The organism is Deltaproteobacteria bacterium (assembly GCA_016183235.1).
Taxonomy (GTDB): Bacteria; UBA10199; UBA10199; order DSSB01; family JACPFA01; genus JACPFA01.
Map to the genome: position 1 here is coordinate 1 of JACPFA010000034.1, position 94,908 is coordinate 94,908.

Annotated in this window: 85 protein-coding genes, 1 tRNA gene and 1 pseudogene; 24 read left to right on the forward strand and 63 right to left on the reverse strand. The window is 42.8% G+C overall.

Annotated features, from left to right (window positions below):
* Nucleotides 1-117: 117 nt before the first annotated feature.
* The 6 genes from HYU97_08640 to HYU97_08665 all read right to left on the reverse strand — a co-directional run bounded on the left by HYU97_08640 (nucleotide 118) and on the right by HYU97_08665 (nucleotide 11,447).
* Nucleotides 118-372, reverse strand: a complete 255-nt coding sequence (locus HYU97_08640) for a hypothetical protein (protein ID MBI2336809.1) — start codon at nucleotides 370-372, stop codon at nucleotides 118-120.
* 43 nt (nucleotides 373-415) lie between these two features.
* Entirely contained in the window at nucleotides 416-7,672 is a 7,257-nt protein-coding gene (locus tag HYU97_08645; protein MBI2336810.1) for an FHA domain-containing protein, read from the reverse strand.
* 180 nt (nucleotides 7,673-7,852) lie between these two features.
* On the reverse strand, nucleotides 7,853-8,884 hold the full coding sequence (locus tag HYU97_08650; GenBank protein MBI2336811.1) for a putative metal-binding motif-containing protein: 1,032 nt from the start codon (nucleotides 8,882-8,884) through the stop codon (nucleotides 7,853-7,855).
* 116 nt (nucleotides 8,885-9,000) lie between these two features.
* A complete protein-coding gene (locus tag HYU97_08655) occupies nucleotides 9,001-9,579 on the reverse strand; it encodes a hypothetical protein (protein ID MBI2336812.1) in 579 nt (192 codons plus the stop codon).
* A 10-nt stretch (nucleotides 9,580-9,589) separates the two neighbouring features.
* Nucleotides 9,590-10,414: a TIGR02147 family protein gene (locus HYU97_08660; GenBank protein ID MBI2336813.1), complete on the reverse strand. Its 825-nt coding sequence runs from the start codon at nucleotides 10,412-10,414 to the stop codon at nucleotides 9,590-9,592.
* Nucleotides 10,415-10,460: 46 nt separating this feature from the next.
* Nucleotides 10,461-11,447: a hypothetical protein gene (locus tag HYU97_08665; GenBank protein MBI2336814.1), complete on the reverse strand. Its 987-nt coding sequence runs from the start codon at nucleotides 11,445-11,447 to the stop codon at nucleotides 10,461-10,463.
* 66 nt (nucleotides 11,448-11,513) lie between these two features.
* Between HYU97_08665 and HYU97_08670 the strand changes: the two genes are divergently transcribed.
* The 4 genes from HYU97_08670 (at nucleotide 11,514) to gshA (ending at nucleotide 19,336) form a co-directional block, all read left to right on the forward strand.
* Complete coding sequence (locus HYU97_08670) at nucleotides 11,514-12,359, forward strand: glycosyltransferase family 2 protein (GenBank protein MBI2336815.1); 846 nt, start codon at nucleotides 11,514-11,516, stop codon at nucleotides 12,357-12,359.
* 43 nt (nucleotides 12,360-12,402) lie between these two features.
* Nucleotides 12,403-14,994, forward strand: coding sequence for a PD-(D/E)XK nuclease family protein (locus tag HYU97_08675; GenBank protein ID MBI2336816.1), 2,592 nt, complete (start codon nucleotides 12,403-12,405; stop codon nucleotides 14,992-14,994).
* On the forward strand, nucleotides 14,994-17,963 hold the full coding sequence (locus HYU97_08680) for a UvrD-helicase domain-containing protein (protein ID MBI2336817.1): 2,970 nt from the start codon (nucleotides 14,994-14,996) through the stop codon (nucleotides 17,961-17,963). The genes HYU97_08675 and HYU97_08680 overlap by 1 nt, the downstream gene beginning before the upstream one ends.
* Before the next feature lie 134 nt (nucleotides 17,964-18,097).
* Nucleotides 18,098-19,336, forward strand: coding sequence for a glutamate--cysteine ligase (gene gshA, locus HYU97_08685; GenBank protein ID MBI2336818.1), 1,239 nt, complete (start codon nucleotides 18,098-18,100; stop codon nucleotides 19,334-19,336).
* Here gshA and dksA read toward each other — a convergent pair.
* Nucleotides 19,324-19,689 carry an RNA polymerase-binding protein DksA gene (gene dksA / locus HYU97_08690; GenBank protein ID MBI2336819.1) on the reverse strand — a complete coding sequence of 122 codons (366 nt, stop codon included), beginning with the start codon at nucleotides 19,687-19,689 and terminating at the stop codon, nucleotides 19,324-19,326. The genes gshA and dksA overlap by 13 nt on opposite strands.
* Nucleotides 19,690-19,822: 133 nt before the next feature.
* On the opposite strand from dksA, the gene HYU97_08695 reads away from it, so the two are divergent.
* A complete protein-coding gene (locus HYU97_08695) occupies nucleotides 19,823-20,125 on the forward strand; it encodes a DUF721 domain-containing protein (protein ID MBI2336820.1) in 303 nt (100 codons plus the stop codon).
* Here the strand turns inward: HYU97_08695 and HYU97_08700 are convergent.
* From HYU97_08700 to alr, 10 genes are all read right to left on the reverse strand, one after another.
* The gene (locus HYU97_08700; GenBank protein ID MBI2336821.1) at nucleotides 20,113-20,706 is read right to left on the reverse strand and encodes a threonylcarbamoyl-AMP synthase; all 594 of its coding nucleotides are present in this window, start codon (nucleotides 20,704-20,706) and stop codon (nucleotides 20,113-20,115) included. The genes HYU97_08695 and HYU97_08700 overlap by 13 nt on opposite strands.
* Entirely contained in the window at nucleotides 20,703-20,999 is a 297-nt protein-coding gene (locus tag HYU97_08705) for an STAS-like domain-containing protein (protein MBI2336822.1), read from the reverse strand. Before HYU97_08705 ends, HYU97_08700 begins: the two co-directional genes overlap by 4 nt.
* A complete protein-coding gene (locus HYU97_08710) occupies nucleotides 20,996-21,796 on the reverse strand; it encodes a hypothetical protein (GenBank protein MBI2336823.1) in 801 nt (266 codons plus the stop codon). The genes HYU97_08705 and HYU97_08710 overlap by 4 nt, the downstream gene beginning before the upstream one ends.
* A 140-nt stretch (nucleotides 21,797-21,936) precedes the next feature.
* On the reverse strand, nucleotides 21,937-22,428 hold the full coding sequence (gene purE, locus HYU97_08715) for a 5-(carboxyamino)imidazole ribonucleotide mutase (protein MBI2336824.1): 492 nt from the start codon (nucleotides 22,426-22,428) through the stop codon (nucleotides 21,937-21,939).
* A 52-nt stretch (nucleotides 22,429-22,480) separates the two neighbouring features.
* The gene (gene purD, locus HYU97_08720) at nucleotides 22,481-23,752 is read right to left on the reverse strand and encodes a phosphoribosylamine--glycine ligase (protein ID MBI2336825.1); all 1,272 of its coding nucleotides are present in this window, start codon (nucleotides 23,750-23,752) and stop codon (nucleotides 22,481-22,483) included.
* Nucleotides 23,753-23,760: 8 nt separating this feature from the next.
* A complete protein-coding gene (gene purH / locus HYU97_08725; protein MBI2336826.1) occupies nucleotides 23,761-25,326 on the reverse strand; it encodes a bifunctional phosphoribosylaminoimidazolecarboxamide formyltransferase/IMP cyclohydrolase in 1,566 nt (521 codons plus the stop codon).
* Between the two features lie 227 nt (nucleotides 25,327-25,553).
* Entirely contained in the window at nucleotides 25,554-26,909 is a 1,356-nt protein-coding gene (locus HYU97_08730) for an MCE family protein (GenBank protein MBI2336827.1), read from the reverse strand.
* A 78-nt stretch (nucleotides 26,910-26,987) separates the two neighbouring features.
* Complete coding sequence (locus tag HYU97_08735) at nucleotides 26,988-27,731, reverse strand: ABC transporter ATP-binding protein (protein ID MBI2336828.1); 744 nt, start codon at nucleotides 27,729-27,731, stop codon at nucleotides 26,988-26,990.
* A 54-nt stretch (nucleotides 27,732-27,785) separates the two neighbouring features.
* On the reverse strand, nucleotides 27,786-28,565 hold the full coding sequence (locus tag HYU97_08740) for an ABC transporter permease (GenBank protein ID MBI2336829.1): 780 nt from the start codon (nucleotides 28,563-28,565) through the stop codon (nucleotides 27,786-27,788).
* Entirely contained in the window at nucleotides 28,558-29,679 is a 1,122-nt protein-coding gene (alr, locus tag HYU97_08745) for an alanine racemase (protein MBI2336830.1), read from the reverse strand. The genes HYU97_08740 and alr overlap by 8 nt, the downstream gene beginning before the upstream one ends.
* Before the next feature lie 71 nt (nucleotides 29,680-29,750).
* Between alr and HYU97_08750 the strand changes: the two genes are divergently transcribed.
* From HYU97_08750 to HYU97_08770, 5 genes are all read left to right on the forward strand, one after another.
* Nucleotides 29,751-30,473, forward strand: a complete 723-nt coding sequence (locus HYU97_08750) for an MBL fold metallo-hydrolase (protein MBI2336831.1) — start codon at nucleotides 29,751-29,753, stop codon at nucleotides 30,471-30,473.
* Between the two features lie 12 nt (nucleotides 30,474-30,485).
* Nucleotides 30,486-30,938 (forward strand): nucleotidyltransferase domain-containing protein, encoded by a 453-nt coding sequence (locus HYU97_08755; protein ID MBI2336832.1) that lies wholly within the window; start codon nucleotides 30,486-30,488, stop codon nucleotides 30,936-30,938.
* A 2-nt stretch (nucleotides 30,939-30,940) separates the two neighbouring features.
* Nucleotides 30,941-31,375: a DUF86 domain-containing protein gene (locus HYU97_08760; GenBank protein ID MBI2336833.1), complete on the forward strand. Its 435-nt coding sequence runs from the start codon at nucleotides 30,941-30,943 to the stop codon at nucleotides 31,373-31,375.
* 349 nt (nucleotides 31,376-31,724) lie between these two features.
* Nucleotides 31,725-32,165, forward strand: coding sequence for a type II toxin-antitoxin system HicB family antitoxin (locus HYU97_08765; GenBank protein ID MBI2336834.1), 441 nt, complete (start codon nucleotides 31,725-31,727; stop codon nucleotides 32,163-32,165).
* Nucleotides 32,166-32,315: 150 nt separating this feature from the next.
* Complete coding sequence (locus tag HYU97_08770) at nucleotides 32,316-34,394, forward strand: hypothetical protein (protein MBI2336835.1); 2,079 nt, start codon at nucleotides 32,316-32,318, stop codon at nucleotides 34,392-34,394.
* Between the two features lie 268 nt (nucleotides 34,395-34,662).
* Here HYU97_08770 and HYU97_08775 read toward each other — a convergent pair whose 3' ends face one another.
* The 3 genes from HYU97_08775 to HYU97_08785 form a co-directional block, all read right to left on the reverse strand.
* On the reverse strand, nucleotides 34,663-34,968 hold the full coding sequence (locus HYU97_08775) for a hypothetical protein (protein MBI2336836.1): 306 nt from the start codon (nucleotides 34,966-34,968) through the stop codon (nucleotides 34,663-34,665).
* 125 nt (nucleotides 34,969-35,093) lie between these two features.
* Nucleotides 35,094-35,618 (reverse strand): hypothetical protein, encoded by a 525-nt coding sequence (locus tag HYU97_08780; protein MBI2336837.1) that lies wholly within the window; start codon nucleotides 35,616-35,618, stop codon nucleotides 35,094-35,096.
* Nucleotides 35,615-36,076, reverse strand: coding sequence for a hypothetical protein (locus tag HYU97_08785; protein ID MBI2336838.1), 462 nt, complete (start codon nucleotides 36,074-36,076; stop codon nucleotides 35,615-35,617). Before HYU97_08785 ends, HYU97_08780 begins: the two co-directional genes overlap by 4 nt.
* A gap of 65 nt (nucleotides 36,077-36,141) precedes the next feature.
* On the opposite strand from HYU97_08785, the gene HYU97_08790 reads away from it, so the two are divergent.
* Nucleotides 36,142-36,474 (forward strand): type II toxin-antitoxin system RelE/ParE family toxin, encoded by a 333-nt coding sequence (locus tag HYU97_08790; protein ID MBI2336839.1) that lies wholly within the window; start codon nucleotides 36,142-36,144, stop codon nucleotides 36,472-36,474.
* Nucleotides 36,475-36,490: 16 nt separating this feature from the next.
* On the forward strand, nucleotides 36,491-36,757 hold the full coding sequence (locus HYU97_08795) for a helix-turn-helix transcriptional regulator (protein MBI2336840.1): 267 nt from the start codon (nucleotides 36,491-36,493) through the stop codon (nucleotides 36,755-36,757).
* An 18-nt stretch (nucleotides 36,758-36,775) separates the two neighbouring features.
* On the opposite strand, the pseudogene HYU97_08800 reads toward HYU97_08795, so the two are convergent.
* A pseudogene (locus tag HYU97_08800) lies at nucleotides 36,776-36,934 on the reverse strand (YHYH domain-containing protein).
* A 64-nt stretch (nucleotides 36,935-36,998) separates the two neighbouring features.
* The gene (locus HYU97_08805; GenBank protein ID MBI2336841.1) at nucleotides 36,999-37,238 is read right to left on the reverse strand and encodes a hypothetical protein; all 240 of its coding nucleotides are present in this window, start codon (nucleotides 37,236-37,238) and stop codon (nucleotides 36,999-37,001) included.
* Nucleotides 37,239-37,357: 119 nt separating this feature from the next.
* Here HYU97_08805 and HYU97_08810 point away from each other — a divergent pair, with 119 nt between their 5' ends.
* Together HYU97_08810 and HYU97_08815 are read left to right on the forward strand one after the other, a co-directional pair.
* The gene (locus HYU97_08810; protein MBI2336842.1) at nucleotides 37,358-37,969 is read left to right on the forward strand and encodes a sigma-70 family RNA polymerase sigma factor; all 612 of its coding nucleotides are present in this window, start codon (nucleotides 37,358-37,360) and stop codon (nucleotides 37,967-37,969) included.
* Nucleotides 37,962-40,016, forward strand: coding sequence for a serine/threonine protein kinase (locus HYU97_08815; GenBank protein ID MBI2336843.1), 2,055 nt, complete (start codon nucleotides 37,962-37,964; stop codon nucleotides 40,014-40,016). The genes HYU97_08810 and HYU97_08815 overlap by 8 nt, the downstream gene beginning before the upstream one ends.
* A 27-nt stretch (nucleotides 40,017-40,043) precedes the next feature.
* Here the strand turns inward: HYU97_08815 and HYU97_08820 are convergent, their stop codons facing one another.
* The 5 genes from HYU97_08820 to HYU97_08840 form a co-directional block, all read right to left on the reverse strand.
* Nucleotides 40,044-40,784: a hypothetical protein gene (locus tag HYU97_08820; GenBank protein ID MBI2336844.1), complete on the reverse strand. Its 741-nt coding sequence runs from the start codon at nucleotides 40,782-40,784 to the stop codon at nucleotides 40,044-40,046.
* 3 nt (nucleotides 40,785-40,787) lie between these two features.
* Entirely contained in the window at nucleotides 40,788-41,921 is a 1,134-nt protein-coding gene (locus tag HYU97_08825) for a DUF1016 domain-containing protein (protein ID MBI2336845.1), read from the reverse strand.
* Between the two features lie 381 nt (nucleotides 41,922-42,302).
* Nucleotides 42,303-43,004: a hypothetical protein gene (locus tag HYU97_08830; protein MBI2336846.1), complete on the reverse strand. Its 702-nt coding sequence runs from the start codon at nucleotides 43,002-43,004 to the stop codon at nucleotides 42,303-42,305.
* A 176-nt stretch (nucleotides 43,005-43,180) separates the two neighbouring features.
* Nucleotides 43,181-43,516, reverse strand: coding sequence for a DUF86 domain-containing protein (locus tag HYU97_08835; GenBank protein MBI2336847.1), 336 nt, complete (start codon nucleotides 43,514-43,516; stop codon nucleotides 43,181-43,183).
* Nucleotides 43,509-43,799, reverse strand: a complete 291-nt coding sequence (locus HYU97_08840) for a nucleotidyltransferase family protein (GenBank protein MBI2336848.1) — start codon at nucleotides 43,797-43,799, stop codon at nucleotides 43,509-43,511. Before HYU97_08840 ends, HYU97_08835 begins: the two co-directional genes overlap by 8 nt.
* A gap of 169 nt (nucleotides 43,800-43,968) precedes the next feature.
* Here HYU97_08840 and thiS point away from each other — a divergent pair, with 169 nt between their 5' ends.
* The 6 genes from thiS to HYU97_08870 all read left to right on the forward strand — a co-directional run bounded on the left by thiS (nucleotide 43,969) and on the right by HYU97_08870 (nucleotide 48,713).
* Nucleotides 43,969-44,178: a sulfur carrier protein ThiS gene (gene thiS, locus HYU97_08845; protein ID MBI2336849.1), complete on the forward strand. Its 210-nt coding sequence runs from the start codon at nucleotides 43,969-43,971 to the stop codon at nucleotides 44,176-44,178.
* A complete protein-coding gene (thiO, locus tag HYU97_08850; GenBank protein MBI2336850.1) occupies nucleotides 44,179-45,249 on the forward strand; it encodes a glycine oxidase ThiO in 1,071 nt (356 codons plus the stop codon).
* A complete protein-coding gene (locus HYU97_08855; GenBank protein ID MBI2336851.1) occupies nucleotides 45,246-46,031 on the forward strand; it encodes a thiazole synthase in 786 nt (261 codons plus the stop codon). Before thiO ends, HYU97_08855 begins: the two co-directional genes overlap by 4 nt.
* 2 nt (nucleotides 46,032-46,033) lie before the next feature.
* Nucleotides 46,034-47,653 carry a phosphomethylpyrimidine synthase ThiC gene (gene thiC / locus HYU97_08860; GenBank protein ID MBI2336852.1) on the forward strand — a complete coding sequence of 540 codons (1,620 nt, stop codon included), beginning with the start codon at nucleotides 46,034-46,036 and terminating at the stop codon, nucleotides 47,651-47,653.
* A gap of 390 nt (nucleotides 47,654-48,043) precedes the next feature.
* A complete protein-coding gene (locus HYU97_08865) occupies nucleotides 48,044-48,424 on the forward strand; it encodes a type II toxin-antitoxin system RelE/ParE family toxin (protein ID MBI2336853.1) in 381 nt (126 codons plus the stop codon).
* On the forward strand, nucleotides 48,399-48,713 hold the full coding sequence (locus tag HYU97_08870; protein ID MBI2336854.1) for a helix-turn-helix domain-containing protein: 315 nt from the start codon (nucleotides 48,399-48,401) through the stop codon (nucleotides 48,711-48,713). The genes HYU97_08865 and HYU97_08870 overlap by 26 nt, the downstream gene beginning before the upstream one ends.
* Before the next feature lie 282 nt (nucleotides 48,714-48,995).
* Here HYU97_08870 and HYU97_08875 read toward each other — a convergent pair whose 3' ends face one another.
* Nucleotides 48,996-49,820 carry a DUF547 domain-containing protein gene (locus tag HYU97_08875; protein MBI2336855.1) on the reverse strand — a complete coding sequence of 275 codons (825 nt, stop codon included), beginning with the start codon at nucleotides 49,818-49,820 and terminating at the stop codon, nucleotides 48,996-48,998.
* 16 nt (nucleotides 49,821-49,836) lie between these two features.
* Between HYU97_08875 and HYU97_08880 the strand changes: the two genes are divergently transcribed.
* A complete protein-coding gene (locus tag HYU97_08880; GenBank protein ID MBI2336856.1) occupies nucleotides 49,837-50,034 on the forward strand; it encodes a DUF4911 domain-containing protein in 198 nt (65 codons plus the stop codon).
* On the opposite strand, the gene rlmN is transcribed toward HYU97_08880, so the two are convergent.
* The 27 genes from rlmN to HYU97_09015 all read right to left on the reverse strand — a co-directional run bounded on the left by rlmN (nucleotide 49,952) and on the right by HYU97_09015 (nucleotide 85,284).
* Nucleotides 49,952-51,052, reverse strand: a complete 1,101-nt coding sequence (gene rlmN, locus HYU97_08885) for a 23S rRNA (adenine(2503)-C(2))-methyltransferase RlmN (GenBank protein ID MBI2336857.1) — start codon at nucleotides 51,050-51,052, stop codon at nucleotides 49,952-49,954. The two genes, HYU97_08880 and rlmN, sit on opposite strands and share 83 nt — an antisense overlap.
* A 592-nt stretch (nucleotides 51,053-51,644) precedes the next feature.
* Nucleotides 51,645-52,604, reverse strand: a complete 960-nt coding sequence (gspN, locus tag HYU97_08890; protein MBI2336858.1) for a type II secretion system protein GspN — start codon at nucleotides 52,602-52,604, stop codon at nucleotides 51,645-51,647.
* 6 nt (nucleotides 52,605-52,610) lie between these two features.
* Nucleotides 52,611-53,192 (reverse strand): hypothetical protein, encoded by a 582-nt coding sequence (locus tag HYU97_08895; GenBank protein ID MBI2336859.1) that lies wholly within the window; start codon nucleotides 53,190-53,192, stop codon nucleotides 52,611-52,613.
* Between the two features lie 57 nt (nucleotides 53,193-53,249).
* Nucleotides 53,250-54,845, reverse strand: a complete 1,596-nt coding sequence (pilM, locus tag HYU97_08900; protein ID MBI2336860.1) for a pilus assembly protein PilM — start codon at nucleotides 54,843-54,845, stop codon at nucleotides 53,250-53,252.
* Nucleotides 54,845-56,083, reverse strand: a complete 1,239-nt coding sequence (locus tag HYU97_08905; protein MBI2336861.1) for a general secretion pathway protein GspK — start codon at nucleotides 56,081-56,083, stop codon at nucleotides 54,845-54,847. Before HYU97_08905 ends, pilM begins: the two co-directional genes overlap by 1 nt.
* A 299-nt stretch (nucleotides 56,084-56,382) precedes the next feature.
* Nucleotides 56,383-57,078: a prepilin-type N-terminal cleavage/methylation domain-containing protein gene (locus HYU97_08910; protein MBI2336862.1), complete on the reverse strand. Its 696-nt coding sequence runs from the start codon at nucleotides 57,076-57,078 to the stop codon at nucleotides 56,383-56,385.
* A complete protein-coding gene (locus HYU97_08915; GenBank protein MBI2336863.1) occupies nucleotides 57,059-57,499 on the reverse strand; it encodes a hypothetical protein in 441 nt (146 codons plus the stop codon). The genes HYU97_08910 and HYU97_08915 overlap by 20 nt, the downstream gene beginning before the upstream one ends.
* Before the next feature lie 25 nt (nucleotides 57,500-57,524).
* Nucleotides 57,525-58,190, reverse strand: a complete 666-nt coding sequence (locus tag HYU97_08920) for a prepilin-type N-terminal cleavage/methylation domain-containing protein (protein MBI2336864.1) — start codon at nucleotides 58,188-58,190, stop codon at nucleotides 57,525-57,527.
* Nucleotides 58,141-58,599: a type II secretion system major pseudopilin GspG gene (gene gspG / locus HYU97_08925; GenBank protein MBI2336865.1), complete on the reverse strand. Its 459-nt coding sequence runs from the start codon at nucleotides 58,597-58,599 to the stop codon at nucleotides 58,141-58,143. The genes HYU97_08920 and gspG overlap by 50 nt, the downstream gene beginning before the upstream one ends.
* Nucleotides 58,600-58,638: 39 nt before the next feature.
* Entirely contained in the window at nucleotides 58,639-59,862 is a 1,224-nt protein-coding gene (gspF, locus tag HYU97_08930; GenBank protein MBI2336866.1) for a type II secretion system inner membrane protein GspF, read from the reverse strand.
* Nucleotides 59,862-61,583 (reverse strand): type II secretion system ATPase GspE, encoded by a 1,722-nt coding sequence (gspE, locus tag HYU97_08935; protein MBI2336867.1) that lies wholly within the window; start codon nucleotides 61,581-61,583, stop codon nucleotides 59,862-59,864. Before gspE ends, gspF begins: the two co-directional genes overlap by 1 nt.
* Before the next feature lie 61 nt (nucleotides 61,584-61,644).
* The gene (gene gspD / locus HYU97_08940; protein MBI2336868.1) at nucleotides 61,645-63,969 is read right to left on the reverse strand and encodes a type II secretion system secretin GspD; all 2,325 of its coding nucleotides are present in this window, start codon (nucleotides 63,967-63,969) and stop codon (nucleotides 61,645-61,647) included.
* 289 nt (nucleotides 63,970-64,258) lie between these two features.
* Nucleotides 64,259-65,233: a hypothetical protein gene (locus HYU97_08945; GenBank protein ID MBI2336869.1), complete on the reverse strand. Its 975-nt coding sequence runs from the start codon at nucleotides 65,231-65,233 to the stop codon at nucleotides 64,259-64,261.
* Nucleotides 65,234-65,443: 210 nt separating this feature from the next.
* Complete coding sequence (carB, locus tag HYU97_08950; protein MBI2336870.1) at nucleotides 65,444-68,725, reverse strand: carbamoyl-phosphate synthase large subunit; 3,282 nt, start codon at nucleotides 68,723-68,725, stop codon at nucleotides 65,444-65,446.
* A 223-nt stretch (nucleotides 68,726-68,948) separates the two neighbouring features.
* Nucleotides 68,949-70,094: a glutamine-hydrolyzing carbamoyl-phosphate synthase small subunit gene (gene carA / locus HYU97_08955; GenBank protein ID MBI2336871.1), complete on the reverse strand. Its 1,146-nt coding sequence runs from the start codon at nucleotides 70,092-70,094 to the stop codon at nucleotides 68,949-68,951.
* The gene (locus HYU97_08960) at nucleotides 70,087-71,355 is read right to left on the reverse strand and encodes a dihydroorotase (GenBank protein MBI2336872.1); all 1,269 of its coding nucleotides are present in this window, start codon (nucleotides 71,353-71,355) and stop codon (nucleotides 70,087-70,089) included. Before HYU97_08960 ends, carA begins: the two co-directional genes overlap by 8 nt.
* Nucleotides 71,352-72,263 carry an aspartate carbamoyltransferase catalytic subunit gene (locus HYU97_08965; GenBank protein ID MBI2336873.1) on the reverse strand — a complete coding sequence of 304 codons (912 nt, stop codon included), beginning with the start codon at nucleotides 72,261-72,263 and terminating at the stop codon, nucleotides 71,352-71,354. Before HYU97_08965 ends, HYU97_08960 begins: the two co-directional genes overlap by 4 nt.
* A 419-nt stretch (nucleotides 72,264-72,682) precedes the next feature.
* Nucleotides 72,683-74,575 (reverse strand): beta-propeller domain-containing protein, encoded by a 1,893-nt coding sequence (locus HYU97_08970; protein MBI2336874.1) that lies wholly within the window; start codon nucleotides 74,573-74,575, stop codon nucleotides 72,683-72,685.
* Nucleotides 74,576-74,636: 61 nt separating this feature from the next.
* Nucleotides 74,637-75,404 carry a signal peptidase I gene (lepB, locus tag HYU97_08975; GenBank protein MBI2336875.1) on the reverse strand — a complete coding sequence of 256 codons (768 nt, stop codon included), beginning with the start codon at nucleotides 75,402-75,404 and terminating at the stop codon, nucleotides 74,637-74,639.
* Nucleotides 75,401-76,117, reverse strand: a complete 717-nt coding sequence (gene lepB, locus HYU97_08980; protein MBI2336876.1) for a signal peptidase I — start codon at nucleotides 76,115-76,117, stop codon at nucleotides 75,401-75,403. Before lepB (HYU97_08980) ends, lepB (HYU97_08975) begins: the two co-directional genes overlap by 4 nt.
* Nucleotides 76,118-76,367: 250 nt before the next feature.
* On the reverse strand, nucleotides 76,368-78,164 hold the full coding sequence (gene lepA, locus HYU97_08985) for an elongation factor 4 (GenBank protein ID MBI2336877.1): 1,797 nt from the start codon (nucleotides 78,162-78,164) through the stop codon (nucleotides 76,368-76,370).
* A 9-nt stretch (nucleotides 78,165-78,173) separates the two neighbouring features.
* Entirely contained in the window at nucleotides 78,174-78,365 is a 192-nt protein-coding gene (locus HYU97_08990) for a ribbon-helix-helix domain-containing protein (GenBank protein MBI2336878.1), read from the reverse strand.
* Nucleotides 78,366-78,406: 41 nt separating this feature from the next.
* A complete protein-coding gene (locus tag HYU97_08995; protein MBI2336879.1) occupies nucleotides 78,407-79,009 on the reverse strand; it encodes an SPOR domain-containing protein in 603 nt (200 codons plus the stop codon).
* Nucleotides 79,010-79,014: 5 nt separating this feature from the next.
* Entirely contained in the window at nucleotides 79,015-80,658 is a 1,644-nt protein-coding gene (locus HYU97_09000) for an arginine--tRNA ligase (protein ID MBI2336880.1), read from the reverse strand.
* Nucleotides 80,655-82,025 carry an insulinase family protein gene (locus HYU97_09005; protein MBI2336881.1) on the reverse strand — a complete coding sequence of 457 codons (1,371 nt, stop codon included), beginning with the start codon at nucleotides 82,023-82,025 and terminating at the stop codon, nucleotides 80,655-80,657. The genes HYU97_09000 and HYU97_09005 overlap by 4 nt, the downstream gene beginning before the upstream one ends.
* A gap of 233 nt (nucleotides 82,026-82,258) precedes the next feature.
* A complete protein-coding gene (locus HYU97_09010; protein ID MBI2336882.1) occupies nucleotides 82,259-83,743 on the reverse strand; it encodes an insulinase family protein in 1,485 nt (494 codons plus the stop codon).
* Nucleotides 83,734-85,284, reverse strand: a complete 1,551-nt coding sequence (locus HYU97_09015; GenBank protein ID MBI2336883.1) for a serine/threonine protein kinase — start codon at nucleotides 85,282-85,284, stop codon at nucleotides 83,734-83,736. Before HYU97_09015 ends, HYU97_09010 begins: the two co-directional genes overlap by 10 nt.
* Before the next feature lie 220 nt (nucleotides 85,285-85,504).
* Here HYU97_09015 and HYU97_09020 point away from each other — a divergent pair, with 220 nt between their 5' ends.
* Nucleotides 85,505-85,696, forward strand: a complete 192-nt coding sequence (locus HYU97_09020; GenBank protein ID MBI2336884.1) for a hypothetical protein — start codon at nucleotides 85,505-85,507, stop codon at nucleotides 85,694-85,696.
* A gap of 520 nt (nucleotides 85,697-86,216) precedes the next feature.
* Nucleotides 86,217-86,290 (forward strand) — tRNA-Met (locus HYU97_09025).
* 239 nt (nucleotides 86,291-86,529) lie between these two features.
* Here HYU97_09025 and HYU97_09030 read toward each other — a convergent pair.
* The 6 genes from HYU97_09030 to xerD form a co-directional block, all read right to left on the reverse strand.
* The gene (locus HYU97_09030) at nucleotides 86,530-87,237 is read right to left on the reverse strand and encodes an rRNA pseudouridine synthase (GenBank protein MBI2336885.1); all 708 of its coding nucleotides are present in this window, start codon (nucleotides 87,235-87,237) and stop codon (nucleotides 86,530-86,532) included.
* A 2-nt stretch (nucleotides 87,238-87,239) separates the two neighbouring features.
* Nucleotides 87,240-88,067: an SMC-Scp complex subunit ScpB gene (scpB, locus tag HYU97_09035; GenBank protein ID MBI2336886.1), complete on the reverse strand. Its 828-nt coding sequence runs from the start codon at nucleotides 88,065-88,067 to the stop codon at nucleotides 87,240-87,242.
* Between the two features lie 217 nt (nucleotides 88,068-88,284).
* Nucleotides 88,285-89,034 (reverse strand): segregation/condensation protein A, encoded by a 750-nt coding sequence (locus tag HYU97_09040; protein MBI2336887.1) that lies wholly within the window; start codon nucleotides 89,032-89,034, stop codon nucleotides 88,285-88,287.
* 10 nt (nucleotides 89,035-89,044) lie between these two features.
* Nucleotides 89,045-90,007, reverse strand: a complete 963-nt coding sequence (trpS, locus tag HYU97_09045; protein MBI2336888.1) for a tryptophan--tRNA ligase — start codon at nucleotides 90,005-90,007, stop codon at nucleotides 89,045-89,047.
* Between the two features lie 51 nt (nucleotides 90,008-90,058).
* On the reverse strand, nucleotides 90,059-90,736 hold the full coding sequence (locus HYU97_09050) for a site-2 protease family protein (GenBank protein ID MBI2336889.1): 678 nt from the start codon (nucleotides 90,734-90,736) through the stop codon (nucleotides 90,059-90,061).
* Between the two features lie 523 nt (nucleotides 90,737-91,259).
* Complete coding sequence (gene xerD / locus HYU97_09055) at nucleotides 91,260-92,171, reverse strand: site-specific tyrosine recombinase XerD (protein MBI2336890.1); 912 nt, start codon at nucleotides 92,169-92,171, stop codon at nucleotides 91,260-91,262.
* Nucleotides 92,172-92,202: 31 nt separating this feature from the next.
* On the opposite strand from xerD, the gene trmB reads away from it, so the two are divergent.
* Nucleotides 92,203-92,799, forward strand: coding sequence for a tRNA (guanosine(46)-N7)-methyltransferase TrmB (gene trmB / locus HYU97_09060; GenBank protein MBI2336891.1), 597 nt, complete (start codon nucleotides 92,203-92,205; stop codon nucleotides 92,797-92,799).
* 141 nt (nucleotides 92,800-92,940) lie between these two features.
* Here trmB and mqnE read toward each other — a convergent pair whose 3' ends face one another.
* Together mqnE and folE are read right to left on the reverse strand one after the other, a co-directional pair.
* A complete protein-coding gene (mqnE, locus tag HYU97_09065; GenBank protein ID MBI2336892.1) occupies nucleotides 92,941-94,065 on the reverse strand; it encodes an aminofutalosine synthase MqnE in 1,125 nt (374 codons plus the stop codon).
* A gap of 105 nt (nucleotides 94,066-94,170) precedes the next feature.
* The gene (folE, locus tag HYU97_09070; GenBank protein MBI2336893.1) at nucleotides 94,171-94,710 is read right to left on the reverse strand and encodes a GTP cyclohydrolase I FolE; all 540 of its coding nucleotides are present in this window, start codon (nucleotides 94,708-94,710) and stop codon (nucleotides 94,171-94,173) included.
* Nucleotides 94,711-94,908: the final 198 nt, after the last annotated feature.

Sequence of the window (94,908 nt, forward strand, 5' to 3'; positions counted from 1 at the left end):
ACACAATTCTACAGATTTTAAGTATCAACGTTTTTGAGAAAACCCACATCCTGCAATTGTTTGCGGGCGATGATTACAAATTGTCAGAGAACAATATTTCTAACCAACTGAATTTATTCAGTTAACGTTGGGACAGTAGTGGGTATCAATGGGTCTTGATTGTGAATCTGAATTCACTCTTGGATAATTTCGACTTCTTACAACAGCCCGTACTGCAACAACCACCGCTGTCAGCAAACCCACGCCCACCGCAATCATCACCCCCACAACATCATTTTTATGGTGGCTAATTTCACCGGTTGTTTTTTTGACTTCACCCACAAAGGCTTTAACGCCTGCCTTTAAGCGTTCAAACCCACCCAAGAGGGCCATAAAATCGTTCGTGCCACGAAGGCTACGGTCATCACCTGCCCTATCATCTATAGGGGCCTTTGAAAGTGAGGCCCTGCTTAGCGGCCCTCACAACGGTGTCGGCGGTCTCACGAACTTCACCTGCTAAAACTTTGATCCCTTCTGCCATTGCATCAAAGCCTGCAGCGATGGCCAAGAAGCCATCGGTACCTGCTAAGCCTGCCAAGGCTTGGGGCCTTGAAGTGTCGCCCTCAGTAGGCCCTGCCCAGGTGCGACCTGCTCTGGCATTAGCATCAACAAAATCAAAAAAACCAAACTGATCGGGGTACGCCAATCCTAAATAAGTTCGTTCATAGAATTCCCGCCACACAGCGAAATATTCACTAAAGTTGATGATTCCATAGTCGGCTGTCTTACCCGAGAGATCAGTAATCAGCTCTAATAACTTTCGAATGTAAGGATTGCCACGCTCTCGCCCATGCCCGCTCACCTCATGAATGAGTGTTGATTCAAAAACCTGTGCCAACCAGTCGGCTTGGGTTTCAGCCTTAGCCCCTGAAACCACCATTCTATCGTCGGCATAACAGTAGCTCCCCAATGCCCTTGTCGCTTCACCCATGTGGGCGGGCATCAAAATAATTCTCTTCACAACGGAGACATCATGAGGAGGGACACTTGCGCGTAATTTACGATGAAAGGCTTCAATATCATTGACTGTGGGAATATAATAACCTGCAGCTACTGCGACCTGCACCACCGGGTCATCCGCAGCCGGGACAGCATAAACCCAAGCGATTTTTTTGCCATCGATCTCCTCGGTAACTTTGTATTCCACTATCTTAAGAGGCTTATCTGAAACCAAGTTAGTTCCATTTGCTTTGGCAATAAATAAAGGGCGATGATTGGAAAATACAACAGAGGCTTGGACAAGAGCGACTTCTAAAGGACCTAGCGGGGCCTCTTGTAAACTTGGCAAAGCTGGAGTTGCTACTTTGAGCCTTGCTAATGCATCACGCATCTCTTGGGTCGTTGCTGGGCGCAACCCATCTCCATCTCTTACGAAGGTCATTAAATTTTGCGATTCCATGGTTTGAGGATCGCAACCAATACACCGAGCCATAAACCATTGTTCAACTGAGGCCATTTGTGATTTTATTTGCTCAAAATCCCAAATGCGCCCTTGCTGAACCCAAAGATCCAAATTCATACCCAACTGGCCTTGACCCTGAACATGGCCATTTTGTACGCGCTCGTAAAATCCACTATCATCGTTGTACTTAAATAAGGCGATTTCAGCCAGAGCACCATCGGCGTAAGGGCTTGCCACATTGAATGTCTGACCACCCCATTTTAGTTGCTGATGAACGGCCCATCGTTGCCCTTGATAAATAAAACTAGTACGTGGTTCAATCCCATGCTCCGTAAATACAACCTGATAGCCCATCAGCCGAATATTAGGCACATCTCCGAAAGGAGATTGCAAATAGTCACGCATTACGTAATGTAGATCAAAGGATGAAGCGTGAGCATTGAGATTGACAATTTTTCCCAATCCTTGAGGTGCTAGTTGAGTGGGGGTTAATTTCCATTGTTGGCTGTGGGGACTCAATACCTTTTGAACAAAATAAATTTTGTTCCCTATCAACACATACTTGATGGCTTCTTCGGCCTGGAGAAGTTTTTGTAGATTAACCTCAACAAAAGTCCCATCGGGTAAATGGGCTGCGCGATGATACACCTCGTCTTTTGTATCAATCAAATAGGTTCCCGTAGGATCCGTTAAAAGGGGACTACCCCGATCAATCACAACAGCTTGAGTTTTCACAAGAGGTTGGGGCCCTTCCAAAAGCGATTCTTGGCCTTTATCAAGGTGTCTTGGGTTTTCATAGCTATCCACAAATACGCCTGCCACATCCCCATGTTTCTTTAAAAAATATCCTGATTCGTTACCCAGTTTGGCAGGGCTAATTTCATTGGACGGGCTACTAAAAAATCTCCCCTGAAAGTAAGCATAGATGTCACCTGAAGGCTTTCGAACCAAATGTAAATCTGCTGGTCCACGAAATTCATAAAGTCTTAAACTTGCACCTTCACCTAGCAATTGATACACAGCATTTCGTTCATCAACAGCCAGTTGCATGACACCATGATTACCTAAAGCGTGATAACGCTTACCACCAAAATAGATGTCGATTTCATAATCTCCCATGGGAGGCAATCGATTAAAATCCCCTAAGGTCTTGGCTAAAACAGCCCATTCCCCTGGGCTAGAAGTGCCTTGTGGTTTAAAAATAAAACCACCACCGTCCTGCTCTTCCAACTTCCCTATTTTTCCATCCATCGAAACCGTTCCATCATCGAAGATATAAAAATCATAAATTTCTGAGGCTGCGATAGCATTTGCAAAGTTGGTAACAAGTTCTAAGACTTTACTATATTCATCAACATGTTCTGTTCGAAGTGCTTCATTGCCTTCGAATTCGGCAAAACGATGCAGTACTTTAGGAAAAACTTCTGAAACAATGCGTCCTCTTTGAAAGGCATTATTCTCTGGGCTCTCTAAATTACTCCCTCGGCTGGCCAAAGGCCTAAATTGAGAATCACCTTTTCGCTCAGAGGAGTCTGCACTTTCGGGTGAAGTTTTGATCAACTGTGCTTCGGGGCCTTTTGCCCTAATGCCCCTCACCACTCCCTCGATGGCAAATCGAAATTCCGTTTCACCCAAGGTAATCCTGTCACCATTGCGCAAGACCATCACCTCATCGTTTGCCAGCAACACATCGTTAATCCGTAATGGGGTGTCGGGGTCAACATTTTTAATCACCCATTTTCCATTTACAAAATAAATGTCGGCTTGTATCTCCGGCAGGGAGGGATCGTCTAGTTGAATCTTCGCTTCTAAACGCCGGCCGATTTCATAGGCAGCATATTCCGGATCAAGCCGATAAATCGTTGCGTCGCCTTGCACCTCAGGCACGACCAGACTTGCCTCAGGTTTGTCAAAATCAGGCCCTTCAATAGCGGCATAGGCCATTTTATAACCCACCCATGCTGTAATAATGGAACGCGGGTCGCGCCATCCCGTAAAAGAATCCGCAGACAATGTAACAGGAACAATGCGTCGCTCTCGCAATCGCGCTTCGTAATTTTCAAACTGCCTTCGGATAATACCGCGAACGGCCTGGTTAATCCCCAATTCAGTCAGTTGAGATAAATCATCGATGAAGGCAACAATATCAGATAAATTGCCCACCATGGCGTAGCTTTCTAAATACTCTAAAAAGCGAACCAAATCTTCTTGCCCGTGGGCAGTCAGTACCTTCTCACTCCTTAACCAAACTGGTTGCTGCAATTGCCGACGCAAAATATTGGCCACCTGTTCAAAACTTTCGGCCTTAAGCATGGCCTCACGAACTTCGGCAATATTTCTTTGCGAACGATCAAACTCTAACAATAAATTGGCTCGCTCTTGGAAAGGAAGCACCTTCAACTTACGCACAAACCATTGACAATCGGGCCCTAAACTTCTTTCTAAGGTTTCGATGGCTCTTAAAATATCAGCTGCGTCTGTTAAAGTTCGAGGGGCCTCTCGGCCTAAACTTGGCGCCACTCTACTAGCCTCGGCCATCAGCGCTTGCCCCTCTGCAACTTCTAACTTCGCTGAATTCAGTAATTCATACGGATTAATATCCCGCCATTTTCCGGAAAGGACACTGCCCGCACGAGTCACCATGAGCTTGCCAGCATCGAAAAGTTTACCAAAAATATTACCAAACGGCATGTTGGTTCTGGAACTATCAGCAATTTCATTAGCCCCTTCAGCTAATTTGCGCCCGATATTTTGGAAAAGAAGTTTAACCCCATGAAACAAAATTTGGACTTGCCTGAGTGCTTCTGGCCCTAATTTTTCAGGTTCCGCCTGGGTAACATAGGCCCTTTGCCCATCAATTTTCACCGACCTTAGATTTTTGCCAGCTTCACCCCCTGGCAATTCATGCGCCACCAAGCTCATGGGATCCACCGCAAACCGCAGTTCAGGGCCCACGGGCACCCCATCGGCGCCGGTGCATTGAAAATAGATGATTCCACCCCGTTGTTTGGCAACCCGACCCACCCCTCTCAAATAAGTCATCAAGGCACGGTGATCTTCTTTTTGATAAACTAGGCTTTGGGTCTCGGGATCATAATGAATCCCAAATCCTTTTTGGGCATCAAACAACGTTTCAAAAACTTTTAGCTCTTTGGGTAAATTCGCATAATCTTTTAGGGCTGCATCTAACAATACCGACCTCGCTTGAAGTTCAGAGGACGATAATCCAACGGCTGCTAAATCTCCCAACAAGGTCTTTTCTTCAACGATCAGCCGGGCCAATTCTTGATTTAGATTCTCAAGATCTAATGCCTTGGTAAGCGGTAACGTCTCCCGATCAAGTCGAGAGTTTGCTTCCTCTGCTGTACCTTCATAAAGACCTTTTAATTTATCAACCGCCTCGACTCGCCTGCTATTTAAACTTTGAATCCTCCCTGCAAACTCTCGCTGCACACTCGCAGCCACACCTTTGTAAAGCGGGCTCAATAAGGGCTGGCTGACAATCCCACCTAATTTTAGCCCACACAAAAAGGCCGCGCGGTGAGCCATGGCCTTGGCTGAAAATACCGAGGTTTGTAGATTTTCCCAATCAAGTTGATTTTCTTTAGCCAGTAAATAAACCTGACTTATAAAATCCCAGGCCGTAAACGCCACATATTCTGTCCCCAAACGACCTGCGGTATAAAGGATCTTCCCAAGCAAGGGCAGATTTTTAAGACTCAATCCCGCTTTAAATAAAAGTTTTAATATCACCTGCTCATAAAGAGCCATGGCCTTGTGAATAAAGCCTAAGGTGCCAGCGGTTAGAATCAACTTCTCCCAACCCCAATGCCCAGCAAAATCTTCGTTGCCAGTTGCCTCATGCAGTAGTTCCATCAAAACATATTCACTAGCGGCAAAACTCAACACCTCACTGGTAAACACGGTGCCACGCAATACCTGGCTATTGCCCAAGATTTTAAAAGCAAGCCCGCCAAAATTAACCAACCATCGGGCATTGCGCATCCCACCGATAAATGCCAAGGCTAGCCCCGCTGATCTTGCCCGCAATAACAACAGGCCAACCCCCATCTTTGCCAAATTGGCAATGGCCCCCGCGCCAAGCGTAACGACGGTTATTCCAATTTCATTGCCTAAATTTTTATGCTGCTCCACGTCCCCATGCAAATTCAGGCTTCGTTCCATAAGTGGGCTGGCACTTAAATGCGAAAGCCTTTCTTGCAGTAACCAAAATTTTGCCTTTTGCTCAGCCTCGGGAAGATTTTTAGCGAGCTCAATTTCACGGGCTAATTGACCGTAGCCCTCTAACAAGCGATCAAAGGATGTGGTGGAGACATAATAATCTCCAAAGAAAAGATTGAATTCCCCACTGTGGCCTGCCTTGCCAATATAATCGCGCTTGTTTCTGATGTCGGTTTGATGCTCGGCTACTTGAGTACTTAATCGATCCCAATCCCCTGCTTTTAATTCGAACGATTTTTTTTCTTCTGCCAAAATTTGTTTAAAATCTAAAGCGAGGCTGACAGGATTTCCATCTTCTCCTCGATCGGTCAGCAATTGAAAAACCCTTTGCACTTGCTCAAACCTAGCCTCATCGATCATCCCATCTTTTTTCGCTTGACCTACTTGAATGGCCATCTTGGCGCGAGTAATAAACCCTCCGGCCACTTTGAGATGTGTTAAAGCTTCGGTGAATTTGCCTTCAGCAATAAGTCTTTTTGCTTCTAAAAGTACCCCCGCTTCTTGTCCTGCTGCACGGATGGTTACTTTGCGAGGCATAAAGTCTGCTTCGCTAAGGCTTTCTTCCATCCCATCGCAATCGTCATCCAACCCACCACAATTGGCCGGCAATACCTTTTTAATTGCTAAAATCTCACCCCCATCCAAATATTTCACTCGCAAATTATCTAAACCGGTTACCAAATCGCTGCTATCGGCATGCATCCACGCAAACTGATTCCATTGCCCTTCCAATAATAACCGCGCTACCTTTAAGTCTCTTAATCGCTCATCTCCCCATATCACTTCCATTTCTCCCCGCACGCGGGCTAATTCTTCATTCAATGTTTGGGTTATCTGCGCTTGATCAGCTTGTGGATCCGACAATAATTTTAAAACCTGTTGATACTCTAACTCACGAGCCACAAAATCGGTTAAGGGCCTAGTTTGTGTCTCCATCCAATCAGCCAAAAAACCCTGCAACCACTGTAAACCTAGTTGTGCTGCCTCGAGCTCATTTTTAAATTCGTGGCCAGCCGCCAATAATCTTTGAAAAGATTCTGGATCAAAGGCTCGGTAAAATACCCACTCTTCACGGGTTTGACTCAAACCATCAATCAAACTCCCCAAAACTATCGCCCCCTCAGGGCTTATTTTCTCATAAGCCTCCAGCGCCTTCACCAATATGGCTCCGTTCAGGAGATCTTCATTGATATCATCGCTAAAATAACTCTTTTCCCGGTCGTAATGTGACCGCAGCAACACCCTACCCTCTTGCACCGCGACCGATGACAAACCTAGCATCATCTCTCGCAAATGATTCCGCAAACCCGCCACTTCACAAAATTCCCCCAGCTCTTTTAATCGCTCGGTAAAATATTCAAAATCAACAAAACCATCCTCGCTTAAACTCGCTACTAATTCCTCGTAAAATTGTGTATCTAAGCCCACACTCTCATCGACCCTATGAATATAAATCTCCTGTTTTGTCTTAGGGTCGCGATAGGTATGTAAAAATTCAAAATCTAAATTTGAAAATACAATTAAAAGGCCAACCCCTTCTTGCAATTGCGCATACTCATATTCGAGCCTCGCGATATTAATACTGGGATCCTCTAAGGCCTTAACAAAATTTTTTCCCAACTTTCTAACCCGCTCCCTTAAACCCAACTCATAATCCCCAATCGCATACTGCAAAGGCACTTGCGGTGTGCGCTTGCCTAAGACCGCCTCGAGTTGTCCCAACATTACCGCAGTTTTATCCAAATAATTAAAAATCCGGGCCCCGCGCGGATTCGCAGGCAGGTCATCATTTGTTTCTTTAAAAATGGCTGGGATTTGAAAACTCATCAAACTCCCAAACACATCCGCCACCATCTCATTAAAAGAAAATGCGTCTGGATTTGAAACCAAAGGGTCGGAAATGGTGGGTTTGCCCGGATCATTCACCGGGCCACCCGTCACCAGGGTAGAACCCAGCAACGACATGCCGATATTGGTTGGAAAGATCATCTAACCCCCATAAGGTACACTTGTTCCCTTAAGAAGGGCTTGCACTTACCGTGCCAAACATAACTCTATAACTAATTGATTTCATTTAACTTATTTTTAACAGGGCGGGTAAATTGTTCAAAATTGAGGACAAAATACCCCATTTGGCGAGTCTACACACCGGACAGGTTTAGGTGGGCTTTATTCCGCTAATTCATAAGTAAAGCTCGAAACCGAATACCTTTTACCATCTTGATAAACGGCTAATATACTCACTTGGTCATTACTATTGTAGGTATAGCGTTGTTGTTCGACTTGTGTCGAACCATCTTCCATGATTTTTTTATTGGTCACCATTTGAAGGAGACCCCCAACCCGATATTCGTAGACACTTGTTCCCAACAATGTCCCATCTTCTGAGGTCGCAATTTTCGAATCTAATAAGCCATCTTTGTAGCTATATTGGATAATCCAATCAATCTCACCTGTTAACATGTTGGTTCTGATTTCTCGGCGCAAAGTCCCATCGGGATTATATTGATACTTAATAGTGGTTTCTAGTTTGTTTGTTTCTCCATTCGTGAGACGAGAAACAGTTTTCTTACCTTCGGCATTATTTTCGATTTCTTCCGTTAATATGATCGCCTGTTTATTAAAATAAACCTTTTTGATTAAATAACCTTGGTCGTCATAAAAATATTCGACCGTGTATAAAATTTTGCCCTTATCTTTATAGTATATCTCTTCCCGAATCAAATCCGCCTCTCCATAGACAGTTTCGTGATACAAGGCATCGCCTAAATTTGGGTCTTCCGGAGAAAAGAATTCTCGCCTTTCAGTTACTTTGGCTAAATAATTATCGGCCCCACTGCAATTTTGATCAATCCCATCGCCAGGGATATCCTCAGCCCTAGGATGAATACTTGCATCATTATCATTACAATCTCGGGTCACGTTACTACCATCTTGGTCTGCATCAATTTCGGAAACTTCAGGTGTAGGGGTAGGTGTTGCGATTGTTGGCACCGAGGTTGGGGTTGGAACAACCGTAGCCACCGGCGTAGGTGATGGGCTCGGTGTTACCGTAGAACCAAGATCAACAGGCTCTGTAGGGGTTTTAACAATTGTCTTTCCTGCTGGATCTTCAAATTTAGCATCACTACCACCACAGGCGGTAACGACCATTAAAATTAAGGTTATAATAAAAGACCGAGCTGATTTTTTTGCCAACATGGTTCCCCCCAAAATTGGGTTAAGGTTTGGCGGATCTCCTCGACCATGTTTAGAAAAAGTTACGTAAAAAAATCATTTATTTTTTAGGTGTGTACTATCGCCTGTACAAGAGGCCCTTATTCGATGATTTGACCGGCTTTAAAGAGTATATAACACGCCTCATTCACCTCCCCGGTAATATCACAAGCCATAAAGAGAAACCTCTCCTTTTTTTCATGGGGTAGTTCTAGCTCGATCCTTTGAAATTTACACTCTGCTTGGATGGTTTCAAAACTCTTTTTAAATGGGATGACTTCTTGCCTCAAGTACTCATCTTTCTTATCGTATAAAGAGATCGCCTTAAAATAATTACCGTAATTTAAGAAATTCGACAAAACGAGGTCGTTTTCTTCTTCTCCCCGACGATCGAAATTACCTGCAATGACTTGAGTGGGAATAGAATCATCGTGCGAACACACTTTGCCAAAATAGGGTTCGTATTCCTGAACTAATTCTTTGATGGCAAGCGTCAAAGGGCTAAACTCCAGCTCTTCAATGATCTTGCCCGGTTTAGGTAATTCGGTATTACCGGCAAAGGTGGCCTTGTTGCCCTGAAAATCACTATCGGTAGAGGTTTGGTCGGGAGTCGAACTTAAGCAAGAGGTTAACAAGAAAACTCCAAACAGTAACATCGCCATTTTTTTAAACGTTCGCATACACTTCCCCCTATCTGGTCAACTTAAATTGCTGAAAATTAATCTGACAGATTAACTCGGCAGTACTCTTATTTTCTTCTAAATAATCGTTAATTTGCACAAAAAATTGATTGATCATCTTTTTAACTTCTTCAAATTGCTCCAGGCTAACCGCTGCGGTCATACCTGAAATGTTACGCTCAATATTGGGCTTATACAAGGCTTGATGGGCCCTTACGATCATTTCCCGATGAAAGTTCCATAAAGGAACACTTTGCTCCTCCGTTGAAGTTGCCAAGGTTAACTCTTGTTGTTCAAATTTCCCATGCGCATTTTTAGTCAAAAAACCCAAACTCACCAAGGTGTCCAGAGCCGTTTCGGCTTCTTTAGGGCTGATGGGTGGGTCTAAATGCTTGGCAATCCATTGGGCGTCGGGCTTAAACCCCTTTAACAAAACCATTTCGCGAATTACGGGAATATACCATTTTGAAAAGTAACCATGTTGTTCGAGGGTAATATTTTGCGCCAACTTAAATTTTTTGAAGCGTTTTAATTTATTATAATAAAATTCCTTTTCTGACTCATTGTGGCTTTTGCAAAAAAACACCAGGGCTTCAAAAAAACTCAGCTCATTTTTGTTAAGGCTAAGCGCCCGCCCAAATTTCTGAATGGTTTTGGCAGAAAGCTCCCGCTCACCATCCATGACTAATTTCAAATAATTAGGAGATCCCATTTGGGCCTTTTTGGCAAAGGCCCGAAACGAAAATGTTCCCTTTGAACTGATTTTCAAATACTGATAAATATCCCTTAAATAATCACGATAATCAGCATATTCAAATAAATCAGGCTTCTCCATATTTTGATTATCGTATAAAAGGGTTGAGAAGTATACTAGCTGTATACTATTTTAGATCTTCTTGGGTTTCGGGCTCTAAACCATGGGTATATTTATATTTTTTAACATACCGCGCCAAATAACGAGCCTTTTGGGGAATTAGCTCCCCTCCCTTAGTATATTGAATTTTAGCCAGCGGCGGTTTATCAAAGCCGGCCAGATATTCTGAAATGTCGATGTTATAAATGTTACCCCCGCGGTCTTCCACCACAAGCGATGCCAGCTCCACCACCATATCTTGGTTATACCAATCTTCTAACAAATTTCTTAATGCCCGCTTACAAACAAATCTGCCTTGAGTTGCATAGCGCCGACATGGCACCTCAATTAAATCAACGACCTGCCCCTTGAGCTTAATCTGAAAAAAGGCGCGCAGACTGCCTTTAAACAACCCACTCACTTGATCTTCTAATTGCACATAAAATCGAGGTTTTAACACAATCGTTTCACGAGTGGCTTTTTTGTAAAATTGAGTGGGGGGGCCAAAGATCCCTAAGCCCATGAGTTTAGGCGGATCGGCATCTGGGCTTGACGATTCAATGTTTAATTCATCAACCTGTTTTAAAGAAAAAAGATATTCGCGCAGGGAATAAAAAGAATTATCATCGAGCACGGCATAGAAATCAGCCACTTGATAAAGACCTGGCACCTGATGACTGGGCACGAAAAATTCGCCTCTAAAACAGCCTCGTGTATCGGGCTTCATTTTGGCATGGCGGTGGCCGGTTACTAAAGCCAATCGCCGCGGCGGGTCTTGTTGATCTTCCATAACAACCTTAAAACCAACAATTCTATCTCTGATTTTTACGAGAAAGGGGTGCTCGGCATCTGAAAAACTAACACAAAATGGAATACGATCCTCAGCCTTAACTGAAAAAGATTCGTTACTGGGCCGGCTTTCGGTGTCGGGGAAAAAGACAATCCCGCTATAGGCCTTTGCTTGAACAGTTACGAATAAAAATAATGTAATGAAACAGTATTTTAATAAAAACATCGCTTGATATTATGATTAAAAGATCGCTTGTGGTTAGTCAATGATACATTTATCATATGATTTCTTATGACCCGCTGTACCATTATCATTCCCGCTTACAACGAAGCCTCCGTTATTGAAGCGGTGGTTAACAAACTCCGCGCTGCCCGTCCCCACGATGAAATTTTAGTAATCGACGACGGCTCAAGCGATGCAACGGCTCCCCTTGCACAAAAAGCGGGGGCTAGGGTTATTCACCATAAATATAATATGGGTTATGGAGCATCACTTAAAACGGGGATGCGTCATGCCGCTTCTGACACCTTAGTTTTTTTTGATGGCGATGGCCAACACAACCCACAAGACATTCAAAAACTTATTGATCAACTCGAATCCAACGACATGGTCGTAGGGGCTAGGCCAAAGGGTTCTGGTGCCATTAGTCGTCGTTCGGGGAAGTGGTTTTTATACCGCATCGCAGAATATCTGGTGGGAAGAAGGATTCCCGATTTAAACTCAGGGCTAAGAACCTTACGTCGCAATCTCGCCTTAGAATTGATTCACCTATTACCGAACGGCTTTTCTCTCACCACCACCATCACACTCGCTATGATGAGCTTGGGCTACCAAGTGGAATATGTCCCCATTCAAATTCAAGAACGCTCAGGCAAAAGCACCGTTTCAATAAGAGATTTTTTTCGTACCATTATGCTCATTATGCGAATGATCACGCTCTTTGCACCTCTCAAAATTTTTATCCCCACGGCTATTACCTTAGCTTTGATCGCCATCCCCTCCCTTACCTATGACTTACTCCACACCAATATCTCCGATACCACAGTGGTGTTGTGGCTCTTTTGCCTCATTATCTTCCTTTTTGGCCTACTAGCCGATTCCATTTCGGTAGCCAACCGCAAAGGCACAAAGCAATAATTTATACTTGTCATTCTGACACTCTCTACCATACCTTACAGCCATGAGCTTACGGTTAATCTTTGCTCCATCCCCCAACTCTTACTTAGAAGATATCTTAAATGAGATAATCGACCAACACATTGGCCACCACCTCACCGACGATTTTAAGATTATTGTTCCCGATTCAGCTTCGCTCGAAGACCTAGAGCATCTATTGATTCGCAAATCTAAACTAGAAGGGGTGCTCATTGGGAAAAGCATTTTAACTCAAACTCAATTTTTATCGACTTTACTGGCTGAACGAAACACTCCTTTATTACCCAGCAACCCCTACTTCGAAAGAAGAATTCTCAAAGACTTTTACCAAAGCTCGCCTAATTCTTTTATGGGTGTGTTGAAGAATGTCATTCCCGCGAAGCATGCCCTCGACCCCGATCGGGGGGTGGGAATCCAGAACCGCCCAAAATCACTGGATCCCTGCCTCCGCAGGGATGACAAAAGTGCGTTTTTCGACAACCCCCTTATTGAAACCCTTGGCTTAGAAAAATTCCGTTGTGATTTAAATCGCTTTCGTAAAATTGCGAGCCTTTATCGGCTGCCCCCCTCCCATGAGATATTATGCATTAATACTTATTTTGAAAAATCTCTTTTAGAGTTTGGCTATTACGACTCAAAACTTGCCATCGACCTTTTAAAACAAAACCCCCAGCTGGGTTCGCATTATTTAAAACCCGTTCAACACCTCTATTGGTTAGGTTATTATGATTTAACCGTTGAATTAACTGAAATGATCCAATGGGTGCAAAATCATTTTCCACATATTCAAATGACTTTAACCTTGCCTCCCCTTGAACGCTTGATGGACCCAGAAGAGATCCGTGCTCAACTCTTGGCCAAATTGACCCATCACCCTCAAATTATATCCGAATGTCGTGAATCGCTGCTATCATCCCAAGTTATTTTATCTCAAAGCTCGGTTCATGCCGTGAGTTTGCTGCTACGCAGGATTTATCAAGATTTACAACAATCCAAGGAAGTCTTTTGCCTCTTCCCTGCTGCCTTTGATGGAAAAACCCTTTTAACTAAAAAATTAAATGAATCAGGCTGGATCACTCACCCCCCTTTTGAATTTTCCCTTCATCAAACGCCATTTTGGGGAAAAATCCAACCCTTGGAACTCACAAATTTTAAGCCCCAAGATTCGATGGAAGCCATCCATTACCAAGCTTTCATCAAATTTCTTCATGACCTTGAAAACTCCGGCGCAAAACTCTCAGAAGATCTTTTGCAAGAAGAAATTCAATACCACCACCATGCCCCCCAGTTATATTGCGCCTATCCTTTATTTTTGCGTGACTTTAACGAACCTGGCTTGCGCCCCCGCGAATCGGCGTTCATGATTGGTTTAAGCCATTTGACCCCTCGCAAAACTTATCTTTTCAATTTAGAAGAATTACCCGATGGTTTTCACTTGCATCAACAAAAACTTTTATTTCAACATGCCTTAAGCCTAGCTAAGACCGAAACGATTCTTTTTGAGAGCGAATTAGATATTCAAGGTAGAGCCCTCCGGGGCATTTCCCCCTATTTTTTAACGGAGTCTTCGATTCAAACCCCAAGCGATGAGCCGCTTTTACCCTTGGCCAAATTTTCTCCCTTCTTCAATGAACAGCTCACCACTGCTACCGTTGCAGGCGACATGGTCGCGCCCTTTCTCAAAGAAAAGATTAAGCAAGAACTTATGTCGCGCCCTTTAACCCCCACCAAGTTAGATTATTATTCTGAATGCCATTGGAAATTTTTTGCAGCTCACCTCTTAGGGCTCAAGCGCTTAAGAACCGACGATCTAGAGGCTGATCCCCTGACAATTGGAAATTACACTCATCAATTTTTAGAATTTATTTTTAAGAAAATTAAAAACAAAAAGTTTTTTAAAAAAGATTGGGAAAGTTTGGCAACTTGGCTAGAATCTCAATTTAGTGATTTTGTCGCACAAAACCCCCTTACCCAAACCCCATTAAAAGAATCGGCTAAACCATTTTTTCTCAAACGTTGTTTAACCTTGGCCAGGGGTTTTTTGCTCGGCGAATGGCAATATCAAAACACGATTGAGGCAAAATATTTCCCCCACCTTTTGGAGTTGCAATTTGGGTACAAAGGGCAACCGGCCGTAACCCTTGAATCAAAAAACGGCAAAAGGTTTTCTTTTCGTGGGCGCATCGATCGGATTGACGTTGATGAAACAACAAAATCTTATCTTATTCTCGACTATAAAACGGGTGATGTTCAAGCCACCATGGAGCTGTTGCGAGATAACCGATCGTTCCAATTGTTTTTATATCTTCAAGCAGCAAAGCAATCTTTAGAAAACTGGGCCCCGGCAGGCGCTCTCTATTTTGAAGGTAAACAATTTACCCGCAAACAAGGTTTGTTTCGAGCAAGCTTCAAAGCACCATTGGGCTTGCCCCAGAGCCGGAGTGGTTTAAATGATGCGGATTGGGAAAATCGTTTAAAGCAACTGACGAATTCTGCTCAAAGCTTACTAGAAGAATTGTCGCTTAGCGAATTTCAGCTAGAGCCTTATCGCTGCAAGGCATCTTGTGATTTTTGGGAAATCTGTCGTTATGAAAACAGAGAAAAAAGGATAAGATAGTGGCACTCACTCAACATACCCTCGTGGCTGCTTCAGCCGGCACTGGCAAAACCACTCTCATGGTGCAAACTTTTTTAGAATTATTAGACGATGGCGTTTCACCGCAAGAAATTTTAACCCTCACGTTTACCGAAAAAGCCGCTGCCGAATTACAAGAACGTATTTTAAAAAAATTAATTGACCCCAGCTTTGCTGAAAAATTCAGCCCCGAATATCAACAATTGATCTTAACCCAAATACAAGAAGCCTATTTGGGGACCTTTCATCAATTTTGTTTTCGCATGATCAAACACCATCAACTTTTAGCCCGTTCTGATGAATTATGGATCTTGTCCGATTTAGCCTTGGCTCATTTAAGGCAAACCAGTATTCGCAAGATTTTAAACCAACATTTAGAAACCCAAAACCCTGCCACGACTTTACTCGTTGATACCCTGGGTTTTTCTAGCCTTCTCAATGCTTTAGCAGAAGGATTAGAACAAAGCCGAAGCTTGCTCACTGCCTCACCTGATTCCGAACTAGAAGTGGCGTTTCATCAATTAGTTCAAAGCATCGCTCAAGATTATAAAATGCTGTGTCGAGAACTCCAGGCTATCGATTTTAACCAAATGGAAGAACAGGTATTAGCCTTTTTAGAAAATAATCCCAAAGCGGCTGAGCATTTTTGCAAACGGTTTCGTTATATTTTGGTGGATGAATTCCAAGACACCAGCCCCACGCAACTCAAAATGCTAGAAATGATTCAAGACTACAGCCAACAAGCCAAGGGGCATTGTTGGTTTTTTGTGGTGGGTGATGCCAAACAATCGATTTACGCCTTTCGCCAAGTTGAACAAAGCTTGATTGCGACGTTTAATCAGAAATTATTAGCCAAAGGTGGCACGACTCAAAATCTAACCACCAACTATCGTTCTCGCCCCGAATTGGTCGAAATCGCAAATCTCTATTGCCAAACTTATTTTTCCGATACACCTCCCATTCATACTCCACTTGAACCTGAACTTGGTTTCAAACCTCTCAACCTAATCCAAATACCCACTGAAAAAACAAATCTGAAGGCTAAAGACCGGCGCTACCTTGAGGCCACGATTCTCGCTGAAAAGATCCTGCATTACCGCCAATTGAATGAACGGCCAGAAGACATGGCCATCCTCTATCGCGCGAATACCGGGTCAGAAATACTCATGGAGGTTTTACAAAATTATCAGATTTCTTTTCATATCAAAGGCGGCCAAAACTTATTGGCTCAACAAATTTTTCTTGATCTAAAACATCTCTTCGAGTGGACGGCTAACCCTCAAGATAGTCTTGCCTTAGCGGGAGTGTTGCGTTCCCCGCTCTTTGCCCTCAGCGATGCCATCCTTTATATTTTAGCTGAAAAAAAGGGGCTTGCGCGAGATAGCTTGGTTAATCTTAATATTGACCTTTTCAAAAAATCAGATCTTTTGAGAGAAATCCCTAAAATTAATCGGGCTCATAAAATTTTAAGCACCCTACTTGAAATTAAATCGACCCACACCTTGTCGGCTTACCTTGACCGCATGGAAGAGCTTGTCGAACTCGACGCACTGTTAAGCATGCTAGGCACGTCACATGGCATGGCGCTCAATTATCAGCAATTTCGAGAATTATTATTGGCGTTGGCTAAAACTTTAAAAACTTATACCTTTGAACAATGGGCTCACCATTTAAACCGCTTATGGGACAAAATCAAAGGCCTTACTCCGGTGAGTGATCTCATCAATCCCAAAAATTCTGTCACCCTCCTCACCATCCACGCTGCAAAAGGTTTAGAATTTAAACATCTCTTGCTTTATGATCTCAACAAATCCCCCACTAAAAAATATCCCGCTATTCTCATGGCTAACGGGAAAATCGCTGCCAAAATAAAAAATGCCCAAGGTAAACTCGAAGCGCCGGAGCGTTATCAATCGATCCTTGAAACCCTCCAAGCCGAAAATGCCCATGAAGAACGCCGTATCTTTTACGTGGCCCTTACCCGAGCAAAACAATCGATTACTTTGGTTACTTTTCAAGGAGAAGAACCCAAAAAGGGATCTCTGTTAGGAATTTTAGGCAATGTTATTTCTCTTGAAGATCCTCAACATACCGAAACTTGGAATATCAATCTTGTTATAGAAAAAAAATCTGCTCAGAAAAAGCTCCCCGAACTTTTTCCCATCCCACCTGCCCGACCCTTTACCGAAAAAAGTGTTTCTGAGTTAGAAACTCATTCCCAATGCCCACAATTGCACTATTATCAATATATCTTAAAATTAAGCACCGATTTAAAATTATCGCAGTCACAAAAGATTAGCCAGCCGCAAGCAGGCACACTATTACACCAGGCTTTAAGCCAAATCACTAAACTCAACCGCGAAGCCCCTCTAGAACTTTTAAAAAAAGCCTCTATTTTGCAACAACTCCCCTTAGATGCTCCAACTCTCTATCAATTAAATTTGGTGCTCACAAATTATATCAAAAGTGAAGCCTATCAAAAGATTTTGACTGCCCAAGAGGATTTTTGCGAAATCCCCTTTGCCCTATTGATTAACGATTTTTTTGTTCGCGGGCAAATGGACCGATTAATTAAACGAGATCATCAATATATCGTGATTGATTTTAAATATACAGAAGGCGCTGACGAGGCCATGCAATCTTACCTCTTTCAGCTTAAAACCTACGCGCTGGCTGCAAGCAAAATGACCAACCAATTTGTTGGCCAAACCGAAATTCATTTATTAAAAACCCGGGGAATTATCCCTATTACCTTTAGCCAAGACGATTTATTAAACCACGAAAAAACTTTAAGCAAAATTTTAAGCGACATGCACCAGACTGACCTCAGCCAAGTAGAGAAAAAAGATTTTTGTTTCCAATGCCCCTTTCATACGCAGTTAAAGTTGTGCCCCATTCCAACCAAAGGTCCTGCCTGCGATGGACAAATATCATTGAACATGTCATCCTGAACTAGTGCCAGCCAGAGGCTGGTCCGCCTCCGGCGGAATGGATGCCGGATCAGGTCCGGCATGACGGTGTTGCGTCATCCCGGGCTAGACCCGGGATCCATACATGACAATAATATAGCTCAGAATAATAGAGTATGATTCAAGAAATTTTAGATAAAATTAAAACCCACCAAACTGAAGTAGAACGTTTTTTTAAAAAATACGAATCCACCCTTAAACCCCCTATCTTCTTGGGCTGTGACATACGTAACTCTAACGACAAAATTGCAGTGGTCGACACCAACATCTTTCCTGCTGGTTTTAATAATCTTTGTAATTCTTTTACTAAAACAACGGTTGCACACTTTAAAGATTATCTGACCCAATATTTCCCCCATAAAAAACGTATTGCCCTTTTGATCGAAGAACATACTCGCAATCGTTTTTATTTGGAAAATGTCGTCCGTTTGTCCTCTATTATTGGCCAAGCTGGCTTTGAAGTAAGGGTCACTTATCCCGGCACCGCCCTAAGTGAAAACTCCATCGAACTACCCATTTTGGGGCAAACCCTCTATCTTTACAAATTGCAGCGAAATGCTGAAAAAATCTATGCTGGGGATTTTGTGCCTGATCTGATCATCTCAAACAATGATTTTTCTAACGGGATTCCACCCGTACTAGAAAAAAGCCCTATCCCTATTATTCCTTCCCCTGAATTAGGATGGTGGAAACGAAAAAAGTCGAGCCACTTTGAAATTCTTAATAATATTGCCGAAGAATTTTCAGCAATCGTGAATATTGACCCTCGCAAAATCACCACGGCCTTTACCGTACACAATAATACCGATCTCAATGACCCCAACAATTTGGAAGCGCTTCGTAAAAAGGTTGATGCCGTACTTGTGCAAACCCAAAAATATTATGACGTCGCCAAAATTGATCAATCCCCTTACGCCTTTATTAAAAATGATGCGGGAACCTATGGCATGGGAGTGATGAATATAAGTTCAGGAGAAGAAATTTTTCAGATCAACCGACGGATACGCAACAAACTTCTCTCCAGCAAGGGTGGCTCTGGAGTACAAGCCTTTCTAATTCAAGAAGGCATTCCCACGGTTGATACTTACAGCGATTACCCCATTGAACCCGTTATTTATATGGTGGGGTTCAAACCCGTAGGAGGATTTTTCCGTATCAACTCCGAACGTGATTCTTACAGTAGTCTTAATACCCGTGGCATGAGTTTTTCTTGCCTGTGTTTGCACAAGCTTGACGAACCTCACGAAGCACAGTTTTTACGCTGTCATGAAAAACAAAGTGTTGTGGAAATGGCTTTTGTATTAGCCAAACTGGCAAGTATCGCTGTGGCTATTGAAGGCAGTTATTCGGCGTAGGCCTTTTCAACCTGCTCTTGTTCTTCTTTACATTTAATACAAAGATCGGTCACCGGGCGGGCTTCTAGGCGTTTTTTACCAATCTCTTCACCACACATTTCACAAAGACCGTATTCGCCTCGGTCAATCTTTTGTAGAGCCTTTTCGATTTTTTTGAGTAAAACTCTTTCGCGGTCACGTAACCTTAAATTCATCGATTGATCGGCCTCTGAACTTGCCAAGTCAACTTCATCGGGTAAATCTTCTTGTTCAAAAGCAACGCCTCGCTCGCGAATATCTTCGACATGAACCATTAACTCTTTTTTGCGTTCTAATAAAATCTCTTTAAATTTTTCTAGTTCTTTCTTATTCACGATCGCCTCGTCATTTAAAGGTTTAAATCAGCCTATGACAAGTCATTATTGTTGATAAAAAGGCTCAAATTTGTCAATCTACAATTCTTAACTTTTAAGCTTTTTTTGTTTGTTTTTAATAGGGCTTTCGACTATGGGCAGCCGATTTTCACCCCCACATCCTTTGGCAAAAGTTCTGGGTCTTCATTTAAAAAAACTCAACCTCGACAAAAAAATCAAAAATTACAGCGTAGTAGAATGTTGGGAAAATATTGTTGGCCCCTCGATCGCTCAACACAGTGCGGCAAAACGCATTAGTGACGGCTGTCTCTACCTTGAGGTTGAGCACCCCACTTGGTTCACCGAACTCAAAATGTTGGAGCCTCAACTCTTAGAAAAGATCAAAGCCTTTGACCCCTCCACACCGATTCGCAAGATTCGTTTTCAATTAAAATGATGAAGGGTCAGATCACCTTGCCGGCGTATTTTAATTTCACCCGCTACCACTTCAACAAGAGTAGAACCCTTTGAAGATTTTAATACTCCTCCATCAAGGTAAGATAGATTGGATGAACTAAAATATCTTGCTAAATCTTGTGGACTTAAAGCCGAAGGTTCTTCGGACAAATTAGCACTGGTACTAACCAGCGGCCTGCCTAACTCTTTCACCAATTGAGTCGCCATGGGGTGACTCGAAATCCGTGCCGCAATTTTACCCGTTCCCGCATCAATATCTTTTGGCAAAACACCCTTTGATTGAAAGAGAATCGTCAAAGGCCCTGGCCAATAACGTTCAATTAGTTTTGTTTCGATAGCATTAGGTTCAGCCACATATTTTTTTAACATCGCCAAAGAATCCACTAAAATAGGCAAGGGTTTTCCTTGATCACGCTGTTTGATTTCAAATATTTTCTGAATAGCCTGAAGGTTAGTGGCATCGCATCCCATCCCATACACTGTTTCGGTGGGGTAAAGCAGAAGTTCACCTTTGATTAATAGAGAAGTTGCATTGGCATTATCAATTTTGTTCAAATTCATAAAAAGATCTTAAAATTTCTCTTTTTACACAAGCTTAGTAAAAGTTCATGATCCCGGCGATGTAGATTTTTAATTTTTAGCAATTTAGCTTTTTCATTAATATCATTGAACTCAAGCGCTAATTTGGCAATCCCTTCATCAAAAAAAGAAGTGCTGGCAACCATACAATCTGCAAAATCTAATTCTACGATGTTGTTCTGTTCCAACTGGTGGGCAACCTTTTGTCGCAATTTTTCACCTGCCTCACGGCTAATATAATCAGGGTAAAATTCTTTTTTAATTTCAATTTTCATAATGGAATCCTCGCACAACACCATGTCCCAGGAAGCCGATATTTCAAAAAACTTTTTTGAGATTTACGAGTTTGAAAATAATAGCGCACTTGGGCACGGCCACTGATGATGGTCAGCTTTCCGGCATTGTTCTTCAACACATCCTTAAAGTGGGTTAACCCTAGCCCCCCCACTCTCCGACGTCGTGTCGTGATACCTTCTTTCATAGCAAGTAAAATATATTCCAAATCATCTGTGCAGATGTATTTTTGTTGTAGTTTGGTTGGAATGCCAACCCCCATATCCAAAATTCCCAAATGTATTTCCTTATTCCATAAACCTGCGTAAGCATAATAACGTTCGCCACCCGCATGGGAAATTGTATTTTGCATCAGTTCTTGCAAAATGAGTTTACAATCAAATTGTAAATCTTCACCTGAAGGAAATTTTTCGATACACCGTTCGATAAAACCAAAATTAAATGCCGTTTCCCCAACGCTCAACAGCTGATGCTTATCTTCATAATCATAACTCTGCACTGACGGCATGAATTGTTTCACCCATTTAATTTCACTCAATTGTTGCAAATAAGGACATTGTCTTTTTAAGGATTGAGGAATATTCCAATCAATCCGTATTCCTAATTCACAGGCCTTATCGAATAAACAGGCCAAGATGGCAAAACCTGCGGGACTTATTTTAGTTTTAGTCGAAAAACGCAAGCACACTTGTTTTGTTGTAAGAAAACTTTCAAGGATGAACAGATAAGAATCAATGCGACTATCTCCAATTTCTTTAGGAAAATCAATTGTTAACATGGTGATACTATATATTTAGTCGCAAAATATGTCAATAATGCTTATTTATAGCAAAAATTTATAAAAAAATTCATAACTAATTGATATTAATATTGTTTAATGCGACTAAAAATTAAGACGCTTTATTGGGAAACAGCGTCCTATTTCAATTGGCTTTTTAAGATAGTTTTGGCCTGTTTTTGGCGATCGGCTTTTAATTTTTTAGCAAGTTTGGGATCGGAAAGACTTAAGATTTGGATAGCTAGATAAGCGGCATTTTTAGCACCCGCATTGCCAATGGCTACCGTTGCCACAGGCACCCCTGCTGGCATTTGCACGGTTGAAAGCAAGGCATCTAATCCGTCTAAACTCGAGGCCGACAAAGGAACCCCAATCACGGGTTTAACGGTATGAGCTGCAACCACCCCTGCCAAATGAGCTGCCATACCCGCAGCCGCAATAAACAGTTGTACACCCCGCTTTTCACAATCGGCCAGCCAAGTTTTTAAGGCATCGGGCGTACGATGGGCGGATAATACGCGAGTTTCGTAAGCTATGCCAAATGTGCTTAAAATTGTTTCGGCATTTTTGAGAGTCTCTTGATCACTCGCCGAACCCATGACAATGGCGACTTGAATATTTAATTTATTCATCACGCACCCTCTCCCTAACCCTCTCCCATCAAGGGAGAGGGGAAAATAGTGTTTATTTCTTTAAAGCACGTTTAGCAATATCTTTTCGATATTGCATGCCGCGAAATTGAATAGAGCCAATGGCCTGATAAGAACCACTCGCCGCCGCCTGAAAGTCTTTGCCTAAGCTCGTCACCACTAAAACTCTTCCCCCAGCAGTTTGCCATTGGCCATCTTTAAAAACGGTCCCCGCATGGAAAATTTTTACGTCTTTTGAAAAATTTGAGCCTAATCCCTTAATGACATCCCCTTTTTTTGGACTTTGAGGATACCCTTCGGCGGCTAACACCACACCTACACAAGGCTCATTTTTCCACTGTAAATTAAACTTTTCTAATTTGCCTTCCAAGGTCGCTACCATCAATGCCAGCAAGTCGCTTTCCATGCGTGGAAAAATCACTTCGGTTTCGGGATCTCCCATCCGAACATTAAATTCCAACACATAAGGTGTACCTTTCACGATCATCAAACCAGCATAAAGAAAGCCCTGAAAAGTCCGCCCCTCCTGCTTCATGCCCTTTAAAGTGGGTTGAATAATTTTTTGCATAATCTCTTCATGAAGGGCTGATGTAACAATGGGCGCAGGAGAATAGGCACCCATGCCACCCGTATTGGGCCCCCCATCGTTATCTAACAGCCGTTTGTGGTCTTGGCTGGTAGCAAGCGGCAGGGCCAATGAACCATCACATACCGCCATAAACGATACTTCAACTCCTGCTAAAAATTCTTCAATAACAATTTCTTGGCCGCTCTCTCCAAATTCACGATCGATCATGATGCGCCGAATAGCCGTAAAAGCCTCTTCATAATTTTGTGTGATGATGACGCCCTTGCCCGCAGCTAGCCCATCGGCCTTGATCACCCAAGGTTTCACCGATTTAGAACGAATAAATTCAAAGGCTAAATCAGCATTGGTAAAAGTTGCATATTCAGCCGTGGGGATATGATATTTTTTTAAAAATTGTTTGGTGTAAACTTTGGAGGCTTCTAAAATGGCCGCGAGGTTTGTTGGCCCAAAAATTTTTAAACCGACCTTTTGAAATACATCGACAATGCCTTCAACTAACGGAGCCTCTGGCCCCACTACTGTTAAATCAATTTCTTCTGTCAAAGCCCAATCGCGCAATTTTTCAATCTCGTGCACTCCAATGAGAACCAGCTCGGCAATATCCGCCATCCCTGGATTTCCTGGGGCCACATATAACTTTGATAACAACGGACTTGCTTTGATTTTAGCCGCAAAAGCATGTTCGCGGCCACCGGACCCAATGATAAGGATTTTCATAGTCGTGTTTAATGTTTAAAATGCCGTTCGCCCGTGAGGATCATCGCAATGTTATGCTCATCAGCCGCTTGAATAACCTCTGCATCACGGATCGAACCGCCAGGTTGAATGATCGCCGCAATTCCATATTCCTTGGCAAGATCGATGCTATCACGGAAAGGGAAAAACGCATCGGAGGCCATCACTGCGCCGCTTAAAGATTCCCTTGCCTTCATGGCACCAAACTTGACTGAATCAACGCGACTCATTTGGCCGGCCCCAATGCCTAAGGTCTTGCCATTTTTTGCATACACAATGGCATTGCTCTTCACGTGTTTGCATACCTTCCAGGCAAAATCGAGATCGTTTAATTCAAGCACCGTAGGAGCCCTTTTAGTAGCCACTTTGCCGTCTTTAGCAAAAGTGAGGGCCGTATCACGGTCTTGCACTAATAACCCACCCACAACTTTTTTTGCATCAAACCCTTCAATCTCATAACGGCGAGTTGGCAAGGTATAAAGCACTCGCAAATCTTTTTTCTTTAAAAAAGCCTGCTTGGCTTCGTAGGGATAATCGGGAGCTACCACACATTCATAAAAAGTTTTTACAATTTCGTTTGCTAATTTTTCATCGACTTCGCGATTAAAGCCTAAAATCCCACCAAAGGCACTCAAAGGGTCACAACTTAAGGCCTTGGCATAAGCCTCAAAGACATCTTTGCCTACAGCTACCCCACAAGGGTTGTTGTGTTTAACAATCACACAAGCCGCTTCATCAAATTCTTTCACGATTTCCAAAGCAGCATTTAAATCAAGTAGATTATTAAAAGATAATTGTTTGCCCTGCACCATGCGTGCATTGCCCACACAAGGTTCATCGTGCCACCCTTCTGAATAATAGGCTGCCTGCTGATGAGGATTTTCGCCGTAGCGCAAACTCAACACTCGTTTATATTGTAAATTCAAAATTCCAGGATATTTTTGGGGCTTTAGATTTTCATCAAGAGAAGTAAGATAATTAGAAATGGCACCATCGTAGGCTGCGGTATGAGTAAAGGCCTTTTTGGCTAAATAAAAACGAGTATCAGCGGTAAGACAACCTTGATTATTTTCCATTTCGCTCATCACTCGATCATAATCTTCAACCTCCACCACAATAGCAACATCTTGGTAATTTTTGGCCGCGGCCCGCACCATGCTGGGGCCACCAATATCGATGTTTTCAATGGCATGTTCTAATTTGCAATTGGGATCGGCCACGGTGTTCACAAACGGGTAAAGATTCACCACCACCAAATCAATCGGGGCAATCTCATTTTGCTGCATACTTTTTTGATGTTCAGGGTTGGAACGCATCCCTAAAATGCCACCCAAAATTTTAGGATGCAAGGTCTTCAACCGCCCATCCATCATCTCTGGAAAACCGGTATGGACAGAAACACTTTTAACTTTAACGTGAGCCTCTTTTAGGGCCTTTTCAGTCCCCCCCGTTGATAAAATTTCAACCCCGCGCCCCACCAAATATTTCGCAAACTCCACCACATTAGTCTTGTCAGAAACACTGATAATCGCACGTTTGATAGGTTTATTTTTCATGACGAGGTTTCGATAACATTCTCGATAAGAAATGCAAGTTTAAGTAAAAATATTTGTGCGAAGTCTTTTCGAAGCCGGAAGAGGCTACTCGAAACCCCAATGCTTAAGGGTTGAGAGAGCCTCTGCCGGCTTCGAAAAGACGTGACTTAATTTGCAGATGAATTGGAAGATTCTTTCACCCTGCTGGGTTCAGAATGACATTAGAGGTGGTTTCGCTGACAGAAATATTATTTGCTGATGGTTAGCATCCCTAAGACCGATTTGATATCTTCATCATCGAATTGAATGCCCGCCCCCACAAACCAATCCGGCCCATGTTGTTTAGAAATAAAATCATCTACCCCACCTAAGATATACAAATTATCTGTCACATGGACATTTGCTAAAGCCTTTAAGTGCGGCCTACGTTCGGAGGTATTGCGAAAATCAAAGGCCGAAAACTGAACATCGATCGGGCCTTTGGTATAATCAACCCCTACCCCACCGGTTGATTCGATCAATCCACCCCGCACCGTAAAGTCACGTATTTTTTTGCCAATCTGGGCAGAAAATAAAATCTTGTCGCGATCGACTAGATCTTCTTTTGTGGTCACGGTGGTCGTTGAACCACCGGCTGTCACTTGAGTGGTCTTAATTTGAGTTGTCGCACTTGGGTCACTATCGGATACAGCTTCGAATAAAAAGAATTTGTCGGGCTTGGGCGCAAGATTCAACGAAACATAATTTTTAAAATCGCTGGTATTGCCTAAATACTCCACGTGCCAACCTACTTTAGCCTTCATGCGGGAAATACCACCGAGGGTAGAATTTAAATTGTCCGCCACTTCGTTGAGTTTCTTCACAGTAGAATCATCATTAATGAGTTTCCCCACTGTGCCCTCACCTTGATCAATTTTTCGCGTGATATTCGCAATATGATCTAAACTTTGGTCAACGGCATATTGGTTACTGCGCACCATATAACGTAGATCAGAAGTAATGGAGCGAAGATTGGATAAGACTAAATTAATATTTTCAGAATTGTTAGTGGTAAGCACAGCAATATTGCGAGTTAAGACCTCCATGTTTTGCAATATTTTAGGAATCAATGCATCTTGGGTGGCGGTGTAACCCTTTAACGATTGAGTGATGGCCTTAACATCCACGGCGATCTCATGAAAATCTTTGACCACGTCATCCATATCCACTGCACCTTGCACATCGGTTACAATGCCACCTTCTGGGAATTCGTCCTGGCCCTTGGATTTGAGTTCAATATAAGTATCACCCAAAACCCCACGGGAACGCACGGCTGCTTTGACCTGCCCCCTTAATTTTACCCCTCTTTGGATTTTGGCTCTTACTAGGGCCTGATTATTGTCGGCTAAATCAATCGAGTCTACATAACCCACCACAATACCCGAAAGCTGCACCGGTGTTTTATGAGTAACACCATTGGCAGAATCCATTTGAATGAATAGGTCATAATAGCCCCGCCACTTAAAACCAAAATCGGATGTGACTAAAGAAAGGAAAAATATTCCTGCTAGGGTGGCTAAAATAAAGAATCCTACTTTAGCTTCGGTGGTAAATTTATTTTTCATATGAGATTGCTTCGGTCGCTCCGCTCCCTCGCAATGACAAGACAAATGTCATTGCGAGCACCAGCGAACCAATCTTCTTTACCCTATAAACGATGGATCTGCCTTGCCACTCAAAAACTTTTGCACCACGGGGTTTTTACTCTCACGAAATTCTTCGGGCCCACCTTCTTCAATCATTTTACCATCGTGCAGCATGGCAATCTTATCAGCTATTTTAAAAGTGCTCTTAATATCATGGCTAATGACCACTGAGGTTACCTTAAATTTCTTTTGGGTATCAAGGATTAAGTGATCAATCGAATCGGTTAAAACAGGGTCGAGGCCCGTGGTGGGTTCATCATATAAAATAATGGAGGGATTTAAAGCCAAAGCCCGGGCTAAACCCACCCGTTTTCGCATCCCACCCGATAATTCGTTGGGTAATTTATGCCCTACATTTTTAAGCCCTACTTGCTCTAATTTTTGTTTCACAATGTTTTTAATGTCGGTTTCGCTAAATTGGGTATGCTCTCTTAAAGGAAAGGCCACGTTATCTTCCACATTAAAAGAATCAAATAACGCCGCGCTCTGAAAAAGCATGCCGAACTTTTTGCGCACATCATTGAGCTGCCTTTCACTTAGTGCGGTTATTTCTTGGTCATCCACCCATATTTGACCTGCATCGGGTTTGATGAGCCCAATGACATGTTTTAATAAAACACTCTTACCCTCCCCCGAACGACCTAAAATGACGGTGAGCTTTTCTCTGGGAATTTCGAAATCGACTCCATCTAGGACGACTTGAGTGCCAAAGGATTTTTTCAAATTTTTGATCTTAATCATAAGCGGTTTTACAACTCATCCATCATGGATCCCGGCTCAAGGCCGGGATGACAATTAGAACTGGGGGAACCATTCTAAAATCCAATAAGAAAGGAAATAATCTAAAACCAAAACGGTCACCGAAGAATAAACAACCGCTTGAGTCGTTGATTTACCCACACCCTCAGCCCCTCCTTCGGTTTGATAACCTTTAAAACAACTAATCAACGCTAAAACGACCCCAAAAACGGCTGCTTTAATCAAGCCCTGAAAGATATCGTCTAAATCAACATAAAGTTTAAGCCGATAGAGAAAGGGCCCTTCGGGAATTCCCAAAAAATGAACCCCCACCACATAAGAACCTAAAATTCCCACCAAATCAAAGACCCCGGTTAAAAGCGGAACCATGATGAAAGACGCCAACACCCGCGGCACCACTAAATATTGAATAGGATTTACACCCATGCTTTGCAAAGCCAAGACCTGTTCGGTTACTTGCATGGTGCCAATTTGGGCAGCCATTGAACTGCCCGCGCGAGCGATGATCATCAAGGCGGTAAACACCGGCGCCAACTCGCGCGTGACCGCAATGCCCACGGTTGAACCCACCAAACTCTCGGCGCTAAAGGTGCGAAAGGCGTAACCGGTTTGCAAACCAAAGACCATGCCCGCAAAGGTGCCCACCAAAACAATAATCGAAAGCGAATCGACTCCAATGGTTTCGAGCCGCTTCAGAAAAACCTGCATGCGGAAAGGTTGCCGAAACATCCAATAAAAGCAGTCGCGCACAAATTGCACAAATTCACCCATGCTGGTTAATTTATGAAGAATGATTTGTTGAATATTTTTATACATAGATTCGCGGCACTCGAGCGCTCACGGCGCAAAATAATTCATAGGCAATGGTATCGATTTTATCGGCCAATTCTTCTGCACAAAGAGTTTCGCCCCATAAAGTTACTTCATCTCCCATCGCAACTTGTTTCAAATCGGTGACATCAATCATGGTGTGATCCATACAAACCCTGCCAATCACGGGGCAACGCTGGCCACGAATCACCACCTCTCCACAGTTCGAGAAGGACCGTAAATAACCATCAGCATAGCCCGCTGCCATCACCGCCACCTGGGTGAGCCGCTTGGTCACAAACGTGCCACCATAACTAATGGGAACACCCGCGGCCACTTTTTTAAGGCTCATGATTGAGGTTTTAAAATGCATCACAGGTTTTAGCTGGGCCTTAGTTTTGAACCGTGCATGAGGATAGGCACCATAGAGCATAAGGCCAGGCCTCGCCCATTGATAATGAGCCATGTTCCCTGACAAAATGGCTGAGCTATTCGCTAAATGAATAACTTCTGCTTGGGGAAAGGTTTTTTGAAACTTCTCTGCCGCTTGTTGAAAACGTTCGTATTGCAATTGAGTTGGCCCATCTTCTTGAAGATCGGCACAGGCTAAATGGGTTAACAAACCTTGCACCTCGATATGCGGACATTGTTGTAAACGTGGCAAAAAACGATCGACTTCCTCCGGTAAAATCCCTAAGCGCCCCATGCCTGTATCAACTTTTAAATGAACTTTTAGCTTACGGGTGGTTCCGCTTAAATCTTTTTCAATCCTTTCCAACTGTGCCTCGTGAAAAAGGGTGAGCACTACTTTTTGTTCATCAAATAATGAAAGTGGAGCTTTAAAAATACCCCCCAAGCATAACAAGGGGCTTTGAATATTGGAGTTACGTAATTCTAAGGCTTCTTCTGGGCTGGCCACCCCAAAACCATCGACGCCTAAATTTTCTAAGGTTTTAGCAACAACACTCGCCCCGTGCCCATAGGCATTGGCCTTGACAATGGGAATAAGCTTGACTTGCCCACCCACGAGTCGTCTTATTTCTTTAAAGTTGTGGGCCAAGTTTGCTAAATGAATTTCAGCATGAATTCCCCGATAGGAATGATTTTCCTTTTTTTCCATTGTTAGTCGATATAGAAAGTTTTAGTCGCTAACACAACGGAATTCGTAAGTGATCTGTAAGGGAGCTTTGATTGGAAATTCAATATTTAGGCCATTATTGTTTTACCATAAAAGGGGCATCTCAAACCTTACTCATCGACCCTGCGATAAGCCAAGAAACCTTTGCTAAAATCCCAGCGCCTGATTTCGTTCTGCTGACGAGTAGTTTGTATGGGCATTTTAATATCCCGGCTTTTAAGTTTATCCCTACTACTACCACCGTCATCATCCCTAAAGGCTTACGGCGATTTGTTAAAAAATTTATCCCCAACCCCTTATTTGAACTAAGCCCACAAGAAAGTGTGACTGCCCAAGGGCTTACAATCACAGCCGTACCCATTCACCTGTGGGGTTACCGGCTCTGCCCCTTCATCCTTCGGCCTAGCACGGGTTATCTTATCAAAACTGAAACTGCAAATTTATTTTACCCTGGCAACACAGGCTATGGCCCCAATTTTAAAAAGTTGGGACAAGAAGTGAAACTCGATACCGTTATTTTGCCTTACCGAGATTTGCCCATCAGACAACTGCTGCACCACCGCACCCTTCATCCCAAAAATTTTGTTGCGGTCTGTCAAGACCTTGGCCCTAAAACCGTTTTGGCCCTCCCCGAATGGTTCCCCACCCACAATGGTGGAAACGCACATTATTTAGAACGGTTGCAAGAAGCCTTACTGAGAGTTTTTCCAAAAGATTCCCTCACCCAGCTTAAATTCGTCGACCCCGAATGGTTTTCTGCTATAGGTATAAGGTAAAATAAGTACATTATGAGATTTATTCCTACGGTACAAAAAGCAACTCCCCTCCATCTCAAGCAAGTTTTACAAAAAAAATCCTTGCTTAAAAGACTCCTTCAAAAACAACTCATTGAAATCATTTTTATCCACGGATCCTTGGCCAAAGATCAACTCAAACCTTTAAGCGACGTTGATGTGGCCATTCTGTTTAAAGAAAATGCCTCTAGTTATGAAAACTTACATCAAGCTTATGATACCCTCTGCAAATTTTTTAAAAGAGAAGATATCGACATTGGCGTTCTCAACCATGCCTCTCCTTTATTTGCCATGCAAGTACTTAAGAATGGTATCCCTCTTTATTGCAGAAAAGAAACCTATTTAAAGCGATTTCGCTTGCAAGCAATTCAACGTTATTTAGCAACTAAACATTTACGCCGAATGTTTAATGACTATGTAGAACAGTCTGTTTTAAGGAGAACTTAACCATGTCACCTTTGGACAAAGAATCCATTCGGTCAAAGCTTGCCCGCATCTTAAAAAACCTCAGGCAACTTAGCGAACTAGGAAAACTTTCTTATAAAAAATATATTCAAGACATCAAAAATACTTCAACAGCCGAACGCCTGTTGCATGTTTCAATTGAAGCAATGCTAGACGTCGGTTCCCATATCGTCGCAGAAGAAAAACTAGGAGAACCCCTTGAATATAAAGATGTCTTTATTTTACTTGTTCAAGCCAAAATTCTCCCCAAATCACACGAGCAAGCATTTATTAAATTGGCGGGGTTGAGAAATAGAATTGTTCATTTATACGACGAAATTGACCATCGTTTACTCCACAAGGCCCTGAAAAAAGAATTGGGTGACTTTGAATTATTTGTCCGTTCGATTATTCGCTACCTTCGTTCAATGAAACGCTAGTCTGGGCGAGGGGGCAAGCGAGGGGGCAAGTCTTGACATGAGACAGGTTTGAGTTAAGCCTTACGTATTACGTATAACCTAATGAATCGTAGTAATAAAATTAGTGTATTTGGCTTGATATGGTACATAGATATATGTACTATCAATAAGTGAAAAAGCGTGATCTTGAAAGGGCTCTTATTAGATGCGGATAGTGGTTATTTAGGCAAGGCGGCAATCGTGAAGTTTAGACTAATGGTGAGCACAAAGTGCCAGTGCCACGTCATAAAGAAATTAATGAACTCACGGCGCAAAATATTCTTAAAAAGGCTGAAAAGAATCCTGTTAAGAAATAAACGAAAGGTGTTTTATGTGTGTTAAATTTGAAGGGAAATTGTGGAAAATAGGGCGATATTGGGCGATAGTTGTTCCTGCTTTGGACGTTGCAAGTCAGGGCAAATCAAAAAAGAATGCGCTCAATATGATTCAAGAGGCTGTGGAATTGATGGTTGATAGAAGGGGATTTGCAGTTAAGGCTGCCTTGCTGCCAAAGAATCAATTTGTCTTGCAAGCCCAACGAGCTAAGGATGATCGTTATCTACTTGCTCTGATGCTAAAAAATCAACGGGCAAAACACGGGTTAAGCCTTCGTGAGATTGCCGACCGTTTAGGTATTTCGAAAAATGCCTACGCACAATATGAACAAGCGCGTGCTGTACCTAGCATTACTAAAGTGGAAGAATTTATCCATGTCATGAGCAAGCAAGTACATGTAGTTCTAGATATCATTGATGAAGCCTTAGTTGCCTGAGCAAAATAAAAGTATGACGTTCCTTCGTCATTAACTGCTTTTTTTAAATTTGTTGATCTAATTGGAATTGAATAAGTTTAAACAACTCTAACCCCTGAATGGCCGATAATATCAGTGTCAGAGGGTCGTGGGCTTCTATGGGGAATTAACATGGGGTCTCTGGCTATTCAGGATATTCATACCCTACAGGACATCGGTGATCCGAACCTTCAGTTTATCGAAGTTGAAGGGGGGCAATATGAGGTTTGGCTGACAAATCCAGAAACGGGAGATCCACTTTATCATTATTCCGGTAAAGAAATTCAAGCCTTGGCCCAAGCTTGGCGGGACTCGCAAAACAAGGCTTTTTCTCAATCAACTCGTTTTTTTGTAGATGATAGCAAAAATTATCTCAAAAACACCTACCCTGCTAACCACCGCTGCTATGGAAAACCCATCGTGGCTTTTCCAACAAACGATCAGCCACTTTGTGAATCTGCAAAAAATACGAGTCGGGTATTAGTGGGCGAAGCTTGTTATCCCGCCATCAACATTGAAGCTCTTCCTAAACAAAAAGTTCTCAATATTAAAACCATGTGCCAACTCCTAAATGAAGTACCTAAGGAATTTGATGAAATCGCCATGATTTATGATCCGCGTAGCAAAATGATCTTTATTGAAACAAGCGACAAAACTTTTATGGCGGGTCGTATCAATTTGGCCGGAGAAGGCCCGCTTGCACGCTTAATAGAAAAAGCCGAGAAAAACCCCACTCAACTAGTGAGTTTCACCATGAAAACAGAGGTCTTTGGTAAGGCACGGTTTGAAGAACCCGCCTGTCTTACAAAAGATGGTCCACATTCTCAAGATGGAGGTGGATGCGTCGATCTTTATCTAGAAGGAGACATTCGAATCTCTGTATTGTTTGAAACGGGCCAATATAAGTTTCAAAATCAAGCTGCCTCTTTTGAAAACCAACAACATTTCTGGGAGCTGGTTAATTCCATGGGGCCCATCAACAAGGCAGAACCCAACATTCACAAAGCCAACCCCTTCTACGAATCCGAACCTGCCATTGTTCGCAAAAAATCTTTCGTGGTCCGTACTGGCCGTAAAATTCCAAATGGACAGAAAGCTCATCCAGAATCGTCTGGCCACTCCCGAAATATCATATTCGGATTTATAAAACAGGCTGTGAGAGGAAATAGTTCCTACATCGCGGCCAGACGATTTGAGACAAATAAAACTGCGCTTGCAAGTATTCATCACCAAGGATCCATTGACTCGGTACAAGCTCTGCCGGGTCGCATCATCAGCCGTTTTAAAATAAGTGATGGTATTGAGGCCATTCAATTTGAATCTCCCGATACTTTTACCAGAAAACCAACCTATCATGATGCCTCGGGCCATGTCGGCAATTACGAATTTGTGGTAAGGGGAAAAGGTGGCCTTAATCGTGAAGCCACACGCCAAGAACTTGAAAGGGCCTTTGACAGTCAAGTCGGTAGAACAGAGCCCTTTGTTTTAGGCCAATATCATGCCCAAGTAAAATTAACAAAAGGCGATGGAATCGCCGCTAACGGTGAAGTGATGCAGCTTTACCATTATCAAGATGGCCCAACGAAAAGAGACCTAACCATTTACCAGCCCGAACAACCCATAGGAGGTCCACATATCCTCTTATCAGTTTTTGAAAATGTAATCACAAATCTTCCTATTCATGTGCTTAAGAATATTCGAAGCATCCGCTTTACCAACAAACTTCGTAATACAAATGAAAGTTGGGTAGGAAGTGCAGAAGGGGTATTCTTTGATGACAAAGTAAAGATCAACGGTAAAACCTTTCACGTGAAATCAGATGGTACGATTTATGATCTTACAATTTATCTTTCTGCACCCGGAATACAAACGCATGGCGCTGCAAACACATTATCCCATGAAATAGGGCATAGCTTAGAAAAGATGGACCCTTCTATTCGAAATAAAATCTTGTTAGCAGCTAAACTTGATGGCAACCTCTTAGAACATACTTATAGTCTATCTCATTGGCAGGAACACATAGCCGAGGCTATCCGGGAATATTTGATGACAAGGCCCGAAGATTATCGTGCTAAATATCCCCACCGAGCACGGGTCGTTGAAAATTTGTTATGGGGTAAAATCAAAGCAATCTCTCCAAGAAAACAGGATACGCGGGACGATCTTAGGGTTGCTGCAAGATGGCCACTCCCCTTCAAATACCCAAAGTAAGCAAGGCTAAGAATCACCACCACTAAAAGCCCAGAACCCATCCCTATCCAAGCTCCTTGTCCACTTGGCTTTGAAAGCAATAATTTTCTTTTTTGAACCCACAAAATCCAAGCCAATGGCAAAGAAAATTGGATGAATTTAGATGCACCATACAAAATTTGAACCCAATGGCTCTGAGCCAGCACTTCAAAATAAAACCACGTGGCAAAGGTAGGAAAAATGAAGGCAAATCCCAAAACTAAATAAGTTTGTGTTCTGTTGTTTTTTATCATTGTTTTTTTCTAAATTTCATAATCAGTGCTGCCCCTATATAATAAATTATTCCTAAAAAATTAATGAGGATATAGAGTCCGTATGCCCAATACCATTCTGAATAACCTTGCCTGTAACACCAAAAAATAAAAAAATAAGCTCCAGTGTATGAAACTATCTGTAATATAAACCCAATCAAATAAGGTTTAAATAATTTACCTTTTCCCCTTACTAACAAAAGATAAACCACGGGGATCAACAAGCTCCCAAAGTTACCCATCAATCCATAAATATAACTCGGTATTTCATCTATACTAACCATATTTAAGTTACCTCTTTTTCAAAAACTCATCTCTTCGCTTGTGGGTTAAAGTCATAAAAGACTTAAAATCAATATAAAAAAAGCCTTATATGACTTTAAAATATTGGGTATTGCAGAAGGCAATCTTATAGAGCAAAATCGTAACTGATTATCAAAGCGCTGGGTTCCTTGATTTCTAAGGCGCAAATAGCATCGCCACAGGGGAGTGATAGAATTTTATTTTCAATTTTGTGGTCGCTCGTTTGAGCACGTATGAGGGCTCGTTCAAGGATATTCTTATTAGGGGCATTGGATCCTTTAAGAATAGGGGTTTTTTGCAGTAACCCCAGCGCCTTTTCTAAAACAGTTTTCTTATTCGTTGGAAATAAGCCTTTTATATTTTCATAGGTAAAACTGAAGGAATAATGAGCGCAGCCTCCAACTTCATAAATAATCTTGGTGCCATCTTTCATCAAAAGAGATTCGGTTAATCTTTTACCTTCAAGATATTTTTTAGGGGGAAAGACTTCCTTTACCTCAAGGCTCTTCGCATCGAGCAAGGGGATAACGGCAGTTTCTTTGGGCAAGATGCAGCCAGAGTCTTCTGCCCTCACAGGCGAAGTTAAAAGATAAAAGCACAGTAATGCCACAACCATTATATTTAGTTTCATATCTTATTAGAAAACTCCGAAATCAGAACCTGGTTTGCTTTTTTCTGTAATTTGACAATGACTTCCTGTGGCCAACTGGGGTCGATCACAACTTTGCATATTATTTGATCACGTTGGTGCTTGAGAAGGATTGCCTTCAAATGATTTTTCCAATTGGGAGAGTAGTCTTGCCCTTGCACGATGGGGTCATAGCCTTCATGAGTCATGACATACCAAGCCTTTTTCAAACCTTCTGGAGTCATGTATTTTGAAAATTTACTTTTAAATGTTCGCTGTTTCAAATTCGAAACGGTATCGTGGTAGGATAAATATTCATTATAAAAATCTATCAACATTTCGCAAGAATCGCTTGCCAAGATTTCCCGCCCTGAAAAAGATATGACAATGAAGGCAACGAGAGAAATAAAACTAAGTTTCTTTAAGTTAAGCATAATAAAATTTTTGGTTGCCTTGAACATCTCTAATCTTATTTAATTTATATTAGCCTTGACTAATAATTAGTTTAAGCTTATATTTATTTCTAGTGAAGGTAAAGTTTTATTTGCTAAGTTCTGGCAGAAGCCCAGTTGAGGAATTCCTTCAAAATCAATCCGACGGAATTCGCGCAGACTTTTTAGATGCCATCATGCTCTTAGCTTCTGGCCATAATCTTACGATGCCGATAAGTCGCAATCTTTCTAGTGTTTACCCAGGGCTCCATGAAATTCGCCTAAAAGACAGAAATGGGCAAGTACGTATCTTCTATTTTACTAAAAAGGGAGATGCAATCTATTTACTTCACGCTATGCGCAAGAAAACCCAGGAAATTCCCAAACGGGAAATTGAACTGATCCTCAAAAGGATTAAGGAGGTATAAAATGGCTTGGAAAGAAATGAATATTGAAGAAATTGCTGATTCTTTTGGCATTAATATTGAGGAAGTGCGTGCCAAGCAAAACCTTATCCAATTAATTATCAAAGAACGAAAGAATAAAGGTCTTTCCCAAAAATCTTTGGCTAAAAAACTAGGTGTTACGCAAGGAAGGATTGCACAAATTGAATCTGGAATTGGCACTGCCCAAATTACTTTCGATGTACTTTTGCATATCCTTTCAGAACTTGGCTATACTTTTAAAATTATCACCAAGAAAGCAGCGTAAAATGAATTATATTTATCAATGACAATGATATTCCCCATACACTAATCCCCACCGTTCACAATTTGTCCAGCAATGGTGGCAGCCTGCCCTGTCAGTTCCACCAGGATGAGCCTCTACTTGGTTAAAATTAAGACTTCCTATTAAGATCAAACCTACTATGAATATTAGGTATTTCATAACTTGGCTCCTTAAAAAAAATCAAGAGCCGGATCTTTTCAAAACCGGCCCTTTCTTTATTAAATTACACTTTGCTAACAGCCATTCCAATATTTGGATTGAATGGACTGCTGTTAAGTGGGGATTGGTTCATGTTAAACGAGCTTAAGTTGTTGTAAGGATTTCCATCGGGATAGCTACGAATATGGGGTGACACATAAGTCCCATTGCTTTTAAAGTACCCGTTAACGTTAACATAAGCCCAAGAAGGCGAGCTAATTGCTGTGATTAAGATTGCTAAGGTAGTGATAATAAATGTTTTCATGGTTTTTCTCCTTTTTAAAAGTTTGTTTTAATTAACTGTTCTACTTCTAAAAGCGGCACCATTATTAAAACCGAACAAAACAATTGATGAATTTATAAGTATATGAAATATAAAAGAAAATGAGTGATCTTCAAACCACTATTCATTTGGTCAACCGAGCCAAGGCAGGGGAAAATGGAGCGTTAAATCTTTTAATGGAACGCTACCTACAAAGAATTCTGCGAATTGTTCGCGCCCGGCTTGGCCCACAACTAAGAACAAAGGTTGAATCTATGGATGTAGTTCAAGAAGTGATGATTCGTGCAGTTAAAGCTTTTGATAATTTTGAACCCAAAGACGAAGCGGCTTTTCTACATTGGATTAGCAAACTTGTTCAAAATGAAATCTGTGATCTAGCTGATTATCATGGCGCGCAAAAACGAAACCTCCATCAAGAAATTCAATCAAAACAAGATTCTGAAAAAGATCGTTCGATTTTATCAAATATTCCCGCTGATAGTCTTTATAGGCCTAGTTTTCAGTTACGGCTTAAAGAAGATGTCTTAGCCCTTGAAGCCGCTATGGACAACTTATCACAAGTCCAAAAGGAAATTGTAATCATGCGGCAATATGAAGGGCTTTCTTTTAAAGAAATTGGAACTGAATTAAATTTAAGTGAGGATGCTGCACGAATGCAATTTGCCCGAGCTATAAATAAATTGACTGACTTTATGACACAAACAAATGAATGAACAAATCAATACGATTTTTCAGTCTTTTATAGAAAAGCATGCTGATGATGAGTTGCCCATCGATTTTACGCCTCTTTTGAAGCAATACACTCAATTTAAAGACCCTCTCGAGAAAAAGATCAAAGCATATCAAAAAATAATGGGTGTTTTTTCGGACAAAGATTCTTCATCTAAAGAAAAACTACCCCAACAACTAGGGAGGGTTATAGGCGGTTGTACCCTTTTAAAAATACTGGGGCAAGGAGGCATGGGAGTCGTTTACCTAGCTCGACAAGAAAAACTCAATCGAGATGTAGTTGTAAAAGTTTTACGCCCATTTGCGGTTGATAATCAAGCTCTCAAAGAACGGTTCTTAAGGGAAAGCCGAACCATCGGCCGGTTGAATCATAAAAATATTGTTCCGGTATACGATATAGGGGAAGAAGAAAGTTCTTTTTATATCATCATGAAATATGTGCCAGGTATTCCTCTGAACAAATTGATTTCTTCTCTTGCAGGCAAAGACCGTTCAATCCTTAAAATAAAAGATTTAACTGAAGCCATTGCAAATAATATTGAACCTTCTCTGGCTAAATCCATATCTATTAATGGCAAAAGCCCCACTGAATTTTTTTGTAATTTGATCACCAAAGTAGCTGATGCTGTTCAGTATGCTCATGACAATGGAGTAATCCATCGAGATATCAAGCCATCCAATATTATTGTTGAACCCAATGGGAACCCTGTACTTTTAGATTTTGGACTGAGCCATGATGAGGTTGAAGAAAACTTAACAGTTACTGGAGAATTTTTAGGAACACCCATTTACTCGGCTCCAGAAACGTTCTTAAAAAATGAATCCCATGACAACAGGCAACTCGATGTCTACTCATTAGGGGTCACTTTATATGAAGCTTTAACCGGAAACTTGCCCTACGAAGGAAATAGCATTTATGAAATTTATGCTAATATTAAAAATAAAGAACCTGTTAGACCTAAGAGTCGTTGGAAAAACATCCCAAATGATTTAGAAACAATAATTTCAACTTCAATTTCAAAAAATATCGAATACCGATATAAGACTATTTTTGATTTAAAAAATGATTTAATCAATTTTTTGGATTATTTGCCTATTCAGGCAAAACCACCTTCTTATTCCTATAAAACAAAAATATGGCTAAAACGACGCCGCAAAAGCATTTCGTTAATTACATTGCTTCTTGCCATAAGCCTAGGTTCTTACCTCTATTTTCAAAAAGAGATCACCCAAAGCAAAAAGGATTTAAAACAGATCCAGATCACACAACAATTGCGTGAAGCTTTACACGGTCTGATCGAACATGACGTTCAAACTACTTACTCAAAAGTTGAAAAACTTTATAACGAAAACCCAGACAATGTTATGTTAAATGTTTGGTATTTTGGATTAAAAGCAAAGCTAGAAAATAATATTAATATTATCGCCGAAAAAGTACGCATACTTCATGAAAAAGATCCTGAAGATTTATTTGTTAAACTTGCGGAAGTGGTCGTTTATCACGAATTGAAAAACTTCGAAAAAAAAGATGCAGCGAAAAAAATAATATTCCAAAAATTTTCTGACGAAAAAACAATCAAGGTGTTTCCAATATATTTAAACGCATTAGGAGCTGATGACCAGTTGGTACTTGAATTTACTAAATTTGGATTATCAAAATACCCTTACGAACCAGATCTGAATTTCTTTATGAGTGTATTTTGCAAGATTGAAGATAAAGATAATAATTGTGGCATCAAATATTTGGAAATAGCTGCAGAATACTCCAACCGTTATTTAAATAGTTTAAGTTCAGCCTACGTCAATATGCCAGCAAACCAAAAACTACTTCATAAAATGATCAACAATTTAGAAAAATTGAGTCACCGCCCTTTAGCAAATTTAACGGCTGATTATTTTTTTGATCTTGGTAAATTATATCTGCGGCTAGGAGATTGTAAAAAATTCTTACAGTATCTTAATACCGCAATAAATTTGGAACCTACTAATACTAAATTGCTTGATTTTAGAAAAATCAAGCATGGATGTTAGCTAAAGAACAATTTTTCTTAATGCAATCTACTTAAAAACTCCAATTTCTTTGAGTTCGGGACAGCCTTTATTTAACCAAGCGCTAAAACCATATTCAACTTTAACAATAGGTTTCCTCAAAAATAGCTTGAATTTTTCAACTATGGTTTCTAATACGTTTCCGCATGGATTCACAATTACTAAATCACATTCTCCTAGCTGCATTGGTTGATAATATTCAAATATCTTTTCAAAAAATTTATCCGTTTCATTTTGTAAAGACATACCAACAATCGCAACTACTCCCTTATTACCCACCATTTTACTAATAAAAGAATTCAATTCGACAGATTTTTTTCTTTCATTAATAGAGTCATTTGGCAAACTAATATCAGATCTTATCTTTAATTTTTTATTTTCTATAAAATCCCCAGTATCGCCATTTTCAGAGTTCCCATTCAAATGATATACAAAGGAGCTACCTAGCCAATACGGAACCATTTGCCAATTTTTCTCATTGATTGCTTGTTCAAATAAAGTATCCCAGTTTAGAGTAGAAAAAACATGCTTAACGCCAGACACTGTATGTTTCTCACAGATTTGCAAAAGCTCTCGATACGGTAGCAGATTAATTTTACTTGAGTGTTGTATCTGAATGAGTTTTTTTTGGATTAGGTTTTTCTGTTCGGATTGACTTAGACTTTTGTCATTTAATATATCCTTGGCATCCCAATTCAACCCACATTCAATTGAAACACCCCTTCCCATAATCCAAAATATATTTTTCATCTGTTACCCCCCCAACAACCGCTTCTCACGTTCGATTAGCTCGCGTTCGTGTTCGAGTTCTTTTTTTAGTTCTGCTTCGGTGGGAAGGTGTAATTTATATTTTGAAGCAAAGAGACGCTTGGAACCTTTGAGCATCGAATATTTTACAATGGTTTCGTTCTTTTCGGAGCAAAGCACGATACCAATGGTTGGATTATCGCCCTTGCCTCGCATTTTATCTTCGAAATAACGAACATAAAAATCCATTTGACCAACGTCTTGGTGAGTTAGTCGGCCTATTTTAAGATCGATCAAAATAAAACACTTAAGAACATAGTTATAAAAAACCAGATCGATATAAAAATGCTCTGTGTCTGCTGAAATTCGGTGCTGTCGTCCAACGAACGAAAAGCCTCGCCCTAATTCCAAAAGGAAATCTTGCAACTTGCCAATCAAGAGACTTTCTAAGTCTTTTTCTTGAAGCACGGCATCTCGTTTCACATTTAAAAATTCCAAAACTAATGGATCCTTAATTAAATCTTCAGGGCAAGCTGGAATTTCTAGTTTATTGGTTTCTTCTTTTAGCAAGGTTCTATTTTTACTGGAAAGTAACCGTTCATAATAAAAGGAGTTAATCTGGCGCTCCAGCTGGCGGGTACTCCAATTGCTGGCTATCGCTTCTTCTAGGTAATATTTACGAGCTTCTTCTTTTTCGACTTTAAGCAGAAGGCGATAATGAGTCCAACTTAGTTCTGGCCTTAAAAAAGGCATCTTCAATTGGTCACTCACTGCGTGACCTTTTTGTTTAATTGAATCCTGGTCACTCAGTGAGTGACCAATTGGAAATGCTAAGTAAAATTGACGGAAATACTTAAGGTTTGTTAATGAATATCCCTCTCCAAACTCCTGGGTAAGTTTTTCAGCCAAAGACATAAGTAGATGCTCACCATAACCTGCCCTGGTTTCTCCTTTTTGCTCTTCCTCGACAATCAACCGCCCTACATTCCAATATGCCTCCACCATAATAAAGTTGACCGCACGATAAGCTTTGCCCCTGGCCTGTTCAATGACTTCTCGAATTTGGGAATAAAATTCCTGTTGGAGCGAAGGCGGCTGTTGTTTAAGGGTTAATGCTTTTGTCTTTTTGGGGCTTTTCATAGGATTTTCGTTGGCAATCTATGACGAGAGGATAAAAAAGGCAAACTGAAGATTTTTTTGAATATTGACACATCATCATGACAGCACTAGCCTAAAAATTGCATGACGAACGAAAGAAATAAAACTGAGTTTTTTTAAGTTGAGCATAATAAAATTTTTGGTTGCTTTGAATTTTGGGATTGGCACTTCCCAAATTACTTTCAATGTACTTTTGCATATCCTTTCAGAACTTGGTTATACTTTTAAAATTACCGCCAAGAAAGCAAACCTAAGAGGGCCTAAAGACTAGCATCGAAGCCATAGCGGCATGACAATCAAGAAAACACTTCAAGATCTCTGCTTGGTTTATTCTGACTTATCTTCAAGGTTCAAAAAAACTCCTCATTGAAATTTTTTCAACAAAATTTTCAAAATGGGGACATTGCTTTCGCGTACTTTATTAAGTTCTGAGGGTGAATTTACCCTAACCATTTTCCCTTCAATTTCAGACTTCGTTATCAATTCAACAATATGTTGTTCAACCAATGAAGATGAAAAAAAATCAAAGTGAAGTTTTGAATGGGAAAATTCATTGTGAATTAGTTGCAATCTTGGATTAATTTCCTTACGTTCAAGCCATCCTAAATAACTTATTGTAGTATTTTTATTTGGAAGAAGTGCTTTATTCCGATTAAATATATATTCCCCTGTATCAATTTTTACTTCAGGATCTCCAAAGAGAGCTGCCGCTAGATCTTTAAAATTCCCCGTTACAATGCCAGACCCACAGGTAATAAATCCTAATGGAATCTTTAAAGATTGGTATTTTTTTAATTGTTTTCCTGCTTTTCCAATATTATCTCGAATTCTTTGTTTTTCATTTAATGAACCTCCTATTTTAGACAGACCTTTGTTTACTTGCTTTTGAATTTTTTCTGCATTTTTCATCTCCTTCAATTCAATAATCGAACATTTATGATATTTGTGAATGAGTTTATAATCGGCATGAATATCTTGTTGATTTAGCTTACCTTTATCCAAGGATTTCCATTTAAGATTAGGAATCAAATTTAATAACTCTTCTAATAATTTTACTGAATACATATAAATTATGAATTTCGAATTCTTGGTTAAATTCTAATTTTCTAACAATCGCTTCCCACGTTCGACTAGCTCACGTTCGTGTTCGAGTTCTTTTTTTAGTTCTGCTTCGGTGGGAAGATGCAATTTATATAAAGTGCGGTTTCGGAAAAGCTATCCCATTGCTATGATTGCTGGATTTAGGACTCAATTTGACCGATTTGAGTTCTCAAACTAGGCAAATCGTTTTCCAAAATATGCCAAATAATCCCTAAATCAATACCAAAATATTCATGAATGATTCTATGCCTGAGTCCAATTATTTTTTCCCATTCGATGGCACTATGCTTAGTTTTAAAGTCAGTTGGCAAACGGTTGGCTGCTTCACCGATAATTTCTAAGTTTCTTACGACGGCATCGATAGTTTTATGATCGTTATGAAAAGCTTCTTCTGAAAGACCTGACTTATAATCAAAAATTTTATCAAGTGCCTCTTTGATGTCAGCAATAAGCAAGCCCGAACTACGTTTAGACATCAATTAACTCCGCTTCAACAATTTTAAGATAATGAGGTTTAATAGCTTTAAATGAAACAACATCGGTAGGTACCCCAATTGTTTTTTCAATTTGGTTGGCTAAAGTGACAAATTCCAACCCGATAGAGGGTTTTACCTCTACCAACACATCTACATCACTATTCTCGTTTTGGTCTCCTCTTGCATACGAACCAAACAACGCAAGACGTGTAAGGGGATACTTCTTCTGAAGAGACCCTTTTATGCCTGATAATGCTGCAATTATTTCTTCACGCGTTTTCATGAGCCAAAGCCAAGTATCTATAAAAACAATTTTAAAATCAACAGATTATTGATTATAGCAAATCAGTAGGAAGGTATAATTTATACAAGGAAGATTCCGCGCCTTGCTCGGAATGACATAAGAAACATCGATATTGACTTCTCCAGCCATACGACACTAATAAAAAAGTATGTCGGAACCCATTACAATCACCCTGAATGGCAAACTTTTTCCCCTGCAAAGTGCTATGGAATTGCAAAACTTAGTGGCTCAATTGGGGGTGAAGGGGGCCTTTGCGGTGGCGGTGAATGATGAGGTGGTTGCGAAATCAGATTTGACGAAGGTCGTGTTGAAACAAGGCGATGTGGTAGAAATTATTCACCCGGTGGCAGGAGGTTAAATGACGGCAAAGGCAAATATTGCGATTATTGGGGGTGGTATTGCGGGTTTGTCGGCGGCATGGGCTTTACAAAATAAGGGGGCACGCGTCACGCTCTTTGAAGCAGGTGAAGTGGGGCAAGGTTGCAGCTATAAGGCAGCCGGGATGATCACGCCCATTAGTGAAACTCATTTCGGAGAAGAAAAACTTCTAAAACTTTTTTTAAATAGCCTCGCACTTTACCCTGAATTTGTAAAAAATATTGAAAAGGCATCGGGCTTGGAAGTTGATTTTCATCAAACCGGTTCGTTACTCGTGGCGATTGATCCGGATGATGAAAAAGAATTACAGAGGCTCTATGATTATCAAAAAGAATTAGACCTGCCCACCACTTGGCTCACCAAAGAAGAAGTTTTAACTCAGGTTCCTTTTTTAAGCCCAAATATTCAGGCAGGGATTCGTGCCCACAAAGAATTATTTTTGAGTAATCGAAAATTAATCCGCGCTTTAAAGCAGGCCTTGCAAAATAACGGTGCGACCATTTTAGAAAATCAAAAGGTGGAAGATCTGTGGATTGAAAATCAACAATGTAAAGGGGTTGTGTGCGCTGACCAAAAACAAACCTTTGAGCAAGTCGTGATATGCAGCGGCTTGCAGAATCAATTTCCATCGCTACCTCATGACGTATTGCCTGCTTTGCATCCGGTAAAAGGCCAGGCCCTCTGTTTAAAAACAAAAGGGCCCTATCAATTTGATATGGCCGTGCGCAGTATTCATCGCTATCCGGTGTATTTAGTACCTCGTTCTGATGGGCATTTAGTGGTAGGCGCTACAATGGAAGACATGGGTTATGATGAAACGGTTACCGCGGGGGCCATGATGGATCTACTTTATGGGACGTGGCGGATTTTTCCGGCCAGTTACGAATTTCCGGTGGTAGAAACCTGGGCGGGTTTGCGCCCTGCCACCAATGATCACAAGCCCGTGATCGGCCCCACTCGCATTAAAGCTTTAAGTTGTGCCTTAGGGTTGTATCGGCACGGATTCTTGCTTGCGCCCATGGTGGGAAAATTGATAGCCGAGGTTTTATGAGTTGGTCATTAGCTGGGAAAATTTATCAGTCGAGACTTTTACTGGGTACGGCTGGGTTTCCGGATTTAGAAAAATTATCCCAGGCCATCACACTGTCGGGCTGCGAGATTTGCACGGTTGCGGTGCGGCGAGTAAATTTAGAAACTCACTCTGAATCAGGGCTGCTTCCTCTATTAAAAAGTCATGGCTTAACGATTTTACCCAATACTGCTGGCTGTTATACGGCCAAAGAAGCTGAACTAACCACCGAACTGGCAAGTAGTGCCCTTCAAACCAAGCTGGTGAAATTAGAAGTGATTCAAGACCCCTACAATCTTTTACCCAACGGCCCTGAATTATTAAAGGCCGCTAAAACACTTGTGGCTAAAGGATTTGCTGTCATGGCCTATGCCCTTGATGACCCTCTGCTTTGCCAAGAACTTTTTGAGATTGGTTGTGTGGCGGTTATGCCCATGGGTTCACCCATTGGTTCAGGCCAGGGCATACTGCATCCAAAAACCATTGAAGAAATTCGCAAAAGAGTTAAAGTTCCTTTGATTATCGATGCTGGGATTGGTACAGCCAGTGATGTGGCTAAAAGTATGGAGCTAGGCTGCGATGCGGTTTTGACCAATACCGCTATTGCCAAGGCTAAAGATCCGGCCAAAATGGCCCAAAGCATGAAACTAGCCATTGAAGCTGGTCAATTGGCCTATGCTGCTGGAAGGATCCCTGAGAAAAATTATGCCACGCCTTCTTCCCCAATGGAGGGAAGGATAGCTTTTGGGGAACGAGGAAAGTAATTATGAAAAAATTAACCTTTAATCCTTCGTATGCACCCTTTGCTAATTCTAAAAAGATTTATCTGCCGGGAAATCTCTACCCCAAGCTTCGCGTACCTGTACGCCAAATTAGTTTAACTCCTCCCAACGAACCCTTCAATGTTTATGATACGTCGGGAGCTTACACCGATCCCAATGTCTCCATCGACATTCGCGAGGGTTTGCCAACCCATCGAAAATCGTGGGTCACGGAGCGTCGTGGCAATGTTACGCAAATGCATTATGCCAAACAGGGCATCATCACCCCCGAGATGGAATATGTGGCGATTCGTGAAGGGTTTGCCCCTGAATATGTGCGTGATGAAATCGCTCGCGGCCGCGCCATCATCCCTGCCAATATTCGGCATGTTGAATTAGAACCCATGATCATTGGTCGAAATTTTAAAGTTAAGATTAACGCCAACATTGGTAACTCGGCCTTAGGCTCATCGATTGCCGAAGAAGTTGAAAAAATGATTTGGGCAACGAAGTGGGGTGCCGATACGGTGATGGATTTATCGACTGGTAAAAATATTCATGAAACTCGGGAATGGATTTTACGCAACAGCCCTGTGCCCATCGGCACCGTGCCCATTTATCAAGCCCTTGAAAAAGTCGATGGCAAAGCAGAGGCCCTCACCTGGGAAATTTTCCGCACTACGCTCATTGAACAAGCAGAACAAGGCGTGGATTATTTTACCATCCATGCGGGAGTTTTATTGCGTTATATTCCATTGACCGCTAAGCGAGTCACAGGGATTGTCAGCCGTGGGGGTTCGATCATGGCCAAATGGTGCCTCGCCCATCACCAAGAAAATTTTCTTTACACTCATTTCGAAGAAATTTGCGAAATCATGCAGGCCTATGATGTAAGTTTTAGTTTAGGCGATGGTTTAAGGCCAGGCAGCATTGCCGATGCCAACGATGCGGCACAATTTTCAGAACTCCAAACCTTGGGCGAACTCACTCAAGTTGCCTGGAAGCACGATGTGCAAGTGATGATTGAAGGCCCGGGCCATATCCCCATGCATCTCATTAAAGAAAACATGGATCGTGAGCTGGCCGATTGTTTTGAAGCACCCTTCTACACCTTGGGCCCTTTAACCACCGACATTGCACCCGGTTATGATCACATCACTTCGGCGATCGGGGCAGCGCAAATTGGTTGGTATGGTTGTGCCCTGCTCTGTTATGTAACCCCCAAAGAACATCTGGGATTGCCGAATCGCGATGATGTGCGAGAAGGAGTCATCGCCTATAAAATTGCCGCGCATGCCGCCGACCTTGCTAAACTTCATCCCCACGCCAAAGAGCGAGACGATGCCTTGTCTAAGGCACGTTTTGAATTTCGTTGGGAAGATCAATTTAATTTATCTTTAGACCCCGAACGGGCACGGAGCTACCACGACCAAACCTTACCGGCAGCCCCAGCTAAAACTGCTCACTTTTGCAGCATGTGCGGGCCTAATTTTTGCTCGATGAAAATCACCCAAGACGTGCGCGAATACGCTCGCATCCACCACTTAAGCCCCGAGTCCGCCTTAGAAAAAGGCTTAGAAGAAAAAGCCGAAGAATTCCGCAAAACTGGTAGTCTGTACCGGTAGAATAAACAAAACTTGAGTTGGCAGCGTGAGTAGGGTTGCTTCAACCCGTGCTCCGCTCCTCGTATTCGCACCAAAAAAGTGTTGGTTTACGATGAAGTTGGAGTATTCCCTCTGGTCATCCTCCAGCTTCAGTAAACCAACACTTTTTTGGTGCTCATGACTCGTCGCTCTCGCACAAAGGGTTTCAGCAACCCTACTCACGCTGCCAACTCAAGTTTTGTTTATTCTATATCTATACCAAATAAGATAATAATCTTAAAAAAATTTCTCCCCTGTAGGCTCCACCTAATAACTGGTACATTCTTTGCTTTCTAAAGCATAGGAACATTAACGAATTTATTCGAACGTGAAAAACAGACTTGTTAATTATCACAATATTGATATAATCATATGCCAATAGTTGAAGTTATCTTTTTTAAAGATGAAAAGAGACAATGCCCGGTTTTAGAGTGGTTAAATACCTTACCACAAAAAATCGAAGCTAAAGCTAGGGCTCGTATTGAAGAGCTTGCAAAACTAGGGCATGAATTACGAAGGCCTTTGGCAGATTATTTACGAGATAACATTTACGAGCTAAGATGGAGGTATCATTCAGTTAATTATCGAATCCTTTATTTCTTTTATCAAAGGACAACGGTTGTTCTCTCTCATGGATTTACTAAAGAACATATTGTCCCTCCTAAGGAAATCGAAGTAGCAATAAAAAATAAAAAACTGTTTGAAAGTAACCCGGAGAAGTACAGTTATGAGACAGCATCGTACGAAAACTAGAAACGCCCTTGAAATTCTCAAGAGACGGGCCGAAAAAGATCCAAAACTACAAAAACACTACCAAGAAGAAAAACTCAACTTACGTATTGCTATTTTAATCCGTGAGGCCCGAGAAGCAGCTGGGTTTACCCAAACTCAGCTAGCTAAATTGATCGGTACCCAGCAATCAGTCATTTCTCGCCTAGAAGATGCCGACTACGAAGGTCACTCGCTTACCATACTCCAAAAAATCGCCCGTGCCCTCAACAAAACCCTCATACTTAATTTTCAAAAAACCCGAGCTGCGTAATAAAAACGTCCGCAAAACCGGCGGCTTGTACCGGTAGAATAAATAAGACTTAAAGGGGCAGCGTGAGTAGGGTTGCTGAAACCCTTTGTGCGAGAGCGACGAGTCATGAGCATCAAAAAAGTGTTGGTTTACTGAAGTTGGAGGATGACCAGAGGGAATACTCCAACTTCATCGTAAACCAACACTTTTTTGATGCGAATACGAGGAGTCCTTCGCCAAGCCTCAGGATAAATTCCGCACGGGTTGAAGCAACCCTACTCACGCTGCCCCTTTAAGTCTTATTTATTCTAACGCTCGGTCGTTGAGGGTCCAATTAAAGGGGCCGTAAACAATCGAAATCTTCTCGGGTAGGCCTTTTTGATAAGAACGAATGAGCATTTCAATATTTCCTAACTCTTCACGATGCCAATCTAAATACCCCGTTACAAACAAACGTTTCTTTTTAGGGTCCCAAACTACATTGTAGGGTTCTTTTAAAAATCGAACGGCGGCTTCATCGAGCTGTTCTTCAATTTTATCACCACTATAGGCAAAGGGTGGTAAGCGCGCACCTCCTTGGGTGGCCAAAACCCTCGCCATGACCATCCGCGGGTCACGAATTTTTTTCTTAAAAATTTCTTGTTCGAAATCTAACAACGAATATTTTTTGCTGCCTATCTTCCATCTTTGTTCACTGAAAAAATTAGGGGCCTTTAAAGGCGAGGTTAGTGGATATTTTTCTAAAACTTGCCAAAGCACGATGGCATTATGGAGATTTAACCAGGCGGTGTTAATTTCGGTAGGATGGCCCAAGAGGTCAGGATTAATTTCACAAAGATCATCAATATAACTTTTGAGCAAAGCTAAATCTTCTTTATCGCGTTTGAGCGATTTGTAATCAACCAGGCCCTTCTTATCGACATATTTTCGTAAAATGCGATCTAATACTTCATGATTGATACGAATAATATCTTCGGGTGGGGGGGAGGCTTTGGGGATGGATTCAGGCTGCTCTTGTGGAACTTGGCCAAACGCGGTAGGAGAAAAGAGAAGAATAATAAGGAAGATCGCCGCGCTAACGCTCGCGATGACATGAATGGAAGATGAAGTTCGTTTACGATATTTCAAAATAGACCCTAAAGATGTGGTTTTTCTTAAAGCCATTTTAGAAAGCTATGAGGGCATGGCCATTTTACGCACCACCGATGAAGAACATAAAATCATCGAGGTTTGGATTAACCCCTATTTTTCAAAAGAAATCAATGCGGTGTTGCAGGAGCTTCAGTCAACCGTTCCAATGCATGAAGTTGCTTTTGAACAAAAGTTGCCTTGGGTTCCATAGCCGCCTTCAATTGGCCACAGGCACCTAAAATATCCCGGCCCCGACTTTGCCGCACATTAGTTTGAATGTCATGCTGATAAAGCACATTTTGAAAGCGATACGTTTGTTCGTCTGAAGTTCGCTCAAATCCACTTTCGGCAAAGGCATTAAAGGGAATAAGATTAACTTTAGCCAGCACACCTTTTAATAATTTAACCAGCCGTTCGGCATCTGCCAAAAAATCGTTAACCCCAGCTAATAACGTATATTCAAAGGTTACTGGGTAACCCGATATTTGACTATATTTTTTGCAAGCTTGCATAAGTCTTTTGAGATTGTACTTTCGATTCATAGGGATGAGTTGATCACGCATGACATCGGTAGTCCCCGTGAGCGAAACCGCAAGTTTTACATCGGAATCATGGGCAAATTGCTCGATCTGCGGCACCAGCCCACAGGTTGAAACCGTGACTCGGCGCTTGCCTATGCTCAAAGCATTTCGATCGATAATAATTTTTAAGGCATTAATCACGGTAGCATAATTATGAAAAGGTTCCCCCATCCCCATAAATACAAGGTTGGTGATCTTTTGTTCAGGTGATAATTGGCGAACACTAGCCATGATCTGTTCAATAATTTCAAATAAAGTGAGATTACGCATTAAACCTAAAGTGCTGGTTAAACAAAAAGCACAACCCATGGCACAACCTACTTGGGTGGAAATGCACAGAGTCATCCGATCAGCTTTAGGAATCAACACGCTCTCAAGGGTTTGCCCATCCGACAATTCATATAAAAATTTTCGAGTTCCATCGCTGCTCTCTTGAACTATTTTGGGAACCCAACGCTCAATGGTAAACATTGCGATGAGTCGCTCCCGCAATGCCTTAGAAAGATTGGTCATGGCATTGAAATCAGCCACATCAAATTGATAAAGCCATTTGACAATTTGAGTATACCGATACCCTTCAATACCCCACCCCGCTAAGGTTGTTTGCAACTGCTCTAAACTCAAATTCTTAATATTCGCTAATTCCATAAGAGACCCCCCTACCAAGATTTTTTTCGAAAAAAAATACGAGAATTCAGTGCTGGGAAAATACTAATTACCTAAAAAGTTTTTTTGAAGTCGGCAGAGGCTTCCAGGGGTCCGTGTCGCCTGGGGGTTACGGCCCCCAGGCGCACTCAAAGTCTCAGCTTTCACGACTATATAGCCATAGTGGTGAAAGCTGGAGTTTACCCTGAGCGAAGCGACAGGGACAAACCCCTTCCAGCCTCAGCCAACTTCAAAAAAACTTTTCATGTCTCTTCAAATATTTGAGAAGAAGTCTTTTCGAGGTAGGGAGGGGCCAAGGGAGAGCCTTTTAGCGCAGGAGGTCGGACGTAGGAGGGCTCAAAAATTTTATTGTTTTTTTGAATTAGAGGACGACAGAGGAGTACTCTAATTCAATTAAAAACAAAAAATTTTTTAGCCCGAGTAGGCCGACCGGGCGCGGGCTCTCCATTGGCCTCTCCCTGCCTCGAAAAGACGTGACTTTATTTGCAGATGAATTGAAGAATGAAATGGAAGATTCTGTCGCCATCATGGGTCCCTGCCTTCGCAGGGATGACATTGCTCAGAATGACAATCACTACATTGGCAAGGGAATAGGCAGATCGGCGATTTTGATTTGGGGGCGACGGGTGGTGCCGGTAATGGCAAGGGGCAAAAAACCTTGGGGGTTGCGCTTTTCGTTTAATTGAGTTTTGAAAAGGCCAATGTCAAAACTTTCGCCTAACATGCCACCCACCCATGAAAAAATGCGATCTTCTAGGGCTGACGCTAGTTTCATGTCGCCGGTTAAATTTAATTTGGTCTGCCCGGCTAAGGCACTCAATTGAACATCACCTTTGAGGTTGAGTTCTAAATCGCCCCCTTGCAAGACAAATTCACTTAATACCAATTTGCCTTGGTTGATCTTACCAACCACCTTAGAACCCTTTTTGCCACTTAATTGAATGGCAGGGAGCTGCATTTCACTCGCAATCGCATTAAATTTAAAGGGGTCGATCACTAAATTAACTAAATCAAGTTCAATGCTACCTTCACTTTTTTGAAAATTTTTGCCATCGCCTTTAAATTCTAAACTTCCTTCTAAGCTGCCTTTATAAGTAAAATCTTTGTCTTTCCATAATTGAAGATTGGCTAAACTCATTTCGTCAAATTCTAATTCGAGGGTTAGCTCATTACCACTTTGTTGAAACAATCCGCCCACTGATCCCTTATCCTGCTTAAGATCGAACTGCAGTTGAGTATTACCCAAGAGTAGGGGTAAAAAAGCTAAATTAATCTTCACTTTCGGGGATTGAAAAACCAAAACATCTTTTTCTTGGCCGCGTTTTAATACCTGCACTTTGAGAAAATAAAGATTCCCAAACATACTCACATCCATATCCCCGACTCTCAGTGCATAATCATTACCAATTTGCTTCTCAACTTCGGCTAGGATCTTAGATTTTAGGGCATCGTAGGGAAAAACAAAAAAGAGGAAAAAGATGTATAAAACAAAGGCGGTTAACGCAAAAAGTACGATTTGAATTTTTTTGTTCATATTTTTTTAAGATTCTTTGGTGGCTGTAACCATGGTTACAATATGAAACTTGGCATTGAGCAATTTGCGATCTTCCCAAGCCGGTGTGATCTTTAATGTGGTCACCTTCATTTTTACTTCGCGATAATTTTCGATACTATAAAATAATTCTACCAATTGGCTTAAAGTAACCTTGGACACTTGAACATCGACATATTGTTCTTTGAAGTTACCATCGGCAGGCCCAGTCTTTTCGCTTTGTGAATCAATCGTCACCCCCGTTTTAGAAGAAAGATTATCCATGATGGCGGTGAGTTTGACACTACCCTCGGGTTTGATGCCCTCGTTTAGCCGATTCACCTTTTTTTCTAACACTTGATATTCTTGAATTTTTTCGATGATTTTAGCCACGTCTCCTTCGTGATTGCGAATTTGCTTTTCTAATTTTGACAATTTGGAACTGGCACAAGAAAGAGGCAGAACAATAATGAGCAGAAAGGCCACCACCACCCCCGCAATGGCCATGGCCCGTTCTTGGCTATTAAACCCCAGAAAGCGGCTGTAGATTTCGTCGATATTTAATTTTTCTTTTAGAGAGAATTTAGGCATAATAATTTTGCTATCATGTGGATCCCGGGTCAAGCCCGGAATGACGTGAAAATATAATCAATTCGTAGCTGCGAGATCAAAAGAGATTGTAAAATTAATCTCGTCGTTGATTCCTTTCTTTTGGTCACCGGTGGTTACGTTTTGAAAACCAGGTTGTTTTTGTAAGTTGGCCTGAATCTTGGCCACCGCATCATAAGAAGTGGTTTTTCCCTTAAAGCTAACTCGATTGCTGGCAATATTGAGTTCGCCCACGTCGATGGTTACTTCTTCTCGATTGGGTGTTGCATCAGAAATTTTCTTTAACACCTCTAAGGCGCTCATTGATTGTTCATTTTCCATCTTGGCTAATTTATCTTTTAGCGTCTTGGTTTTATTGGTTAACTCGGTGAGGGCTTTTGATGCGGTTAAAATTTTGCTACTTCCTTTGGGCGTTGCCACGTCACCCAAAGAATTGCGCACCATTTTATCGACGTTTTTATTTAATTTTTCTACCCGGCCTGACAAAATCCAATAACTTGAAATGAAATGCACCAACGCCAAAAAGGCTACGGTGGCCGCTAAAACCCCTATCTTTTTAAAACTGCCTTCGAGTTGTTCAATGTCACGTTTATAAGCAAAATCTCCTTGCCTAAAATTGAGCGCCACTACCTTGCCGGGAAATATCGCACGGAGAGCTGCCCCAAAGGCGGTGGGAATAATAGGGCGCACGGTTTCACGGTCGCTTAAGTGAGTATAATGATCATCTAAAACATCTAAGGGGCTCACATTGACCCGCAAACAATTACTAAAAAATTGGTCGATGCCGGCTAGGCGCGAACCACCCCCGCATAAATAAAGGGCGTCAATCGGGGCCTCACCCCGTTCATAATAAGCAAATAAAGTTTGCTTCACTTCATGAAATAATCTCATGGCTACTTGCTTTAAAGCTACACTGCCTGCATCGGTGGTATCAGAAATTTGGCCTTGGCTATGCTTATGTTCTTCTGCTTCGGCATAAGGTATTTGCAACGCTTCTTGTAAACTTTGAGTAAAATGCAACCCGCCCACATTCAGGGTACGAACGGCCCTTAAACGATTCCCGCGCATAAAAACTAAATTGGTTTTACTATGACCCACGTCTAACAAGACATAAGTCCCTTGCGTGGGCAAACAATTGGTTTGACTCAAGTGGCTCAAGTCAATCGAATCAACCCCTATATAACGAGGGTCTAAACCGCCGGCTTGCAGCGTTGCTAAATTTTTCTTAAAGGTTTCTACCTTTAAATAAGCCACCAATACCCGGCTCAAACCGCCCAATCGTTCAATGACATGATAATCCATGGTGAGTTGATCACTTTCAAACGGCACGTATTCTTCTAATTCTAAGCCAATGACTGAGTCGATTTTTTGCTTTTTAGTAAAAGGAAGTTCTAAATAACGAACGGCAACAAGATTGCCCGGTAAAGACATAACCGCATAATCGTATTTTAAGGGATGATCTTGGAAAAACTTGGTAAGCGCTGCGCTACCGGCCTGTTCATGATTTAACAGCTCAGCTGCCACCAGCGGTAATTCAAAAAAATTGACGATCTTAAATTCGCTTAAGCCACGTTCAACATGAATAATTTTAACGGAGTAAGAACCAATATCGACTCCTAATAGGGACTGCGGCATTATTCCACCCTCCAATAAAGCAATTTCCAATGGGCGGGGATTTTTTCGGTGGTGTCAAGCACCACTCGGATATTAACCTTGGTTTGACGATCTAAATCTTCACCCAACGCACCCGTTCCGATCACGGTATAAACAAAACCGTCTGTTTTAATCATGCTGCCAAAGGCTGCACTAGCGGTGGTTGGAGGAGTTGTTGCACCGGTAGCCGGAGGCGGCTTGGGGCCGGTGGGGGTGGTCGTTGCTGAAACAATCCCCAAGGCCGTATCGACGTTAGTGGTCATGGCCGTTACATCGGGGCAAGCCGTTTGAGCTGCCATAACGGCCTTATCTAATAATTCTTTATTATCCATGGAGATTCCTTGCACCCTAGGGTCACCTTCCACATAGGCTAAAATCATAGCCTTTATAATAGATTCATTTGCCCGACATGCCAAGATTTTACCGTCTTTACCATAAATAGTAACATGGTTTTTAAGTTTTTCAAAAAGATCGTCGTTCATCCCCTCGACTAATAATAACTCTTCAAGAGAAATAAGTTTCCCATTTTTAGGGCGCCGATTGGGGTCTTGGTATTTGCTGCGCTCAGGCCCTAACTCTTCGCCTTGCAAACCATTGCTCAAATCATCTCTATCAATAAAATCAGCAATATTTCCAGCAAGATCTTCAGCATCTTTAAGACGATTACTAAAGAAATCCTTAAACTCCTCGGAAGCTAGTAAAAAGAATAAGATGCGGCGTAAGCGTAGGTATTCTTTTTGCTTAGGATTGAGTTGATAAAAGGCGTTAAGATTAATTTTGGCCTCTTCTTCCGTTACGACTGCAGCAAAATCTCCTTCAAAAGCCAGAAATTGCTCCATTACTTTCGGGTCAAAGAGGTTTACCCCCTTTTGCATATCTCCCAAAGGACTGCCGCTTGCGCTGGGAGTAGCCGTATCCTCGGGAGGAAGCGTTGGGATTGTTTCCCCCACTCCCATCGAAGCGGCTTGCCGCAGTAAGAAAGTATTGAGTGGAACAAGTTCATACAAGGGGGGAATTTTGATATTGGTGCCATATTGCTTATTCGCCGATTTTGCAAAACCCTTCACTTCTTTATCGGCCTTTAAAATGAGTTTGGTAAAATTGATGGCCGATACCGCTAAAAAATAGGCCTGCACCCTTTCTTGTTGATTTTGTGCCAAACTAAACACCACGTTTTCATTATAGGCAAACTCCACCACCGCAGCACTTAAGACAGCCAACGCTGATAAAACAATGAGCAGGGCAACCCCACGGGAAGAACTATAACTATAATGTCTTCGTTTTGAGAGAAACGCGTTTAGATGGTTGAGGAAGCCATCGCTCCTTCGCAAAGCCTCAGGACAGGGTCCGCGGCGGGGCCCCCAATGCGGGTTTGCCGGCATGGAAAGCCGAGGCCCCCGCCTTTGGCGGGGGAACGCGGAAGGATTCCGTGCCGGCAAACCCGCATTAGGGTCGCCGCTGCAGCGCCGGCTGACGAAACCATCTAAACGCGTTTCTCTCAAAACGAACACCTTACTGTTCATAGTTCAATCGCCTTTTGTGACAATGCAATGGGCACAATGACACGATAAACAAATTGATTGGCTTCATCATTTAATGAATTGACATTTAAATCTAAGTAAACCGTTAAGGTCACTTTAACGGCCCTGGGTAAGCGGTCTTGAATGCTGCCTAAAAAAGTATCCCAGGTTTTGGTATATTCTTTGGCCCTGGAATCGTAATATTCCAGTTGCAAACTTTTGACATTATCTAACAAAATATCAGACCTACCACCTTCATCGATTTTTTGATCAATCTTAGACGATTCGCGCCGCATCAAATAATAAACCCCTGACAGGTCATCGCGAGATTTTAAATAATACCCAATTTCTGCCACTTCGGTTTCTTTTTGATCTTTAACAAACCTGCGATGACTAAAAGAATTAAAATCGAGCCTGTCTTCTTTGCCCATAAAACCAATTTTGTAATCAGGATTATCCCCTAACATGACCGGTGATTTAATGAGAAAACTAGCCTGTAGATCATCAAATATTTTGTTGAGGGCGTTGGTTGCCAAATGAGTCCCGTCGTCTAATTTAACCACCTCTTCTTGCGAATCTAACATGCCATCAATCGATTGAAAAAGTAGCACTGCCATCATGCCTAGAATGGCAATGGCCACCATGATTTCAATAAGGGTTAATCCCTTTTGATTTTTAACGCATATTCGTAACATGGGTACTCACGGTAATAAATTCTTCTTCTTCGCCTTCGGGCCAAGAAATCTTTATGGTAACAAAGCGAACCCCATCGCCAATCAGCTTAGAGGCATATTGAGCCACCTGCGAACCTGAAACGTTGCTTTGCGCCTTGCCATCGCCTGAGGCACTCGCCAAAGGAATCTCAACTTTTTTAATTTGTACTTCCCACTTAAATCTCTCATAAGGGGCATCAAATTGGCCTCCATCTTCTTTCTCATCGGGGAAAGTCCCCAGTGCCATGTCTTTTTCTATGTCGAGCAGGTATTGCGTTAGCTGTTCTTGGGCCAAGAGACTAGCCAAGGTTACATTTTCAGAACGGGCGCTAGTTAAAACAGCATTGGAGTGGGAAATATAAAGGATGAGAATGCTCGAGGCCAAGATCGCTAGAGAAATCATGACCTCTAAAAGAGAAAAACCATGATTATTCGTGGTCGGTGATATTGGCTTCAGTATATTCATTCTTGATTTCAGCCTTGCCGGTAGCTGGGTTGACGATAATTGAATAATAATTGTCTTCTTCCCCGTTGGTTAAATTAATAACCGTAGGTTCTGTCCAACCATGCGGGAAAAAATAAATCTCTACTTTACCTGTGGTGGCCTTTTGCGCCAAGTGCCCCACAAAAACATCGACGATCTTCACGGGGTCACTTAATTGTTGCGGCTCGATTAAATATTCTTCTACTTTGGCAAAGTCATCCCCCTCGGGTTGCTGCATCAGTTCTTCTGGTTCTGAGGTTGCTTCGGGTTTTTCTTCTGGCTTTTTGGTAGGCGCTTTCACTTCTTGATTAATGGATATTAGAAAAGGCGAAGTTCGCGCCTCGGCATAATATTGCTGACTGTCGAGGTCGATCACTATACGATAATATTTTTTTTGAATGGCCGCTTCGTTAAAGACATATTTTAAAGTGCCACTCAAACGACTCGAAGCCTCTTTGAGATCTGAATCACTCACATCGGTGATCACGGTGACACCTAAGGCCATGATGGTAGCCACCAAAGCGATCACAACCATGATTTCAATGAGGGTGAGCCCCTGATTATTCGGGTTTGGCTTCACCTGTCTCTTCACTACTGAGATCGGCGTCATAGCCATCCCCACCTTCTTCCCCATCGGCTCCATAAGAAACCACTTCGTAATCTTTGCCCCCTTGCCGGCTAGGGCTAAAGTATAAAAATTCATTGCCCCAAGCATCTTTGGGCAATTTTTCAATAAAGCCATTTTTGGGATATTTAGAGGAATCTTTTAAGTCACTCGGGGCTTCAACCAAGGCATTGAGCCCCTGTTCAGCCGTTGGATAAGTACCAATCTTGCGTTTGTATTGCTTCAGGGCCCCCTCGACATTGGAAATAGCAATCTTGCTTGTTTCTACCTTTGATTCGTCGAGATAATCTAGAACATTCACGGTAACCAGAGAGGCTACAGTTGCAATGATGGCAATGACCACCATGATTTCGATGAGTGACATACCGGCTTGGGCTCGAAAAAAATTTCTCATGTAAATGACTCCTTCTAAAATGACCTATAGGTTACCTTGCTACTTACGTCTCGTCAACTGATTGAGTTTCAAAATGGGCAACAAAATCGACAATACAATAAAGGCCACAATCCCACCCATGGTTAAAATGATTAAAGGTTCTAACAAAGTTGTTAACGTAGAAACGCGGGTTTCAACTTGGGTATCATAAGCATCGGCCACGCGCTCGAGCATGGGCTCTAATTGGCCCGTTTTTTCACCAATGGCAATCATGCGAACCACCAAGGGTGGAAAATATTCGCTCTTGCCTAAAGATGAAGCGATGGGTTCACCTTCTTTAACTGCTACCTTCGTATTTTCAATGACCTCGGTCAAGACTGCATTGGCCACCACGTTTTTGACAATATCGAGCGCCTTGACCAAGGGAACCCCGGAGCTGAGCAAGGTTGATAGGGTGCGAGAAAAGCGGCTCAAAGCGATCATTTTGAATAATTCCCCAAAAATGGGCAGCTTTAAGCTTAGCTTATCAAACTGATATTTACCTTTAGGCTTTGCTTTATATTTTAAGGCCACAAAAATTAAGATCGCCAATAGGAGTAACGCCAACCACCAATACGATTGTAAGAAAGTAGAAAATTTTACCAAAAGATTGGTGATCGTGGGTAAAGCAACTTTGTTGGTGGTGAAGATTTTAACAATTTTAGGCACCACCCCTACCATCAAAAAAAACATCAACCCAATAGCCACCACCGCCATCACCACAGGATAAGTCACGGCACCAATCACTTTACTTTTTAAATGGGCCTGGGCTTCGGTAAAATCGGCTAAGCGCTTCAACACGAGATCGAGCGCACCGGAGGCCTCGCCTGCACTGATCATACTGATATAAAGGTCACCAAAAAATTTGGGATAAGCGCGCATCGAATCCGATAACTTGGCACCTTCGACCACTTTTTCTTTAATACCACTCAAGGCATTGCGTAATTTAGGGTTTTCAATTTGTTCAACTAAAGCCGCGAGCGAATCTACCAACGGAACGTTTGCCCCAATGAGGGTCGATAATTGGCGAGTCATATTAGCAATCTCGGCAACACTGACGCGTTGAAAATATTGGCTAATGGCCGTGTGACGCAAGCTGGAACTAGCTTCGCCAGCGTTTAAAGTGGTGGGGAAAATATCAAGCTTGCGTAATTTAGAACGGGCCGATTTTAGATTTTCGGCATCGATGGTACCGCTGACACTTTTGCCGGATCGGTTGATCCCCTTATAAGCAAAGACACCCATTAAGCCCCTCGTGCCACATCTTCTTGAGTAACTCGTAAAACTTCTTCAATGGTAGACATGCGCTGCTTGATTTTTTCAACGCCGTCTTCTCGTAGCGTCTTCATCCCTAATTCCATGGCCTTCTTTTTAATAACCGTACCACTGACATTTTGCATAATAAGGGCACGAATCTCTTCATCAACGGTCAGCATTTCATAAATACCTCTTCGGCCCGTGTAACCTGTATTCAAACACTCCCCACAACCTTTGGGATTGGCCTTGTAAATTTTGACGCCTTTAAAATCTTCGAGTGAAGCCCCCAAAGTTGCGATCTCAGGTGCGGAGGGTTCATATAAAATACCACAATTTTTACAAACGGTGCGGATGAGGCGCTGTGCCACAATGCCCACTAAAGACGACGCCACTAAAAAGGGCTCCACCCCCATATCGATCAAACGAGTGATGGAACTCGCCGAATCGTTGGTGTGTAAAGTTGAAATCACCAAATGCCCAGTGAGCGAAGCCTGGATGGCAATCTCGGCGGTTTCTTTGTCGCGAATTTCACCGACCATCACCACATCGGGGTCTTGACGCAAGATGGATCGAAGGCCTGCGGCAAAGGTTAACTCGATCTTAGGGTTGACCTGAATTTGATTGATGCCTTGCAATTGATATTCTACAGGGTCTTCAATCGTAATGATTTTAACATCAATGGTGTTGATCCTACTTAGCATGGCGTAGAGGGTGGTGGTTTTACCAGACCCCGTAGGGCCGGTTACTAAAATGATACCATGACTACGACCAATAAGCCCTTCGACATATTCTTTATGTTTGCCCTCAATCCCCAAGGTATCAAAACTAAGCACCACTTTACTCTTATCTAAGAGCCGCATAACGACCGATTCGCCAAAAGAAGTGGGTAGCGTTGACACACGAATATCGATATCTTTACCGGCTATCTTAATGCGGATGCGGCCATCTTGAGGCAGCCGCTTTTCAGCAATATCGAGGCTCGCCATAATCTTAATGCGAGAAGTGATAGAATTTTGAAACTTTTTGGCCGGCCGCATGATGTCGTAGAGAACTCCGTCGATACGAAAACGCACCACCAATTCTTTTTCAAAAGGCTCCACGTGAATATCACTAGCCTTCTGCTTCACAGCTCGAAACAAAAGTGAATTTACCAATCGAATAATGGGCGCTTCATCATCGGCATCGAGCAAGTCTTGGGGTTCTTCTAATTCTTGAGCAATAGCATCGAGGTTTTCTTCGCGCAGCTCATCCATCATGCCGCTGGAAGTGGTAGTGGCTCCACGATTATAGGCCATATTGACGGCATCGAGCACCTGAGCGCTGGTGGTAATATAAGGCCGAATGGGGCAATGAAAAAGCATGCGCAATTCATCAACGGTTTCAATATTGCTGGGATCGGATAATGCGACTTCTAAAATGCCGTTCACTTTGCGAATGGGAATGACCTCATTTTTTTTGGCATAGTTAATGGGCAAGCTGGCGATGAGATCTAAAGGAATGGCGTCGGTTTCAATTTCTTTTAGATAAGGGAGATCTAATTGGATGCTGATGGCTTCTAAGATATCTTCGGTTTTAAGATAGCGCAACTGAACGAGGGCCTCGCCTAAACGAATCCCCTTTTCTTTTTGCACCAGCAAGGCCTCTTCTAATTGGCCATCGGTTAAATTGGTGCGCTCGAGTAAAATATTCCCCAGACTTCGGTCTAACATAACAGCGCTATGTTAAATCATCTTAAATAAGAGAACAAGGGATTTAAGCAAGGATCTTGAACTACTGCAAATCTGATGTGCTATCCGAAGAACTATATTTTTTGCGATTGTAGCGTTTTTGTTTTTGTTTGGGTGTGGGCTCAACGTAGCTCAAATCTTCCCCACCGCCCCCATCGCTACTTTTTTGATAACGAGGCACGACTTCCCAACTTTGAGCTTGAATATCTTTTTTATAATCTAACAATTCTGCCGCATGGCTACGAATAGAATTGCGAATCACTTTTTGGTGCGACACACCATAATTTTGTTCAATAAACATGTTACGTTCTTCTACTTTACGTTGGAGAATTTTCAGAAAGTCATTGGTATCGCGAATGATGTAGGGCCGCAGAAAAACCAGCAGGTTGGTCTTGGTCTTGACTTTACTGCGCCTAGAAAACAAATGACCCAATAAAGGAATATCGCCTAAGAAAGGAATTTTACTGCGAGAGATCTGAGTTTTATCGTCAATCAGCCCGCCAATCACGATGGTTTGCTGATCTTTTGCCACCACCACAGTTTTTACCGAACGTTTGCTAAAAGAAGCACCTAATTGGGTTAAAACCGTCTCGGAGGCCCCTGCAATAACATCGGTGACCTCTTGGCTAATGGTTAATTTAACTCGGTCGCCTTCATTGATTTGGGGTTTAATTTTTAGGGTAATACCCACCGGTTTGCGCTCAGGGGAAGAGGTAACATTGCCACCCGACGTAATGGTTTGCTGACCGGGAACCGGAACCTCAGAACCCACGTGGATTTCAGCCTCTTCATTATCGAGTGTCAAAAGGTTAGGCGTTGATAAAACATTCACATCGCTATCGGTTTGCAAGGCGTTCAACACTACGCCCAAGGCTGGCACACTAATATTAGAAGAAGTCCCATCGCTTTGCGTGATGGGAATGTTTACTCGTGTATCACTAATGGCACCCGCCGCTAAACCACTCAAAGCCGCAGCCGAAAGCCCCTGCGTGGTACCACCGAGCGTTGAAGCAAAACCTAACATTCGGTCGCCATTCACTGAAAAGAAACCGCCCCCTTGACCCGAAACACCCACGTTGCGATTCTTATTAATCGAAAGCTCCATCACCACGGCTTCAACATAAACTTGGCGGCGAGGGATATCGAGCCGATCCAACACTTCTTTGCGCAAGGTTTCGTAATCTTTGGCGGTGGAGGTAATAATCAAGGCGTTGGTGTTTTCATCGGCCGCTACCTTCACCCCACCTTCAAAAGAAGCCACCACCGGAGCTGTACTCTGAGCTTTTTGCTGAGCTGTGCTGCCAGGTGTAGTTTTAGTCTGCGGACCCGGCTGCCCTGACCCTGCGGTAAGGCTGTTCAAAACCGAGGCTAAGTCTTTGGCACTGGCATGTTTTAAATAATGAACGTGGATCTTGCCTTCTACCCCATCGGGCAATGGCCGATCTAACTGAGAGATCAATGCCCGCACTTTTTCCATGGCTCGACCCGAGGCCAATACAATCACCGAATTGGTGCGATCATCGGCAATGACTTTAGAAATATAAGGCGTTTCTTCAAATTCTTGACCACGACGAACGGGGGCCCGCTTGGGTTGATCTTGTGCATAAAGCTCGGTAATTCTGGCCGCTATATCTTTGGCATTAGCATAACGAATATGGATAAATTCTAACCCTTCATGAGGCCCTTCTTGGTCGAGCTCTTGCATAATTTTTAACAAGCGATCGATGTTGGTGCCCGTATCGGTTACAATCAAGGTGTTGGTGGCAGGGTAAGCAAAAAGATTACCGCGCTTGCTCACCAAATTTTTAATGGCATTAGACATGTCGAGGGCACTGATATTTTTAAGCTGTACAATGCGAGTGATAAACGCATCGGTAATGGGGCTTTCGTCTTTAAAAATAGGTAAGGCATTATTGGAGATATCTTTAATAGCAATAATTTTAATCAAACCCCCAGGCCCATCAACGACCGTAAAGCCGTTGACTTCTAAGGCTGACAAAAAGGCCTGATAGGCCTCTTCAACCGACATTTTGCGCTCTGAAATAATAGTGACTTTACCACGCACTTGTTCACCAATGAGAAAATTTTTCCCCGTGGCCTTACTCATTTGTTTGATGAGATCTTTAATGTCGGTATCGACCGCGTTGAGGTAAATACCCTCTTGGCTAATCGTGGGTTGACCTGTGACCGTGGGCCCAGGAGTCTTTTGCGGCGGAGGCGTTTTTTTAGGAAGCAATTCTTCGTAAATACTGGGACCAGGAGTAGCAGGTTTGGAAGTTGGGATTTGGGCTTGGACGAAATTTGTTACTAAACAGGATAGAGAGATTGTTGTTACAACAACCCCCAACCCGAGCCGCGGTTTTCTCATGCTCTCTCCTTAAAAAAATGAGGCCATCAAATTAATTGATTGAAACTAACAAAAGAGAAAGTACAGATCAAGCAATCATTTCAGGAACTTTGAAAAATCGAAGTTCCAAAGCGGGAAGTCTTGGCGAAGCGGGAAGAGGCTTCTCGAAACCCCTTTAGCAAGCTCGGTTACTAGCTTGTACTGATTAGTGTTTGCCAAGGTCCACTGGACCTTGTTTTCCACAAATCAGGGGGTTGAGAGAGCCTCTGCCGGATTCGCCAAGACTTCCCGCTTTGGAACTTCGATTTTTCTATCGCACTTCGTACTCAAAAGACATTTTTTGCCCACGGCGCTCTACATCGATGGTAAACTGCTTTTGTTCCTTCAACTGGCCAAAAAGCATCATGCCCTTGGTCATGTCAAAGTCTTCACCATTAATTTTTTTCAATATATCGCCGGCTTTTAGCCCCAATTTAGCAAAGATACTCTGGCCCGAAAGCCGATTAATCCTCACTCCGCTGGGTTTTCCATTTTCTAAATTAGGGCCCACGTTAATTTGGGTGAACAATACGTCAAGCTTTGAGAAGGCATTGTCGAGCTCAGCCTGATCCACTAAAAACTTATTGCCACCAGCAGCCTTGATCCCCCCACTGGGGCTAGAACCCAAGGGGCCTTTCCCAACCTTATCCATCCCAAAGGGCTGGGTGCTAAGAGCACCCCCGGCTGGAGTCGAAGGGGTTGTGGATTGCATGCCCTCTAATTCCACATATTCCAAACGATTACTGTTAATAAATTCAATGCGCGAAGGTAATACCTTGGTAATTTTGACCCCTGGCGCAAAAGAATTTTGGTCATCTAGCTTATAAACCTCCGCCTTCCCTGAACCGCCTTGAGTGTTGAGAATGGTGGCCGTTGAACGTGGGTCGGTGCCATCACCCATGGAAAAGGTTGAAATGAGTTTAATAGGGAGAGTGGTTAATACCGCTGGAGAATTCGGGTTAAAGGTCATGGGCGCACCGGTTGCCTGCGGAAGCGCATCACTCTTGATTTCGCGCGAGTCAAAAATATTCCGGTCGGTGATGACCTTGTAGTTATCGAGGGTAGCGACCTTGCGAGAATCTAGGCCCGACTTATGGGTTGGCGTATCTAAACGGAGGCTAATCGAACGGTCGACACTCAAAAAAGGGCGAATAAAAGTGCTGGTGATTTTGGCTAGAAAATAAGAACAAAAGGCTATCAACAGAAAATAAACCACCCAAAGATATTTTTTTAAGAGCAATCCCATACTTAAATAGAAGAACGGCTTTCTTACAAATAAAGGTTTCGATTAGCGTAAGCTATTTTGGCATTTCAATCAACACAAAGATTTCAAGTAGTTAGTCGGTTGTAAAGGAGGCTCTTCCCTGTGAGAGCCATCGCGGAAGCGCCGGGGCCCCCAATGCGGGCTAGCCGATATGGGCTTTCTGTCATTGCGAGCCCAACGGGCGTGGCAATCTCACCGGTTAGACAGAAGAGATTGCTTCACCCTGCTGGGTTCGCAATGACAGAGGGTCCCCGGCGCTTGCATACGATCATGATAGACTTGTAACGAATTGACCTGCAACCCTTTGCGCAATAACGACATAATCCCACTCACCGCCGCATTGGCCGCCGCAATCGTCGTAAAATAAGGCACCCCATAGTCTAACGCGGTGCGGCGTATCGAGAAGCTATCTTGGGCACTGGTTTTACCCAAGGGGGTATTAATCACCATGGCAATCTCGTGGCTTTTTAATTTATCAACGATATGGGGCGAACCTTCTAAGACTTTATTGACACGCTCACAGGCTACATCATGGGCATTTAAGAATTGCGCCGTACCTTGGGTGGCGATCAATTCAAAATTCATTTCTTGCAGTTTTTTGGCCGCGGTTAAAATGGCAAGTTTGTCTTCGTCTTTCACGCTGATAAAAATCTTGCCCCGCAACGGCAATAAGGTCCCCACCGAAATCTCAGCCTTGGCAAAGGCCATCCCAAAATCAGTGTCGATACCCATCACCTCGCCCGTACTCTTCATTTCAGGGCCTAACAAGGTATCAACGCCGGGGAATTTGAGGAAAGGCAAAGCCACTTCTTTAACCGAAAGATAAGGTGGCAACACCTCTTGGGTAAAATTTTGTTTTTTCAAACTAATCCCTGCCATCGTTTTAGCTGCAATTTTGGCTAAGGGTACACCCGTCGCCTTCGACACAAAGGGAATCGTGCGGCTGGCCCGAGGGTTCACTTCTAAAACGTAGATGTCCCCACCCTTGAGGGCATACTGAACGTTCATCAAGCCCACCACATTAAGTGCTTCGGCCAAGGTTTTTGAGATTTGTTTGATTTCATCGACCACTTTTGAAGAAATAGAATGGGGCGGTAAACAACAAGCGCTATCCCCTGAATGCACCCCGGCCTCTTCGATGTGTTCCATTATTCCACCCACCACCACGATCTTGCCATCGCAAACACAATCAACATCAATCTCAATCGCATTGTCTAAAAATTTATCGATGAGGACAGGGTGATCAAACGAAACCTTAACCGCCTCTTTCATGTAACGGCGCAGCATGCCGTCATCATAAACAATCTGCATAGCCCTACCACCTAGCACATAAGAAGGCCGCATCATGACGGGGTAACCAATGCGATTGGCAATTTTTAGGGCCTGCCCCAGTGACGTAGCGGTACCATTCGCAGGTTGTTTTAATTTTAATTTATTCAACAGTTGTTTGAAACGTTTGCGATCTTCGGCTAAATCAATGCTGTCGGGGCTGGTGCCCAAAATTTTAAAACCTGCTTGTTCAATGCAACGGGTTAATTTTAACGGAGTTTGCCCACCAAATTGAACAATGACGCCATCGGGCCGTTCATGATGGAGGATGTTCAAAACATCTTCTTCGGTCAAAGGTTCAAAATACAAACGATCACTGGTGTCGTAATCGGTAGAGACCGTTTCGGGATTGCAGTTGACCATGATGGTTTCATAACCCAATTCTTTGAGTGCCATCACGGCATGCACACAACAATAATCAAACTCAATGCCTTGCCCAATACGATTGGGGCCACTGCCTAAAATAACCACCTTTTTATTTTTGGTAACTTTAGCCTCGTCTTCTTCTTCATAGGTGGAATAAAGATAGGGGGTGTAGGCCTCAAATTCGCCTGCGCAAGTATCAACTCGTTTGTAAACCGCAGAAATCCCCCACTTCTTACGCTGGGCTCGAATTTTTTCTTCTGAAAGTTTGCAAATTTCTCCTAACCGTTGATCGCTAAAACCCATGGCCTTGGCATCTCGCAAGGTTTCAGGAGTTAGCTTAAGCGTTTTGGCTAATAAATTTTCTGCTTCGACGATTTGCTTGATTTCGTGAAGAAACCAAGGGTCTATTTTGGTGAGTTGGTGAACCTCTTCTAATTTCATGCCATGGCGAAAGGCATCGGCTAAATACCAAATGCGATCAGCCCCTGGAACCAACAAGGCCTTTTGCAGTTTTTCTTTACTCTCCGGGGTCTTCTTTTTACCCAACAGCGGGGTAAAACCCAAACGATCATTTTCTAAAGAACGTAAAGCCTTTTGCAAACTTTCTTTAAAGGTTCGCCCAATGGCCATCACCTCACCTACCGATTTCATTTGCGTGGTAAGAGTTGCATCGGCATGCGGAAATTTTTCAAAGGCAAAGCGAGGGATCTTGGTTACCACATAATCGAGGGTGGGTTCAAAAGAAGCGGGGGTGTAACGGGTGATGTCATTTAAAATTTCATCTAAACGATAACCCACGGCTAGCTTCGTAGCAATTTTGGCAATAGGAAACCCGGTCGCCTTGCTGGCTAGTGCGCTACTCCGCGACACCCGCGGGTTCATCTCAATGGCATAAAGTTTGCCGTTGGCTGGATTAACCGCAAACTGCACATTCGATCCGCCCGTATCAACGCCAATTTCGCGAATAATGGCCAAGGAGGCATCGCGCATGATTTGGTATTCTTTATCGGTGAGAGTTTGGGCCGGAGCAACCGTGATGCTATCGCCGGTGTGAACGCCCATGGGGTCGAGATTTTCAATAGAACAAACAATCACCACATTATCGTGGCTATCTCGCATGACTTCTAATTCAAATTCTTTCCATCCAATGACCGACTCTTCAAGCAACAATTGACGCACGGGTGAAGCATCTAAACCCTTAGGCACGAGGTGATAAAAATCTTCCATGTTATAGGCCACCCCACCACCACTACCGCCTAGGGTAAAAGCGGGCCTTAAAATCACCGGGAACCCAATTTGCTCAGCCACTCGCACCGCTTCTTCCATGTTATGAGCCAAGCCCGACTGGGGCACTGCAATCCCAATGCGTGCCATGGCTTGTTTGAAAAGTGCCCGGTCTTCTGCCTTGCGGATAGCTTCGACTTTAGCCCCAATGAGTTCTACGCCATGTTTTTCTAAAATGCCTTCTTCAAAAAGTTGCACGGCTAAATTTAAAGCGGTTTGCCCACCCAATGTAGGCAAAATTGCATCTACCTTTTCTTTGGCTAAAATTTTGTCGACGACTTCAACGGTCATGGGTTCAATGTAGGTGGCCTCGACTAAATTAGGGTCGGTCATAATGGTGGCGGGGTTAGAATTGAGCAACACCACTTCATAACCCTCTTCTTTGAGTGCCTTAATACCTTGGTTACCCGAATAATCAAATTCACAGGCTTGCCCAATCACAATGGGGCCCGAACCAATAATCATGATGCGTTTTAAATCTTCGCGTTTAGGCATAAAATATAATGTATCACAATCGTTGAGTGAGCGAGGCAGCTATGGGTTCATGAAACCCTTTGTGCGAGAGCGACGAGTCATGAGCATCTAAAAAATGTATGGTTTACTGAAGTTGGAGGATGACCAGAGGGAATACTCCAACTTCATCGTAAACCAACATTTTTTTGGTGCGAATACGAGGAGCGGAGCACGGGTTTCATGAACCCATAGCTGCCTCGCTTACTCAACAATTGTGCTCCTTTATCATTTGTTTAAACCGTTCAAATAAATACAAACTGTCATGGGGCCCGGGGGAGGCTTCAGGGTGATATTGCACTGCAAAGGCCGGATATTTTTTATGACGAAAACCTTCGACTGTTTTATCATTTAAATTCAAATGGGTAACTTCTAAATCGGCCGGTAACGATTCATGATGCACCGCAAAGCCGTGATTCTGAGCGGTGATGTGCACTTTACCGGTCGACAAATCTTTGACCGGATGATTGCCACCGCGATGCCCAAATTTTAATTTGTAAGTTTTAGCCCCTAAAGCCAACGCCAAAATTTGGTGGCCTAAACAAATTCCAAATAGAGGCACCTTGCCCACTAATTTACTGACGGTTTCAATCGCATAAGTCACGACTGCTGGATCCCCCGGGCCATTGGAAAGAAAAACTCCATCGGGTTCTAGATCCATAATTTTATAATAATCGGTTTGGGCAGGAACCACCGTCACGTCCATATTTTGGCCAGCCAAATTGCGCAGGATGTTACGCTTGAGGCCAAAATCCATGGCAACAATGTGATGCTTATTCGCTTCCTTGTTTTGAACTTGCGTGTGGCCTTGCCCCAATTGCCAAGGCAATTCTTTCCAAGTGTAAGATTCACGAGTGGTCACTTTCTGCACCAAATCTTGCCCCTCCATTGAAGGCAGGTGCTTGGCTTTTTTCTTGAGTCGTTTGAGATCAAAGTCATCAAGCGAAATCAGGCCAGGCATGGCCCCGCGTTCGCGCAAATGCCGAACTAAGGCTCGAGTTTCTACATCCGTAAGACCAACAATTTTATGGCGAAACAAATATTCGCCCAAAGAAAGCGTGGCCCTAAAATTGCTATGCTTTTCGACATAATCTTTGACGATTAAACCCGCTACCTGAGGCCGTGACGATTCAACATCTTCTTCATTAACCCCATAATTCCCTATCATGGGATAGGTCATGGTAACAATTTGCCCTGCATAAGAAGGGTCGGTGAGGATTTCTTGATAACCCGTCATGGAGGTATTAAACACCACCTCGCCTTCGGAACCATTCAAATAACCAAAGGCCTTGGCTTTAAAAACGGTGCCGTCTTGCAAAACAAGCAAGGCTTGCGTGCTGGACCTGTTAACCATAAACCCACTTTCCTGCTACCATCGTGGCCATGACTTTACCCTTCAATTGCCAACCATGAAAGGGACTATTCCGAGATTTTGAATAAGATTTGGTCACATCGTATTCCCAAATTTTTTGGAGATCGATCAAAATCAAGTCAGCTCGTGCCCCGGTTTCAAAATAAAGCTCTTGGGGCATTACCAAGCGATGCGGTTGATAACTCAACTTCTGTATAAGCTCGATGAAGGTGAGTTTTTTGCTTTCTACCAACCGCATTGCCAAACTAAAGGCCGTTTCAAAACCAATAACCCCCATCGCCGCGCGCTCAAATTCAACTTCTTTATCGACAATGGCGTGGGGGGCATGATCGGTAGCAATCGCGTCGATCGTGCCATCGGCTAACCCAGCAATTAAGGCATCAATATCGCTTTGCGTGCGTAGTGGGGGGCACATTTTGGTGTGGGTATCGTAATGAGAACAGGCTTCATCGGTTAAAGTAAGATGATGCGGGGTTACTTCTGCCGTCACCGCCACCCCTTGTTGCTTGGCCTGGCGTACCAATTCCACACCCCCTTGGGTGCTCACATGCGCAACATGTAATCTTGCCCCGGTCAGCTTAGCCAACTGAATATCACGCGCAATAATAATATCTTCGGCAGCGCTCGAGATCCCCTTTACCCCTAACTTACAACTCACGATCCCTTCATGCATACAGCCTTGAGCTGCTAAATGAGCATCGATACAATGAGTAATCACCGGCAAATCAAAGTCTTTGGCATATTCCATGGCATAACGCATGAGCTGACTATCCATGATGGTTTTGCCATCATCTGAAATTGCTATACAACCCGATTCTTTCAGTTCACCAATCTCGGCCAACCCTTCCCCTTTAAGGCCTTTGGAAATCGCCCCAATGGGTAAAACCCTTACATCCGCCTCTTTTGCCTTTTCTAAAATAAATTGTGTGATCGCACCGATATCATTCACCGGATGGGTATTGGCCATGCAACACACGGTGGTAAACCCACCCGCAGCTGCTGACCTGGCACCACTGGCAATGGTTTCTTTATATTCGTAACCAGGTTCTCGAAGATGAGCATGCAAATCCACCAGGCCCGGGGCCAACACTAAACCATCTGCGGGATACACCTCGGCATCTTGAGGCACCGCCAGGCGTTCCCCTATTTGAGCAATTTTCCCATCCACCACTAATACATCCTGCACCTTCATGGTTTGTTGAACAGGATTAACCACCGTGGCTCCTTTAATTAAAAGTTTCATGCCTTCACGCCTCCCAACAAATGCAAAACCGCCATGCGCACATACAAGCCATTTTTGACTTGGTGCAGAATCAATGAGTAAGGGCCATCGGCCACCTCGGGTGAAATTTCTACCCCACGATTCACGGGCCCAGGGTGCATGATGATGACATCGGATTTTGCTTGTTCTAACACCGCGGTGGTTAACCCAAAATATTTAGAATATTCACGAACTGAAGGGAAAGGCAGATCTTCTAAGCGCTCGCTTTGGATCCGCAACATCATGATCACATCAACATCACGAATCCCCTCCACCAAATGATGACTGATCTCTACGCCATAACTTTCCATAACCCGTGGCACCATGGTCATGGGCCCCACCAATCGCACTGTAGCCCCCATCTTTTTCAACCCTAAGATATTCGAACGAGCAACTCGAGAATGGGTAATGTCGCCCACAATGGCAACCTTCAAGCCCTTAAAGCCACCAAAACGTTTTTTAATGGTGAGCATGTCAAGCAAGGCTTGCGTGGGATGCTCATGCGCGCCATCCCCCGCATTAACCACCTTGGCTCCAACCAGCTTGGCCAAAGTGAGTGGTGCACCCGAACATTCGTGACGCACCACAATGATGTGAGGATTAAAAGCCGAAATATTTTTGGCCGTATCGTAAAGGCTTTCACTCTTGGCCGCCGAAGAGCCCACCTTACTTATATTAATAACGTCAGCCCCCAAGCGCTTAGCGGCTAATTCAAAACTAACCCGGGTACGAGTTGAGTTTTCAAAAAATAAATTGATGACTGTTTTGCCCTGTAGCGAAGTAAATTTTTGCTCACCCAACTCGAGGCGTTTTTCTAATTGTAAGCTTAAATCTAAAATACCTTCGATTTCTTCTTTAGAAAGATCTTCCATCCCCAAAAGATGAGGCATGCGCAATTTGAGGGATGATTCTAGCTTGATTTCACTCATGGCAAACTCCATGCACGCCCCATAAAAAAAAAGCCCCCCAGACTCGGGGGGCTTTTTTATTTTCCAAAACCTTCAGTAGCGGCATAATTAAACCATTTATTCTAAAAAGCTGGGGCGGGTTTAACCTAAGCCGGCAAAGATAGTCAAGGTGTTTTTAGATTACTTCGTAATGTCTCAGTTTTAGGGGTTTAGCTTTCCGAAACCCTTTGTGCGAGAGCGACGAGTCATGAGCACTTAAAAAACGTATGGTTTGTTGAAGTTAGGGTATGACCAGAGGGAATACACTAACTTCATACAAACCAACGTTTTTTAAGTGCGAATACGAGGAGCGGAGCACGGGTTGAGGAAAGTTAAACCCCTAAAACTGAGGCATTACGAAATTACATAAAATTGACGCGCCGTTGTTCCACTATGCGATTTCCTACAAGCCGGCCCTCTACTATTTCATAACCAAGCAGCGCAAAAATACGCCCTTGTAAAAACAGGGGCCTGGCATTCCCATACCAATCTACACAAGAGGCCTGACACTTATCATTTGAGTCCGATGAGGTGCCTGCCTTGGCTTTAAGTGAACCGAACTCTTTCAATTGAAAGGCATCATTCTTTAAAAATAAAATGCGAGCCGAATTGTCGATTAAGTGTTCATAACCCGCACTCCCAGAACCACGAATCGGCAAACCCAACAGACCCGAGTGTGAGTCCAGAGGCTTGTAGAAAAAGCCGTGACTCCGCAGCTCTCCTTGGGTGGCATTCGATCTTTTGTAACGAGAGGCAATGGAGGGATAATTCCCCAAGGTAATAGAAGTAAAGTGAAGGTCTTTATCATCCGGCCCAATCACAATGGCACCACTCCCCAAGGCCTCGATACGGTCAACGTTATGCCCCACGGGCAGTGTAAGCACCGGCCTTCCACCGGCATAGCGGTAAACATAGAGAGGGTTACTAAATGCCTTATCCGGATAACCCCAACCCGTCCCACTCCCATAAATTAAATAATCACCCACAAAGCGATTTTGAAACGTATAACCATTGGGTTTTGGTAAAGGCGTATATTGCGAACGCAAGACTTCATTGCCATGGTGAGTGAAACTAAGCAGGGAAACACGCATGAGCGCCACATCCCCCGCCGCTACTTCGGCTCGCCACATGCCATCCCCTGTGGCATTGGCACGTACCAAGACATTCAGATATCCCGTCCCCTCTTCCAAAAACGAAAATTGATCTACCGGGCTACCCATGGCACGCAACATGGTGGGTTCGTCACCATTCAAGGGTAAACGATAGAGTACCGAGCGCGGCAAAGCCTCTTGCTTTGCCTGGCGCCACGGTGTCACCCAAACATACACAGAAGAGGGCGAAACGTAAAAGACCCGCCCCGGGGGGCCCATCACCACAGTGGCCTTGCATTCAAGCTCACGGCTATTCAAATCACAACTCGTCACGGTGTGGAGTGTCGAAGGATATCCCTCAACTAAGGGCCTATAAACACGCGTGGCACTAACAATGCGTTTGAATTCTTGGTCGCTAGCACCCTCATGCCACTTGCGCAGTGCTGGAAAAGAATGAAAGGGATCTCGCTCATAGGCATGAAGATAAAGTGGAGCATAAAAAATAAGCTTGTTGCCAATGAGTCGGCTGGCATAGTTACGTGAAGAATAATAATCGTTAGAACGTAAATGATATGTCACGCGGTACTTGAGTTGCCCCGCGGCATTAATGTCAAAGAGGCCAATCTCGGTACCACCCCGTTGATAACTATAACCAATCACCACCACGGTATCGCCCGAAACCAATAATTCATCATACCAAGTACCTCTAGGATTAATCCCAGGCCCAAAGGCATTGACCGCGCTCACGGGTTGAAGGGCATTGCCCCCTACCAATACGGTAAACAAACGCCCACGACGTAACATTACCAAATGATTCCCATGAACCTTAACAATCCCACCTTCATCCACACCTGCATGTTGGGTATTGGTAACTGATTCCTCAGACATTTGATCTGAATCTGAGGCTTGCCCCACCACCGAGGAGGGTGAAGTCGGTATTCCATCACTCTCCATTTTATAATGAGAACGCGAAGATGTTTGCTTGGCCTTGGCAAGTTCTTTCAAAAATTCTTCTAAAGCCGCTTCTGATTCAAAGGCAACCAGATGAGAACGACTCGCCTTTTTCATCACCTCTTGAACCGAATTCGCATAGGCCTTCGGATGCCCCACTGAAATAACACCCACCAGCAAAACTAACCCACAATAATTTCGTAATCGTATCATGGCAAAACCCTCCCTAATAATAGGACTATCGGGCTAAGACGCCCTCCTCTAAAAGTTAGGTCTAATGAATCACATGCCCAAAGCGATGCGGGCGAAACGGAATGCCCTGATGTTGAAGCGAAAATAAAACTACCCATGCCCGCCCAATCAGATTTTGCCTGGGTACCATGCCCCAGGTACGTGAGTCAGAAGAATTGTCGCGATTATCCCCTAAAACAAACAACTGCCCCTCTGGCACCACAAATTCTCGGCGCGATTCATCGGCATCGTAAGATGAGGCTTCTTTGGAATATAAAGTATGGTGAAACCCCGCATCTAACTTTTCTTCTTTTAAGAGCATATCTTGCCATTTTTCAAAGTAAGGTAGCGATGGCAGAAAATGCTTTTGATCCAAACCCAGTGGCCTTTGATAATCTAAAAGATCACTCGCATGAGACCTGACCCCTTGGATAGTTGCAAAATATTCCTCAACTTTTTTGCCATTTAAATAAAGCTCACTCCCCACCACCTGAACTTTATCACCGGGCAGACCCACGACCCGCTTCACATAGGCAACCTTTTCATCGGGCGGATACATAAAAACCACCACATCACCCCGCTTAATCTGCCCCCAATTTTTTAACCAAATTTTCGTGGTTGGCATACGAAACCCATAAGCCACCTTGTTCACTAAAATATAATCCCCGATCAAAAGAGTTGGCACCATCGAAGCGGAAGGGATTTTGAAATTTTCCAAAAAGCAACCCCGCACCCATAGGGGGGAAAGCACAACTAGAACAACAAAAAAGACCCACCAACGTTCAGAGCGTTTTAGATACCGCTTACTCATTTTATGACATGCCCAAACCGGAACACCCGCACCCCACCCTGATCATGATCCCACGATAACCACACGATTAAGGCCCTCCCTTTGACATTTTCCAAGGGAACAAAACCCCAGTCTCGTGAATCACTCGAATTATCCCTATTATCACCCATCACAAACAAATGCCCTTCGGGAATGATGACCTCACCGGTCACCGGGTGATGCGTGGCACTCCACTGCATCAAATGATAGCGTTCGCCCATTTTCTCTACAAAATAAGTATTGGAAGACCACGAGGGATAATAAGGCAGATAGGGAAAATCTTTGGCTTTAGGATCTTGCGGGTCATCTTTAACCAACAACTTTCTTTTATTACGGGGATCGGGCATCACCCCTTCTAATGGATAATGGATGACCGTTTCACCATTAATGGTAATTTGATCATTCTCAAACACAATACGATCGCCCGGTAAGCCCACCACACGTTTAATATAATCATCGCCTTTTTTCTTCGGATCCTGTTCATAATTGGGATAGCGAAACACAATCACATCACCCCGCTTAGGCGGAGAAAATTTGACTAACCACTTTCGGGTTAAGGGAACTCTAACACCATAACTCATCTTGCTCACAAAAATATGGTCACCGGTCATCAGCGTTGGCACCATCGAATCCGAAGGGATCTTAAAAGCCTCCACCACAAACGAACGCAGCAACAAGGCCACCACCAAAGCCACTAAAAGCGACTCAACATATTCCCGCGTATGGGTTTTTTTCTTCTCTTGATTCAAACAAGCCTCTCTATAATGTTTGGATTAAGTATTGGGTGCCCAGGGCTCTTCATTGGCGTTTGTCTGTAGCGGCGTGCCTTCATGAGGGTCAGCCGGCATGGAAAGCCGGTTATACCGGAAGGCTTCCATGCCGGCTGATCCCATGAAGGCCGCCGCGAAAGACTCAAGCCAATGAAGAGCCCTGGGCACCAAATACTTAATCTATTTTCAAAGCTGCCAAAAAAGCTTCTTGCGGAATCTCCACCGCCCCTACTTGCTTCATCCGCTTCTTCCCTTCCTTCTGTTTCTCAAGTAACTTGCGTTTGCGGGTTATATCACCCCCATAACATTTTGCTAACACATTTTTCCGCAAAGGCTTCACCGTTTCACGGGCCACAATGCGCGACCCTATGGCCGCCTGAATAGCCACTTCAAACTGTTGGCGCGGAATTAGTTGACGCAATTTTTCTACCAATTCGCGCCCACGATAAAAGGCCTTTTCTTGATGCACCACCACCGAAAGTGCATCGACCGGGTCCCCATTGATAAGAATATTGAGTTTCACCAAATCCCCCGATTTAAAACCAGTTAATTCATAATCAAAAGAGGCATAACCCTTCGAAAGACTTTTCAACTTATCATAAAAATCAAACACGATTTCGCTAAGCGGCAATTCATATTCAATCATGAGATGCTCAGGGGTAAGATAATCCATTTTAATTTGCACACCCCGTCTCGACTCACATAATTGCAAAATAGCCCCAATATATTCGGTGGGGATATGAATCTTGGCCCGAATAAAAGGCTCTTCAATGCTAGCAATTTCTTGGGCCCCAGGGATTTTAGCAGGGTTATCAATCATGATCACTTCGCCCTGTAGGGTATGCACCTGATAAATGACGGTAGGCGCGGTGGAAATTAAACTAAGATTATATTCTCGCTCTAATCTTTCTTGAATGATCTCCATATGCAAGAGACCCAAAAAACCACAGCGAAAGCCAAAACCCAAGGCAAGTGAAGTTTCGGGTTCATATTGAAAACTCGAATCATTGAGACGCAATTTTTCTAACGAACTGCGCAGGTCTTCATAATCTGCTGAATCGGTAGGATAAATCCCACAAAACACCATGGGCTTTACTTCTTTAAAACCCGGCAAGGCATGTCCGCAGGTGTTGTTCGCCAAGGTAACGGTATCGCCAATTTTAATATCGTGAATATCTTTAATCGCCGCTGTAAAAAACCCAACTTCGCCAGGCCCCAGGCTTGCAATCTCAACCGGGTACGGAGAAAATACTCCCAACTTATCTAGGGTATATTTCTTATCGGTTGCCATGAAAAGAACGGTGTCTCCCTTACGTAAGGTACCGTGCATCAATCGCACCAACACCACAACTCCTTGATAAGCATCAAACCAAGAATCAAAAATCAAAGCTTGCAAAGGCCCATCCGGGTTACCTTGGGGAGGAGGAAACACTTTAATAATATTTTCTAAAATTTGTTCTGTGCCTAAACCGGTTTTGGCACTGGCCTCCACTGCATAGGTGGTATCGAGCCCAATCACCTCTTCAATCTCTTTTTTAACTCGAGCTGGATTTGCGGCAGGTAAATCAATTTTATTTAAAACCGGAAATATTTCTAAATTGTTTTCGATCGCCACATAAACATTAGCCAAGGTCTGGGCCTGAATCCCTTGCGAGGAATCCACCACTAAAATCGCACCTTCACAGGCTGCCAACGAACGAGACACTTCGTAATGAAAATCCACGTGCCCTGGGGTATCAATCAAATTCAAAATATAATCTTGGCCATCTTTAGCTTTATAGCAAAGCCGCACCGACTGGGCTTTAATGGTAATGCCCCGTTCCCGCTCTAATTCTAATTTATCTAAAAATTGATCTTGCTTTTCCCGCTCGCTAATAGCGCCGGTAAATTCCAATAGACGATCCGCCAAGGTAGACTTGCCGTGATCGATATGCGCAATGATGGAAAAATTTCTTATATTCTTCATCTTGATACATAAGCATTATTGCTTTAAAATTTTATCGTACAAGCCTAATTGTTCACCGGGTAGATCTGCCTTATGATTCTCTAAAACAATGTCAACCCCCTGCCGAATATATTCCGCCACCGGCACCTTGGTTTTTTGACTCAATTTTTTCAATTTTTGATTTTGTTCTTCCGTAATATAAACGGTCGTCGAAATTTTTTTATTCATAAAACCATCATGGATCCCCCGATCAAGTCGGGGGACAAGGCTTATTCGGCTTGAACAATCTTTACCTCAACACCCTCTTTTTCGCGCAAACGATTGGCATAACCTTCGGCATCTTGCCGATCACCAAAACTGCCCACTCTAATTTTATAAATTTGTTGCCCACTGATTTGTTCTAACGCCAAATAGGTTGGGTAACCTTTGCGTTTCCATTGTTCTAATTCTGCTGCAGCCTGGGTTTCGTTTGAAATCGAATCGATCTCTAAAGAAAAAATCGAATCGGTGGAAGATTTAATTCTCACCATGGTGTTTGTTTTTTGCAAAGGCGACTGCACTTGTTTGGCCACGGCAATATTGGCACTATCGGTCACGGCTTCATTTGCTGGATTAACTTCCATCCCAAACCCGGCACTTTGCCCCAGCTCAGAGCTCCCTTCGTTGCTGCTTAATTTATTTTTTGGAATAACCGGTTGATCGGGTTTTAGACCTTCTAATTCTGAATGAGCGACCATCTCTTGAGAATTAGAAAAAATTCCTGCGCCAAACTTGGCTCCCATCAAAAAAACAAAAATGAGCAGCACAACGCCGACACTCATCAATAAAATGAATTGGCTAAAGGAAAAATGAATAGGATATTTTTCTTCCATAAAAACTACATCCTCTCAGGCGCCGAAACCCCTAACAAATCCAGGCCCTGCTTAAAGGTGTCTCGCAACACTTTGACTAAATAAAGTTTGGCTAAACTCACTTCACTCGCTTGACCTAAAACTCGATAGCGAGCATCGCTTTTCCCCTTCGTATAGTAGGCCTGAAAAGATTTCGCAAGGTCCATTAAATAGAATGTAACTCGGTGGGGCTCAAGATTTGCCACCACTTCTTGCAAAATATCCTCTAAAGATAGCATTTTTTGGATAAGTTCCATCTCTTCGGGTAGGTTTAAGGCACCTAAAGGTGGGGGGGTAGGGTTTAAAGATAGCCCTGACTCGCTTGCCTTATTTAAAATAGAGAAAAGCCTAGCATAGGCATATTGCACGTAATAAACCGGATTTTCGCTCGATTGCTGTTTAGCCAGCTCCAAATCAAAATCCAGCGTTTGATGATGAGAACGCATCACCAAAAAAAATCGCGTGGCATCAACCCCTACTTCTGTCAAAACTTCCTCTAAGGTGACCACCGTTCCCTTGCGTTTGCTCATCTTTTTTTGCACATCCCCTTCCATTAAATTAACCAATTGCATGAGCAAAAATTTTAACTGATTAGGGTCGTAACCCAAGGCCTGCAAGCTTGCCCTAACTCTTTCTAAATAACCACCATGGTCGGCCCCCAACACATTAATATACAGGTCATAATGCCGGTCAAATTTATCTTTGTGATAAGCAATGTCGGGGGTTAAATAAGTATAAGTTCCATCTTTTTTAACGAGCACCCTATCTTTATCATCACCCAAATCGGTTGAACGAAACCATAAGGCGCCTTCAGATTCATATAAAAAACCCTTTTCCTTCAACAGCTTTAACACTTGATCAATGGCCTTTGATTCATAAAGCTTACTTTCTGAAAAGTAATCGTCGAAATGAACCCGCAATTTTGCCAGGGTTTGTTGGATGGCCGCCAGCAAATCTTTACTCAATAATTTCCCCATGGCTTGATCATCGTTTAATTTTTCAAGCTCAAGCTGATATTTTTTCACCAATGTTTCTAAATATTCTCCCTGATAAACATCAGTGGGTAAATTATTATCTAAGGTTTTGCCTTGCAAACGTGCCAAATAATGAGCCCCTGATTTACCTAGGGTTTGAATCTGGGCCCCATGATCATTAATATAAAATTCCCGTTGCACGCGATACCTCATCGCCGCAAATACTCGGGCCAACACATCTCCCACCACCGCATTACGACCATGGCCAATATGCATAGGCCCGGTGGGATTGGCACTGACAAACTCAATCAATACCGATTTCCCCTGCCCTAAGTTAGGCAAGTTAATTCCGTTAGCGCTCTCTAATGCTTTGAGAGCAATGTGATAACCGGTGGGGTTAATAAAAAAATTAATAAAACCAGGGCCAGCTATTTCAACTCGGCTTAAATAATCAGATTCTTGTTTGAGGCTTTCAACTAAGCTTTGGGCCAAAATTCTAGGAGATTGTTTCGTGGCTCTGGCTACTTGCATGGCTACATTGGTGGAATAATCGCCATGACTTGGCACTTTGGGAATTTCCACTTCAAAATCATTAAGGCTATTTAACCCTAAACTTGCACCATGTTTTAAAATGAGTTTTTTTAAGAATAACTTCATGAACCCTTATCAAGCGGTATGATTTGCCACTCTTGCTTACGGATGAGTGAATTGAGTTTAGCCCCATCCCCTACCACCAAAATTTTTAAACCTTCCGGGCGCAGGTAGTCTTTCGCCACTCTTTGTAAGTCTGATAAAGTGACGGCCTTAATTTTTTCTGCAAAGATTTGCAAATAATGAGGTGGGTACCCTAAAAAATCAAAGCGAGCTTCTTCGGCCACAATATTAAACTTGGGTTCATAACTCGAAAAAAGACTATTAAGAAAGGCCGCCTTGGCCGCCGCTAATTCTGGGGCCTGAATATTGCCCGGCTCCCGAATATGCTGGAGATGATCCATAATCGATTGAATAACCAGGCCAGCACTTTCAACCTTGGTTTGAGCAACCACTCTAAAAATTCCATAATCACGATCTAACCCAAAGCTACTATAAATGGCATAAGCCAGCCCTTGAGTTGAACGAATATCTACCCCCAAACGAGAGGTCAAGGTTTCGCCTCCTAAAATATAGTTTAAAAGGATGAGGGCAAATTTATCTGGATTATCTCGTTTGTCGCCAAAATGCCCCACCACCAGGGTGGCTTGATCGGCCTGTTTATCAATAAAAAATTTGCCCGGAGTATAATGACGCTGCACGCCGGCTAGCTCAGGCAATGGAGCTTCGCTCTTTGCCCAAGCGCTGGTATGTTTATGAATCAGGGCCAACACCTGGCTCTTTTTAAAATTACCCGCAATGGCCAAATTGATTTGATTAGGCACATAATATTTCTTAAAGAAGGCCATTAAGTCTTCGCGCTTAATGGCTTTAATCATTTCTTGCGTGGATGTTCTTGCCCAAATATTATCTTGACCATAAATCATTTTTTTAAATTCCCGGCTAGCAATGGGGCCAGGCAAATCATTCTGCCGTTTGATTTGATCAATCGCCTTGGCTTTTAAAATTTCTAACCTGCTTTCATCCATTTTTGGATTTTGCAACATGGTAAAGAAAAGCTCTAAGGTGGGGGCTAAATCTTGGCTTAAAGTTTTGAAACTAACTGTGCTATATTCCGAAAAAACTTCCACTCCAATCGAAGCGGCCAGGTCTTCTAATTTGGCATTAAAGACATCGGGAGAATCGGCCCCTGCCCCACCCAGGCGCAATAAGCTAGCCGTTAAACTCGCTGTGCCTAACAGATTTGCAGGGTCATAAATATCCCCAGCCCTTAACCATAATTTACCCGTCACAATGGGCAATTCTTTATCTTCGAGTAAAAACAGTTTGATCCCATTCTTAAGCGGAATCACCTCGACATTAGGCGGCGCCCAGTTCTCAACTTGCTTACTCGATAAGGTCTGAACAATATCCGCCCGCGCGGAACGATTCATCCCAACAAAGGAACCTAATAAAATTACTGCTAGACAAATAATTGCGCGTTTAAAAATCTGGGGCGCAAGAGTTTTCATCGTCATTGCCCCCGAGTCAAGCTCGGGGCAGGCTGCGCGGCGGGCCGTCATCCCGGGCTTGACCCGGGATCCATGATGATTAGCAGGTAGGAAGGTCGCCGCAAGAGGCACCAGACGATGAAAACTCTTGCGCCCCAGATTTTTAAACACGTATTTCATTTTTTCTTTACCTCAACCACAATCGCTCGTTCGGGTTTTAGATAAGTTGAAATGATTTTCTGTAAATCGCTAGCCTGTAACGATTTAATCTTCTGCGGATGTTCAATCAAATATTTCCAGTCACCCGCTAATAGCTCATAAAAACTCAATATGCTGGCTAATTCGCTGTTTTGTTCTAAGCCATAAAAAATCCCTGCTAATAAATTTTTTCGAGCCCGCTCAATGGCTTGGGGGTTAATCCCTTCATGAGTGATCTTATTTAACTCGTCATATAAGGCCTTTAATACTTCTTGGCCTTCATGGCCTGGCAATAAAGAGGCATAAATAAAATATAAATTTTGCGCCCTCACCCCTGGGGTTGAACTGTCGCACTCCAAACTATTCACCAATTTTTCTTGAATCACTAAACGTTGATAAAAATGGGAGGTAAGGCCGCCACAGATGACTTGATCGAGGAGGTCAAAGGCATAATCATCAGGATGCGGCAAGGTGGGCTTGGGGAACCCAATCATCATAAAGGGATTAGAATCTTGGTATAAAACTTTGTATCGAGCCTGAAATTCTTCAGGTTCTACTTTTATTTCGGGTTTTGATTTTGGAGAAGGAATTTCTCCAAAATATTTTTGTAAAATCTTTTCTGTTTCTCCCACATCAACATTACCCACCACCGCCCCTACGATGTTACTTGGAATATAATATTCATGGTAAAATTGATAAAGATCGGTGGCGGTGAGATTTGCCACATCTTTAGCAAAACCAATGGTGGGATATTGATAAGGGCTTTTATCAAAGGCCAAATCTAAAAAGGCTTCGTAGGCGGCCCCAAACGGGCTATCGTCTACTCGCATACGACGTTCTTCTAACACCACATCGCGTTCTGCATAAAATTCTCGAAACACCGAATCTTTTAAGCGACTCGATTCTAAATAGGCCCACAGCTCTAATTTGCTATTGGGTAAAGACACAAAATAGCTGGTGACATCTTGACTAGTGGTCGCATTAAGATCATCGCCACCATTCTGGTTGTAAATCTTAGAAAAGGCTTCTTTGATGACAAATTCATTGGCCTTGCTTCGCACTGCTTCAAACTGTTTGAGCAACTTTGGTTTTTGTTTTGAGTCGGCGGTTTTAAGAGCTTGGGCAATGGTTTCTAACTCGGCTAAATATTTTGCCTCTGCCTGGTAATCTGTCGTACCAATTTCAGGAGTTCCTTTAAAGGCCATGTGCTCTAACAAATGTGCAATGCCCGTTTTACCCATAGGTTCATCATAACCCCCAACTCCCACTCGAATATAACCTGTAAAGATGGGCGCCCCTTCGCGATGCACAATCAGAAAACGCATCCCGTTGGGTAGAGTGACTTTATGCACGGGAATATCCAAGCTCATCTCGGGCGTACGTTGCACACAAGCTGAGCCAAAAACCAAAGCGGCTGCCAAAAATAAAATTATCTTTTGGGGGAACTTAAAGATTATTGACATATTAATTGGGAAGATTTTTCAAAATTCACATAACACTTTGAGGTTCTACCATCACTCACGACAACCGTGCCTTTCGAGCTTTGCTGAGTAGGGCCATGCATGACACGGATGACATACTGCCCTGGTTTTAAACCTTGTTTGCGAAATGGCGTTTCAACTTGATTAGCCACCCCTGAAATTGACACCATCCCCCACGGCACTGCATTAATACTAATCCCACCCAACTTAGGTTTTTCTTTTGCTGGTTCGGAAACCAAGGTTGGTCTTACAATAAGAGGTTGCTGCATCGAATCAAGCCTTTGCTTTTGGGTTAAATCTTCTTCCTCTTCTACTACAACCTCACTCGGAACAGAAGTAGAATTAGAAGTAGAGTGGTTGGAGTAAAAAAAAGATAAACCACTTAAGCTTAATATTCCCAAACCTACCAGCGCGCCAATCCATCCTCTTGGAGTTATTTTAAAACCCTTGGGTGTTTGCTGGTTAAAAATTTCAGGAGACTTTTTTTCAACGAAAATATGTTCGGTCTCGGCTAAAAAAACGGTTCGGGTAGCCGCTGACAGAAGTTCGGTTTGTGGGTCAGGGAGAGCTGTGGTGACAGCATCGGGTGTTGATAGGATTGGCACCTTGGAATGTTGCATTGATTCTAAAAACGATCGGCAGTCTTCTCTCGTCACATGATAAATACGTTGCAAGTCTTTGCGAAATTCTTCTGTACTACGATAACGTTGATCGCGGTTGGGCTCTAGAGCTCGTTTGAGGGTGTTTTGAAGTAAAATCGGTAATCGCGAAAAGCTTTTGGGCCAAGGAATAACTCCATTTTTGGCCCTATTTAAAACCGCCAGCCCGTTCCCCGAGCCAAAAGGTTTTTCTTGAAAAAGTAATTCATAAAACACAATCCCCAACGAAAAAAGGTCAGCCCGCGCATCAAGGTTTGCCCCCTCGGCTTGTTCAGGCGACATGTAAGCATATTTGCCTTTAAGCACTCCGGTTTGAGTTTCATGGCCACGCTCGAGGGCCAAGGCAATCCCAAAATCACCTACTTTCACCTCACCCAAATGAGAGAGCAAAATATTTTGTGGGCTGATATCGCGATGAATAATATGGAGCGGTTGGTTTAATTTATTTTTTTTCTCGTGAGCATGGCCCAGCCCCAGCAAGGCCTCACTAATGATATAAGTTGCAATCTCAGGGAGAATGTTCCTGCCTTGCTTCACCAACAAAGTTTGCAAGCTGCGAAGATCCAAGCCATCCACATATTCCATGGCAATGTAATAAACACCCTCTACTTGATTGAGTTCATACACCTGAACAATATTAGGATGATTGAGCTGAGCAACAATTTTTGCTTCATCAATGAACATTTCAATAAATTCATGTTGCCCTGACCACATGGGCAGAATGCATTTAATCACTAAATCTTTTTCAAAACCATCCGCCCCTTGAATAGATGCTTTGTAAATTTCTGCCATACCACCACTGGCCACAAGTTCAGTGAGTAAATAACGACCAAATTGACGGGGAAGTTTAGTGGGCCTAACCATAAAGTCTGCATAAAACAGTATCGGCTTTAGAATCAATGGTTACATCGCTGAAAACATAAAACAAATTGATGCGCCTGGTCAGAAAACCGCTGAATAACATTTTAATAATATTTTATGAATTATTGTTTATTTTAATTGAAATTATATATAACTTTAGTATAATTGTTCATAAGGAATCCCCTAAAAGGGGTCCATTTGCATTGTTGGCCAGGGAGTCTAAATGCATCAGATATTAAAAGAATTGTGCGTAGAAGTGTTGAGTGGTGATATTGGGACTGAACGTTTTAATCGCCTGTGGGTTCAAAGCGGCATTCCACTCGAGGGTGAAATTTTTGACATCGCCAATAATATTCTCAACCACGCCGCCGAAATAACCCCAGAACTTATTTTATACCAACCTACTTATCATTAAACAACCTACTGTCATATATAGATCCCGGATCGGGGTCCGGGATGACGTCATGCCGGACTTGATCCGGCATCCATTCATTGCATCGCTGATACTCAGGATAAACTTCCGCAATCTCTTCTGCCTCAATCGCACAAAATAAAAACCCCCAGTTTTTAGGCCGGGGGTTTTAAATTTATTATCCGAGAAAGCCTATCTTTTCTTTTTCTTCTTGCTTGCCTTTTTAGCTTTCTTTTTCTTTGCGGACTTTTTCTTTTTCTTTGCTGCCATACGGTTAACCCTCCTTAGGTTGTTAGAAGTAACGTATGTTATTAATTTCAATATTAAAATTAATTATCACTATAGTCAACAACTATTTGTATTAATTTGCATTAATTATACTAAATTTCATTTCCACTTGACAAAACTTTTTTACACTCACGCATTCATCTCGTTTTATTTGCAATTTGTTTTGCACCTTGCAATTTCATTTTCAAATCACTATAAGCGTAGACCGTTCTCTTTTGCAGAGATTTTTTAATACCGCGGGGTGGAGCAGTCTGGTAGCTCGCCGGGCTCATAACCCGGAGGTCATAGGTTCAAATCCTATCCCCGCTACCCTCAAAAAGCATGCAGCTGTCTGCATGCTTTTTTTTTGTGCTTCATATTATTCTATATTTTGAAATTGGGAATTGTAAAATTCCTTTTGAAATCGGCTGAAGCTTGGAGGGGTTTGTCGGAGGCTTCCATATCAATGGATATGATGCCATGGAAGCCGAGACTTTGAGTGCGTCCGGCGGCCATAACCGCCGGACGACACGGACCCCGGAAAGCTTCTGCCGATTTCAAAAAGAATTTTATTTGCCCTTTAACTGTTTCACTTGTTCTTGAGTTAATGTCTTAAGCTCCCCCGGCTCCATATTACCTAATGCTATCTTCCCATGCTTAATCCGAATCAACCGTTTAACCTGATAATCAAATAACTCAAGCATCCGACGAATCTCGCGATTTCTTCCTTCTAACAAAGTTAATTCAATCCAATCCGGCTTACCTAAAATTCCAATTTTAACTTCCAAAGCCCGGCACGGTTTCCCATCCAAGCTTACCCCTTGTTCTAAAGCCTGTTGCAATGCTTGACGAGGGCCTGGGGTCACCTGCACTCGATAAACTTTAGGGACTTCATAGCGCGGGTGAGTAAGCTGTTGCAATAATGCCCCATCGCTGGTTAACAGCAAAAGGCCTTCAGAATCTTTATCTAATCGCCCAACGGCATTGACCTCTTTGGGTAATTTAAGTAAATCCGCCCAAGCTTTTCTGCCCCACTCATCTTTTTTACTAACAATCACACCTCTCGGTTTATAATAAGCAAAATAAAGTTTGGATGAAGGAAGAAGAATTTTTTTACCACGCACCACGAGTTGATCTTTTGACAAATCAACTTTGAACCCCAAATCTTTTACTAATAACCCATTAACCCGCACCTGCCCCTGTAAAATCAACTTCTCCGCCTCACGTCGCGAAGCAATCCCCGCTTGAGAAAGTATTTTTTGAATACGCTCTGCCACACTTAATCAACTTTTGTAGAATCTTTGTCGGGGGGGAACATATCTTTTTCTAGTTTGCGCAATTCATTAAGCTTGTCTTCTAGCTCCAGCACTTCTTCTTGCTCTGCTTTTTCTAAATGCAACAAACGCATCTCTAAATCTTCTGGCGAAGTATCTTCTTGATAATTGGCAAGAGACAAACTCTCTTGGCTGGCCTGGGCTTTAAATTCTTGTTCGATTTCTTCTAAATCTCTCAAACTAGGAATATCTTTAATGCTATTCAAATTAAACAGCTCTAAAAAATAAGTTGTGGTGCCATAAAGGGCCGGTTTGCCAATATCGTCTTTTTTACCCACCACCTTTACCAAATCTTTTTCTAATAAAGTTTTTAACACCGCCCCAGAATCAACCCCGCGCATTGATTCTACTTCTACTCGAGTCAAGGGTTGCCGATAGGCAATGATCGCCAATGTTTCCATGGCAGGTTTCGATAATTTGGTGGGGGAAGGTTTGAATAACAACTTAATCCATGGCGCCAAGTCAGGTTTGGTGCGAAATTGAAACCCTCCTGCAACTTCAACCAACTCAATGCCATATTCACCAGCCCTACGATACTTTTCGAACAAAGCATCTAAAGCTGTTTTTACTTCAGCCTTACCGATTTTTTCTTCTTCTAATTGTTGCTTGGTTGCCAACTGTTCTTCGGCAGTCAAAGCCCCATCGAGCGCTGCATCGGTGGCCGCCTCCATACCACGTTGAACCACCTCGACCATCTGATTCACCGTCAAAGGTTCACGCGCCGCAAAAATTAAACTTTCCAAGATCTGTGCTAAATTTTCTTGGGCTATCATAAAGCTCCTTTATTCATAAAAATATCCCTGAAAAAGTTCTTTTATGAACTTTCTGTCATTGCAAGGCTGGCACCCTCTGTCATTGCGAACCCAGCAGGGTGAAGCAATCTCTTCTGCCTAACCGAGGAGATTGCTTCGCCCGTTGGGCTCGCAATGACAGAGGGGCCACGCCACTTCCGCAAGACCGCCGACTTTAAAAGAACTTTTTCAGACACCTTTAATGCAAAGTAACGCCATCGACTTTAATCTCCGAATTTTCAACCAACTGCGGAGTGATAAAAATAGATTCCCCCGCCTTCATTTGGCGAATGCCTAATATTTTTAACCGACACATCTCTAAAATCGCCAAAAAAGTCACAATCAATCGATCGCGGGTTTGTTTGTCTTTAAATAATTCTTTAAACTCCAGCGCTTGATGTTGGGATGTTTTAAATTGTTCAATCAACTCATAAATTCTCTCAGTGACACTCATGCTGGTCGCCATCACTTCGTGGGCCAAAACCTTAGGGGCCCTAGCTAAAATTTGACTAAAGCAAGTGACCAAATTAAAAAGATCTGCCTCTAAAGGGGTTGCCTCCATGCCTAAATCTTCTGGCTGCCCTCTTACAAAGACATCTCGCTCCAACAAAGGCCGCCCCATTAACAACGCAGCCCCTTCTTTATAACGTTGATATTCCAAGAGCCGACGAATCAGATCGGCACGAGGATCTACACCCTCTTCTTCATCCTCTTGCCCGTCTGCGGGTAATAACATTTTAGACTTAATCAAGGCCAGTTCACTGGCCATGAGAATAAAATCACCCGATAAATCAATATTAAGTTCTTCCATCAGATTTAAATAGGCAAGGTATTGATCGAGCACCTTGGCAATAGGAATATCACTAATATCCACCTTTTCTTGTTGCACCAGATGAAGCAATAAATCTAAAGGCCCTTCAAAAACTTCAATGTCAACTCGATATTCCATGAATTCCCTCTTAGCCTAATTTCATCACCTTATTGACTTCGTGCAAGGTGGCTTGAGCATGGCTTCTCGCCTGCTTGGCCCCCTTTTCAAGGATGTCCATCACGAAGTGTTTATCTTTCTGCAACTCGGCGCGTTTTTGCCAAGTGGGTTCTAAAAATTTGATGATATTATGACTTACTTTCTTTTTACAATCCATACAACCTATCCCAGCTCGTCTGCATTCTTTATCTACTTCGGCTACCTCTTGAGCAGGAGAATAAATTTTATGATAAGCAAAAACATTACAAACATCGGGGTTCCCCGGATCGGTACGACGAACTCTTGCTGGATCAGTGATGGCAACACTCATTTTTTTTTGAAGGGTTACTGCATCATCACTTAAATAAATACAGTTGTCATAACTCTTTGACATTTTACGATTATCCAAACCCAATAATTTTTGTGTTTTGGTAAGCAAGGGCTGACATTCTTTAAGCACCCCTTGCCCATATAAAAAATTAAACCGGCGAATCACCTCACGTGCCAATTCTAAATGCGCCACTTGGTCTTGCCCCACGGGGACATAATCAGCCTTATAAATGGCCACATCAGCGGTTTGCAATAAAGGGTAGCCCAAAAAACCGTAGGTCGAAAGATCTTTATCTTTTAACTCCATCTTTAATTCTTTGTAACTAGGCACTCGCTCTAACCAACTAATGGGGGTAAGCATAGCGAGCAGCAAATGTAGCTCGGCATGCTCTGGAATATGAGATTGGATAAAAAGCGTGGCTTGATTAGGGTCCAACCCCAAGGCTAGCCAATCCAACACCATTTCTTGAGAAAAATTAAAAAGATTATCTGGGGTTTGATATTCGGTGGTTAAGGCATGCCAATCGGCCACAAAAAAATAACAGGTGTGCAATTTTTGTAACTCAAGCCAATTTTCTAACACCCCGTGAAAATGACCTAAGTGCAATCGCCCGGTGGGGCGCATCCCACTCACCACTATTTTGTTTGCCTTTTTCACTTACGACTCATGCTCCTTTTAGAAATTAGGGATCAACAGTTCGGTCAACCAACTTACCGGATAACGAATCACCGCATAGGCCCCAACATAATACATCACGATTAGAATGAAAATCCCAAACTGTGCCACCTGATTATAAGCCTCTACCCAACTTTCAGGCAAAAAACCCTCCAATACCTTGCCCCCATCTAAAGGATGTAAGGGAATCAAATTAAAAAAAGCCAACCCTAAATTGATATGAACACCCATTTCAAACAAGGCATAAATAATACTAAGGGTAGAACGAAAAAAGGGTTTCCCACTTAACCACTCCCCTGCCTGGCTAGCCACCACGGCATAAATCAACCACAAAAATCCGGCCGCAATCACGGCTAAAAGCAAATTGCTTAATGGGCCAGCAAAGGCGATCCAAAGATTATCTCGTCTTGGCTTTTTTAAATTAGCCAGCTCCACTGGCACAGGTTTTCCCCAGCCGCCAATGGGAACCCGAGCGCCCGTTAAAATCACGAGCATGGGCAATAAAATAGTCCCAATTAAATCCGCATGCACTAAAGGATTAAAAGAAATCCGGCCCTGATTTTTAGCAGTAGCATCGCCTAATTTATTCGCAATAAATGCGTGGGCGGTTTCGTGAAAGGAAAGAGAAAAAAGAAAGGCGGGATAAAATAAAATAAGCAATTGGATTTTTTCCTGCACCCCAATACAGCTAACGTCACCCCCAATAAAGGTCAAGCACAAGGAAGCTCACCTCTTCATCTGCAATTAGCACCACGTCTTTTCGAGGTAGGGAGAGGCCAATGGAGAGCCCGCGCCCGGTCGGCCTAGTCGGGCTAAAAAATTTTTTGTTTTTTAGTTGAATTAGAGTACTCCTCTGTCGTCCTCTAATTCAAAAAAACAATAAAATTTTTTAACCCTCCTACGGCCGCCCTCCTGCGCTGAAAGGCTCTCCCTTGGCCTCTCCCTACCTCGAAAAGACTTCTCTGCAAATATTTGAGAAATATAAAAAGAGATTGAAGTGACTTTGAAGGTGAGGTGGTTTCGCCGACCCATCGCGGAAGCGGCGGTGCCCCCAATGCATGTTTGCCGGCATGGAAAGCCGAGGCCCACTTCTGAGTGGGAACGCGGAAGGATTCCGTGCCGGCAAACCCGCATTAGGGTCGCAACCACCTCACCTTCAAAGTCACTTCAATCTCTTTTTAGGTACGGCGATTTACAGGGGTTACTTTTTGGCTCTAAGTTTAGCGCGGGGGTGGAGGTCGTAGATTTTGCGTAATCGTTCGCCGGTGACGTGGGTATAAATTTGGGTGCTGCTGAGATCGGCGTGTCCCAACATGGTTTGCACCGAACGCAAATCTGCCCCATGCTCAATTAAATGCGTGGCAAAAGTATGCCGTAGTTTATGAGGGCTGATGTTTTTTGTGATGCCGGCTAGCTTAGCATATTTTTTGAGCTGTAAAAAAAATTGTTGTCTGGTTAATCGACCACCTTTTTGAGAAAGAAAAAAATAAGGCGACAATTTTTTTCGAAGTAAATGAGGCCTGGCTAATTCTGCATAATCTTTCATAGCAGCCAAGGCCGAACGCCCCGCTGGCACCCATCGTTCTTTGCCACCCTTACCCAACACCTTCACAATGCCTTCATTAAAATGAATATCCCCCATGGTTATTTGCACCAACTCGGAGACCCTTAATCCACAGGCATAAGCCACCTCAAGCATGGCTTTATCGCGCAGACCAATCGGGGTGGTTAAATCTGGTTTCGTTAATAATTCGTTGATCTCCGCTTCGGTCAAAAATTGAGGTAATCTTTTAGATAATTTTGGCAGTTCAATATTTTCCATGGGATTGTTGGAAAAAAACTTTTCTTCTAACCCATATCGAAAAAACATTCGCAAGGCCGACAATCGGCGGGCTAACGTTTTGGCTCGAGACCCTTTGTCAAACTGAGCGTTAATAAATTCGCGAACTTGTACTTCAGTAATTTTTGAAAATTTAATTCTGCTTTGCTTTAAAATAAAATCATAAAACAAACGCAAATCCCTGGCATAACTTTCAAGGGTATTAGGGCTTAAATTACGTTCTAATTTAAGGTGATTGAGGTACAGATCGAAATACTTCCAATCCTCTTGCATGATACGGATTTTATCCCTAAAAGAAGTACTCATGCAAACGAAAGTCTACATTCCACCCGAAAAACCTATCCAAGGTTGGCAGATGAGCCCATTGCCCATTGGGACGGTTCCTACTTTTCCTACTTCAAACTTATCTTTAGAAATCGGGCCCGGCAATGGGGCTTTTGTTATGCACCAATGCCAACAATTCCCCACGCATCATTTTATAGCCATTGAAAAAAAGAAGAAACGTTTTGAAAAAATTTGTAAACGCGCTGAAAAATTAAAAATCAATAATCTAACCCTGGTGCTAGGAGACGCGCGGGTGGTATTAGAAAAATTCTTCCACAAGATTCAATTTCAATCGATTTATATTTTATTCCCCGACCCATGGCCCAAGCGGGTGCATGGTAAACATCGAATGGTTCAAGGTTATTTTGTCGATCATTTAGTAAAATTATTAAAACCTAAGGGCACTCTATATTTGGCCACTGATCATGAACCCTATGCTCAACAAATGTCTGCTGTCTTTCAAAAGAATGGAAAGTTTACTTTTGAATCAGGCCAATCCCTCTTCCCCACTTATTTTGAAACTAAGTGGAAAAAACTAGGCCTCGCTATTCATTATTTTAAATTTACTTTGAATTAAGGAATCTCTGCAAAACGTAGTGAGCAGTTCAAGAGCAAGGCGCCGGGCCCCAAAAAAACCGGAATGTATATGAAAATACATGAGGATTTTTTTGGGTGGCAACGCAGCTATTGAACTGCGTAATAGTTTTGCAGAGATTCCTTAAGCAACCAGGCGGGAAACAGGCTGATAGAGGGTATCCCGTTCAACCGGCACAGCACCTGCCTCAGTAATAAGGGCCTGCAATTCACGTACGGTCAGGCCTTCTGGGCTATCGGCACCTGCCATGTGCACAATGGTTTCTTGCATCACCGTGCCATCAAAATCATCGGCCCCAAATTGTAAAGCCAGTTGCGCCACCTTAACCCCGGTCATGATCCAATAGACTTTGATATGAGGGAAATTATCTAAAAAGATGCGCGCCACCGCGATATTAGTAAGGTCTTCAATACCGGTTGGTTCTGGCAAATGAGCCAGAGGAGTTTCAAAGGGCACAAAACTTAATGGAATAAAGGTTTGAAACCCACTGGTTTTATCTTGTAAATTACGCAATTTTTTTAAATGCTCCACGCGTTCGGATAAGGTTTCTCCAATCCCATAAAGCATTGTAGCATTCGAACGAATCCCCATACCATGAGCCATTTCATGAATTTCTAACCAACGATCCCACTTGATCTTATTTTTAAAGGTAAGCTCATGCATGCGATCGGTTAAAATCTCAGCCCCTCCACCTGGCATGGAGCCTAGGCCTGCAGCCAACAAACGTTGCAGCACTTCTTGAATTGAAATTTTTGAAACCTTACTGAAATAATCAATCTCTACAGCCGTAAAGGCCTTTAAATGAACGTGAGGTAGCGTTGCTTTAAGGGTACGCAACAGCTCCTCATAATATTCCAGTTTGTAATCGGGATGTAGGCCCCCTACAATATGAAGCTCGGTGGCCCCTTCTTTAGCTGCTGCAACAGCTTTAGCGCGCATCTCGGCAACACTTAATTCATAGGCCTTGGCCGATTTTTTAGGTTGGCCAAATTCGCAAAACTTACAAGCCACATAACAAACATTAGAATAATTTAAATGTCGATTGATATTGTAATAAACTTTGTTGCCATGAAGACGCTGTTTTAGAGTTGAAGCCAATTTGCCTAATTGAAAAAGATCGGGGTGTTCATATAAATAAAGACATTCTTCTTCACTGATACGCTCGCCTGCTAAAACTTTTGCTTCGATATTTTTTTTCATAAGTTTACTTGTCATATTGGGAATGCTGAAAAATGCACTTTCTGTCATCCCTGCGGAAGCAGGGATCCAGTGATTTCAAACAGTTCTGGATTCCCGCCGGAGTTTACCCCTGCGCAGGCAGGGGCGGGAATGACATTTTTCAACAAGCCCATATTAACTTATTAAATTCATAAATTCAGCCCTTGTCTCTTGCCGATTGCGAAATGCCCCTAACATGGTTGAAGTAATCGCAGTTGACCCTCGTTTTTGTACCCCACGCATTTGCATACAAAGATGCTCGGCCTCAATAACCACAGCCACGCCTAAGGGATCAAGCACTTCTTGAATGGTATTGGCAATTTGGTGGGTAAGCCGTTCTTGCACTTGCAAACGCCTGGCATAAATTTCTACCAACCTTGGAATTTTTGACAAACCAATGATCTTTCCTTTAGGAATATAAGCCACATGGCACTTGCCATAAAAAGGCAACAAGTGATGTTCGCAAAGGCTGTAAATCGAGATGTCTTTGACAATGATCATCTCTTCATATTTTTCAGTAAACTTAGCCCCATTTAAAACTTCGTAAGGATCTTCTGCATATCCTTTAGTAAGAAATTTTAACGCCTTACGCACCCTAGCCGGCGTAAGCAACAAACCCTCCCGCTTCGGGTCTTCCCCAAGCTCTTTTAAAATTCCAACAATAAAATCTTCCATAGGCGAAAAAACCTCTACCTAACCTAAAACAAGGGGTCAAGGTGAGAACTCCCATGCTGTGGTAGCTAAATGAAAATGTCAGTTTAACTGCTAAGTGATTATGTCAGTAGCTATCCTCCAAAAGGAGGAGAAGGATGCTACTAACAATGAGAGATAAAAATAAAATTGAGGTAATTGAGGCAGTCATGGACGAGAGGA

What these genes read in the sequence shown, in the direction of transcription:
- HYU97_09040 (MBI2336887.1), bottom strand. Translation starts at nt 89,034, where the DNA reads ATGGAATATCGAGTTGACATTGAAGTTTTTGAAGGGCCTTTAGATTTA.
- purH (MBI2336826.1), bottom strand. Translation starts at nt 25,326, where the DNA reads ATGAAAAATAAACCTATCAAACGTGCGATTATCAGTGTTTCTGACAAG.
- rlmN (MBI2336857.1), bottom strand. Translation starts at nt 51,052, where the DNA reads ATGGAATTAGCGAATATTAAGAATTTGAGTTTAGAGCAGTTGCAAACA.
- HYU97_08765 (MBI2336834.1), top strand. Translation starts at nt 31,725, where the DNA reads ATGTGTGTTAAATTTGAAGGGAAATTGTGGAAAATAGGGCGATATTGG.
- HYU97_08755 (MBI2336832.1), top strand. Translation starts at nt 30,486, where the DNA reads ATGAGATTTATTCCTACGGTACAAAAAGCAACTCCCCTCCATCTCAAG.
- HYU97_08670 (MBI2336815.1), top strand. Translation starts at nt 11,514, where the DNA reads ATGACCCGCTGTACCATTATCATTCCCGCTTACAACGAAGCCTCCGTT.
- gshA (MBI2336818.1), top strand. Translation starts at nt 18,098, where the DNA reads ATGATTCAAGAAATTTTAGATAAAATTAAAACCCACCAAACTGAAGTA.
- HYU97_08695 (MBI2336820.1), top strand. Translation starts at nt 19,823, where the DNA reads ATGGGCAGCCGATTTTCACCCCCACATCCTTTGGCAAAAGTTCTGGGT.
- HYU97_08840 (MBI2336848.1), bottom strand. Translation starts at nt 43,799, where the DNA reads ATGAAAACGCGTGAAGAAATAATTGCAGCATTATCAGGCATAAAAGGG.
- folE (MBI2336893.1), bottom strand. Translation starts at nt 94,710, where the DNA reads ATGGAAGATTTTATTGTTGGAATTTTAAAAGAGCTTGGGGAAGACCCG.
- HYU97_08855 (MBI2336851.1), top strand. Translation starts at nt 45,246, where the DNA reads ATGAGTTGGTCATTAGCTGGGAAAATTTATCAGTCGAGACTTTTACTG.
- lepB (MBI2336875.1), bottom strand. Translation starts at nt 75,404, where the DNA reads ATGAGTAAGCGGTATCTAAAACGCTCTGAACGTTGGTGGGTCTTTTTT.
- HYU97_08760 (MBI2336833.1), top strand. Translation starts at nt 30,941, where the DNA reads ATGTCACCTTTGGACAAAGAATCCATTCGGTCAAAGCTTGCCCGCATC.
- gspF (MBI2336866.1), bottom strand. Translation starts at nt 59,862, where the DNA reads ATGGGTGTCTTTGCTTATAAGGGGATCAACCGATCCGGCAAAAGTGTC.
- HYU97_08655 (MBI2336812.1), bottom strand. Translation starts at nt 9,579, where the DNA reads ATGCGAACGTTTAAAAAAATGGCGATGTTACTGTTTGGAGTTTTCTTG.
- HYU97_08660 (MBI2336813.1), bottom strand. Translation starts at nt 10,414, where the DNA reads ATGGAGAAGCCTGATTTATTTGAATATGCTGATTATCGTGATTATTTA.
- HYU97_08970 (MBI2336874.1), bottom strand. Translation starts at nt 74,575, where the DNA reads ATGATACGATTACGAAATTATTGTGGGTTAGTTTTGCTGGTGGGTGTT.
- purE (MBI2336824.1), bottom strand. Translation starts at nt 22,428, where the DNA reads ATGAATAAATTAAATATTCAAGTCGCCATTGTCATGGGTTCGGCGAGT.
- HYU97_08960 (MBI2336872.1), bottom strand. Translation starts at nt 71,355, where the DNA reads ATGAAACTTTTAATTAAAGGAGCCACGGTGGTTAATCCTGTTCAACAA.
- HYU97_09010 (MBI2336882.1), bottom strand. Translation starts at nt 83,743, where the DNA reads ATGTCAATAATCTTTAAGTTCCCCCAAAAGATAATTTTATTTTTGGCA.
- HYU97_08675 (MBI2336816.1), top strand. Translation starts at nt 12,403, where the DNA reads ATGAGCTTACGGTTAATCTTTGCTCCATCCCCCAACTCTTACTTAGAA.
- HYU97_08995 (MBI2336879.1), bottom strand. Translation starts at nt 79,009, where the DNA reads ATGGAAGAAAAATATCCTATTCATTTTTCCTTTAGCCAATTCATTTTA.
- HYU97_08650 (MBI2336811.1), bottom strand. Translation starts at nt 8,884, where the DNA reads ATGTTGGCAAAAAAATCAGCTCGGTCTTTTATTATAACCTTAATTTTA.
- HYU97_08870 (MBI2336854.1), top strand. Translation starts at nt 48,399, where the DNA reads ATGAGACAGCATCGTACGAAAACTAGAAACGCCCTTGAAATTCTCAAG.
- pilM (MBI2336860.1), bottom strand. Translation starts at nt 54,845, where the DNA reads ATGCCGCAGTCCCTATTAGGAGTCGATATTGGTTCTTACTCCGTTAAA.
- thiO (MBI2336850.1), top strand. Translation starts at nt 44,179, where the DNA reads ATGACGGCAAAGGCAAATATTGCGATTATTGGGGGTGGTATTGCGGGT.
- HYU97_08920 (MBI2336864.1), bottom strand. Translation starts at nt 58,190, where the DNA reads ATGACGCCGATCTCAGTAGTGAAGAGACAGGTGAAGCCAAACCCGAAT.
- xerD (MBI2336890.1), bottom strand. Translation starts at nt 92,171, where the DNA reads ATGCAAGAGGATTGGAAGTATTTCGATCTGTACCTCAATCACCTTAAA.
- trmB (MBI2336891.1), top strand. Translation starts at nt 92,203, where the DNA reads ATGCAAACGAAAGTCTACATTCCACCCGAAAAACCTATCCAAGGTTGG.
- HYU97_08710 (MBI2336823.1), bottom strand. Translation starts at nt 21,796, where the DNA reads ATGTTAACAATTGATTTTCCTAAAGAAATTGGAGATAGTCGCATTGAT.
- HYU97_08835 (MBI2336847.1), bottom strand. Translation starts at nt 43,516, where the DNA reads ATGTCTAAACGTAGTTCGGGCTTGCTTATTGCTGACATCAAAGAGGCA.
- HYU97_08915 (MBI2336863.1), bottom strand. Translation starts at nt 57,499, where the DNA reads ATGATTTCTCTAGCGATCTTGGCCTCGAGCATTCTCATCCTTTATATT.
- HYU97_08785 (MBI2336838.1), bottom strand. Translation starts at nt 36,076, where the DNA reads ATGTTCAAGGCAACCAAAAATTTTATTATGCTTAACTTAAAGAAACTT.
- alr (MBI2336830.1), bottom strand. Translation starts at nt 29,679, where the DNA reads ATGGAAAAAAAGGAAAATCATTCCTATCGGGGAATTCATGCTGAAATT.
- HYU97_08730 (MBI2336827.1), bottom strand. Translation starts at nt 26,909, where the DNA reads ATGAAAAATAAATTTACCACCGAAGCTAAAGTAGGATTCTTTATTTTA.
- HYU97_08990 (MBI2336878.1), bottom strand. Translation starts at nt 78,365, where the DNA reads ATGAATAAAAAAATTTCGACGACCGTTTATATTACGGAAGAACAAAAT.
- HYU97_08735 (MBI2336828.1), bottom strand. Translation starts at nt 27,731, where the DNA reads ATGATTAAGATCAAAAATTTGAAAAAATCCTTTGGCACTCAAGTCGTC.
- HYU97_08945 (MBI2336869.1), bottom strand. Translation starts at nt 65,233, where the DNA reads ATGGGATTGCTCTTAAAAAAATATCTTTGGGTGGTTTATTTTCTGTTG.
- HYU97_08770 (MBI2336835.1), top strand. Translation starts at nt 32,316, where the DNA reads ATGGGGTCTCTGGCTATTCAGGATATTCATACCCTACAGGACATCGGT.
- purD (MBI2336825.1), bottom strand. Translation starts at nt 23,752, where the DNA reads ATGAAAATCCTTATCATTGGGTCCGGTGGCCGCGAACATGCTTTTGCG.
- HYU97_08825 (MBI2336845.1), bottom strand. Translation starts at nt 41,921, where the DNA reads ATGAAAAGCCCCAAAAAGACAAAAGCATTAACCCTTAAACAACAGCCG.
- HYU97_08795 (MBI2336840.1), top strand. Translation starts at nt 36,491, where the DNA reads ATGAATATTGAAGAAATTGCTGATTCTTTTGGCATTAATATTGAGGAA.
- scpB (MBI2336886.1), bottom strand. Translation starts at nt 88,067, where the DNA reads ATGATAGCCCAAGAAAATTTAGCACAGATCTTGGAAAGTTTAATTTTT.
- HYU97_08640 (MBI2336809.1), bottom strand. Translation starts at nt 372, where the DNA reads ATGGCCCTCTTGGGTGGGTTTGAACGCTTAAAGGCAGGCGTTAAAGCC.
- HYU97_09005 (MBI2336881.1), bottom strand. Translation starts at nt 82,025, where the DNA reads ATGAATCGTTCCGCGCGGGCGGATATTGTTCAGACCTTATCGAGTAAG.
- carB (MBI2336870.1), bottom strand. Translation starts at nt 68,725, where the DNA reads ATGCCTAAACGCGAAGATTTAAAACGCATCATGATTATTGGTTCGGGC.
- HYU97_09000 (MBI2336880.1), bottom strand. Translation starts at nt 80,658, where the DNA reads ATGAAGTTATTCTTAAAAAAACTCATTTTAAAACATGGTGCAAGTTTA.
- HYU97_08805 (MBI2336841.1), bottom strand. Translation starts at nt 37,238, where the DNA reads ATGAAAACATTTATTATCACTACCTTAGCAATCTTAATCACAGCAATT.
- HYU97_08895 (MBI2336859.1), bottom strand. Translation starts at nt 53,192, where the DNA reads ATGCCTAAATTCTCTCTAAAAGAAAAATTAAATATCGACGAAATCTAC.
- mqnE (MBI2336892.1), bottom strand. Translation starts at nt 94,065, where the DNA reads ATGACAGAAAGTGCATTTTTCAGCATTCCCAATATGACAAGTAAACTT.
- gspN (MBI2336858.1), bottom strand. Translation starts at nt 52,604, where the DNA reads ATGAACAAAAAAATTCAAATCGTACTTTTTGCGTTAACCGCCTTTGTT.
- HYU97_08830 (MBI2336846.1), bottom strand. Translation starts at nt 43,004, where the DNA reads ATGTATTCAGTAAAATTATTAGAAGAGTTATTAAATTTGATTCCTAAT.
- HYU97_08865 (MBI2336853.1), top strand. Translation starts at nt 48,044, where the DNA reads ATGCCAATAGTTGAAGTTATCTTTTTTAAAGATGAAAAGAGACAATGC.
- HYU97_08910 (MBI2336862.1), bottom strand. Translation starts at nt 57,078, where the DNA reads ATGTTACGAATATGCGTTAAAAATCAAAAGGGATTAACCCTTATTGAA.
- HYU97_08740 (MBI2336829.1), bottom strand. Translation starts at nt 28,565, where the DNA reads ATGTATAAAAATATTCAACAAATCATTCTTCATAAATTAACCAGCATG.
- HYU97_08665 (MBI2336814.1), bottom strand. Translation starts at nt 11,447, where the DNA reads ATGTTTTTATTAAAATACTGTTTCATTACATTATTTTTATTCGTAACT.
- carA (MBI2336871.1), bottom strand. Translation starts at nt 70,094, where the DNA reads ATGGTTAACAGGTCCAGCACGCAAGCCTTGCTTGTTTTGCAAGACGGC.
- HYU97_08810 (MBI2336842.1), top strand. Translation starts at nt 37,358, where the DNA reads ATGAGTGATCTTCAAACCACTATTCATTTGGTCAACCGAGCCAAGGCA.
- gspD (MBI2336868.1), bottom strand. Translation starts at nt 63,969, where the DNA reads ATGAGAAAACCGCGGCTCGGGTTGGGGGTTGTTGTAACAACAATCTCT.
- trpS (MBI2336888.1), bottom strand. Translation starts at nt 90,007, where the DNA reads ATGCGCCCCACCGGGCGATTGCACTTAGGTCATTTTCACGGGGTGTTA.
- HYU97_08645 (MBI2336810.1), bottom strand. Translation starts at nt 7,672, where the DNA reads ATGATCTTTCCAACCAATATCGGCATGTCGTTGCTGGGTTCTACCCTG.
- HYU97_08965 (MBI2336873.1), bottom strand. Translation starts at nt 72,263, where the DNA reads ATGCCTCATCTTTTGGGGATGGAAGATCTTTCTAAAGAAGAAATCGAA.
- thiS (MBI2336849.1), top strand. Translation starts at nt 43,969, where the DNA reads ATGTCGGAACCCATTACAATCACCCTGAATGGCAAACTTTTTCCCCTG.
- thiC (MBI2336852.1), top strand. Translation starts at nt 46,034, where the DNA reads ATGAAAAAATTAACCTTTAATCCTTCGTATGCACCCTTTGCTAATTCT.
- gspE (MBI2336867.1), bottom strand. Translation starts at nt 61,583, where the DNA reads ATGTTAGACCGAAGTCTGGGGAATATTTTACTCGAGCGCACCAATTTA.
- gspG (MBI2336865.1), bottom strand. Translation starts at nt 58,599, where the DNA reads ATGAGAAATTTTTTTCGAGCCCAAGCCGGTATGTCACTCATCGAAATC.
- HYU97_09020 (MBI2336884.1), top strand. Translation starts at nt 85,505, where the DNA reads ATGCATCAGATATTAAAAGAATTGTGCGTAGAAGTGTTGAGTGGTGAT.
- HYU97_09015 (MBI2336883.1), bottom strand. Translation starts at nt 85,284, where the DNA reads ATGGTTAGGCCCACTAAACTTCCCCGTCAATTTGGTCGTTATTTACTC.
- HYU97_08820 (MBI2336844.1), bottom strand. Translation starts at nt 40,784, where the DNA reads ATGAAAAATATATTTTGGATTATGGGAAGGGGTGTTTCAATTGAATGT.
- HYU97_08700 (MBI2336821.1), bottom strand. Translation starts at nt 20,706, where the DNA reads ATGAATTTGAACAAAATTGATAATGCCAATGCAACTTCTCTATTAATC.
- HYU97_08815 (MBI2336843.1), top strand. Translation starts at nt 37,962, where the DNA reads ATGAATGAACAAATCAATACGATTTTTCAGTCTTTTATAGAAAAGCAT.
- HYU97_08705 (MBI2336822.1), bottom strand. Translation starts at nt 20,999, where the DNA reads ATGAAAATTGAAATTAAAAAAGAATTTTACCCTGATTATATTAGCCGT.
- HYU97_08775 (MBI2336836.1), bottom strand. Translation starts at nt 34,968, where the DNA reads ATGGTTAGTATAGATGAAATACCGAGTTATATTTATGGATTGATGGGT.
- HYU97_08780 (MBI2336837.1), bottom strand. Translation starts at nt 35,618, where the DNA reads ATGAAACTAAATATAATGGTTGTGGCATTACTGTGCTTTTATCTTTTA.